Source organism: Burkholderia sp. BCC1988, assembly GCF_905339895.1.
Taxonomy (GTDB): domain Bacteria; phylum Pseudomonadota; class Gammaproteobacteria; order Burkholderiales; family Burkholderiaceae; genus Burkholderia.
The window spans coordinates 1-112,382 of the sequence record NZ_CAJPHA010000022.1 but is presented as its reverse complement, the minus strand read 5'-3'; the positions used below and the strand labels follow the sequence as shown (position 1 = coordinate 112,382).

The 112,382-nt window shown below is 68.4% G+C and carries 106 protein-coding genes and 2 pseudogenes (1 of these 108 running past the window's edge); 47 read left to right on the top strand and 61 right to left on the bottom strand.

All coding sequences use genetic code 11. The annotated features are described in order from the left end of the window. From U4012_RS27875 to U4012_RS27850, 6 genes are all read right to left on the bottom strand, one after another. Positions 1-93 carry the start of an enoyl-CoA hydratase gene (locus U4012_RS27875; protein WP_321802351.1) on the bottom strand. The gene continues 702 nt to the left of window position 1, outside the view, so 93 of the gene's 795 nt are visible here — the first part of the coding sequence; its start codon is at positions 91-93; the stop codon falls past the left edge of the window. Positions 94-474: 381 nt separating this feature from the next. Then, positions 475-840 carry a response regulator gene (locus tag U4012_RS27870; protein WP_006765703.1) on the bottom strand — a complete coding sequence of 122 codons (366 nt, stop codon included), beginning with the start codon at positions 838-840 and terminating at the stop codon, positions 475-477. Between the two features lie 36 nt (positions 841-876). Beyond that, positions 877-1,845, bottom strand: coding sequence for a chemotaxis protein CheX (locus tag U4012_RS27865; RefSeq protein WP_044843940.1), 969 nt, complete (start codon positions 1,843-1,845; stop codon positions 877-879). 22 nt (positions 1,846-1,867) lie between these two features. Next, positions 1,868-2,452 (bottom strand): hypothetical protein, encoded by a 585-nt coding sequence (locus tag U4012_RS27860; RefSeq protein ID WP_321802350.1) that lies wholly within the window; start codon positions 2,450-2,452, stop codon positions 1,868-1,870. Continuing rightward, complete coding sequence (locus U4012_RS27855) at positions 2,449-3,189, bottom strand: methyl-accepting chemotaxis protein (protein ID WP_321802349.1); 741 nt, start codon at positions 3,187-3,189, stop codon at positions 2,449-2,451. Before U4012_RS27855 ends, U4012_RS27860 begins: the two co-directional genes overlap by 4 nt. A gap of 2 nt (positions 3,190-3,191) precedes the next feature. After that, positions 3,192-5,600, bottom strand: coding sequence for an ATP-binding protein (locus U4012_RS27850; protein ID WP_321802348.1), 2,409 nt, complete (start codon positions 5,598-5,600; stop codon positions 3,192-3,194). A 96-nt stretch (positions 5,601-5,696) separates the two neighbouring features. On the opposite strand from U4012_RS27850, the gene U4012_RS27845 reads away from it, so the two are divergent. Beyond that, complete coding sequence (locus tag U4012_RS27845; protein ID WP_321802347.1) at positions 5,697-5,918, top strand: hypothetical protein; 222 nt, start codon at positions 5,697-5,699, stop codon at positions 5,916-5,918. Between the two features lie 80 nt (positions 5,919-5,998). Here the strand turns inward: U4012_RS27845 and U4012_RS27840 are convergent, their stop codons facing one another. From U4012_RS27840 to U4012_RS27815, 6 genes are all read right to left on the bottom strand, one after another. Further along, positions 5,999-7,009, bottom strand: a complete 1,011-nt coding sequence (locus tag U4012_RS27840; RefSeq protein WP_321802346.1) for a succinylglutamate desuccinylase/aspartoacylase domain-containing protein — start codon at positions 7,007-7,009, stop codon at positions 5,999-6,001. 31 nt (positions 7,010-7,040) lie between these two features. After that, positions 7,041-8,234, bottom strand: a complete 1,194-nt coding sequence (locus U4012_RS27835) for a pyridoxal phosphate-dependent aminotransferase (protein WP_321802345.1) — start codon at positions 8,232-8,234, stop codon at positions 7,041-7,043. 52 nt (positions 8,235-8,286) lie between these two features. After that, complete coding sequence (locus U4012_RS27830) at positions 8,287-8,982, bottom strand: ABC transporter permease subunit (RefSeq protein ID WP_321802344.1); 696 nt, start codon at positions 8,980-8,982, stop codon at positions 8,287-8,289. Positions 8,983-9,043: 61 nt separating this feature from the next. Next, a complete protein-coding gene (locus U4012_RS27825; protein WP_321802343.1) occupies positions 9,044-9,760 on the bottom strand; it encodes an ABC transporter permease subunit in 717 nt (238 codons plus the stop codon). Between the two features lie 48 nt (positions 9,761-9,808). Continuing rightward, complete coding sequence (locus tag U4012_RS27820; protein WP_257775333.1) at positions 9,809-10,606, bottom strand: transporter substrate-binding domain-containing protein; 798 nt, start codon at positions 10,604-10,606, stop codon at positions 9,809-9,811. A gap of 79 nt (positions 10,607-10,685) precedes the next feature. Beyond that, positions 10,686-11,492 carry an ABC transporter ATP-binding protein gene (locus U4012_RS27815; protein ID WP_044843932.1) on the bottom strand — a complete coding sequence of 269 codons (807 nt, stop codon included), beginning with the start codon at positions 11,490-11,492 and terminating at the stop codon, positions 10,686-10,688. A 227-nt stretch (positions 11,493-11,719) separates the two neighbouring features. Between U4012_RS27815 and U4012_RS27810 the strand changes: the two genes are divergently transcribed. Further along, on the top strand, positions 11,720-12,376 hold the full coding sequence (locus U4012_RS27810) for a TetR family transcriptional regulator C-terminal domain-containing protein (RefSeq protein ID WP_321802342.1): 657 nt from the start codon (positions 11,720-11,722) through the stop codon (positions 12,374-12,376). Positions 12,377-12,434: 58 nt separating this feature from the next. Here the strand turns inward: U4012_RS27810 and U4012_RS27805 are convergent, their stop codons facing one another. The 7 genes from U4012_RS27805 to U4012_RS27775 form a co-directional block, all read right to left on the bottom strand. Further along, positions 12,435-14,036, bottom strand: a complete 1,602-nt coding sequence (locus U4012_RS27805) for a 5-guanidino-2-oxopentanoate decarboxylase (protein ID WP_321802341.1) — start codon at positions 14,034-14,036, stop codon at positions 12,435-12,437. A gap of 55 nt (positions 14,037-14,091) precedes the next feature. Next, positions 14,092-14,730, bottom strand: a complete 639-nt coding sequence (locus U4012_RS27800; RefSeq protein ID WP_124522953.1) for a MarC family protein — start codon at positions 14,728-14,730, stop codon at positions 14,092-14,094. Positions 14,731-14,791: 61 nt separating this feature from the next. Next, entirely contained in the window at positions 14,792-15,520 is a 729-nt protein-coding gene (locus U4012_RS27795) for an NAD(P)H-dependent oxidoreductase (RefSeq protein ID WP_321802340.1), read from the bottom strand. A gap of 41 nt (positions 15,521-15,561) precedes the next feature. Next, positions 15,562-16,356: an ABC transporter permease gene (locus U4012_RS27790; RefSeq protein ID WP_321802339.1), complete on the bottom strand. Its 795-nt coding sequence runs from the start codon at positions 16,354-16,356 to the stop codon at positions 15,562-15,564. A gap of 20 nt (positions 16,357-16,376) precedes the next feature. Beyond that, positions 16,377-17,252: an ABC transporter permease gene (locus tag U4012_RS27785; RefSeq protein WP_321802338.1), complete on the bottom strand. Its 876-nt coding sequence runs from the start codon at positions 17,250-17,252 to the stop codon at positions 16,377-16,379. Positions 17,253-17,277: 25 nt separating this feature from the next. Beyond that, entirely contained in the window at positions 17,278-18,387 is a 1,110-nt protein-coding gene (locus U4012_RS27780; protein ID WP_321802337.1) for an ABC transporter substrate-binding protein, read from the bottom strand. A gap of 146 nt (positions 18,388-18,533) precedes the next feature. Continuing rightward, the gene (locus U4012_RS27775; RefSeq protein WP_321802336.1) at positions 18,534-19,700 is read right to left on the bottom strand and encodes an ABC transporter ATP-binding protein; all 1,167 of its coding nucleotides are present in this window, start codon (positions 19,698-19,700) and stop codon (positions 18,534-18,536) included. Positions 19,701-19,846: 146 nt separating this feature from the next. Between U4012_RS27775 and U4012_RS27770 the strand changes: the two genes are divergently transcribed. From U4012_RS27770 to U4012_RS27760, 3 genes are read left to right on the top strand one after another with little or no spacing between them, the layout of a single operon-like run. Then, positions 19,847-20,635: an enoyl-CoA hydratase/isomerase family protein gene (locus U4012_RS27770; protein ID WP_044843924.1), complete on the top strand. Its 789-nt coding sequence runs from the start codon at positions 19,847-19,849 to the stop codon at positions 20,633-20,635. 3 nt (positions 20,636-20,638) lie between these two features. Further along, the gene (locus U4012_RS27765) at positions 20,639-21,796 is read left to right on the top strand and encodes an acyl-CoA dehydrogenase family protein (protein ID WP_321802335.1); all 1,158 of its coding nucleotides are present in this window, start codon (positions 20,639-20,641) and stop codon (positions 21,794-21,796) included. A gap of 50 nt (positions 21,797-21,846) precedes the next feature. Then, the gene (locus tag U4012_RS27760) at positions 21,847-23,976 is read left to right on the top strand and encodes an acetate--CoA ligase family protein (RefSeq protein WP_321802334.1); all 2,130 of its coding nucleotides are present in this window, start codon (positions 21,847-21,849) and stop codon (positions 23,974-23,976) included. A gap of 97 nt (positions 23,977-24,073) precedes the next feature. Here U4012_RS27760 and U4012_RS27755 read toward each other — a convergent pair whose 3' ends face one another. Further along, a complete protein-coding gene (locus U4012_RS27755; protein WP_321802333.1) occupies positions 24,074-25,465 on the bottom strand; it encodes an FAD-binding oxidoreductase in 1,392 nt (463 codons plus the stop codon). A gap of 43 nt (positions 25,466-25,508) precedes the next feature. Then, positions 25,509-26,639 (bottom strand): porin, encoded by a 1,131-nt coding sequence (locus U4012_RS27750; protein WP_124522966.1) that lies wholly within the window; start codon positions 26,637-26,639, stop codon positions 25,509-25,511. Between the two features lie 261 nt (positions 26,640-26,900). On the opposite strand from U4012_RS27750, the gene U4012_RS27745 reads away from it, so the two are divergent. The 4 genes from U4012_RS27745 (at position 26,901) to U4012_RS27730 (ending at position 30,235) form a co-directional block, all read left to right on the top strand. Further along, positions 26,901-27,506 (top strand): thioesterase family protein, encoded by a 606-nt coding sequence (locus U4012_RS27745; protein ID WP_321802332.1) that lies wholly within the window; start codon positions 26,901-26,903, stop codon positions 27,504-27,506. 28 nt (positions 27,507-27,534) lie between these two features. Then, positions 27,535-29,022 (top strand): aldehyde dehydrogenase, encoded by a 1,488-nt coding sequence (locus U4012_RS27740; RefSeq protein ID WP_044843918.1) that lies wholly within the window; start codon positions 27,535-27,537, stop codon positions 29,020-29,022. Positions 29,023-29,067: 45 nt separating this feature from the next. Next, positions 29,068-29,412, top strand: a complete 345-nt coding sequence (locus U4012_RS27735) for a hypothetical protein (RefSeq protein WP_321802331.1) — start codon at positions 29,068-29,070, stop codon at positions 29,410-29,412. A gap of 130 nt (positions 29,413-29,542) precedes the next feature. Beyond that, complete coding sequence (locus tag U4012_RS27730; RefSeq protein ID WP_321802330.1) at positions 29,543-30,235, top strand: phospholipase; 693 nt, start codon at positions 29,543-29,545, stop codon at positions 30,233-30,235. A 33-nt stretch (positions 30,236-30,268) separates the two neighbouring features. Here U4012_RS27730 and U4012_RS27725 read toward each other — a convergent pair whose 3' ends face one another. Together U4012_RS27725 and aspA are read right to left on the bottom strand one after the other, a co-directional pair. Continuing rightward, the gene (locus U4012_RS27725) at positions 30,269-31,768 is read right to left on the bottom strand and encodes an amino acid permease (RefSeq protein ID WP_044843915.1); all 1,500 of its coding nucleotides are present in this window, start codon (positions 31,766-31,768) and stop codon (positions 30,269-30,271) included. A gap of 101 nt (positions 31,769-31,869) precedes the next feature. Continuing rightward, positions 31,870-33,276 carry an aspartate ammonia-lyase gene (aspA, locus tag U4012_RS27720; protein ID WP_321802329.1) on the bottom strand — a complete coding sequence of 469 codons (1,407 nt, stop codon included), beginning with the start codon at positions 33,274-33,276 and terminating at the stop codon, positions 31,870-31,872. A gap of 156 nt (positions 33,277-33,432) precedes the next feature. On the opposite strand from aspA, the gene U4012_RS27715 reads away from it, so the two are divergent. Continuing rightward, positions 33,433-34,407, top strand: a complete 975-nt coding sequence (locus U4012_RS27715; RefSeq protein ID WP_044843913.1) for a LysR family transcriptional regulator — start codon at positions 33,433-33,435, stop codon at positions 34,405-34,407. Positions 34,408-34,482: 75 nt separating this feature from the next. On the opposite strand, the gene U4012_RS27710 is transcribed toward U4012_RS27715, so the two are convergent. The 3 genes and pseudogenes from U4012_RS27710 to U4012_RS27700 all read right to left on the bottom strand — a co-directional run. Further along, positions 34,483-35,547 (bottom strand): asparaginase, encoded by a 1,065-nt coding sequence (locus U4012_RS27710; RefSeq protein ID WP_321802328.1) that lies wholly within the window; start codon positions 35,545-35,547, stop codon positions 34,483-34,485. Positions 35,548-35,701: 154 nt separating this feature from the next. Beyond that, complete coding sequence (locus U4012_RS27705) at positions 35,702-36,733, bottom strand: DUF2891 domain-containing protein (RefSeq protein ID WP_321802327.1); 1,032 nt, start codon at positions 36,731-36,733, stop codon at positions 35,702-35,704. Between the two features lie 34 nt (positions 36,734-36,767). After that, a pseudogene (locus tag U4012_RS27700) lies at positions 36,768-36,836 on the bottom strand (DUF969 domain-containing protein); the annotation flags it as partial. Positions 36,837-37,204: 368 nt separating this feature from the next. On the opposite strand from U4012_RS27700, the gene U4012_RS27695 reads away from it, so the two are divergent. The 3 genes from U4012_RS27695 to U4012_RS27685 all read left to right on the top strand — a co-directional run bounded on the left by U4012_RS27695 (position 37,205) and on the right by U4012_RS27685 (position 39,963). Beyond that, positions 37,205-37,429 carry a hypothetical protein gene (locus tag U4012_RS27695; protein ID WP_039357299.1) on the top strand — a complete coding sequence of 75 codons (225 nt, stop codon included), beginning with the start codon at positions 37,205-37,207 and terminating at the stop codon, positions 37,427-37,429. 382 nt (positions 37,430-37,811) lie between these two features. Continuing rightward, positions 37,812-38,816, top strand: coding sequence for a chemotaxis response regulator protein-glutamate methylesterase (locus tag U4012_RS27690; RefSeq protein ID WP_044843909.1), 1,005 nt, complete (start codon positions 37,812-37,814; stop codon positions 38,814-38,816). Positions 38,817-38,871: 55 nt separating this feature from the next. After that, the gene (locus tag U4012_RS27685; RefSeq protein ID WP_044843908.1) at positions 38,872-39,963 is read left to right on the top strand and encodes a diguanylate cyclase domain-containing protein; all 1,092 of its coding nucleotides are present in this window, start codon (positions 38,872-38,874) and stop codon (positions 39,961-39,963) included. Between the two features lie 4 nt (positions 39,964-39,967). On the opposite strand, the gene U4012_RS27680 is transcribed toward U4012_RS27685, so the two are convergent. After that, positions 39,968-42,217, bottom strand: coding sequence for a putative bifunctional diguanylate cyclase/phosphodiesterase (locus U4012_RS27680; RefSeq protein ID WP_321802326.1), 2,250 nt, complete (start codon positions 42,215-42,217; stop codon positions 39,968-39,970). A 263-nt stretch (positions 42,218-42,480) separates the two neighbouring features. Then, complete coding sequence (locus tag U4012_RS27675) at positions 42,481-43,374, bottom strand: LysR substrate-binding domain-containing protein (RefSeq protein WP_044843906.1); 894 nt, start codon at positions 43,372-43,374, stop codon at positions 42,481-42,483. A 256-nt stretch (positions 43,375-43,630) separates the two neighbouring features. On the opposite strand from U4012_RS27675, the gene U4012_RS27670 reads away from it, so the two are divergent. Then, a complete protein-coding gene (locus tag U4012_RS27670) occupies positions 43,631-44,269 on the top strand; it encodes a hydrolase (RefSeq protein WP_257776164.1) in 639 nt (212 codons plus the stop codon). 123 nt (positions 44,270-44,392) lie between these two features. Here U4012_RS27670 and U4012_RS27665 read toward each other — a convergent pair whose 3' ends face one another. Continuing rightward, positions 44,393-44,620 (bottom strand): hypothetical protein, encoded by a 228-nt coding sequence (locus U4012_RS27665; RefSeq protein WP_321802325.1) that lies wholly within the window; start codon positions 44,618-44,620, stop codon positions 44,393-44,395. 320 nt (positions 44,621-44,940) lie between these two features. On the opposite strand from U4012_RS27665, the gene U4012_RS27660 reads away from it, so the two are divergent. After that, on the top strand, positions 44,941-45,663 hold the full coding sequence (locus U4012_RS27660) for a haloacid dehalogenase type II (protein WP_044843903.1): 723 nt from the start codon (positions 44,941-44,943) through the stop codon (positions 45,661-45,663). Positions 45,664-45,710: 47 nt separating this feature from the next. Continuing rightward, the gene (locus U4012_RS27655) at positions 45,711-46,619 is read left to right on the top strand and encodes a hypothetical protein (RefSeq protein ID WP_257774963.1); all 909 of its coding nucleotides are present in this window, start codon (positions 45,711-45,713) and stop codon (positions 46,617-46,619) included. 145 nt (positions 46,620-46,764) lie between these two features. Here the strand turns inward: U4012_RS27655 and U4012_RS27650 are convergent, their stop codons facing one another. Next, positions 46,765-47,724, bottom strand: coding sequence for a LysR family transcriptional regulator (locus U4012_RS27650; RefSeq protein ID WP_124521113.1), 960 nt, complete (start codon positions 47,722-47,724; stop codon positions 46,765-46,767). A gap of 156 nt (positions 47,725-47,880) precedes the next feature. Between U4012_RS27650 and U4012_RS27645 the strand changes: the two genes are divergently transcribed. From U4012_RS27645 to mmsB, 3 genes are all read left to right on the top strand, one after another. Then, complete coding sequence (locus U4012_RS27645; protein ID WP_044843900.1) at positions 47,881-49,200, top strand: MFS transporter; 1,320 nt, start codon at positions 47,881-47,883, stop codon at positions 49,198-49,200. A 122-nt stretch (positions 49,201-49,322) separates the two neighbouring features. Further along, positions 49,323-50,849, top strand: coding sequence for a CoA-acylating methylmalonate-semialdehyde dehydrogenase (locus U4012_RS27640; protein ID WP_044843899.1), 1,527 nt, complete (start codon positions 49,323-49,325; stop codon positions 50,847-50,849). Positions 50,850-50,865: 16 nt separating this feature from the next. Next, entirely contained in the window at positions 50,866-51,756 is an 891-nt protein-coding gene (mmsB, locus tag U4012_RS27635; protein ID WP_321802324.1) for a 3-hydroxyisobutyrate dehydrogenase, read from the top strand. A gap of 106 nt (positions 51,757-51,862) precedes the next feature. On the opposite strand, the gene U4012_RS27630 is transcribed toward mmsB, so the two are convergent. The 4 genes from U4012_RS27630 to U4012_RS27615 form a co-directional block, all read right to left on the bottom strand. After that, positions 51,863-52,195, bottom strand: coding sequence for a hypothetical protein (locus U4012_RS27630; RefSeq protein WP_044843897.1), 333 nt, complete (start codon positions 52,193-52,195; stop codon positions 51,863-51,865). 240 nt (positions 52,196-52,435) lie between these two features. Further along, on the bottom strand, positions 52,436-54,895 hold the full coding sequence (locus U4012_RS27625; protein ID WP_415750410.1) for a c-type cytochrome: 2,460 nt from the start codon (positions 54,893-54,895) through the stop codon (positions 52,436-52,438). Then, a complete protein-coding gene (locus U4012_RS27620; RefSeq protein WP_044843895.1) occupies positions 54,885-55,391 on the bottom strand; it encodes a (2Fe-2S)-binding protein in 507 nt (168 codons plus the stop codon). The genes U4012_RS27625 and U4012_RS27620 overlap by 11 nt, the downstream gene beginning before the upstream one ends. Positions 55,392-55,577: 186 nt before the next feature. After that, the gene (locus tag U4012_RS27615; RefSeq protein ID WP_044843894.1) at positions 55,578-56,741 is read right to left on the bottom strand and encodes an FAD-dependent monooxygenase; all 1,164 of its coding nucleotides are present in this window, start codon (positions 56,739-56,741) and stop codon (positions 55,578-55,580) included. A gap of 298 nt (positions 56,742-57,039) precedes the next feature. On the opposite strand from U4012_RS27615, the gene U4012_RS27610 reads away from it, so the two are divergent. The 5 genes from U4012_RS27610 (at position 57,040) to U4012_RS27590 (ending at position 62,910) form a co-directional block, all read left to right on the top strand. Then, on the top strand, positions 57,040-57,792 hold the full coding sequence (locus U4012_RS27610) for an Asp/Glu racemase (RefSeq protein WP_044843893.1): 753 nt from the start codon (positions 57,040-57,042) through the stop codon (positions 57,790-57,792). A 26-nt stretch (positions 57,793-57,818) separates the two neighbouring features. Next, a complete protein-coding gene (locus U4012_RS27605; RefSeq protein WP_321802323.1) occupies positions 57,819-58,649 on the top strand; it encodes an alpha/beta hydrolase in 831 nt (276 codons plus the stop codon). Between the two features lie 40 nt (positions 58,650-58,689). Continuing rightward, positions 58,690-59,730: a 2,5-dihydroxypyridine 5,6-dioxygenase gene (locus U4012_RS27600; protein ID WP_321802322.1), complete on the top strand. Its 1,041-nt coding sequence runs from the start codon at positions 58,690-58,692 to the stop codon at positions 59,728-59,730. Between the two features lie 19 nt (positions 59,731-59,749). Continuing rightward, entirely contained in the window at positions 59,750-60,397 is a 648-nt protein-coding gene (locus U4012_RS27595) for an isochorismatase family protein (protein ID WP_321802321.1), read from the top strand. Between the two features lie 230 nt (positions 60,398-60,627). Then, positions 60,628-62,910 carry a xanthine dehydrogenase family protein molybdopterin-binding subunit gene (locus U4012_RS27590; protein WP_321802320.1) on the top strand — a complete coding sequence of 761 codons (2,283 nt, stop codon included), beginning with the start codon at positions 60,628-60,630 and terminating at the stop codon, positions 62,908-62,910. 35 nt (positions 62,911-62,945) lie between these two features. Here the strand turns inward: U4012_RS27590 and U4012_RS27585 are convergent, their stop codons facing one another. Continuing rightward, the gene (locus U4012_RS27585; RefSeq protein WP_321802319.1) at positions 62,946-63,392 is read right to left on the bottom strand and encodes a MarR family winged helix-turn-helix transcriptional regulator; all 447 of its coding nucleotides are present in this window, start codon (positions 63,390-63,392) and stop codon (positions 62,946-62,948) included. A 537-nt stretch (positions 63,393-63,929) separates the two neighbouring features. Here U4012_RS27585 and U4012_RS27580 point away from each other — a divergent pair. Then, positions 63,930-65,237 (top strand): MFS transporter, encoded by a 1,308-nt coding sequence (locus U4012_RS27580; RefSeq protein ID WP_321802318.1) that lies wholly within the window; start codon positions 63,930-63,932, stop codon positions 65,235-65,237. Positions 65,238-65,683: 446 nt separating this feature from the next. Beyond that, positions 65,684-66,448: a DUF4397 domain-containing protein gene (locus tag U4012_RS27575; RefSeq protein ID WP_044843886.1), complete on the top strand. Its 765-nt coding sequence runs from the start codon at positions 65,684-65,686 to the stop codon at positions 66,446-66,448. Positions 66,449-66,508: 60 nt separating this feature from the next. On the opposite strand, the gene U4012_RS27570 is transcribed toward U4012_RS27575, so the two are convergent. Further along, positions 66,509-67,075, bottom strand: a complete 567-nt coding sequence (locus U4012_RS27570) for a DUF3005 domain-containing protein (RefSeq protein WP_044843885.1) — start codon at positions 67,073-67,075, stop codon at positions 66,509-66,511. Positions 67,076-67,269: 194 nt separating this feature from the next. Next, on the bottom strand, positions 67,270-67,527 hold the full coding sequence (locus U4012_RS27565) for a hypothetical protein (RefSeq protein WP_321802317.1): 258 nt from the start codon (positions 67,525-67,527) through the stop codon (positions 67,270-67,272). A gap of 256 nt (positions 67,528-67,783) precedes the next feature. Between U4012_RS27565 and U4012_RS27560 the strand changes: the two genes are divergently transcribed. Genes U4012_RS27560 through U4012_RS27550 form a run of 3 tightly spaced genes read left to right on the top strand, consistent with a single transcriptional unit; the run spans position 67,784 to position 71,270 of the window. After that, positions 67,784-69,316 (top strand): NCS1 family nucleobase:cation symporter-1, encoded by a 1,533-nt coding sequence (locus U4012_RS27560; RefSeq protein WP_135800980.1) that lies wholly within the window; start codon positions 67,784-67,786, stop codon positions 69,314-69,316. Positions 69,317-69,338: 22 nt separating this feature from the next. Next, positions 69,339-70,067 (top strand): aspartate/glutamate racemase family protein, encoded by a 729-nt coding sequence (locus tag U4012_RS27555; RefSeq protein ID WP_124521136.1) that lies wholly within the window; start codon positions 69,339-69,341, stop codon positions 70,065-70,067. A 24-nt stretch (positions 70,068-70,091) separates the two neighbouring features. Next, positions 70,092-71,270, top strand: a complete 1,179-nt coding sequence (locus U4012_RS27550) for a LysR family transcriptional regulator (RefSeq protein ID WP_321802316.1) — start codon at positions 70,092-70,094, stop codon at positions 71,268-71,270. A 90-nt stretch (positions 71,271-71,360) separates the two neighbouring features. Here the strand turns inward: U4012_RS27550 and U4012_RS27545 are convergent, their stop codons facing one another. Next, on the bottom strand, positions 71,361-72,929 hold the full coding sequence (locus tag U4012_RS27545; RefSeq protein ID WP_321802315.1) for an MFS transporter: 1,569 nt from the start codon (positions 72,927-72,929) through the stop codon (positions 71,361-71,363). Positions 72,930-73,029: 100 nt separating this feature from the next. Between U4012_RS27545 and U4012_RS27540 the strand changes: the two genes are divergently transcribed. Together U4012_RS27540 and U4012_RS27535 are read left to right on the top strand one after the other, a co-directional pair. Further along, positions 73,030-73,908 (top strand): LysR family transcriptional regulator, encoded by an 879-nt coding sequence (locus U4012_RS27540; protein WP_321802314.1) that lies wholly within the window; start codon positions 73,030-73,032, stop codon positions 73,906-73,908. Between the two features lie 131 nt (positions 73,909-74,039). Beyond that, on the top strand, positions 74,040-75,029 hold the full coding sequence (locus tag U4012_RS27535; protein ID WP_321802313.1) for an ABC transporter substrate-binding protein: 990 nt from the start codon (positions 74,040-74,042) through the stop codon (positions 75,027-75,029). 30 nt (positions 75,030-75,059) lie between these two features. On the opposite strand, the gene U4012_RS27530 is transcribed toward U4012_RS27535, so the two are convergent. Beyond that, the gene (locus U4012_RS27530) at positions 75,060-75,434 is read right to left on the bottom strand and encodes a phage protein NinX family protein (protein ID WP_321802312.1); all 375 of its coding nucleotides are present in this window, start codon (positions 75,432-75,434) and stop codon (positions 75,060-75,062) included. Between the two features lie 289 nt (positions 75,435-75,723). Here U4012_RS27530 and U4012_RS27525 point away from each other — a divergent pair, with 289 nt between their 5' ends. Both U4012_RS27525 and U4012_RS27520 read left to right on the top strand, forming a co-directional pair. Then, a complete protein-coding gene (locus tag U4012_RS27525; protein WP_321802311.1) occupies positions 75,724-76,800 on the top strand; it encodes a glycosyltransferase family 2 protein in 1,077 nt (358 codons plus the stop codon). Positions 76,801-76,816: 16 nt separating this feature from the next. Beyond that, on the top strand, positions 76,817-78,079 hold the full coding sequence (locus U4012_RS27520; protein ID WP_321802310.1) for a glycosyltransferase family 87 protein: 1,263 nt from the start codon (positions 76,817-76,819) through the stop codon (positions 78,077-78,079). On the opposite strand, the gene U4012_RS27515 is transcribed toward U4012_RS27520, so the two are convergent. The 12 genes from U4012_RS27515 to U4012_RS27460 all read right to left on the bottom strand — a co-directional run bounded on the left by U4012_RS27515 (position 78,043) and on the right by U4012_RS27460 (position 88,557). Continuing rightward, the gene (locus U4012_RS27515) at positions 78,043-79,083 is read right to left on the bottom strand and encodes a TadG family pilus assembly protein (RefSeq protein ID WP_124668360.1); all 1,041 of its coding nucleotides are present in this window, start codon (positions 79,081-79,083) and stop codon (positions 78,043-78,045) included. The genes U4012_RS27520 and U4012_RS27515 overlap by 37 nt on opposite strands. Further along, positions 79,076-79,504 carry a TadE/TadG family type IV pilus assembly protein gene (locus tag U4012_RS27510; RefSeq protein WP_044843875.1) on the bottom strand — a complete coding sequence of 143 codons (429 nt, stop codon included), beginning with the start codon at positions 79,502-79,504 and terminating at the stop codon, positions 79,076-79,078. Before U4012_RS27510 ends, U4012_RS27515 begins: the two co-directional genes overlap by 8 nt. After that, on the bottom strand, positions 79,501-80,358 hold the full coding sequence (locus U4012_RS27505) for a tetratricopeptide repeat protein (RefSeq protein ID WP_321802309.1): 858 nt from the start codon (positions 80,356-80,358) through the stop codon (positions 79,501-79,503). Before U4012_RS27505 ends, U4012_RS27510 begins: the two co-directional genes overlap by 4 nt. Next, positions 80,355-81,299 carry a type II secretion system F family protein gene (locus U4012_RS27500; RefSeq protein ID WP_124488402.1) on the bottom strand — a complete coding sequence of 315 codons (945 nt, stop codon included), beginning with the start codon at positions 81,297-81,299 and terminating at the stop codon, positions 80,355-80,357. Before U4012_RS27500 ends, U4012_RS27505 begins: the two co-directional genes overlap by 4 nt. Next, a complete protein-coding gene (locus tag U4012_RS27495; RefSeq protein ID WP_321802308.1) occupies positions 81,296-82,273 on the bottom strand; it encodes a type II secretion system F family protein in 978 nt (325 codons plus the stop codon). The genes U4012_RS27500 and U4012_RS27495 overlap by 4 nt, the downstream gene beginning before the upstream one ends. Beyond that, the gene (locus U4012_RS27490; RefSeq protein WP_321802307.1) at positions 82,270-83,682 is read right to left on the bottom strand and encodes a CpaF family protein; all 1,413 of its coding nucleotides are present in this window, start codon (positions 83,680-83,682) and stop codon (positions 82,270-82,272) included. Before U4012_RS27490 ends, U4012_RS27495 begins: the two co-directional genes overlap by 4 nt. Continuing rightward, positions 83,679-84,902, bottom strand: coding sequence for an AAA family ATPase (locus U4012_RS27485; RefSeq protein ID WP_321802306.1), 1,224 nt, complete (start codon positions 84,900-84,902; stop codon positions 83,679-83,681). Before U4012_RS27485 ends, U4012_RS27490 begins: the two co-directional genes overlap by 4 nt. A 22-nt stretch (positions 84,903-84,924) precedes the next feature. After that, positions 84,925-85,308 (bottom strand): CpaD family pilus assembly lipoprotein, encoded by a 384-nt coding sequence (locus tag U4012_RS27480; protein WP_044843870.1) that lies wholly within the window; start codon positions 85,306-85,308, stop codon positions 84,925-84,927. A gap of 14 nt (positions 85,309-85,322) precedes the next feature. After that, the gene (locus tag U4012_RS27475) at positions 85,323-86,702 is read right to left on the bottom strand and encodes a type II and III secretion system protein family protein (RefSeq protein WP_321802305.1); all 1,380 of its coding nucleotides are present in this window, start codon (positions 86,700-86,702) and stop codon (positions 85,323-85,325) included. A gap of 53 nt (positions 86,703-86,755) precedes the next feature. Beyond that, positions 86,756-87,787, bottom strand: coding sequence for a Flp pilus assembly protein CpaB (cpaB, locus tag U4012_RS27470; protein ID WP_321802304.1), 1,032 nt, complete (start codon positions 87,785-87,787; stop codon positions 86,756-86,758). 19 nt (positions 87,788-87,806) lie between these two features. After that, complete coding sequence (locus tag U4012_RS27465) at positions 87,807-88,286, bottom strand: prepilin peptidase (protein ID WP_321802303.1); 480 nt, start codon at positions 88,284-88,286, stop codon at positions 87,807-87,809. Between the two features lie 88 nt (positions 88,287-88,374). Further along, positions 88,375-88,557 carry a Flp family type IVb pilin gene (locus U4012_RS27460; protein WP_044843866.1) on the bottom strand — a complete coding sequence of 61 codons (183 nt, stop codon included), beginning with the start codon at positions 88,555-88,557 and terminating at the stop codon, positions 88,375-88,377. Between the two features lie 810 nt (positions 88,558-89,367). Between U4012_RS27460 and U4012_RS27455 the strand changes: the two genes are divergently transcribed. The 6 genes from U4012_RS27455 (at position 89,368) to U4012_RS27430 (ending at position 95,282) form a co-directional block, all read left to right on the top strand. Continuing rightward, positions 89,368-90,450 carry an ABC transporter substrate-binding protein gene (locus U4012_RS27455; RefSeq protein WP_044843865.1) on the top strand — a complete coding sequence of 361 codons (1,083 nt, stop codon included), beginning with the start codon at positions 89,368-89,370 and terminating at the stop codon, positions 90,448-90,450. A gap of 14 nt (positions 90,451-90,464) precedes the next feature. Beyond that, entirely contained in the window at positions 90,465-91,304 is an 840-nt protein-coding gene (locus tag U4012_RS27450) for an ABC transporter permease (RefSeq protein ID WP_044843864.1), read from the top strand. A 24-nt stretch (positions 91,305-91,328) separates the two neighbouring features. Continuing rightward, complete coding sequence (locus tag U4012_RS27445; RefSeq protein WP_321802302.1) at positions 91,329-92,153, top strand: ABC transporter permease; 825 nt, start codon at positions 91,329-91,331, stop codon at positions 92,151-92,153. A 35-nt stretch (positions 92,154-92,188) separates the two neighbouring features. Next, on the top strand, positions 92,189-93,046 hold the full coding sequence (locus tag U4012_RS27440; protein WP_321802301.1) for an ABC transporter ATP-binding protein: 858 nt from the start codon (positions 92,189-92,191) through the stop codon (positions 93,044-93,046). Between the two features lie 162 nt (positions 93,047-93,208). Next, positions 93,209-94,165, top strand: coding sequence for a TauD/TfdA family dioxygenase (locus U4012_RS27435; RefSeq protein ID WP_321802300.1), 957 nt, complete (start codon positions 93,209-93,211; stop codon positions 94,163-94,165). Positions 94,166-94,334: 169 nt separating this feature from the next. Next, positions 94,335-95,282 (top strand): TauD/TfdA dioxygenase family protein, encoded by a 948-nt coding sequence (locus U4012_RS27430; RefSeq protein ID WP_044843860.1) that lies wholly within the window; start codon positions 94,335-94,337, stop codon positions 95,280-95,282. A gap of 42 nt (positions 95,283-95,324) precedes the next feature. Here U4012_RS27430 and U4012_RS27425 read toward each other — a convergent pair whose 3' ends face one another. Next, on the bottom strand, positions 95,325-96,986 hold the full coding sequence (locus tag U4012_RS27425; protein WP_321802299.1) for an ABC transporter substrate-binding protein: 1,662 nt from the start codon (positions 96,984-96,986) through the stop codon (positions 95,325-95,327). 360 nt (positions 96,987-97,346) lie between these two features. On the opposite strand from U4012_RS27425, the gene U4012_RS27420 reads away from it, so the two are divergent. Both U4012_RS27420 and U4012_RS27415 read left to right on the top strand, forming a co-directional pair. Continuing rightward, entirely contained in the window at positions 97,347-97,754 is a 408-nt protein-coding gene (locus U4012_RS27420; protein WP_321802298.1) for a DUF427 domain-containing protein, read from the top strand. 199 nt (positions 97,755-97,953) lie between these two features. Beyond that, a complete protein-coding gene (locus tag U4012_RS27415) occupies positions 97,954-98,946 on the top strand; it encodes a sulfonate ABC transporter substrate-binding protein (protein ID WP_321802297.1) in 993 nt (330 codons plus the stop codon). A gap of 20 nt (positions 98,947-98,966) precedes the next feature. Here U4012_RS27415 and U4012_RS27410 read toward each other — a convergent pair whose 3' ends face one another. Then, positions 98,967-99,551 carry a putative glycolipid-binding domain-containing protein gene (locus U4012_RS27410; protein ID WP_124921394.1) on the bottom strand — a complete coding sequence of 195 codons (585 nt, stop codon included), beginning with the start codon at positions 99,549-99,551 and terminating at the stop codon, positions 98,967-98,969. 184 nt (positions 99,552-99,735) lie between these two features. On the opposite strand from U4012_RS27410, the gene U4012_RS27405 reads away from it, so the two are divergent. Next, positions 99,736-100,644: a LysR family transcriptional regulator gene (locus U4012_RS27405; RefSeq protein WP_321802296.1), complete on the top strand. Its 909-nt coding sequence runs from the start codon at positions 99,736-99,738 to the stop codon at positions 100,642-100,644. Between the two features lie 164 nt (positions 100,645-100,808). On the opposite strand, the gene U4012_RS27400 is transcribed toward U4012_RS27405, so the two are convergent. Together U4012_RS27400 and U4012_RS27395 are read right to left on the bottom strand one after the other, a co-directional pair. Continuing rightward, the gene (locus U4012_RS27400; protein ID WP_321802295.1) at positions 100,809-101,966 is read right to left on the bottom strand and encodes an iron-containing alcohol dehydrogenase; all 1,158 of its coding nucleotides are present in this window, start codon (positions 101,964-101,966) and stop codon (positions 100,809-100,811) included. Next, positions 101,963-102,298, bottom strand: coding sequence for a putative quinol monooxygenase (locus U4012_RS27395; RefSeq protein WP_321802294.1), 336 nt, complete (start codon positions 102,296-102,298; stop codon positions 101,963-101,965). The genes U4012_RS27400 and U4012_RS27395 overlap by 4 nt, the downstream gene beginning before the upstream one ends. 159 nt (positions 102,299-102,457) lie before the next feature. On the opposite strand from U4012_RS27395, the gene U4012_RS36005 reads away from it, so the two are divergent. The 4 genes from U4012_RS36005 to U4012_RS27375 all read left to right on the top strand — a co-directional run bounded on the left by U4012_RS36005 (position 102,458) and on the right by U4012_RS27375 (position 105,126). Beyond that, positions 102,458-102,697 carry a hypothetical protein gene (locus U4012_RS36005; protein WP_415750409.1) on the top strand — a complete coding sequence of 80 codons (240 nt, stop codon included), beginning with the start codon at positions 102,458-102,460 and terminating at the stop codon, positions 102,695-102,697. Positions 102,698-102,830: 133 nt separating this feature from the next. Beyond that, on the top strand, positions 102,831-104,219 hold the full coding sequence (locus U4012_RS27385; protein WP_321802293.1) for a uracil-xanthine permease family protein: 1,389 nt from the start codon (positions 102,831-102,833) through the stop codon (positions 104,217-104,219). A 98-nt stretch (positions 104,220-104,317) separates the two neighbouring features. Next, positions 104,318-104,740 carry an NUDIX hydrolase gene (locus U4012_RS27380; RefSeq protein WP_124521180.1) on the top strand — a complete coding sequence of 141 codons (423 nt, stop codon included), beginning with the start codon at positions 104,318-104,320 and terminating at the stop codon, positions 104,738-104,740. A gap of 86 nt (positions 104,741-104,826) precedes the next feature. Then, positions 104,827-105,126 (top strand): hydrogenase maturation factor, encoded by a 300-nt coding sequence (locus U4012_RS27375; protein ID WP_321802292.1) that lies wholly within the window; start codon positions 104,827-104,829, stop codon positions 105,124-105,126. Between the two features lie 60 nt (positions 105,127-105,186). On the opposite strand, the gene U4012_RS27370 is transcribed toward U4012_RS27375, so the two are convergent. Together U4012_RS27370 and U4012_RS27365 are read right to left on the bottom strand one after the other, a co-directional pair. Next, positions 105,187-105,399: a hypothetical protein gene (locus tag U4012_RS27370; protein ID WP_044843850.1), complete on the bottom strand. Its 213-nt coding sequence runs from the start codon at positions 105,397-105,399 to the stop codon at positions 105,187-105,189. Positions 105,400-105,471: 72 nt separating this feature from the next. Beyond that, positions 105,472-105,684: a hypothetical protein gene (locus tag U4012_RS27365; protein WP_321802291.1), complete on the bottom strand. Its 213-nt coding sequence runs from the start codon at positions 105,682-105,684 to the stop codon at positions 105,472-105,474. Between the two features lie 75 nt (positions 105,685-105,759). Between U4012_RS27365 and U4012_RS27360 the strand changes: the two genes are divergently transcribed. Next, on the top strand, positions 105,760-106,920 hold the full coding sequence (locus tag U4012_RS27360; protein ID WP_321802290.1) for a DUF4382 domain-containing protein: 1,161 nt from the start codon (positions 105,760-105,762) through the stop codon (positions 106,918-106,920). A gap of 1,079 nt (positions 106,921-107,999) precedes the next feature. Here U4012_RS27360 and U4012_RS27355 read toward each other — a convergent pair. From U4012_RS27355 to U4012_RS27340, 4 genes and pseudogenes are all read right to left on the bottom strand, one after another. Continuing rightward, positions 108,000-109,532: pseudogene (locus U4012_RS27355) on the bottom strand (APC family permease); the annotation flags it as partial. Between the two features lie 385 nt (positions 109,533-109,917). Then, a complete protein-coding gene (locus tag U4012_RS27350; RefSeq protein WP_321802289.1) occupies positions 109,918-110,481 on the bottom strand; it encodes a hypothetical protein in 564 nt (187 codons plus the stop codon). 136 nt (positions 110,482-110,617) lie between these two features. After that, on the bottom strand, positions 110,618-111,400 hold the full coding sequence (locus U4012_RS27345) for a class II aldolase/adducin family protein (RefSeq protein ID WP_321802288.1): 783 nt from the start codon (positions 111,398-111,400) through the stop codon (positions 110,618-110,620). Between the two features lie 114 nt (positions 111,401-111,514). Further along, positions 111,515-112,382, bottom strand: an 868-nt coding sequence (locus U4012_RS27340; protein WP_321802287.1) for an electron transfer flavoprotein subunit alpha/FixB family protein, incomplete at its 5' end; no start/stop codon positions are given.

The following is a 112,382-nucleotide window of genomic DNA, read 5'->3' as shown; positions in this document are numbered from 1 at the left end:
GAACTGTTGCGGCCGGTTCAGCCGCAGCGTGACGACGCCGTCGTGGGCCTCGCGCAGCAGGATCGGCTCGGCTGTCTCGTGAATGGGTTCCATGATGCTCCGCTCGATGGGGTTCGATCGGACGCGAACCGGCGGCACGGGCAACACGCGTCCGGATTCGCGATCGACATGATCACGAATCGTCCTCCAGTTTGCGCGAGACGTCCAGCGAAGCGGACGGACCGCCGGCGCAGCAGACGTTCGCGGGAATCGGGCTGCGCGCCACTCGCGTGCGTGGTCAGGGCCGCGTGCAGGAGCGCACATCGCGAATTTCGCCCGTCGCGCCGTCCTGAATGCGGATCACACGGCCTTGCGCGTACTCGGCATGCTCGCCTGCGAACACCCCGTTGCAACCGGCGACGCAGCGGTCGCGCGTCCCGAACCGCAACGTTGAACGCTCAAGCGGTATCGAGCCCGCTCCCCCCGAATATCGGCTCAGCCCGCGAGCTTCTTCAGCGCGTCGAGCACCGCATCGCCCTTGAACGGCTTCACGATCCAGCCCTTCACGCCGGCGGCCTTGCCGCGCTCCTTCATCGCCGGGCTGCTTTCGGTCGTCAGCATCACCACGTTGACCGACGTGTTCGCCAGCTCGCCGCGGATCTTCTCGACCATCGTCAGGCCATCCATGTTCGGCATGTTCACGTCGCTGATCACGAGACGCACGCCGGGTGTCGCCTTGAGCTTCGCGAGCCCGTCCTTGCCGTCCACCGCCGTCGCGACGTCGAGCCCGTGATTGCGCAGGAAACCCGCGACTTCGTCGCGCACCGTGCCCGAATCGTCGACCACCAGAATCTTTGCCATGCCGTCTTCCCCTTTCGTCGTTGCCGACTTCAACATTCAAAACAGTTCGAGTTCGCCCGCTTCCACCATCGGCCCCACGTCCTGCACGGATTCGCGGAAATCCTCCGGCGACCAGCTCAGGCTGAACACGAAACGCTGGTCGAGCCGCACCGACCGCCCCGATGCGGGGTCGGTCATCCGGTACTTGAAACAGAGCTGCGGACAGTCGCCGCCGAACGAAATGAACTTCTGCTTGTGATTGACGACGAGCGGTACCTGCACCGGATGGCGCGCAAGGGCCTCCGCGTCGCCGAGATAGCGGTTCTTGAACGCGCCCCACACGAGGTTGGTCAGCTCGCCGAGCACGCTGTTCACGTCGCGGAAATCGGGTGCGCGGCCGTCGTCGCGCGTGCCGCCGATCATGTCGAGCAGCGGCTGCTCGCTCGTCTGCAGCAGCATGTAGCCGCGGCACCATGCGCTTTCCAGCGCGATCAGGCTGAACACCTCGCCGAAGATGATCTGGTCGCGCACGATGCACGGCGTGTCGCGCTCGATCGTCATGCCGGGGAACAGGCTGTCGAGCCGCGCCTCGGTGATCTCCGCAATGCCGCGCACCAGTGCGTTCGGGTAGTCGCGGCCGAACAGGTATTCGTCGATCGCGCGCTTGAGCGGCGTCAGGTCGTCGGCGACGTAGGCCGCGCACGCGACGCGTGCGAGCGCATCGGGCAGCCCGTCGCGCGACGCGTCCCCTGCATTCGACATGCGGCGCAGGATGATCGGCAGCTCGGGTCGCAGCGCATCGATCTGCGTCGCGACGATCGCGCTTTCGTCCGGCGAGCCGCCGTAGTCCTCGGCGAGCAGGATCGCGCCGAGATCGATGTTCGAGCGCAGCACCTTCAGCAGCCGGTTGCGCCGCACGGTCAGGCCGACCAGGTTGTGCTCGTCGCAGAAGCGCTTGAGCGTCGCCGCATGCGCGCGGCTGTCGTCGAGCACGAGCACCTTGCTGACGGGTTGATCTACGGTCATGTCGCGGAGTCCTCGCAATCGGTCAAAACAGTTCGAGCTCGCCGCCCGTGTCCACGCTCGCCGCTTCCGACACGTGGAAATCGACCGGCGCGTTCGCGCACACGCACAGCGTCGCGCCGATCCGCACGTCGCCGTCGAGCGTCACGTCGTACGCGGCCACGTGGCCGGGATTCAGCGCCTGCAGGTAGTCGATGCTCGCGCCGCTCAGCAGGTAAGGCGTCGACATCCCGAGATCGGGGAACGGCACGGTCAGCGCCTGGTTGATCGCGCCGCAGCACAGGTTCGCGACTTCCATGACCGCTTCGGGCAGCGGCCGCTGCGCGCTCGCGCCGGGCGCCGCCGCAGCGAAATGGCGGCGCGTCGGTTCGTCGTCGCGAAAACGCAGCGCGAGCAGCAGCCGGAAATGCAGCGCCGAGATCGTCAGCACTGCGACGTGTTCCGCGATCTTCGGCATCGCGCGCGACTTCGTGCGGGATGGGTCATGTGACGCACCATGTGCGTCGTCGTCAGCCGGCCGGATCTCGCATGCGCCGCCGGACGCGAGCCGCGTGCGCGCCGCATCGAAGAAGATCCGCTCGAAACCGGCGCGGGCCTGCGCGCTGATCACGCCGCCGCTCCTTCGAGCCGCGCATGCAGCTGCCCCGCCAGCGTCTCGACCGTCGCGAGCGCGGCCGTGATCATCTTGCCGCCGGCCTGGATGTCCTGGAACGTCGCGGCCGTCACGAGATCGTTGCGGTTCAGGCTGTCGCGATAGCTGTTCGACAGTTGCTGCGAGCGCGCGGCAAGCCCGCGCACCTCGCTCGCGACGATCGAGAAGCCGCGTCCCGCGGCACCCGCGCGCGCGGCCTCGATCGATGCGTTCAGCGAGACGATCGACACGTGCGCGACGATCGCCGACAGCTCCTGGTTCTTCGTGCGCATGTCCTGGTTCTGCGTGGTCAGCGAGATCATCTGCTCGTGCCAGCGCTCGAACGTGCCGGCCAGCCCGCGCAGGCGCGCGGCTTCGTCGGCGAGCTTCGCCGCGTGCTGCGACAGCGCGGCGCGCTCGGCCGCGAGCGCCTGCAGCGCGTCGCGCTGCTCGCCGGTGCCGGCCGCCTCGCGCGCCCGCGTTTCCTCGAGTTCCGTTTCGCGGCGCGTCCATGCCTGTGCGGCTTCCGCATGTGCGGCCGCGGCTTCGTCGGCCCGCGCATCGGCCGCGCCGAGCGCGGCGCGCAACGCGTCCGCTTCGCGCGTCAGCGCGGCAACGAGCCGCGCGCGTGCGATGCGCCACGCGAACGCGGCGATCGCCGCGACCACGAGGCCGCCCGCCAGCGCGGCACCGATCGGGATCATCCACGCTTGCACGATCACTCCGTTGCGTCGACGTTCACGGCGTGCGCCGGCTGCCCGGCTTCGCGCGCCGCAGCGTTGGCCACGCCGTTGACCGCACCGTCCGCCGCGAAACGCGCCGGCAGCGACACGATCGTCTCGAACGCGCGATACGACGCGCCGACGCGATCGTCGGTAAAGCGCAGCGCGATATCGCCGCCGTCGCGCTTCAGGAAGTTGCGCACCGCGTCCATCCCGACGCCGCGCCCCGATACCTCGGTCACCGCGCGCGCGGTCGAGAAGCCCGGGCGGAAGATCAGTTCGGCCACGGCGTCGTCGGTCAACCCGGCTTCGTTGCCGGCGTCGATCCAGCCACGCTCGCGCGCGATCCCGCGAATCCGGTCGAGCGCGAGGCCACGGCCGTCGTCGGCGAGCACGAAGCGCAGTGCATCGCCGTCGACGTCGACCGCGATGTCGATCTTGCCGGCCGGCGCCTTCCCGGCCGCGCGACGCTCGTCCGACGTTTCGATGCCGTGGTCGATCGCGTTGCGCAGCAGGTGCATGAACACGTTCGCAAGCGTCGCGCCGATCTCGCTGCGCACGCGATGGCCGTTGCTGTCGATATGCACGACCGGCGCCGGCTTGCCGAGTTCGGCCGCGAGCGACGGCAGCGATTCGATCACGCCGCCCAGCGCATCGCCGATGCCCTGCGTGCCGAACTGGCTCAACAGGCGGCGCACCGAATCGCGCGCCGCGTGCCAGTCGCCCGCGTTCGCCGGATCGGCGCCGTCGAGCATGCGCAGGCTCTCGCTGATGTGCGCGCGCTCGACCATCAGGTAGTCGGCGCCGCCATGCTGCGCCACCTCGCCGTGGCGGCCGAGCGTGACCGCGTTGATCGTCGCGTAGCGGTCGACCGCCTCACGCACGCGGGCGAGGTCGTCCATCAGCGCATCGCGGTTCCACTCGGGGCCGCCGTCGGCGCGGCGCAGCGATTCGTACGCCTGCTCCGCTTCGTGCACGATGTTGGTCAGGTGCTGCAGGCTGTACGTGCGCGCATTGCCCTTGATCGTGTGCATGTTGCGAAACAGCGCCGCGACGATCGAGTGATCCGCGCGTTCGTGCTGGCGGATCATCCGCTCGTTCTCGCTGAGGAAACCCTTCGCGCTGTGCACGAAGTCGTGGAACTTGTCCTGGCTGATCGACAGGATCTCGCCGATCATCTCGAGGCGGCGCTGCTGCTCGCCGGCCTGCGCGGTCAGCTCGCGGATCTCCGTCACGTCGCGCACGCACAGCATCAGCCGCACGACCGTGTCGGTCTCGTCGGTGATCGCCGACCAGCTCAGGTCGAGCCATTTCTCGCGGCCGTCCGGCATCCGCTTCGCGACTTCGTTGACGAGCAGGTGCTCGTTGAACGCGAAGTTCATGCTGTCCTCGCCGAGGCACGCATGCACGGCCGCGTCGACCTGCGAGCGCGCGTCGGAACCGATGCCCGAATCGTCGAACACGAGTGCCATCAGGTCGCGGCCGGCGATGTCGTTCGTTTCGAAGATGGTTTCGAGGTAAGCCGAATACTCCGCATGCACGACCCCGCCTTCGACGACGGTCAGGATCCCCTGCTGCATGTTCTGCAGCATCGCCTGGATGTCGGCCGTCTTCTGCTTCAGTTGCGCGGCATTCTCCTGGATCTTCTCGATCATCCCGTTGAACGCGACAATCGAATGGCCGATCTCGTCCATCCGGCCCACCGGCACGCGGCGCGTGAAGTCCTGGCTCGTCGCAATCTCGCTCATCGCCGTCTGCATCCCGATCAGCGGACGCGTGATCTGGCGATACAGCACGAAGCCGAGCGCGGTCAGCAGCACGACCACCGTGCCCGCCACCCCCGCGATCGCGGTGGCCGTCGTCGCGAGCATGCCGTTCAGCGCACGGATCGCGTCGTCCTTCTGGCGGTTCTTCTCGACGCGCAGCGTGTCGACGATGCTTTCCAGTTCGTCGCGATACTGCGCGACGTTCGCGAACAGGTACGCCTGCGCCATCTCGGGCTTGCCGTCCGTCTTCATCTTCACGGTGTCGTCGATCGCGGCGAAGTAGTTCGCGGCGCTGTCCTTCGCCTGCGCGACGAGGCCTTCCTGCGCGCGGCCGACCGCCGATTTCGCCTGGGCGTCGAGCGCGGCGCGCAGCGCACCCTGCTTCGCCTTCAGTTCGTCGCGCGCCTGCGCGGCGGTGTTCGCGTCGGGCGCGTACACCAGCGTCATCGTCGCGATCTGGATGTTCTTCACGTCGGCGACGAGATCCGCCGACGCGAGCGCGCTCGGCACGATTCCCTGGGTAACCTGACGCACCTCGGACGCGCTCTTGCGCGTCTGGTACACGGCGTACACGCCGATCGCGGACAACGCGAAAAACGTCAGGACGACTAGCAGCGTAATGCGATGACGGATGGTCATGAGTACAGCTCCCCGCAGCGATCCGGCTTCGATCGCGCTCTGGCCTATTGAAAGAATGTGAGCGGCGAATTATCGGGGATGGTGTATGACCGTCCGATGACTGAAAATCAATCGGCCGTTGAGGAAATCGCAATGATTAATTGCGACGGGAAAATCCTAAAGTTTTCCGCGAATGAGCCGTTAACCTTCGGCGCATCTAGGCTCTGGCCGCTTGCCGGGCAGCGCGGAATAATCGCATCCGGAAATTTATTCTTCGATTCTCGATTCGGCAATTCAATCCGGTCGAATACCGGTGAAACGTTTGCGCATTATCCGTGAATCGAATCGCTCGCGCAGTCATCTACGCGCGATAACGGAGATCATGCGCGGGCCGGGTCGGCCGGCCGCGTCATTGCCGCTCACGGATCGAGCGCACCGCCCGACCAGCCTGCCGACGGCCGCGACCCGGTCAGCTTCAACGCGACGTCGCCCTGCGCGACCAGCCGCTCGCGATTGCGCGTGACGATGCGCCCGGCTTGCGGCGCCACCAGCACGTGCGCGCTGCCGGGCACGCCCGGCTGCGCGACGATCCGCGCGATGCGCTCGCCGGCATCGACCGTCGCGCCGAGTTCGCGTTCGTACACGAGCACGCCCGACACCGGTGCGAGCACGGTTTCCATGTGCGCGATCGGCACGGCGTCGCCATGCCAGTCGCGCGCGCCGGCCGGTTCCGCGATCACGCCGCGGCCGCGCAGGAACGCAAGGACGCCGTCGGCATCGCGTTCGGCGAGCGTGTCGGACACGTCGGATTGGCCGCGCAATTCGATCGTCGCGACGAGTCGCTCGCGCAAACCGCCGTTGCGCGCCCAGTGCGCGGCGATCGCGCCTTCGAACGCGCCGTCGTCGTCCTCGTCCCACAGGATCGCGACGTCCACGCCGAGCGCGGCCGCGAGATCGCGGCCGGCCGGCCACAGATCGCGATGCAGGTATACGTACGGCAGCGCCTCGGAATCGGTGTGCAGATCGAGCACGATGTCGGCGTCGCACGCGGCGTCGAACACCGTGCGCTGCCACGCGGCGAACGTCGTCGCGGGCCGGCGCGCCGCAGCCGATTCGTGGAAATGCCGGTTGAAATTGCGGTGCGTCGCGTCGTGGAAGCGGCCGAGCAGCCGCCCTTGCCGGAACTGCGCGAGCCCGAGCGGATTCGCCTGCGGCACGACCGTCACCGTGCCACGCAGCACGCCGCGATCGTGGGCCGCGCAAAGTTGCGGCAGCAACCGGTGCAGCACGAGCATGCCGGCGATCTCGTCCGCATGCACGCCGGCCTGCAGGTGTACGCGCGGCCCGTCGCCGCCCGACAGCCGCCACGCGCGGATCGCGAGCGGCTGGCCGCCGTCGCCCGGCACCTGCCACGTCAGCGTTTCGATCATCGTCGCTCCTCCTTCCGGTTCCGGATATGCATCACGACGCCGCGCGCGCGTTCTCGCCGAGGCTCGCGATGAATGCCGCGATGCGCTCGCACGCGTCGGCGAGCTTCGCATCGTCGACGACGAAGCCGAAGCGCACGAAACCCGACGCCGTCTCGCCGAACGCGCTCGCATCGAGCAGCGCGACCTGCTTCGCGCGGAACAGCCCCCACGTGAAAGCGTGCGCATCCAGCCCCGTGCCGCGCACGTCGACCATCATGAACATCCCGGCTTCCGGCAGCAGGCAGCGCAGCCCCGGCACGTCGCGCAGGCGCGCGTACGCGAGGTCGCGGCGGCGCCGATACAGCTCGCGCATGTCGGCGACGATCGCGGCCTTGTTGTCGAGCGCGGTGACGGCCGCCTGCTGGACGAAGCCGGGCAGCCCGTACAACATGCACAGCGCGAGCCGTTCCGCATGCTCGATCAGCTCGGTCGGGCCGATCGCCCAGCCGACCCGCCAGCCCGGCATCGCATGCGATTTCGACAGGCTGCCGATCGTCACCGTGCGCTCGGCCATCCCCGGCAGCGACGCGATGCTGACCATGTCGCGCTCGAACGTCAGCTCCGCGTAGACCTCGTCGGACACGACCCACAGGTCGCGCTCGCATGCGAGCCGCGCGATCCGTTCGAGATCGGCGCGCGGCATCACGACGCCGGTCGGATTGCACGGCGTCGCGAAGAAGATCGCTTTCGTGCGCGGCGTCACGGCCGCTGCGAGCGCGTCGACGTCGAGATGAAAGCCGCGAGCCGCATCGACCGGCACCGGCACGAGCGTCGCGCCCGACGCGCGTACGCTGGCTTCGTACGTGAGGTACATCGGCTCCGGCACGAGCACCTCGTCGCCGGCCTCGCACAGGCACAGCGCCATCGCGAACAGCGCGTTCTGCGCGCCGGCCGTCACGATCACGTGCTCGGCGCCGACCGCCTGCCCGCACGCCTTCGCATGCTCGCGCGCGATCGCCGCGCGCAGCTCGGCACGCCCGCGCACTTCGCTGTAGTGCGTATCGCCGCCGCGCAGCGCGGTCACCGCGCGTTCGACGATCACGTCGGGAGTCGGGAAATCCGGATCGCCGACGCTCAGCACGATCGCCGGCTCGCCCGCCGCGACGGCAGCCTGCGCCGCGTAATGAATGTCCCAGGCGGTCGTGCGCTTGCCCTGCAGGCGCGCGACCAGCTTCGAATAGTTCATGTGTTCTCCGTCGCGCGGCGCCCGCCCGGCCGCCGCGCCATCAAGGGTTCGTTCAACGCGGCATGCGCACCGGCACACGCCGCTCGAGCCGGCCGAACGCGCGCTCGATCGCGAACGCGAGCACGACGTAGATCACCGCGATCGCCAGCAGCGGCTCGTAGGTCCGCAACGTCTGCGCGCGGATGTAGTTCGCGGCGCCGAGCACGTCCATCACCGCGACCGTCGACGCGAGCGCGGTCGATTTCAGCAGCATCACCGTTTCGCCCGCGAGCGTCGGCAGCAGGATCTGGATCGCGCGCGGCAGCCACACGCGCCACGCGATCATCGACGGGCGCATCCCCATCGCGCGCGCGGCCTCGATCTCGCCCTTCGGCACACCGCGCAGCCCGGCGCGCAGCACTTCGCCGACGTACGCGCCGACGCTGATCACCAGCGCGAACGCGACATACCAGAAGCCGTCGCGCAGGAACGGCCACAGCACGCTGTCGCGCAGCGCGGGCCAGCCGGCGAACAGCGAGCCGACGCCATAGTAGATCAGGTAGATCTGCACGAGCAGCGGCGTGCCGCGGATCACTTCGGTGAACGCCTTGCTGACGCGCGCGACGATCGCATTGCCCGACAGCCGCGCGAACGCGACGGCGATCGCGAGCCCGAAGCCGAACACGGCCGACACGACGAGCAGCTTGACGGTGGTCAGCACGCCGAGCAGCAGCAGCGACCCGTAGGAAGACAGTACGCTCAGATCCATGACATTGATCCGGTTCGGTCGAAAGATGCGTGGAAAGGCGGGACGTGGGTCACGGCGCGGGTCACGATGCGGGCATCCAGCGGCCGAAGCGCCGCTCGATCTCGCGGAACAGCATGCCCGACAGCGACGTGATCGCGAAATACACGGCCGCGACCATCAGGTAGTAGTGCAGGTACTCGCGCGTCGAACCGGCCGCCTGCTTCGCGGTGTAGAGCAGCTCGCTGTAGCCGACCACGCTGATCAGCGCGCTGTCCTTCACGAGGATCAGCCACAGGTTCGTGAAGCCGGCCAGTGCATACGGCGCCATCGCGGGCAGCGTCACGCGGCGGAACACGAGCGCGGGCGGTGCGCCGAACGCGCGCGCGGCTTCGATCTGCCCGTACGGGATCGCGAGGATCGCACCGCGGATGATCTCGGCCGCATACGCGCCCTGCACGATGCCGAGCACGATCACCGCGGCCGCGAAGCCGTTGACCGCGACCGGCCCGACGCCGATCGCCGTCATCAGCAGGTTGATCGCGTCGGTGCCCGCGTAGTAGAGCAGCAGGATCAGCAGCAGCTCGGGCACCGCGCGGCACAGCGTCGTGTAGCCCTGCGCGAGCTGCTCGAACGCGCGCACGCCGGACAGCTTCGCGACCGCGCCCAGGAGCCCGAGCACGATGCCGACGACGAACGCGCCGAGCGAAATCTCGAGCGTCACGCCCGCGCCCTGCAGCAGCGCGACGCCCCAGCCGTCCGGGTCCATGCCCAGGTAGCTCACCCATCCCCAACCGTCCATGCCGCCTCCTCGTCCGTGCGTGGCGCCCGTCGGCGCGAAATCGTGCGATCAGTGCGGCCAGAGGTCGATCGGGAAATACTTCTTCGCGATCTGCGCGTACTTGCCCGACGCATGCAGCTGCTCGAGCGCCTGGTCCATCTGCTGCTTGAGCGGCGCATCGGCCTTGCGCATCCCCGCGCCGACGCCGTAGCCGAAGATCGCCGGATCCATCTTCACGCTGCCGGGGCCTTTCAGCTCGAACGTCGCACCGTCCTTCGACTTCAGGAAATCGAGAATGCCGAGCTGGTCGAGATACATCGTGTCGATGCGGCCCGCGACGAGGTCCGAGTTGCAATCGTCCTGCGTGTTGTAGAGCCGCACCGTCGCCGTCTTGCCGTACGCCATCTTGATGAACTCGGCGTTCGCGGTCGAACCCTGCACGCCGATCACCTTGCCCTTCAGGCCGTCCGGCGTCAGCGTGAGCTTCTGGTTCTTCGCGCCGACGAAGGTGCCCGGCGTCTCGTAGTACGGCCGCGAGAACGCGATCACCTTCTGGCGCTCCGGCGTGATCGACATCGAGTTGAAGATCACGTCGATCTTGTCGCTGAGCAGCGCCGGGATGATGCCGTCCCACGCGACTTCCTTGATCTCGCACTTCGCCTTCATCTGCTCGCACACCGCGCGGATCAGGTCGGCCTCGAAGCCGCTCCACTGCCCGGTCGGGCTCTTCATCAGGAACGGCGGATACGGCTCGGCGGCGACGCCGAAGCGCAGCACGCCCGACGACGCATGCGCGGAACCGAACGGCGCAAGCGCCGCGAGAACGAGACTCAACAGGCACAGCAGACTGCGAACGACACGCTTCATGGTCGGACTCCTGGCTGGAAAGATACGAAATCGGTACGGCCGGCCGCGCAGGCAGGCACGCGCGGGCCGTGCCATCGGTTCAGTGACGTTGCCGGTGCGCGTTGACGAACTGGCGGCAGCGTTCGCTCTGCGGCGCATCGAAGATCTCGGCCGGCGTGCCGCTCTCCTCGACGCGTCCCTCGTGCAGGAACAGCACCTTGTTCGACACGTCGCGCGCGAATGCCATCTCGTGCGTGACGAGGATCATCGTGCGGCCTTCGCACGCGAGATCGCGGATCACCTTCAGCACTTCGCCGACGCGTTCGGGATCGAGCGCGGAAGTCGGCTCGTCGAACAGCATCACTTTCGGCCGCATCGCGAGCGCGCGCGCGATCGCGACACGCTGCTGCTGGCCGCCGGACAGGAACGCCGGATAGACGTTGCGCTTGTCGGCGAGGCCGACGCGTTCGAGCAGCTGCTCGGCGCGCGCGAGCGCTTCGGCGCGCGGTTCGCGCAGCACGTGCACGGGCATCTCGATCACGTTCTCGAGCACCGTGCGGTGCGCCCACAGATTGAAGCTCTGGAACACCATGCCGAGCCGCGTGCGAATGCGTTCGACCTGGCGCGGATCGGTCGGCACGGTGCGGCCCTTGCGATCGAGCTTCAGCCCGATCTCCTCGCCGTCGACGACGATGCGCCCGCGGGTCGGCGTCTCGAGCAGGTTGATGCAGCGAAGCAGCGTGCTCTTGCCCGAGCCGCTCGCGCCGATCAGCGAGATCACTTCGCCTTCGCGCGCGCTCAGCGACACGCCCTTCAACACCTCCAGCTCGCCGAACCGCTTGTGCAGGTCCGTCACCTGCACGCGCTCCTCGACCGCCGTCTTCACGCTCTCCACCCGCGCCAACATGCTGTCTCCTGTGTCGAATTCTCACGCCCGTCCCGCGCGGGATCGCGGCGTCTTGTTGAATGGCCGACCAACCTCATGCGGAGTCGAGTATAGGCCCTGTTGAACAAGGGTTCAACAGATTTCAATAATCCGGAAGCAAGGGTTTTCGCGGGTTCCATCGCTGTAATTGAACAAGCGTCCGACACTCCCCTATAATCGGTGCCATGACGATTCCGTAAGGTCACCCCGTGAAAAAGACTTCTGGCAGCGCACCGGTTCAGACCCGCAGCCGCGGCATCCGAGAAACGCCCGCGGTGCGGCAGCAATCGATCATCGACGCGACGATGCGCTGCATCGCGCGCTACAGCTATTCGGAAACCACGATCGACCGCATCTGCGCGGAAGCGAAGGTGTCGCGCGGGCTGATCAACCATCACTTCCAGTCGAAAGACGAGCTGATGGCGCAGACCTACAAGCGGCTCGCGGCCGACCTGCTCGACGTGTCGCGCGCGGCCGCCGCGAACGCGACGGGCCCCGAGGACAAGCTCGACGCGATCATCAAGGTGTGTTTCGCCGCGCCGGTGTTCGCGCCGAAGAACGTGAAGGTCTGGCTCGGCTTCTGGAGCGTCGCGCACAGCGATCCGGTGATCCGCAAGGCGCACAAGGAACTGTATGCCGGCTACCGCCAGGCGTTGAAGAAGCTGTTCGACCAGATCGCGGAAGTGCGCAGCGGCACCGTCGACAGCGAACTCGCCGCGCTGACGCTGACGGCGGTGATCGACGGCTTTTGGCTCGAACTCGCGCGCGACCCGACGTCGTTCACCGCGGAAGACGCGCTGACGAGCTGCCTGCGCGTCGTCGATTCGTTCCTGCCGCCGTCGAAGACGGCGCGCAAGCGCGCGTAACGCACACAACGCGCCGCAACCGGCACGACGGCCTCGCATCGCGAGGCCGTTCGCATTTTCAGGCCGCGCGAATCTCGATCAGGTACGGCGCGTCGTGCGCGGCCGCTTCGCCGAGCGCACCGGCCAGCGACGCACCCTCTTCGACGCGCTGCGCGCCCCATCCATACGCGCGCGCAAGCGCGACGAAATCGGGCGTATGCAGATCCACGCCGACCGGCTCGACGCCGCCGTCGACCATCGCACGCTTGATCTCTCCGTAACCGCCGTTGTTCAGCAGTACGACGATCACGCGCGCGCGATGCTGCACCGCGGTGCCGAGTTCGGCGAGCGTGTACTGGAACCCGCCGTCGCCGGCGAGGCAGACCACCGGCCGCGATGCATCGCCGAGGCTCGCGCCGACCGCGGCCGGCAGCCCGTAGCCGAGCGAGCCGAAGCCGACCGACGCGTTGAACCAGCTGCGCGGACGCGACGCCGCGAAGCCGACGTTGCCCGCATAGACGATCCGCGTCGAATCGCCGACCAGCGCCGCATCGGGCAGCGCGTCGCGCACGCTGTCGAGCAGCGCGAGATCGCGCCGCATTTCGTCGTTCAGTTCCTGCCGCGCGGCCAAACGGCACGTCGCCGCGCGCTCAACGCCGCCGCCGTCAGCGCGGGCCCGCGCATCGCCCGGCCACACGCGCCGCAGCGCGCGCAGCGTTTCGCCGACGTCGCCGAGCAGCGGCAGCGCGGGCACCGCGTTGCGGCACAGCTGCTGCGGATCGATGTCGATCCGCACGAGCGGCGCGGGCATCGAGAAGCTGCGCGTCGCATACAGGTCGTAATCGGTCGGGCCGAGCTCGGTGCCGAGCGCGACGATCAGGTCGCTGTCGCGCATCAGTGCGCGCACCGCGTCGCTCGACGCCGACCACGACACGCCGAGCGGATGCGCGCTCGGCAACACGCCGCGCCCGTTGATCGTCATCACGACCGGCGCGTCGAGCGTCTCCGCGAGCCAGCGCACGTCGGCGGCCGCGTCGAGCGCGCCGCCGCCCGCGAGAATCAATGGCGCGCGCGCGGCGGCGGCCTTCGCACGCAGTGCGTCGATGCCGTCGGCCGATGCGGGGCCGGGCGTGATGCGCGGCGGCACGGTCGGCACAGGCGGCAACGTGTCGGCCGGCGCCGCGAGCACGTCGAGCGGAATCTGCAGATGCACGGGGCGCGGCCGGCCGCCCGAGAACACCGCGAACGCGCGCGCGATCGCCTGCGGCAGCGCGTCGGCGCGCGGCACCGTGTAGCTGAACGCGGCGATGTTCTCCGCGAACGCATGCTGGTCCGGCAGTTCGTGCAGATGGCCGTTGCCGGAGCCGATGTCGCCGGACGCGTTGACGCTCGAAATCACCAGCATCGGAATCGAATCCGCATACGCCTGCGCCATCGACGTCGCGATGTTCGTCATGCCGGGGCCGGTGATCACGAAACACACGCCGGGCTTGCCGGTCGCACGCGCATAGCCGTCCGCCATGAAGCCGAGGCCCTGCTCGTGGCGTGCGCTCACGTGGCGCAGCGCGCTGCCGGCGAGCCCGCGGTACAGCTCGATCGTATGCACGCCGGGAATGCCGAACACCGTGTCGACGCCGTAGGCGGCAAGCAGGTCGACCAGGTACATGCCTACTGTTTTCATGTGATTTCCATCGTTCAGGGTAAGGAGGTGGATCGCGCGCGGCCCCGCGAGGCCGTCAATGCGCGAGCCCCGGCAACAGTTCGCGCACGCCCTGCGCGAGCATCTGGAACGCGATCGCGGTCAGCACGATGCCCGACAGCCGCTCGACCAGCGTCCTGCCGATCTCGCCGAGCCGTCGGCACCACGACGCCGAGCACGCATACGTGAGCCCGATCACGCCCGCGTGCAGCACGCACGCCGCGCTCAGCGCCAGCAGGTCGGCCGGCGTATGAAAGCGCGTCGCGGTCGTGATCACGAGCGACATCACCGCGCTGCCGATCGATAGCGGGAAGATCAGCGGCACCGCGATGTAGCTGCGCCATTGCGCATGTTCGAGCCGCGTGTCGCCGCCGCTGCGCTCGTCGTTCGCCGTGCCGCGCATCATCGGGATCGACCACAGGCACAGCACGAGGCCGCCCGTCAGCGTCAGCGCACCGAGCGTGAGACCGAGCATGCGCAGCAGGAACTGGCCGCCCCACACCGCGCCGATCATCAGCGCCGCGATCCACGCGAACAGCCTGAACGCGATCTGCCGCTGTGTCACGTCGGGAAAATGCCCGGTGACGGCCGCATACATCGGGATCGCGACGGGCGGACAGAACAGCGTCAGGAGCCCGGTCAGGAACAGCAGCACGTCGCTCGACGTCAGGGTCATCGCTCGAACTCACATGCGGTCGGGTGGATAAGCGGCGCGGCGGCGACGCGGCCGGGCGTGGTCAATCCTGCGCGGTTTCCTGCGGCGCGCGTTCGCGCGGCCGCATGTCGCCGTCGAAATCGTCGAGCGTCGGAAACGCCATCGGTTCGTGCCGGTCGAGCTCTGCGAGATAGGCGTCGTAGCGTTCGAGCACGGCCGCGCGCTCCGCGTCGCCGATGTACGGCACGTGATAGCCGACGAACGACGGCAGCACGTCGAAGCCTGCGTAGCCGAGCGTGCCGCGCAACACATGGCGCAGCATCAGGTCCATTTCGCCGTGCACGCCGTCTGCACCGAACATGTAGTCGCGGCCGCCGCACGTATAGGCGAGCAGCGCGCGCTTGCCGCGCATCCCGCCGCGATCATAGAAGCGCACGCCGCCGTACACCTTGCCCGACACGAGCACGCGGTCGATCCAGCCTTTCATGATCGCCGGCACCGAGCACCAGAACAGCGGAAAGCTCAGGATCAGCAGGTCGCACGCGGCTAGCTTGTCGAGTTCCGCGGCGATGTCCGGCGCGATCGCGTGCGCGGCGACGTTCTCGCGCTGCTCCAGCGCATAGACGAGATAGTCGGGGTTCTTGCGCACGCCGAAATCGGCCGCGCTCGCGACCGGATTCCACTGCATCGCGTACAGGTCGGACACCGTCACGGTATGCCCCTGCGCTTCGAGCGTGCTCACCGCGCGGTGCAGCATCGACGTCGTGAACGACTGCGGTTCGGGATGGGCGTGAACGATCAGGACTTTCATGGTGCGAGTTTTCTCCGCGACGTAACGTTGAACTGCTGGATTCAGACGGACCCGGCCGCACGCTTGCGCAGCAGCGACAGGCCGATCGCGACGCAGGTCGCGACGAGCAAAAGCGTGGATACCGACGCGATCGCCGGATCGACGTTCTCGCGCATTCCGTCCCACATGCGGCGCGGCAGCGTATAGACGTTCCGGCTCGAGATGAACAGCGTGACGACGAGCTCGTCCCACGACAGGATGAACGCGAACACCGCGGCCGACAGCACGCCCGGCCGGATCGACGGCAGGATCACGTAGCGCAGCGTCTGCGCGACGTTCGCGCCGAGGCTGCGCGATGCCTGCTCGATGCGCAGCCCGACGGTCGCGAGCGACGCCGAAACCGCCACCACGACGTAAGGCACCGACAGCACGACGTGCGACAGGATCGCGGCGGGGTAGCTGTCGAGCATCCCGAGTTCGCCCCACAGCCGGTAGAACGCGAGCGCCGACACGATCGGCGGCACGATCAGCGGGAACAGGATCACGCCGCGCACGAACTCGCCGCACCGCGACGCGACTTTCCACAGCCCGATCGCGCACAGCGTGCCGAGCCCGACCGAGATCGCCGACGACACCAGGGCGATCAGCCCGCTCTGCAGGAAGCTCGACACCCAGCCGTCGTCGTCGAGCAGCACGCGGTAGTGCCGCAGCGACAGCGCGCCGTCCGGCATCGACAGGTAGTCGCTCGGCGTCAGCGAGACGGGCACCGACACGAGCAGCGGCAGCATCAGGAACAGGATCGCGGCCCACGCGATACCGACCACGAGCGCGCGTCCTGCGGTCATTCGGGTGTTCATCGGAACCTCCTCCGTTCGGGTCAGCGCGCGCCGAACAGCTCGCGCAGGTCGACGAAACGCGCGAGCAGCGCGAGCGCGGCCAGGATCGACGCCAGCAGCAGCGACGCGAGCGCCGCCCCGCTGCCCCAGTTCACGAGCTGCAGGATCTGTGTGCTGATGTATTCGGCGATCATCACGGTGCGGCCGCCGCCGAGTATCACCGGCGTCACGTAGAAGCCGAGCGAGAAGATGAACACGAGGATCGCCGCGCCGACGATGCCCGGTCGCGTCTGCGGGAAATACACCTTGCGGAACGTGACGAACGCGCCCGCGCCGAGCCCCTGCGAGGCACGCGCGAGCTGCGGATCGATGCCTTTCATGTTGGCGTACAGCGGCAGCACCGCGTACGGAATCATGAAGTGGATCATCCCGATCACGACGCCGACCTCGTTGCGCATCAGCGGCAGCGGCGCGTCGATCAGCCCGATGCGCAGCAGCAGCGTGTTGACGAGCCCCTGCTCGCCGAGCAGGAACAGCCACGAGAACGCGCGCACCAGCACCGACGCCCAGAACGGCACGAGCAGCCCGAACATCAGCGCCATCCGTTGCCGCGGGCCGACGTGCGCCATCGCATACGCAATCGCATAGCCGAGCGCGACCGAACACGCGGTCGTGACCGCGCACACGCGCAGCGTGGTCCACAGCACGCGATGCACGCCATGATTGCCGAGCAGCCGCGCATAGTTGTGCAGGCCCGGCTCCGGCACTGTGAAGCCGAGCCACAGCACGCGCACGAGCGGATACACGTACAGCACGATCAGCACCGCGAGCAGCGGCACGACAAGCAGCCAGTAACGATCGGCCTTCGCACGGCCGAGCGGCACCGCGCCCGTGACGGGAGTAGACAGGGTATTCATGGCGTCACGCTCACGAGGCGGCGGCTCAGGACGACATCAGGTCGGTGTACTGCGCGAGCGTCGCTTCGTAGTGCTGCGCCCACCACTCGGGATTCACCTTGCACTGCTTTGCCCAGTTCTCCGGCGTGCCCGGGTTGTCGGCGCGTAGCGCCTGCGGCACCGCGGCGGTCGCGGCCGGCGTCACCGGCCCGTTGCCGAGCAGCGACAGCAGGCGCACCTGCGGCTCGACGCCCTGCACGAACTTGATGAACTGCCAGACGGCATCGCCCGACGGATTGTTCTTCGGCACGCCCCACACGTCGCACGACGCGAGCCCCTGCTCCCACGTATAGCGGAACCGGCCATTGCTCTCGCGCTGGATCACGTTCGCGCGCGTATGCCAGATGCACGCCATGCTGACTTCGCCGTTGCGCAGCAACTGCAGGCTGTCCGCGCCCGAATCCCACAGCAGCACGTTCGAGCGCAGTTCCTTCAGCTTTTTCAGCGCGCGCGGCACGTCGATCGGATAGACCTTGTCCTTGTCGACGCCGTCGGCCATCAGCGCGGCTTCGAGCGCGCCGCCCATCCATTTCCACAGCCCGCGCTTGCCCGGAAACTTGCCGACGTTCCAGAAATCGGCCCAGTTCTTCGGCGGATTCGCGCCGAACTTGCGCGCGTCGTAGACGAGCACGTAGCTCAGCAGGTACGACGGCACGCCGAAGTCCGATGCGAGCCCCGGCAGCGTGTTGCGGCCGACGACCGAATAGTCGATCGGCCGCAGGAAGCCCTGCTTGCCGAGCTTGATCGCCGCGAAGCCGTCGAGATCCATCACGTCCCAGATCACGTTCCGGTTCTCGACCATCGCCTTGATCTTGCCGTCCTCCGGCGACGAGTCGTAGCCCATCCGGATGCCGCTCGCCTTCGTGAACGGGTCCATGTACGCGGAGCGGAACGCCGAACGCGCTTCGCCGCCCCACGCGCTGAGCACGATTTCCTTCGGGTTCGACGCGAGTGCGTCCTTCGCGCCGCGCGACAGCAGCGTCGGCGCGATGCCGGCCGCCGCGCACAACCGCAGAAAATCGCGGCGGCGCTGCGACGTCGCCGGTTGAAGTTCGCGTGCTTGGTCGAGCAGGTCCTGCAGATGGCGGTTCGTCATGGTGTCTCCTCCAGGCTGGTCAGCGCCCGCACGCGTCTCGTCGTTTTCGGGCATCGGTGAATCGGTGAATCAGTGAATCCGTCAGTCGGTGAGTCGGCGGCGACGGCGGCTCGTGCCGCTTCGCGCGGGATGCAGCGTGCGCCGCGTCAGTCGGCCGCGATCCGGCACGTCGCGTCGCGCTCCCACTGCACGAATACGTCCATGCCGCTGCGTGGTGACGCGAGCCCGCGCCATGCGGGCACGTCCGCCGTCACGCAGCCGAGCGCCGGCGTCTCGATCTCGAAGCGGTACGACGAACCGAAATAGCTCCAGTGGCGAATGCGACCCGCGACTTCGTTGTGCGCGCCGCCGCACGACGTCGCCGACACCGCGACTTTCTCCGGGCGCAGCGCGAACAGCAGCGGCTCGTCCGGCCGCGCACCGCACGCAGGCGCGACGAAGCGCGCATCGCCGACGCGGTAATGCGTCGTCGAAGCATCGCCGCCGAGCGCGACACCTTCGATGAAATTGCTCTTGCCGAGGAAGTCCGCGACGAAGCGGTTGGCCGGCTGCTCGTAGAGCCCGTCCGGCGCGCCGATCTGTTCGAGCCGGCCGTCGCGCATGATCGCGATCCGGTCCGACATCGACAGCGCTTCCTCCTGGTCGTGCGTGACGAACAGGAACGTCGCGCCGAGCCGCTCGTGCAGCGCCTTCAGCTCGACCTGCACCTCGCCGCGCAGCTTGCGGTCGAGCGCGCCGAGCGGCTCGTCGAGCAGCACGAGATCGGGATCGAACACCAGCGCGCGCGCGATCGCGACGCGCTGCTGCTGGCCACCCGACAACTGGCGCGGCAGGCGATCGGCGAGATGGCCGAGCCGCACGAGATCGAGCGCGGCCTTCACGCGCTTCACCGCGTCGGGCCCCTTCTGCTTGCGCACCATCAGCGGATACGCGACGTTCTGTTCGACCGTCATGTGCGGAAACAGCGCATAGCCCTGGAACACCATCCCGAAGTTGCGCTTCTCGGGCGGCAGCGCGACGATGCTGCGGCCGCCGACGCGCAGATCGCCGCTGCTCGGATGCTCGAAGCCCGCGACGATCGTCAGCAGCGTCGTCTTGCCCGAACCCGACGGCCCGAGGATCGTCAGGAATTCGCCGCGCGGAATGTCGATCGTCGTTTCGCGCAGCGCGTGCACGCTGCCGTAGCGCTTCGACACGCGATCGATCTGCAGGCCCGCGCCGCTCGCCGCATGCCGCGCCGCTGCCGCGCGTGCCGCATGCGCCCCCGTCCTGCCGCCCTCCACGCCTGCCGACGTCTCCATCACCACGCTCATCGTGTGTCTCCTGGTCGACTCACAATTGGGTTGAACGTTCATTTAACAGAACTTATACTATGCCGAAATGCGGTCCGCAAGTAGCGGCGACCCTTGCCGGCTCTGACACCACCCCGACACACAACAACCAGGAGACAGTGATCAGCATGAGCATCGAGGACATTCGAATCGAACGGCACGACGGCGTCGTGACCCTTCGCCTGAACCGCCCGGCGAAGCGCAATTCGCTCGCGCGGCCGCATCTCGACTTTCTTCGCGAGACGCTCGACGCGCTCGCGAACGATCCGGCCGTGCGCTGCGTCGTACTGACCGGCACCGGCAGCGCGTTCTGTGCGGGCGCGGACGTCGACGAATGGGCCGAGGCCGAGCGCAACGGCGAACTCGACACCTACGGCTGGACCGAGCGTGCGCACCGTTTCGTGCAGACGCTCGCCGCATTTCCGCGTCCGACGATCGCCGCGCTGAACGGTTCGACGGTCGGCGCCGGCACCGACATCGGCTTCGCGTGCGACTTCCGCATCGCGAGCACCGCCGCGACGCTGCGCTGCGGGTATACGGGCATGGGCTACAGCCCCGACATGGGCGGAAGCTGGTTCCTGCCGCGCATCGCGCGCCCCGACGTCGCACGCCGCTTCATCTTTCTGAACGAACGCTGGAACGCGCAGGACGCGCTTGCCGCGGGGCTCGTGTCCGAAGTCGTCGACGCCGACGATTTCGCGACGCACGTCGCCGCGTTCGCCGCGCGTCTGGCGCAAGGGCCGAGCGTCGCGTTCGGCCACACCAAGGCGCTGCTCGCGCAATCGCTCACGCACACCCTCGCCGAGCAACTGCGCGGCGAGCTGGCGGCCGGCGTCGCGTGCGGTCACAGCGAGGACGGCCAGGAAGCGCTTCGCGCGTCGGTCGAAGGTCGCGCACCTCATTTTGTCGGGAGATGATCGATGGATTTTTCGCTGACCCAAGAGCAGGAAATGCTGGTGACGTCGCTGCGTCAGTTCGTCGAGAAGGAACTGCAGCCTCATGAATTCGCGGTCGATCGCGCGGACGACGTGCCGCCCGAACTCGCCGACTCGATCCGCCGCAAGTCGCTCGAGCTCGGCTTCTATGCGTTCAACATGCCCGAGAGCGCCGGTGGCCCGGGGCTCGACTACGTGACGCAGGCGCTCGTCGAACGCGAGCTTGGCCGCACGAGCTGGGCGCTGCACGTGTTCGTCGCGCGGCCGAGCAAGATCCTGATGGCGTGCAAGGGCGACCAGGTCGAGCGCTACCTGAAGCCGGCCGTGCGCGGCGAGCGCGTCGACTGCTTCGCGCTGACCGAGCCGGGCGCCGGCTCCGACGCGATGGGCATCCGCACGCGCGCGGTGCGCGACGGTGACGACTACGTGATCAACGGCAGCAAGCACTTCATCAGTCACGCGGACACGGCCGACTTCGTGATCCTGTTCGCCGTCACCGGCGAGGAGGAAGTGCGCGGCCAGAAGCGCAAGCGCGTGACCTGCTTCCTGATCGACAAGGACACGCCGGGCATGGCCGTGCGGCGCGGCCCGCACTGCACGAGCCTGCGCGGCTATCACCAGTCGGAGATCTTCCTCTCCGACTGCCGCGTGAGCGCCGCGCAGATCCTCGGCGAAGAGCATCGCGGCTTCGAGCTCGCGAACGACTGGCTGACCGCCGGCCGCGTGATGGTCGCCGCGAACAACATCGGCCGCTCGCAGCGCGCGTTCGAGATGGCGGCCGAGTGGGCCGCGACGCGTCATCAGTTCGGCAAGCGCATCGGCGACTTCCAGGGCACGTCGTTCAAGCTCGCGGACATGCAGACCGAGATCCGCGCGGCGGAACTCGTCACGCTGTACACCGCGCAGAAACTCGACCAGGGCACGATGACCGACGGCGACGCCGCACTCGCGAAGCTGCTCGCGACCGAGACGCTCGGCCGCGTGACCGATCACGCGGTGCAGATCTACGGCGGCATGGGGCTGATGGACGAACTGCCGATCGAGCGCTTCTGGCGCGATGCGCGCATCGAGCGCATCTGGGAAGGCACGTCCGAGATCCAGCGCCATATCCTGTCCAAGGAAATCCTCCGACGCTACAGCTGACGCGAATCGTCGCGCCGGCGCGTCCGGCGCGACTTCCGAAAGGACCTTTCATGACTTCCTCTCCCGCAGTCAGGGATCGCCGCGCGGCCGCCGCAGCCAATCTGCGCCGGCTGCTCGACCCGGCCAGCATCGCATTCGTCGGCGGACGCGGCATCGCGGGCGCCGTGCAGCGCTGTCGCGATTACGGCTATGCCGGCGACATCCGGCTCGTCAATCCGAATCATGCGGAGATCGACGGCGTGCGCTGCCATGCGAGCGTCGCCGACCTGCCCGCCGCGCCGGACGCCGTGTTCGTCGCGGTGCCCGCGCGCCAGGCGATCGACGTCGTGCGCGCGCTCGCCGCACGCGGCGCCGGCGGCGCGATCGTCTACGCGTCGGGTTTCTCCGAAACGGGCGCCGACGGCGCCGCGCTGCAGCAGGCGCTGGTCGACGCGGCCGGCGACATGGCCGTGCTCGGCCCGAATTGCTACGGCCTGATCAACGGGCTGAACGGCAGCGCGCTGTGGCCGGTCGCGCATTGCGCGCCGCGCGTCGAATCGGGCGTCGCGGTGATCACGCAGAGCGGCAACCTCGCATACAACCTGTCGATGAGCGCGCGCTCGGTGCCGTTCGCGTATCTCGCGAGCGTCGGCAACCAGGCGTCGGTCGATATCGCGCGTCTCGTCGATGCGTTCGTCGACGATCCGCGCATCCGCGCGATCGGCGTGCATCTCGAAGGGCTGAAGGACGTGCGCGCGTTCAGCGAGGCCGCGGCCCGCGCGCTCGCGCGCGGCGTGCCGATCGTCGCGCTGAAGAGCGGCACGTCGACGCTCGGCGCGCAGCTCGCGATGAGCCACACGAGTTCGCTCGCGGGCTCGGACGCGCTGTACGACGCGCTGTTCCGGCGGCTCGGCGTGATCCGCGTGAAGGACCCGGTCGGCCTCGTCGAGACGCTGAAGCTGCTCGCGATCGCAGGCGTGCCCGAGCGCCGCACGCTCGCCGCGCTGGCGACGTCCGGCGGCGATGCGGGGCTCGTCGCCGATCTCGGCGAAGCGCGCGGCATCGCTTTTCCGCCGGTCGGCGATGCCGGCCGCGACGCGCTCGGCAACGTGCTGCCCGCGTACGCGACGATCGCGAACCCGCTCGACTTCACGACCACGCCGTGGGGCGACCCCGACAAGATGCGCGCGTGCTGCGACGCGCTGCTCGCCGATCGCCCGGGCGCCGCCGCGATGATCCTCGACTATCCGCAGGAAGCGACCGGCGAGCGGCCGCTGTGCGACATCGCCGCGGACGCGTTCGCGGCGTCCGCACGCCAGCACGACGTGGTCGGCGCGGTGATCTCGGTGTTTCCGGACCTGACGCCGCCCGATCACGCGGCCCGCATGGCCGCCGCCGGCGTCGCGCCGCTGCAGGGGCTGGCCGACGGGATCGCTGCGATCGGCGCGGCGATGGCCTACGGCGACACGCGCCGCCGCGTGCTCGACGCCGACGCGCTGAACGCGCTGCCGGTGCTGTGCGCGGGCGACGGCGGCGACGGCAGCGCGACGCTGCACGACGAATGGGCGAGCAAGCGGATGCTGGCCGCGCACGGGCTCGACGTGCCACCGGCCGAATGCGTCGCGCCCGCCGATGCGCCGGCCGCCGCGCAGCGGCTCGGCTTTCCGGTCTGCGTGAAAGTGGTCAGCGATCGCCTGCCGCACAAGACCGAGGCCGGCGCGGTCGCGCTGAAGCTCGGCTCGCCCGAAGCCGTCGCCGCGGCCGTCGTGCGAATGACCGAACAGGTCGCGCGTTATGCGCCGGATGTGCACGTCGAACGCATCCTCGTCGAGACGATGGCCGACGCGCCGCTGCTCGAGCTGATCGTCGGCGTGAAGCGCGAGCCGAATTTCGGTCTCGCGCTGGTGCTCGGCACCGGCGGCGTGCTGGTCGAACTGATCCGCGACACCGCGACGCTGCTGCTGCCGGTGCGCGAAAGCGACGTGCGCGACGCACTGCTCGGGTTGAAGCTCGGCCCGCTGCTGACCGGCTATCGCGGGCGGCCGAAGGCCGATCTCGATGCGGTCGTCGCGAACGTGATGGCGATCGCACGCTTCGCACAGGCGCATGCCGACACGCTCGTCGAACTCGACGTCAATCCGCTGCTGGTGATGGAACGCGGTGCGGTGGCCGTCGATGCGCTGGTGCGGCTCGACGCGTGATGCCGGCCTGAAACGCGGCGGCCCGCTCGCGTGATGCTCGAACGGGCCGCTGTCAGATTGCCGAGTCGTCCGTCGAAGACGAAGAACGCTCCGCCGTTCAGATCACCTTGCCGTGATTCAGAAGTCCGAACGGATCGAATGCATGCTTGAGACGTCGCATCGCGGCGATCTCGACGTCGCTGCGCGAACAACCGAGCCAGTCGCGCTTGTAGCGGCCAATCCCGTGCTCGGCCGACACCGAGCCGCCCGCATCGCGCACGAGCGGATACAACACCGCGTCGACGTCGTGCGCGCCCTCGCCCGTCGCATACGGCGCGGAAACGCACACATGCAGGTTGCTGTCGCCGAGGTGGCCGAAGAAGAACACGTGCGCCCCGGGCCAGCGCGCGTTCAGCGCGCGCTCGCACGCGTCGATGAACTTCTCCGTCGCGCGCGGCGGAATGCCGACGTCGAAATTGACGAGACCAGGGAGATCGTCGATCGCGAGCCCTTCGCGCACCGTCCAGAAGGCCTGCGCATCGGCCGCGGTCTGCGCGAGCGCCGCATCGTCGATCAGCCCGCGTTCGAGCCAGTCGGCGAGCACCGCTTCGAATCGTTCGCCCGTCTGCGCGGCATCGCCGCTCGCGCATTCGATCAGCACCTTGACGCCGCCGTCCGCCGGCAGCGGCGCGCGCATGCCGGGCGTATGCGCGCACACGTAGCCGTAGAACGCCGGCCACATCGCCTCGAAGCTCAGCAAGTCCGCGCATGCGGCACGCGCGTCGCGCAGCAGCGCGAGCGCCGCGGCCGTATCGCGCACCGCGCACAACGCGGTCGACGGCGCGGCGAGCCGCGGATGCAGCCGCAGCACGACGCGCGTGATGACGCCGAGCGTGCCTTCGCTGCCGACGAAAACCTGCCGCAGGTCGTAGCCCGCGTTGTTCTTCAGCATCTTGTTCAGCGAACTGAGCACGGTGCCGTCGGCCAGCACGACCTCGAGGCCGAGTACCTGCTCGCGCGTCGTCCCGTAGCGGATCACGCGATTGCCGCCCGCATTGGTCGCGACGTTGCCGCCGATCTGGCACGAGCCGCGCGCGCCGAGATCGATGCCGAGCGCGAATCCTGCGTCGTCCACTGCTTGCTGCAGCTCCTGCAACGTCGTGCCGGCCCACGCGGTGACGGTGGCCGCGTCCGCATCGATCTCGACGATCCCCTTCATGCGTTCGAGCGACAGCACGACGTCCTGCGCACCGGGCCCGGCGCCGGCCGCGAGCCCCGTCATCCCGCCCTGCGGCACGACCGTCTGACGATGCGCGGTGCAGATCGCGAGCGCGCGGCTCACATCGTCGACGCTGCGCGGCCGCACCAACGCACGCGGCCGCGGGCCGGCCGCTTCGCCGTAGTTCGTGAAATGACGCGCGCCGATGGCGTCGCCCACGCTGACGCAATCGGCGCCGAGTGCGTCACGCAGCGCGGCGACGACGTCGCCGTTCAAGGAAGGATCGGACATGATCGACGGGGCCGGCCGAACCCGGCCCGGGAGCGAGTGAGGATCAGAAATTGTGCCGCATGCCGATGCGCGCGGCGGCCTGCGTGCGGCTCGTCGACGGCGTGAAGCTGTAGCCGATCACCGCGTCGACGCCGTTCGATGCACGCATCCAGTCGACCGCCGCATACACGTCGGTGCGCTTCGACAGGGCGTAATGCGCGCCGAGCGCGACTTCGTGCCAGTGATGACCTTCGAACGTCGTGTACTGATAGCCGGCGACGAGCGACAGCGGCACGGTCGCCTGGTACAGGCCGCCCGCTTCGTACACGCGCATCGTCGACGATTGTCCGTAGCCCTTGAACGTCGTGTTGCTGAAGTCCGCGTTCAGCGTCAGCTTGCCGAACGTGTACGACGCGCCGACACCGAAGATCGATTGCGAATCGATCGAGAACGGCGTCGAATCGTGCAGGTCGGTGACGGCGCCGGTCGCCGGGTCGACCGTCGCGACCGTCTGCCCGAGCATCGTCCGCACGCCCATCTGCGCATACGGATCGAGCGCGGCAAGCCGGCGTGGCGCGTTGAGCCGCGTGTAGTTGCCGCCTGCCGAGAAATCGCCGTGCGTGTAGCTCGCGCCCACGCTCCATGCGCTCCCGTCATGGAAGCTGCCCGCGTCGTTGCTGAACGAATACATGCCGCCGACCACGAGCCCGTGGAAGCTGTTGCTGACGAATTTCACCGCGTTCTGCAGCCGGTCCCCGCTCTGGCGGTCGAAATCGCCGAGATGCACGCCGTAGCCGCTGCCGAACGCGCTGACGTTGTACGCGGCCGTGAAGTCAAATGCGAAGTCGTACTGATTACCGAACGTCAGCGTGCCCCAGTCGTTGCCGAGCCCGACGTACGCCTGCCGCCCGAACATCGCGCCACCCTGGTTCAGCCTGCCGGTGCCGAGCCGGAAGCCGCTCTCGAGCTTGAACACCGCCTTGTTGCCGCCGCCGAGATCCTCGGTGCCCATCAGGCCGACGCGGTTGCCGTACGACACGCCGTCGTCGAACAGGTACGCGTGCGCGCCGCCCGTGTTGTTCACGTAGGTGATGCCGCCGTCGATGATCCCGTACAGCGACACGCTGCTCTGGGCATGGGCGTAGCCGTGGACCATCACCGACATCATGCCGGCCAGCAGGAAGCGCTTCTTCATTTTCGGTGTCTCCGGTTGCCGCGCACGGCGGCTCGATTTTCGTTGTGCGTGAACGCCGCCCGCCTGCTTCGCTTCGGCACCGCGGCGCTGGCGAGTATAGATTTTGCTGAATGAATGTTCAATCGATTGGCGAGAACGGATGCACCGGTGTTTACACCCATCGGCGATTTCATTATTGAAAAAACGTTCAACCCGTCATAACATCGACCGGCAGCCCCGCGGACGACGTGCGGGCCCGTTCCGAACCTCGGAGTGCACTGGATGACGACCCCCCTCAGCCCCGCCGCCGAGCCGCGCCTGCGCTCGGCCTACGAAGGACAGAAGTCGCGCCCGTACGACCCGGCCGCGCCGATCGCGACGCCGCTCGAACTGCATCGCTGCATCGTGCAGCCCGAGTGGGTCGACTACAACGGCCACATGAGCGAGTCGTGCTACCTGCTCGTGTTCGGCGACAGCAGCGATGCGTTCTTCCGCTACTTCGGCATCGACGACGACTATCGCGAAGCCGGCTGCTCGATCTATTCCGCGGAAACGCACATCCGCCACCTGCGCGAAGCGATGCTCGGCGAGCCGCTGCGGCTCACGGTGCGGCTGCTCGACCTCGACGATCGCCGGCTGCACGTGTTCCATTCGATGCATCACGCGACGACCGGCGCGCAGCTCGCGACCGGCGAACAGCTGCTCACGCACGTGGACATGCGCGCGAAACGCTCGGCGCCGTTTCCGGACGCGATCCGCCGGCATCTCGACGCGATTCACGCCGAGCATGCGCGCGCGCCGCGCGCGCCGCGCGAGCCGCACGCGGGCCGTGCGATCGCGATCCGCCGCGCGGCCCCTGCTGCTTCCGCTGCTTCCACTTCCCGCTGACCAAGCCGAACCACGACGGAGTTTTCCCATGCAGACGCACGACGCCTGGCGCAGCCGCGCCGGCCAGCTCGACATCGCTTCCCGCGCGTTCGTGGACGGCACGTTCCGCGACGCGCACGACGGCGCCACCTTCACATGCACGAGCCCGATCGACGGCCGCGTGCTCGCGCAGGTCGCGCATTGCCGCGCGGCCGACGCCGACCTCGCGGTCGCCGCCGCGCGGCGCGCGTTCGAAAGCGGCATCTGGCGCGACGCATCGCCGCGCGAACGCAAGCGCGTGCTGCTGCGCTGGGCCGCGCTGATCCGCGAGCACGCGAACGATCTCGCGCTGCTCGAAACGCTCGACACCGGCAAGCCGATCGGCGATACGACCACGATCGACATCCCGTCCACCGCGTATTGCGCCGAGTGGTTCGCCGAGGCGATCGACAAGACCGGCGGCGAAGTCGCGCCGGCCGACGCGCATCTCGTCGGACTCGTCACGCGCGAGCCGATCGGCGTGGTCGCGGCCGTCGTGCCGTGGAATTTCCCCGCGATGATCGCGATGTGGAAATGCGCGCCCGCGCTCGCGGCGGGCAACAGCGTCGTGCTCAAGCCGTCCGAGAAGTCGCCGCTGAGCGCGCTGCGGCTCGCCGCGCTGGCCGTGCAGGCCGGGCTGCCGGCCGGCGTGCTGAACGTGCTGCCGGGGTTCGGCGATGCAGGCGAAGCGCTCGCGCGGCATCCGGACGTCGACTGCATCGCGTTTACCGGCTCGACCGCGGTCGGCCATAAAGTCGCACGCTGCGCGGCCGATTCGAACCTGAAGCGCGTATGGCTCGAACTCGGCGGCAAGTCGCCGCAGATCGTGCTGCCCGATTGCCCCGATCTCGAACGCGCGGCGCGCACCGTCGCGCATGCGGTGTTCTACAACACCGGGCAGATGTGCACGGCGGGTTCGCGCCTGCTCGTCCATCGCGCGATCCGCGACGAACTGGTCGCGCGCGTGCTCGCGATCGCGCCCGAGTATGCGCCCGGCGATCCGCTGTCGCCCGACACGCGGATGGGCAGCCTGATCGACGCCGCGCAGGTCGAGCGCGTGCTCGGCTACGTCGACGCCGGCCGCGACGAGGCGACGCTGCTCGCGGGCGGCCGGCGCGCGCGCGCCGCGAGCGGCGGCCAGTACGTCGAGCCGACCGTGTTCGACTGTCCGCGGGCCGATGCGCGGATCGTGCGCGAGGAGATTTTCGGGCCGGTGCTGGCGGTGACGGCGTTCGACGATCTCGATACGGCCGTCGCGCTCGCGAACGACACGCGTTATGGGCTCGCGGCGTCGGTGTGGACCGCGAACCTGACGACCGCGCACGAAACCGCGCGGCGGCTGCGGGCCGGCACGGTGTGGGTGAACGGCTACGAGGAAACCGACGACATGAACTTCCCGTTCGGCGGCTTCAAGGAATCGGGCAACGGGCGCGACAACTCATTGCACGCGCTGGAGAAGTACACGGAGTTGAAGTCGACGGTGATCCGGTTGCGGTGATATCCAGCAGAAACTTCATTCGAACACGTCCGGCCCGGAGCATTCATGAGCGGCGGGCTCGGTTGTCGCAGCTTCCTCGAAATCGGCATCAACCGGGCCGATCAGCGGCGTCAACCACGCCCAGCCTTACGGCACGGGCTCGAGGATGACAGACGCGCCGTGCCGCCGAATCCGGACCTCCGTGGTATCGAAGCGGAAATCCTTCGGCAAGCAAACAGCCTGCGATCCATCATGCTCGAAAATCCTGACGGTCTCCATCTCGGCACTCCATGCATCGACAAAACGTGGATATTTTGCCGACTGTGGGTCGCGGCGGCGAGTCGTGCGGTCGACATATTGGTGATGAACGGTCGCCTCTCGGGAAATTTGCTCGCGACGGGACACACGTAGCCGTACCCAATATCGGACATTCTGGCTCCGCATTCATTCCCGACAGGAAACAATCAATCACCATCCGGCGATTCATCTCCCCGTCCGCGCGTTCTAGACTATCGGATCACTTCCCCACCGGACCCACGCAATGACCGACGTCGTCCTGCCGCTGACCACCGACCCCGAATCCGGCCTCCACTACCGGCTGCGCCCGGCCGCCGGCCGCCCCGCGGGCCGCCTGTTGCTGCTGCACGGCGTCGGCGGCAACGAAACCAACCTGCTGAACCTGGCCGGCACGATCGATCCGCGCGTCGAAATCGCGTTCGTGCGCGGGCCGCTGACGTTCGGCCCCGGCCAGCACGCGTGGTTTCCGGTGCGCTTCGGCCCGAACGGCCCGGAAATCGATGCGGCCCGCGCGGAGGCGAGCCGTGTGCAGTTGATCGCGCTGCTGCGCGCGTTGCGCGCGCGGGACACCGGGAACGAACCCGCCGCCGTGCCGACCGTGATCGCCGGCTTCAGCCAGGGCGGCATCATGAGCGCGAGCGTCGGTCTCACCTCGCCGGCCGACGTCGCCGCGTTCGCGGTGCTGTGCGGGCGCATCCTGCCGGAGATCGATCCGCTGATCGCGTCGCGCGATGCATTGAGCCCGCTGCACGCGCTGGTGATGCACGGCCGCTTCGACGACAAGCTGCCGGTCGCGTGGGCGAACACGGCCGACGCGAAACTGACGGCGCTCGGCGTCGCGCACGACACGCAGTTCTATGACGCCGGCCACGAGCTGACCGCGCAGATGGCCGGCGACTTCAGCCGCTGGGTCGGCGCACGCGCCGGGTTGAACTGATCGCACCGGGCGGTCGCCCGCCCGGGCCTGCCGTCAGACGTTGCTCGCCGGATCGGCAACGATCGGCACGCCAGCCTCGGCAGCAGCCTCTCGCGCGGCACCGCGCTTGGCCAGCTTCCAGCCGACCACCAGCGCGAGCACGACCACCGGAATCATCGCGACAGTCCACGTGCCGCCCGGGTAATCGAACGCCATCAGCACCAGCACGCTGACCAGGAACCCGAGCGTGAGCCACGACGTGAACGGCGCGCCGGGCATCCGGAACGACACGGGGCTCAGCTCGCCGCGATTGACCGCGCGGCGGAACAGGATCTGGCACATCACGATGAAGCCCCAGGTCGTGATGATCCCGAGCGACGCCATGTTCAGCACGATCTCGAACGCCTGCGCCGGCACGATGTAATTCAGCGGCACGCCGATCGCATTGACCGCGACCGTGACCAGGATCCCGCCGTACGGCACGCCCCGCGCGTTCATCCGCGACACGAAGCGCGGCGCCGAGCCGCCCATCGCGAGCGAACGCAGCACGCGCCCGGTCGAATAGAGGCCGGAGTTCAGGCTCGACAGCGCGGCGGTCAGCACCACGACGTTCATCACCGTGCCGACGTACGGCACGCCGAGCTTGCTGAAGAACGTGACGAACGGGCTTTCGTGCGCGCTGTACGCGGTCCACGGCAGCAGCATCGTCAGCAGCACGACGGAGCCGACGTAGAACAGCGCGATGCGCCACATCACGCTGTTGATCGCCTTCGGCAGCACCTTGCGCGCATCGGCGGTCTCGCCGGCCGCGACGCCGACGAGCTCGATGCTCGCATACGCGAACACGACGCCCTGCACGATCAGCACCGCCGGCAGGATCCCGTGCGGGAAGATCCCGCCGTGATCCGCGATCAGGTGCAGCCCCGGCATCTGCCCGGCAACCGGATGGCCGCTCGCGAGAAACACGGCGCCGACCGCGAGGAACAGCGCGAGCGTCCCCACCTTGACGATCGAGAACCAGAACTCCATCTCGCCGAACACCTTCACGCCGATCATGTTCATCACCGACACGATCCCCAGCGCGCCGAGCGCGAACACCCACTGCGGCACGTCGGTGAACACGGCCCAGTACTTCATGTAGATCGCCACCGCGGTGATGTCGACGATGCCGGTGGTCGCCCAGTTCAGGTAGTACATCCAGCCCGCGACGAACGACGCGCGCTCGCCCATGAACTCCCGTGCGTACGACACGAACGAGCCGCTCGTCGGCCGGTGCATCACGAGCTCGCCGAGTGCGCGCATGATCAGGAAGGCGAATGCGCCGCACACGAGATACACGACGGCCAGCGCGGGCCCCGCGCTCTGCAGGCGGCCGCCCGCGCCGAGAAAGAGGCCGGTGCCGATCGCACCGCCCATCGCGATCATCTGCACGTGTCGGGGCTTCAGGTGCTGCGCATAGCCGGCTTCGTGCGACGCGAACATCGCATCGCGATCGGCGTGACGGGGGTCCGCGCCGCCGGCCGGGTCGGCCGCGCGCTCGCTGGCGTGCTTCATGGTGTGTCTCCGTTTCTTGATGTGTCGCGCCCGTCGACGGGCGCTCGGGAACGGCCGCGCGCGGGCCGCCGGCGGCAGGCGCCGGCGCCGCGCGGCCGGAATCAGTACGCGCGCGGACGGATCAGCGCTTCGGGCTGCAGCGCCTCGTCCAGTTGCGCGGCGGTCATCAGCTGGCGATCGAGCACGACTTCGCGGATCGACTTGCCGCTCGCGTGCGCCTCGGCGGCTACGGCGGTCGCGCGCTTGTAGCCGATGTACGGGTTCAGCGCGGTCGCGAGCGCGACCGACCGCTCCATCGTTTCGCGCAGGCGCTCGGGGTTCGCGGTGATTCCGCTCACGCAGCGGTCCGCGAGCGTCGTGCAGGCGGCCGTCAGGTGGCCGAAGCTGCGGAACAGCGCGCTCGCGATCACCGGCTCGAACGCGTTGAGCTGAAGCTGGCCGGCCTCGGCGGCGAAGGTCACAGTCAGGTCGTTGCCGAACACTTCGAACGCGACCTGGTTCACGACTTCCGGAATCACCGGGTTCACCTTGCCCGGCATGATCGACGAGCCGGCCTGCACCGGCGGCAGGTTGATTTCGCCGAAGCCGGCACGCGGGCCGCTCGACAGCAGCCGCAGATCGTTGCAGATCTTCGACAGCTTGACCGCGATCCGCTTCAGCACGCCGGAGACCTGCACGAACGCGCCGCAGTCCTGCGTCGCCTCGATCAGGTTCGGCGCGGTGCTCAGGTCCAGGCCGGTGATGCGGCGCAGCGCGGCCAGCGCCTTCTCCGCGTACTGCGGATGGGCGGTGATGCCGGTGCCGATCGCGGTCGCGCCGAGATTGACCTCGCGCATCAGCAAGCCGGCTTCCTGCAGGCGCGCGATGTCTTCCGTCACCATCACCGCGTAGGTCGAGAACTCCTGGCCGAGCGTCATCGGCACGGCGTCCTGCAACTGCGTGCGGCCGAGCTTCAACAGATCCGAGAACGCGTCGGCCTTCTCCGCGAACGCATCGCGCAGGCCCGCCATCGCGTCGAGCAGATGCTCGACCGCGAAGCAGGTCGCGATCCGGATCGCGGTCGGATAGACGTCGTTCGTGCTCTGCGCGAGGTTGACGTGCTCGTTGGGATGCAGGTATTCGTACTGCCCGCGTGCATGCCCCATGATCTCGAGCGCGCGGTTGCAGATCACCTCGTTGGCGTTCATGTTGGTCGACGTGCCGGCCCCGCCCTGGATGATGTCGACCACGAACTGGTCGTGCAGGCGGCCTTCGCGGATCTCGACACAGGCGGCGGCGATCGCGTCGCGATACGCGTGCGGCAGCAGCCCGAGCTCGCAGTTCGCGTCGGCCGCGGCTTCCTTCACCGCCGCGAGCGCCATGACGAGGTACGGCAGCGACGCGATCGTGCGCCCCGAAATGTCGAAGTTCTCCTTCGCGCGCAGCGTATGGACGCCGTAGTACGCCGACTCCGGAATGCTTCGTTTCCCTAAGAGATCCGCTTCGACGCGGAAGCCGTTTTCCGTCATGGGTACCCCTCCTGAAATGTCTCGTGCCGCCGCGGCCAGGCGGCTGCGTTCACCGCTTCCCCGTGCGACGGGATCGCATTCTATGCCTTTGCATAAAGAAGCTCGCCTCTGTATTATCGAAAGCGGTTTTGCGTGGGACGCAACAGCGAGAGACGAATGAAAACAATGGCAAGAGACACCGGCATCGATCACCTCGGCGCGATGCGCGCGTTCGTGCGGGTCGTCGAAATGGGGAGTTTTTCCGCGGTCGCGAAGGAGATGCACGTGTCGACGTCCACCGTCGCGCGCAAGATCACGGCGATCGAGGACGCGCTCGGCGTCGCGCTGCTGCATCGCTCGACGCACAGCGTGACGCTGACCGAGGCCGGCCACATCTACCTGGAACGCGCGGTCACGCTGATCGCCGATCTCGACGACACGCTGCGCGTCGTCGCCGAGCTCAATTCGCAGCCGAGCGGCCCGCTGAAGCTCACCGCGCCGGTCGGGTTCGGCCGCCGCCACCTCGCGCCGCTGATCGCGCCGTTTCTCGCGCGCTACCCGACGATCCAGCTCGACGTGCGGCTCACCGACAACCACAACGACCTCGTCGCCGGCGGCTTCGACCTCGACATTCACGAGGGCGAGAACTACCTGGACAACCTGGTCGTCCACCGGCTGTCGCGCAACGACAGCATCCTGTGCGCGACGCCCGGCTATCTCGACCGCTGCGGGCGCCCCGCGACGCCGGACGATCTCCGGCATCACAACTGCCTGCGCTACGTGCACCCGGAAGGCGATCCGCGCTGGGAGCTCGTGCGCGGCGACGCGCGGCACAGCGTGCTGCCGGCCGGCAACCTCGTCACCGATCACTCGGAACTGCTGCTGGATGCGACCTGCGCGGGGCTCGGCATCGCCGAATTCGAGATCTGGCTGGTGCGCGACCTGCTCGCGAGCGGCCGGCTCGAAGCCGTGCTGCCGCGCTACCGGCTGCAGAACAAGCTGACGGGCGACTACATCTACATCGCGTATCTGTCGAACCGGCGCAGCTCGGCGAAGCTGCGCGTGCTGAAGGACTTCCTCATGGAGCATCTCGCGCACATCGGCGAGCTGTCGGAAGTCGAGCTGGCGAAGATTCGCGACGCGGGCGCGTAGCGGTTGCCGTCGCGCCGGCCGGCAACGCGGCGCCGCTGCGCACCGCGGCCCGCGGCATCGGTGCGCCGACGCCCGTCAGGCCGGCTGCAATTCGAACGGGAACGTCGCGTGCCCGATCTCGACACCCTGCGTGTTCAGCATCCGCGGCCGGTGGAACGCGGCGAGCCGCGCGCGCTGCGCGTCCGTGCCGATCTGCAGACGCTCGAGCAGTTCGCTGACCATCATGTACAGCACGTCGATGTTGCCGTCCTCGATCTTCACCGAGAGGCCGAGCGCGCCGTCGGCGCCGAGCGCCCGCGTGCGCGCCGATGCGCGTACGCCGATCCCGTAGCACGCATCCGCACCGAGCTTGCCGACGACCTGCCCGTCGAACGCATCCATCAGCACCGTGCAGTAGCGCCCTTCCCCGGCGACCAGCTCCGGATGGGCCGTCATCGCATGATGAATGCGCGCCAGCGCACGCACGCGACCGCTCGCCGCGGCGCCGCCGGCTGCCATCGTATCCGCGCCGTCGGCCAGCGACGCGTAAAGACGCGCGAGGCGATCGAGCGGGAACGCCGGCGTCGGCAGGTTGCAGCCGTCGATCGCCCAGTCGACCTCGTCGTCGCGCAGGCCGCACGCGTTGGCGACCACCTGCTTCACGCGCACCTGCATCGGATGCTCCGGCAGATGATAGTCGGCGATCGCGGCGCCGATCGCCCGCGCACCGGCCAGCATCCCGACATGCTTGCCCGAACAGTTGCTGCAGACGCCGGTCGGCGTGTAGTCGCGCTTGATCCACGACCGGTACACCGCGTCCGACAGCGGCGCATGCCCGCCGCACCGCAGATCCGACTCCTGCGCGTCGACCTTCTCCAGCATCGCCCGCGTGCGCGCGATGTGCCGCTCCTCGCTGCTGTGCGACGCGCACATCAACGCGATGTCCGCGTCGTCGAAACCGAACCGCTCGGGCGCGCCCGTCTCGATCACGGACAGCGCCTGGGCCGGCTTCGCCGCCGAGCGCGCGAGCGTCATCCGGTACGGATCGCCGAGCCGGAACAGCAGCTTGCCGCCAGCATCCACCACCGCCACGTCGGCGACGTGTTCATTCTCGATCGCCTTGCCGCGGTACGTCACGACCGCTGCGCGTTGGGTGTCCATCTGTCTTGTCTCCTTCGTCGGGGCCTGAATGCCGGGGCCCGTGCAACCGGTACGGCAGTGTATCGAGTCTGCCGCAGGGGCGAGCCGGTCGGCCGGTGGAAAGTGGTATTGCGCCGGATGCAAAGCCGTCGGCCCCCACGAAAACCTGACAGATTCAGTACACGGAGCCTTCGATCGCCAGCAGCGCGAACGTCGCGAGCCAGTGCTCGCCCATGTAATCGCCGGCCACGTGCGCGAGCGCGCTCGCGAGATGCCGGTCGGCCGCATCGAGCAGCCTCGCGCGCCGTGCATCGTCTGCCGGCAGCGCGCCGGCCAGCGCGCGCTGGCACCACGCGCGGCTCAGGTTCAAGCCGTCCAGATGCGCGATCTTGCCGTCGCTGCGGTCACTGACCGTCGCCGGAACGAACAGCGTCGCCGGCTCGCCGCGCGCGAGATCCGGCAGGAAACGCGCGAACCAGCCGTCGAATTCGGCCGCCGGCAGCACGCGCCGCATCAGCTCTGCCTCCATCAGCGCGGGCGACAGGAACTCGTCGCCCGACGGCTCCCACGCCTGGCACGCGACATCGTTCAGGTGCCAGCGTTTCGCGGTATCGACGATCAGCGCCGCGAGCCCGTCGCGCTGCGTCGCGCGCGCGAAGTCGAGTGCGAGCGCCAGTGCGAACGCGGTGTTGAAGTGCGTGCCGACCCGCAGCGGATAGGTCGCCTTCGGCAGGAAGGTCTCGAAGCGCGCGACGAACAGGTCGGCGAGCGGCGCGATCGTCTTCGTCCAGCGGGCGGCCTGCGGCACCACGCCCTTCAGCGCGAGCCGCTCCAGCTGCGCGGACAGCGCCAGCAGCCACGCCCATCCGTACGGCCGCTCGAAGCCGCTGTTGTGCGGCAGCGCGAGATACGCGCGTTCGCCGGCGACGTTCGCGTCGGTGAAATGCGCGTCGACGACGGCGATGATCCGCTCGGCTTCTGCCAGCGCCGGATAGCGTTCGAGCACGCGCAGCACGAGCCAGTAGCCGTGCACGCACGAATGCCAGTCGTAGCTGCCGTAGAAGATCGGGTGCAATGCGCGCGGCCCCTGCACGTCGTGCGGGCCTTCGAGCGAATGGGTGAGCCTGTTCGGATATTCGCGGGTCAGGTGCGCGAGCGCGAGCGACGCGAATTTCGAGGCGAGTTCGGGGGTCAGTCGGTCGGTCATGGGCATCTCGTCAGAAGCGGAATACGAACGCGTACATCAGCAGCGTGTTGAAGCGCAGCGCGAAACCGATCACGACGATCGGCACGCCAATCAGCACCAGCATTGCTCCTCCTTGTGTTGGATGCGCGGCGCCGTGACGACGTGCTGTCCGCCCGGTTTCGACCGGGTTCAGGCCGCAAAATCCAACACCGGATTTTATCGATAAAAAGTCGACAATTTAAGGCTTCGGCTAAACGTTGAAACTGGTACTACCGTGCGCCGGCCTTGTGCCTGCCGTATGTCAGCCGCATGTCAGTCGTGTGCCAGCGGTGTTTCGACCGTGTGCGGCACGAGCGGGCGGCAACGGCGGCGCGCGCGGCATGCACGCTTGCGCCGCGCGAACCGCGGGCGGCCCGCGCGCCCACCGCGCATGGCGGAGCGCCGGTGCGCCGACTAAACTGGAAGGCATCGGCAACGTTCGGGAGAGCCGCCATGATTGACGTATTCCAGACCATCGGCAGCCGCGCGTTCTCCGCTCATCTGGCGAAGGACGGGATGGTGACGCTGATGGAACAACGCCACGAAGTCGACCGCGTGACGCTCGCGACCGCCTATGCCGCGCTCGTCGAGGAATCGGAGCAGGAAGCCGACCTGCTCGACGCAACCGTCGAAGGGATGATGCGCGCGCTGATCCAGGGATACGCGCGCAGCCATTGATCGCCTGAACGCGCCCCGGGCGCGGTGCGCCGGCCTGCGCGGCCGGCTCGCCGATGCCCGCGCATGCGCCCGCCCGTTTCCCGCCGAAACGAACGCGCCGGCAACGGGTTTCCGCACTGCCGCATCGTCCCGCAGATGGCCGTCCGCCTTCGCGGGCGGCAAAAAATGTCGCCCCGGAATAGAGAAAAGGGTCTGAAACGACGCAATGCGCAATTTTTTCGATTGCCGCCGCTCGCGCCGCATGACAGCATGCGGACGTCGCCAATCGAAACGAATTCCGTGCCGCGCGCCCGCCGATGCCGTTCGGCGGCGCCGAACCGGCACTGCCTTTCATGAACCCGGCCCATACCCAACACTACGAACCGACCGGAGCATCCCGCTTGTGAATATCGGCATCGTCAACGACCTCCCGCTTGCCGTCGAGGCGATGCGCCGCGCGCTCGCGCGCCGGCCCGAGCATCGCGTGCTGTGGGTCGCGACCGACGGCGCGCAAGCCGTCGAACTGTGCGCCGCGCAACCGCCCGACGTCGTGCTGATGGACCTGGTCATGCCGAAGTGCGACGGGATCGAGGCGACGCGGCGGATCATGCGTTCCGCCCGCCCGTGCGCGATCCTGATCGTGACGAGCTGCATCGGCGCGAACGCATGGCGCGTGTTCGAAGCGATGGGTGCCGGCGCGCTCGACGCGGTCGATACGCCTCGCCTCGGCGAAGACGCGGCCGGCGACACCGCGCGGCTGCTGCTCGCCAAGATCGACCAGATCGGCCGCCTGCTCGACGCGCCCGGCGGTGTCCGCGCGGCCGGCACGGCCTCGCGCACGGGCGGCGGCCCGCTGATCGCGATCGGCGCGTCCGCCGGCGGCCCCGGCGCGCTCGCGTCGATCCTCGGCAGCCTGCCGGCCGACTTCAGCGCGCCGATCGTGATCGTCCAGCACGTCGATCGCGCGTTCGCCGAAGGCATGGCGCAATGGCTCGACGGCCAGACGCCGCTGACCGTGCGCGTCGCGCACGAAGGCGACCGCCCGCAGCCGGGCGTCGCGCTGCTCGCGGCGACCGACGATCACCTGCGCATCACGCGCACCGGCACGCTCGAATACACGCGCGAACCGGCCGCCACGCCGTACCGGCCGTCGGTCGATGTGTTCTTCAACAGCCTGACCGAGCACTGGCCGGGCCGCGTGATCGGCGTGCTGCTGACCGGCATGGGACGCGACGGCGCGATCGGCCTGAAGGCCCTGCGGATGAAGGGCTATCACACGATCGCGCAGGACGAGGCGACCAGCGCCGTCTACGGCATGCCGAAGGCGGCCGCGACGCTCGGCGCGGCCCGCGCGATCCTGCCGCTCGAGCGCATCGCGGGCGAGCTGGCGGCACTCGCGCGAATCTGAACCCAATGAAACCCTGTCACACCCGTCGCAGCCATGGCGCGACCCTGCATCAATCATGACCAGCGACCTCACCCGCCCGCCCGGCAGCCTGCAGGCGGCGTTCGACGCCTTGCACGTGCCGCCCACGCCGCACGCCGACACCCCCGCGATGGTCCTGCTCGTCGACGACCAGACGATCGTCGCGGAAGCCATCCGGCGCGCGCTCGTCGACGAGGACGGCATCGACTTCCACTACTGCCCGCGCTCGGACGACGCGCTGGCGACCGCGATCGAGACGCGGCCGACCGTGATCCTGCAGGATCTCGTGATGCCCGGCATCGACGGGCTGAGCCTCGTGAAGGCATACCGCGCGAATCCGGCGACGCGTGACGTGCCGATCATCGTGCTGTCGACGCAGGAAGAGCCGGTGATCAAGAGCGCCGCGTTCGCGGCCGGCGCGAACGACTATCTCGTGAAACTGCCCGACCGCATCGAGCTGGCCGCGCGGATCCGCTATCACTCGCGCTCGTACATGAACCTGCTGCAGCGCGACGAGGCCTACCGCGCGCTGCGGCAATCGCAGCAGCAACTGCTCGAGGCCAATCTCGAACTGCGGCGCCTCACGCATTCGGACGGCCTGACCGGGCTGTCGAACCGCCGCTATCTCGACGAATACCTGGCCGCCGAATGGCGGCGCGGCACGCGCGAGCGCAGCGAGCTGTCGCTGCTGATGATCGACGTCGACAACTTCAAGCTGTACAACGACACGTACGGCCACGTGTCGGGCGACAGCGTGCTCAAGCAGGTCGCGACGACCATCGAACGCTGTCTCGGGCAGTCCGGCGATCTCGCCGCGCGTTTCGGCGGCGAGGAGTTCGCGGTCGTGATGCCGGCCACGTCGCCGGGCGCCGCGCGGCTGCTCGGCGAGAAGATCCGCCTCGCGGTCGAGTCGCTGCGGCTCGAGCATGTGCACGCGTCGACGGGTCGCTACGTGACGATCAGCATCGGCGGCGCGAGCATCGTGCCGGCCCCCGGCCTGCCGACCACCGCTCTGATCGAGGCGGCCGATCGCGCGCTGTATCGCGCGAAGCACGACGGCAAGAATCGCGTCGAGATCGACGCGCCGCCGGCGCCCCCGGTTCCGCCGGCCGGCGGCGGTTTCGCCTGAACGCCTACACGGTGACGAGCCGGCGCGCGTAATCGGTCGGATCGAGCGGCCGGCCGAACAGGTAGCCCTGCTGCATGTCGCAGCCGATCTGCTGCAGGAACCACGACTGCGCCTGGGTCTCGACGCCTTCCGCGGTGACCTTCATCCCGAGGGAATGCGCCATCGCGACGACGGCCTGCGTGATCGCGACCGAGTCGCGATGATCGGGCACGCCCGATACGAACGAACGGTCGACCTTCAGGTTGTGCAGCGGGAAACGCTTCAGGTAGGCGAGCGACGAGTAGCCGGTGCCGAAATCGTCGACCGAGATCCGCACGTTCATGTCCGTGAGCGCTTCGAGCATCGGCAGCACGGTGTCCGTGTCGTTCATCAGCAGTCCTTCGGTAATCTCCAGTTCGAGCGCCCCCGGATCGAGCTGCGTCTGCGCGAGGCAGTGGTAGACCGACTCGACGAGCCCCTCGTGGAACTGCCGCGGCGACAGGTTGACCGCGAGCGTCAGGTCGGGCGCGATCGTGCGACGCCATTCGGCGGCCTGCCGGCAGGCCGTTTCGAGCACCCACTGGCCGATCGCGACGATCAGCCCGGTATCTTCCGCGACCGGAATGAATTCCGCCGGCGACATCGGCCCGAGTTCGGGGCTCGTCCAGCGCAGCAACGCTTCGGCGCCGACCGTGCGGCCGCTGCGCGCGTCGACGACCGGCTGGTACGCGAGCCGCAGCATGTCCGACGAGAACGCGCGCCGCAGCGACTGCTCGATCGCGAAGCGGCGTTGGAGGCGCTGGTTCAGCTGCGCGGTGAAGAACGTGAAGTGGTTGCGGCCGCGCTGCTTCGCGTCGTACATCGCGGAGTCGGCGTTGCGCATCAGCGTGACCGAATCGTCGCCGTCGCGCGGCGCGACGCTGATGCCGATCGACACGCCGAGCCAGTATTCGTTGTTCGCGATCTCGAACGGCTGCGCGATCGTGTCGATCACCTCGCGCGCGAGCACGGCCAGCTCGTCGGGATCGTCGCAGTGGTCGACGAGGATCACGAACTCGTCGCCGCCGACGCGCGTGAGCGCGTGGCGCCCGCCCGCGCAGGCCGCGAGGCGCGCCGCGACGCTGCGCAAGAGCGCGTCGCCGGCCTCGTGGCCGGCCGTGTCGTTGACCTTCTTGAAGCCGACGAGATCGAGGAACAGGATCGCGACATGCGCAGGCCCGGCCGCCGCCTCGCGCGCGCCGAACAGCTCGCGCATCCGTTCGGAGAGCCAGCGCCGGTTGTAGAGGCCCGTCAGCGCGTCGCGCGTCGCCAGGTAGCGCAGTTGCTGCTGCGCTTCGCGCACGGGGCCGATGTCGTGAAACGACACGAGCACCGATTCGGGCTGCGTCTCGCCCGGTTTCACGATCGGCACCGCGTTGCCGCGCACCCAGATGACGTCGCCGTCGGCGAGCCCGAAGCCGACCGAGTAGTCGAGCTGCGGCATGGCCGTGGTGAACGCGAGCCGGCTCGGCCAGTCGTCGGGGGCGAGCGGTGTGCCGTCCTCGCGCAGCTTGTACAGGATCACCGTCGACAGCCGGCGGCCGACGAGGTCGCCCTTCGCACGCATCATCCGGTTCGCGCTCGGATTGCTCGCGATCACCATGCCGTCGCGCGACACGACGAGAATCCCTTCGTTCAGGCTGTTGACGACCAGGCGGTGATGTTCCTCGCTGCGCGCGAGCTGCCGCGCGATCCAGTCCTGGTGCACCGCGAGGCCGACGCTGTTGCCGATATCGCGCAGCAGGTCGGTTTCGGTGTCGGTGGGCCGCCGCGGCGTACGGTGATAGACGGCGAATGCGCCGAGCACGGTGCCCGTATCGTCCAGGAACGGCACCGACCAGCACGCGCGCAGGCCGTGCGGCAACGCGAACGAACGGTAGGCGGCCCACAGCGGATCGGTTTCGATGTCTTCGACGGCGATCATCCGGCGCTCGAACATCGCCGTGCCGCACGAGCCCGCGGCGGGCCCGATCGATGCGCCGTCGATCGCCGCGCTGTACTGCACGGGCAGCGACGGCGCGGCACCGACGTGCACGTGCACGCCGTCCGCGTCGAGCAGCAGGATCGTGCACGACGCGCCGTCGCCGAGCAGCGCCTCGGCGCGCCGGCAGACCTCGACGAGCAGTTCCGGCAGTGGTGTATTGCGTGTGATCAGCCTCAGCACGCTTTGCTCGGATGCGAGCACTTCCGCTGCGAGGCCGAGACTGTAGCGAGAACTTTGCGGTTCGGTATTCAAGATGAATCCTGCCGTCAGTTCGACCGGGTCTGATGCGCCCGATTCGTAGCGATTCTTCGTGCCGTATATCGCCCCGAGTCGACTCGCCCCCCCGGTGCGCCCCCATTGCACGCCGGTCACGGCGCGCCAAAATATATTTAACACCAATCCGCGCCCGCTGGCGTACCCGCGCGCATCGAGGGTATACGCGTGGTCGCGGCCGGCGGGACGCCGCCCCGATTTGTCAGATGATTACTTATAGCGCACCGCCCCGCCGGCCGCCGTCAGTCCTTGCGAATATGTTCGGCGAGGAAGTCGATCAGCAGCCGCACGCGCGGCAGGAGCCCGCGCCGGGACGGGAACACCGCGTGAATCACGCCGCCCTTCGGCGCCCACCCCGGCAGCACGTCTATCAGCGTGCCGTCGCGCAGGTCGTCCTCGATGACCATGCATGGCAACTGCACGATGCCGACGCCATGAATCGCCGCGTCGCGCAACGCGTGCATGTCGTCGGAGATGTAGCGCGGATGATGGCGCAGCTGCGCCTGCTCGCCGTTCGGCCCGACCAGCTGCCACACGTGCTGCCGCGGCGGCCCCCAGTCGAGGCTCGGCTCGCCGGCCAGCTCGGCCGGGTCGGCCGGCACCGTGCGTCCGGCCAGCCACTGCGGCGCGGCCACCAGCCGCTGCGGGCTGTCGCCGAGAATCCGCATCACGAGGTCGCTGTCCTCCAGTGGCGGGAAACGCACGCGCAGCGCCAGGTCGAAGCCTTCGCTCAGCAGGTCGACCCGGCGGTTCGTCGCTTCGAGATGCACGTGTACCGCCGGATGGATCGCCATGAAGCGCGCGACGAGCTCGCTCACGCGATATTCGAGCAGCGCGGTCGGGCAGCTCACGCGGACGATCCCGCGCGGCTCCGCGTGCCGGCGCTCGATCACCTCGCGCGCCGCGTCGGCCTCGACCAGCACCGCGAGGCAGCGTTCGTAGAATTCGCGGCCGGTTTCCGTGACCGTGAAATGACGCGTCGTCCGCTGCAGCAGCCGCACGTCGTAGTGCGCTTCCAGCGCGGCGATGCGCCGGCTCAGCGTCGACTTCGGGACATCCAGCGCCCGCCCCGCCTGCGTGAAGCCGCCGTGCTCGACCACCTTCACGAAATAGTAGAGGTCGTTCAGGTCATCCATGATTGTTCCACCCATAGAACACTGACGGCATTCTAAGGGACTGGAAGCCCGGTTGTTGCGCGCATAGCATCGTTCTTCGATGGGGATCGATTACGCGAACGCGACCGGAGATTTTCCCTGACGGGTGCCTCGCGCGCCGAATCGATTGACTAAGCTTGGAGCACTCGCCCGCCGCGACGACGATCCCGACGCCGCGGCCGCCCACCCAGGATCCTCGGGATTTCTCTCACTTCCTGTCCTGTTTCTGGAGGCAACCATGGCAAGCGAACCGATTCGCGATCCCGCGAACGACCACCTGCTCACCCCGCAGAACGCGGCGTTCATCGTCATCGACTACCAGCCGGTCCAGGTGAACTCGATTGCATCGATGGATCGCCAGCTGCTGATCAACAACATCGTCGGCGCATCGAAGGCCGCGGTCGCGTACGGCCTGCCGATCGTCCACTCGACCGTCAACGTGAAGACCGGCCTGAACAAGCCGCCGATCCCGCAACTGCGCGCCGCGCTCGAAGGCTATCCGACCTACGACCGCACCAGCATCAACTCGTGGGAAGACGTCGAGTTCCGCAAGGCCGTCGAGGCCACCGGCCGCAAGAAACTGATCATGACCGCGCTGTGGACCGAAGCGTGCCTGACCTTCCCCGCGCTCGACGCGCTGAAGGCCGGCTACGAAGTCTATGTGGTCGTCGATGCGGTCGGCGGCACGTCGGTCGCCGCGCACGAAGCCGCGCTGCGCCGCATCGAGCAGGCCGGCGGCCAGATGATCAGCGTCGCGCAGCTGTTCTGCGAACTGCAGCGCGACTGGGCCCGTAGCGCGACCGTCCCCGCGTTCATCAACCTGTTCATCGAAACCGGCGGCACCGCGGGCATCCAGTTCTCGTACGACAAGAGCTGATTGCCGCACGTCCGCACGCGCCGCGCTTGCGGCGCGAACCCGGCCCGCGTCGCAGCCGCCAGCGCGCGTTGCGCCACATGAACTACCCCCGCCCGGGCCGGCCCGGGCGGGCGCCCGCGATACCTAAACCACGTGGTAGCTTGCCGGCGGATACGCCGTCTCCAGCGCGGCCCTGAGATCCGCGTCGGACGCCGTGGCCGACGTGAAGACGGCCGTCGTGGTGCTCGCGGTGTAGGCCAGCGTCACGGCCCACGTCGGATGGTCCTCGTTGAGGTTGTCGCGCGTTGCTTGCGCGCTCAACGCGCTCGGGCCGCCGTCCGGATTGAACCCGTAGACTGAAATGGTCGGCATGGCATGTCCTCGTCGGTTGGTTGGGGAACGCCGCCGGCACGCACCGGCGACCTGCCCAGCGTAGGCGCCGCGCACGCGGGCAGGAATGTGCCGAAGGTCATGGCCGAAGGCCCGTGACGGGCGGTGCGATACCGGTTTCCCCGCTCCGCCTCGCCCTCATGCACCCTCACGCACCCTCGACGCCGCACCGCGCGCCGCCATCGCCGCGACGCTGCCAGCCGTCTTCGCGGATACGTGATTCAATGTCATTCGAACCGGCGTCGCGCGTTGCCGCCACGGCGCGCCTTGCGCCCCCCTCGACCGACCTTCACGAAAATCCCATGACGAACCCTGCCGACATCAAGGCGCTCGTTTTCGACGTGTTCGGAACGATCGTCGACTGGAGAAACGGCGTCGCGCGCGAAGCCGCCACGTTCCTGGCGCGCCATGCGCCGGATCGCGATCCGTTCGAATTCGCCGATACGTGGCGCCGCGAATATGCGCCGTCGATGGAGGAAATCCGCAGCGGGCGCAGGCGCTACGTGCGGCTCGACGTGCTGCACCGCGAGAACCTGGTGCGCACGCTCGACCGCTACGGGATCGACGGCGTGCCCGACGCGGAGATCGACGCGCTCAACCTCGCGTGGCACCGGCTCGATCCGTGGCCCGACTCCGTCTCGGCGCTGCAGCGGCTGAAGCGGCGCTACGTGATCGCGCCGCTGTCGAACGGCAACATCCGGCTGATGGTCGACGTCGCGAAGCACGGCGGCCTGCCGTGGGACGCGATTCTCGGCGCCGAAGTCGCGCACGCGTACAAGCCGTCGCCGAGGGTCTATACCGAAGCGGTCGAGATTCTCGGTCTCGAGCCGGCCGAGCTGTGCCTGGTTGCCGCGCACAACGGCGATCTGGCCGCCGCGCGGCGACTCGGGCTCGCGACCGCGTTCGTGCTGCGGCCGACCGAACACGGGCCGAACCAGACGACCGACCTGAAAGCCGACGACGCGTGGGACTTCGACGTCAAGGACCTGAACGAACTCGCGGATCGGCTCGGTTGTCCGGGTTGAGTGCCGGCTGCTAGACTCCGCACTCCGACCACATTCAGCCCCGGCCTATGTCGTCATCGCTGCGTCTGGTAGCAGGCAAGCTCACCGCGATGCGCTTTCTGGAGCGTCCCGATCGGGAGGACGCCGCGCGCCATCAGGTGCCGCCCGTCGATCCCGAAGCCCGGAAGAAATCGCTCGGCTACCGGTTCACGCACTATGTGGTGCCGATTGCCGCGGCGCTCACCGGCAACGGTGCCGCCGCCAATGCGCTGGTGTTTCAGCAAGCCGACGAAGACCTCGCCCTGGCCAGCTTGAACGCCGCGGCCGACAAGGTCGAGCATCCGGCGACATGGTCGTATGCGAATATCCGCGGCAGCAAGACCTTCGCATCGGAAAACGCCTACGTCACCGTCGGGAAAAACGGCAGGATCCTGTTCGCGAAGCTCCCGGTCGAAATCGAAATCGGCGGAAACACGTACCGCGGCTTCCTCGGCGGACAGTGCTTCGACGCCGGCGACGACGTTGTTGCCGTGGTCGATCGCCGAGGCCGCCTGCTTGCGCTGTCGTCTCCGGACCGGCGCCACATGGTCATGGATTACACGTGCGGCGACACCGGGTTGGCCGGGCTGACGCATACGCTCTGGCTCGCGTGGAAATGGATGTTCATCGGCATGACCTGTTTCCTGATCCCGCTCATGCTGCTAGGCATCTGGACCAGCGACAGCGGATTTTCCGATCCGACGCTCGTCGTTCTCACGCTGCTCGGCGGACCGTTCGCATTGGGCGTCATGCTGGCACTGCTCATCGGCGTGCGCCTTGCATGGTCGGACTGGCTGCCCGCGTGGCGCGTGTCGCGCATCCTCACTGCATTGGGCCGACCGGACCTGTGCGCGCGCGATTTCGGCGATGCGCTCGACAACGCCGAACGCACCGGACGATTACGCGACACGGATGTGGGGCGAATCTATTACGCCTAGGCACGCCCAGGCGGCCGGCTGCCTGGCGGCGGCCCCTTCGCCGCGCTCGCGTGACGCCGCCGCGGGTGTGCCGCAACGCGGTGCAACTGGAACCGCGTGAACCCCGACCCGCCCGCTGCGCAAATCACCGCCGCCTCCAGCCCCGCTATTCCGGATCCCCGACGAACCGGAGCCGCTCCGACTCCCCCATCAACAACGCCCGGTTCGCGTCCGCCGCCGCGCGCAGGTAATCCCACAGCGCCGTCACGCGCCGCAGCTTGCGCAGATCCTCGCGACACGTCAGCCAGAAGCACCGCGTGACCACCACGTCGTCCGGCAGCACCGGCACCAACGCCGGCTGCGTGGCCGCCATGAAGCACGGCAGGATCGCGAGCGCGCCGCCCTGCAGCGCCGCGAACACCTGCGCGATCACGCTCGTCGTGCGTAGCCCGGCCGTCGCGCCGGGCACCGCGCGCTCCAGGTACAGCAGTTCGCTGCTGAACGCGAGATCGTCGACGTAACTGATGAACGCATGCCGCGCGAGATCGTCGGTGCAGGCGATCGGCGGATGACTCGCCAGATAGTCGCGCGTCGCGTAGAGCCGCAGCTGGTAGTCGCACAGCTTCGTGACCACGTAAGGCCCGCGTTCGGGCCGCTCGAGCGTGATCGCGAGGTCGGCCTCGCGTTTCGGCAAGTTGACGAAATGCGGGACCGGCAGCAGGTCGACCGTCACATGCGGGTGCGCGACGCGAAACCGCGCGAGCTGCGGCGCGAGGAAAAAACAGCCGAACCCTTCGGTCGACCCGATCCGCACGTGGCCCGACAGCGCCTCGCCGGTGTTCGCGACCTGGTCGCATGCGGACTGCACGGTCGTCTCCATCGCGTCCGCATACGCGACGAGCCGCTGCCCCTCGGCGGTCAGCGTGAAGCCGCCCGAGCGCGACTTGTCGAACAAAAGCGTACCCATCGCGGCCTCGAGTGCGCGAATGCGCCGCGCGACGGTCGTGTAGTCGACCCCGAGCCGCTTCGCGGCCCCGCTCGCGCGCTGCGTGCGGGCGACTTCGAGGAAGAAGCGCAGGTCGTCCCAGTTCAGGTTGCCGGAAACCGGCTCGGTGGCGTGTCGCATCGGCGGGAAAAAGGGCAGGTGTCTCGGGGCCGGGTTCCGATATGCATAAATGCACATCTAACCGGCTTTCTTGTCGGTACATCATGGATCCGCGCATAACTATACTCGACCGTGACCTGCGGACCATGAGCCGCGGGCAATAAATACGGAGACACCATGCAGACGCGATCCACCCTCGATGAGCATGCAGCCATCGCGACGCCGGCGCCCGCCCGCACCGCGCGGCACTACCTGCTGGCCGGCTGGGCCAGCATGGCCGGCACCACGATCGAGTGGTACGACTTCTTCCTCTACGGCACCGCCGCCGCGCTCGTGTTCAACCGCATCTTCTTCCCGTCGCTGGACCCCGTCGTCGGCACGCTCGCCGCGTTCGGCACGTTCGCGGTCGGCTTCATCGGCCGGCCGATGGGCGGCATCGTGTTCGGCCACTTCGGCGACCGCATCGGCCGCAAGTCGATGCTGATGATCACGCTGCTGCTGATGGGCGTGCCGAGCATGATCATCGGGCTGATCCCGTCGTACGACCGCATCGGCTACTGGGCCGCCGCGCTGCTGATCGCGATGCGCTTCCTGCAGGGGATGGCGGTCGGCGGCGAATGGGGCGGCGCGGTGCTGATGGCCGTCGAGCACGCGCCGAAGGGCCGCAAGGGGCTGTTCGGCAGCCTGCCGCAGACGGGCGTCGGGCTCGGGCTGATCCTGTCGTCGGTCGCGATGGCCGCGGTAGCCGCGCTGCCGGAAGCCGACATGCTGTCGTGGGGCTGGCGCGTGCCGTTCCTCGCGAGCATCGCGCTGGTCGGCCTCGGCTGGTTCATCCGCGCGAAGGTGCCCGAGTCGCCGGACTTCGAGAAGATGCAGCGCCAGGGCAAGGCCGAGAAGTCGCCGGTGACGGCCGCGCTGCGCCGCCATCCGCGCGAGGTGCTGACGATCGTCGGCGCACGCGCCGCGGAAAACACCTGGTTCTACATGGTCGTCACGTTCGCGCTCGCGTATGCGACGCAGCAGCTGCATCTGCCGAAGGCCGAGATGCTGCACGCGATCACGGCCGGCGCGGCGTTGTCGCTCGTCACGATGCCGCTGTGCGGGCATCTCAGCGACCGCATCGGCCAGCGCCGGATGTTCGCGATCGGCCTCGTGCTGATGTGCCTGTTCGCGGCGCCGTTCTTCCTGATGCTCGGCACGCAGCAGACGTCGACCGCATGGTGGGCGATCGTGCTCGGCCTCGGCATCGTGTTCCCGATCCTGTATGCGCCGGAGTCGCTGCTGTTCGCGCAGCAGTTCCCGGCGGAAATCCGCTACAGCGGCATCTCGCTGTCGGTGCAGCTCGCCGGCGTGATCGGCGGCGGCTTCGCGCCGATGATCGCGACGTCGCTGCTCAAGGCCGGCGGCGGCCAGCCGCACTACGTGATCGCGTACCTCGTCGGCTTCGGCGTGTTCGCGCTCGCGTGTACCGCGTTGATGCGTCCGGCGCGTGCGTAAGCATCGGCCCGCATCGATCCGCATCGCCCCGATTTCAGTTCGACCTGCCGTCCGCCGTGGCCGCACGCGCGACGGACGCAGCCCACGTGTTTTCTTCGCATCACCGTTTCCCGGAGAGTTCCATGAACGCCGCAGTTCCCCAGACCACCCTCGCCCTGCCCACCGCCAAGCTGCTGATCGACGGCGCGTTCGTCGAATCGCAAAGCGCCGAATGGGGCGACATCGTCAACCCCGCGACGCAGGAAGTGATCGGCCGCGTGCCGTACGCGACGCTCGACGAGGTCGATGCCGCGATCGCGTCCGCGCAGCGCGCGTTCCAGACCTGGAAGACGACGCCGATCGGCGCGCGGCTGCGCATCATGCTGAAGTTCCAGGACCTCGTGCGTCGCAATCTCGAACGGATCGCGCATACGCTGACGGCCGAGCAGGGCAAGACGCTGCCCGACGCGCAGGGCGACATCTTCCGCGGCCTCGAAGTGGTCGAGCATGCGTGCTCGATCGGCACGCTGCAGCAAGGCGAATTCGCGGAGAACGTCGCGGGCGGCGTCGACACCTACACGCTGCGCCAGCCGATCGGCGTGTGCGCGGGCATCACGCCGTTCAACTTCCCCGGCATGATCCCGCTGTGGATGTTCCCGATGGCGATCGTGTGCGGCAACACGTTCGTGCTGAAACCGTCGGAACAGGATCCGCTGTCGACGATGCAGCTCGTCGAACTCGCGATCGAGGCCGGCGTGCCGCAGGGCGTGCTGAACGTCGTGCACGGCGGCAAGACCGTGGTCGACCGTCTGTGCACGCATCCGGACATCAAGGCGATCTCGTTCGTCGGCTCGACGCGCGTCGGCACGCACGTGTACAACCTCGGCAGCCAGCACGGCAAGCGCGTGCAGTCGATGATGGGCGCGAAGAACCACGCGGTCGTGCTGCCCGATGCGCACCGCGAGCAGTCGATCAACGCGCTGGTCGGCGCGGGCTTCGGCGCGGCCGGCCAGCGCTGCATGGCGACGTCGGTCGTCGTGCTGGTCGGCCAGGCGCGCGACTGGCTGCCCGAGCTGGTCGAGAAGGCGAAGGCGCTGAAGGTCAACGCCGGCGCCGAAGCCGGCACGGACGTCGGCCCGGTCGTGTCGAAGGCGGCGAAGGCCCGCATCCTGTCGCTGATCGACGCGGGCGTGAAGGAAGGCGCGACGCTGCTGCTCGACGGCCGCGACGTGAAGGTGCCCGGCTACGAGCAGGGCAACTTCGTCGGCCCGACGATCTTCTCGAACGTGACGACCGACATGTCGATCTATCAGGAAGAAATCTTCGGGCCGGTGGTGGTCGTGCTCGAAGCCGACACGCTCGACGACGCGATCGCGCTGGTCAACCGCAACCCGATGGGCAACGGCGTCGGCCTGTTCACGCAGAGCGGCGCGGCCGCGCGCAAGTTCCAGAGCGAGATCGACATCGGCCAGGTCGGCATCAACATCCCGATCCCGGTGCCGGTCCCCTACTTCAGCTTCACCGGCTCGCGCGGCTCGAAGCTCGGCGATCTCGGCCCGTACGGCAAGCAGGTCGTGCAGTTCTACACGCAGACGAAGACGGTCACCGCGCGCTGGTTCGACGACGACGCGACGGCCGGCGGCGTGAACACGACGATCGCGCTGCGCTGATCAAGGAAGCCTGCACATGGAAATCGCATTCATCGGACTCGGCAACATGGGCGGCCCGATGGCCGCCAACCTGCTCAAGGCCGGCCACGCGCTGACGGTGTTCGACCTCGACGCGAACGCGGTCGACGCGGCGGTGCGCGCGGGCGCGACGGCGGCCGCGTCGCCGCGTGACGCGGCCGCCCGCGCGTCGCTGGTGATCACGATGCTGCCGGCCGCGCAGCACGTGCGCGCGGTCTACCTCGGCGACGACGGCGTGCTGGCCGGCGCGCGTGCCGGCGCGACGTTGGTCGACTGCAGCACGATCGATCCGGACACCGTGCGCGCGGTGGCCGACGCCGCCGCGCAGCGCGACTTCCCGCTCGCCGACGCGCCGGTGTCGGGCGGCACCGGCGGCGCGCAGGCCGGCACGCTGACCTTCATGGTCGGCGCGCAAGGCGCGCTGTTCGAGCGCATCCGCCCGGTGCTGCTCGACATGGGGAAGAACGTCGTGCACTGCGGCGGCACGGGCACCGGGCAGATCGCGAAGATCTGCAACAACCTGCTGCTCGGCATCTCGATGATGGGCGTGGCCGAAGCGATGGCGCTCGGCGCCGCGCTCGGCATCGATCCGGCCGTGCTGGCCGGCATCATCAACACGTCGACCGGCCGCTGCTGGAGTTCTGACACCTACAACCCGTACCCTGGCGTGAACGACGCGGCACCCGCCGCGCGCGGCTACTCGGGCGGTTTCGCCGCGAACCTGATGCTGAAGGATCTCGGGCTCGCGACCGAAGCCGCACGCAGCGCACGGCAGCCGGTGTGGATGGGCGCGCTCGCGCAGCAGCTCTATCAGTCGATGAGCCAGCAGGGGCTCGGCACGCTCGACTTCTCCGCGTGCGTGAAGCTGTACGAGGCGCAGCCCGCGTAACGCGGCCGGCGGACGTGCGACGGCCCGCGCTGCCCGTCAACGGCATCGCGGGTCGGTTCACATCCGGAGCGGTGCGGAGGTGACGGCCGCGCGCGCGACGCGGCGCTTATCCGCGCGGGTTCGACGCGGTCTCGAAGGTCGGATGGCACTCGAACGCGAGTTCGGAGCGCGCGTCGACGCGGCGGCCGCCGGTCACCGACTCCTGCTTCAGGCTCGCGCGCATGCCGCGCTGCGTGCAGTAGTTGGTCGCTTCGTCGACGGCTTTCGCATGGGCGTCGGCCCACGTCGTCGACACGCCGAGCGTGCGCGTCGTCACGGTGAAGACGTTCGGATTCGACGTCGTGGTCACGTCGGAAGCGGTCGAACATGCGGCGAGCAAGCATGCAACGGCCGCGATGGTCAACCCTCGCAGGGATCGAAAAGATAGAGCAATGGACATGGGGGGCAAGCGCGCGTCGATTCGACGGCATTGAGCAACATAGGCGACAGTATGCCTGCCCGATCGCCGGAGATCATGCCCTTTTCAGTGAACACATTGTTTCGAATGGTTAAACGATGGGCGCTGCCGGCAGGATTTACGGCCCGCGTCACGCCCGTCGTTGCGCAGCGTGTCGCTTTTCCCGGCTTCCCGGCCGGCGCACGGTTTCTGCCCGGCGACCGGCATCGGCCGGCGCGCCGGTCAGTGCGCACGCGCCTGCCGGATTCTCGCCGAAGCCTCCTCCAGGCTTCGCCACGCCGGTTGGCCGGGCGCATAGCGCGCGCGGATGTATGCGGCGAGTTCGGCCATCTGCCGGTCGTCGAACGCGTCGCGGAAGCCGGGCATGTAGCCGAGCCCGTCGGTGGCCGGATGGTCGATCCCGTCGTGCAGCACGCGCAGCAGGTTGTCGGGCGTCGCCTGGCTGACGCTCGTGTTGAGCCCCATCAGCGGACGCACGCCGAAATGCCCGACCCCGCCCGTCTCCGCGTGACAGACCGCGCACGCGGCATCGAACGCGCGCCGGCCGCTCTCGAGGCCGAGCGTCGCGACCGCTTCCGCACCGCGTGCATGGCGGGTCGCCGCGTCGACGGCCACCGCGGCATCGACGGGCGGCGACAGCGACGCCAGATAATGCGCGATCGCCCGGACGTCCGATTCGGGCAGCGCCGCGAGCCCCGCGACGACCGGCGCCATCGGCCCGGCCGCGACACCGTGCTGCGCGGAGAAGCCCGTGCGCAGGTAGTCGAACAACGCGCCTTCGGTCCACGGCACCGGCGACGCCGGCGACGCGACGAGCGGCGGCGCGACCCACCCCTCGGCCTCGCCGCCGGCCAGATAAGCGCGAGCGCCCCGTTCCGCGCCGAGCGCGTTGCGCGGCGTATGGCACGCGCCGCAGTGCCCGGCGCCGTCGACCAGATACTTGCCGCGATTCCACGACGCGGAGTGCGCCGGATCCGGCACGAACGGCCGCGCGTCGTGAAACAGCCAGTTCCATCCGGCGACGAGGCGCCGCTGGTCGAGCGGGAACGGCAGCTTCGTCTTCGGCGGCGCATGCTTCACCGGCGGCTGCGACATCAGGTATGCATACAGCGCGAGCAGGTCGGGCTCGCTCAGCTTCGCGAACGCGGTGTACGGAAACGCCGGATACAGATGCGAGCCGTCGCGCCCGATGCCTTCGCGCATCGCGCGCGCGAACGCCGGATACGACCATGCGCCGATGCCGGTTTCCGGATCGGGCGTGATGTTGGTCGTGTAGATCGTGCCGAACGGCGTGTCGAGCGCGAGACCGCCCGCATTGGCCGCGCCGCCCGGCGCGGTATGGCAGACCGCGCAATCGCCGGCGAGCGCGATCAGGCGGCCGCGTTCGAGTGTCGCCGCGCTCCACATCGCGCCGTCCGCGCCGCCGGGTGCGACCGGGGCGATCGACGCTGGGCCCGGCAGGATCGCGCAGGCCAGCCCGATCAGCCCGCCGACGACCCCGCCCGCGCCGCCACCGGCCAGCCAGCGGCGCCAGCGCGATGACGCGCGGCGCGGCGCGCCGGAACGGCGCTCGCCGACATCGGCCGGCTCCGACCGGGCCAGCGCGTCGCGAATCCGCGCGGCGTCGAACGGCGGCGCGCGAAAACGCACGCCCGTCGCGTCATACAGCGCGTTCGCGATCGCGGCCGCCGCCGGCGCGGCCGCCTGTTCGATCCGTTGCGCGTCGTATGCCGACAGCGACTGCGCGCGACCGACGCCCGGCTCTGCGTCGTCGAACGCGACGAGTTCATGCGCGATCGCATCCGGCGCGACATCGCCGCCGGTCTCGTCATGCGCCGGCCGTGCGGACAGCCGCGCGCCCATCACGCGCGAAATCGCCGCCTCGATCTGCCACGCGGGCAAGCCCGCCATCGACGCCTGCCCGGGCTCGCCCGCGCCCTGCCCGGCGACGACGCGGCGCACCGCGACGTCGCCCGTCGCGCGATCGACGTCGAGATCGACGACCCATGCGGACCAGTGCGGATCGCTGTCGCGGTCGTTGTCGCGGCCCGCGTCCGCGTGCGGGATTTCGCCTGCGGACGGCGCCTCGAGCACGCCCGCACCGTCGAACGCAAAGCCGCGCCCACTGAGGCGGTCCTGCGCCGCTGTATGGGCACGGCCCGCGGCCGGTTCGCCCCACGCCGCGCGTTCGCTGACCATCCGGATGATCTCGCGCGGCCCGGCATCGCGCGACGCATCGAGATGCTGCAGGCGCAATGCGACCGGATCGCGCCGCAGCGCACCGGCCAGTTCGTCGACGAACGACTCGCGCGCGAATGCGTGCGCGTGGTCGGGAATCGTGTGGTGGACGTCGGCCATCTCGATCGACGTCTGCGCATGTCGATAGACGAACGGCGACGACCGAGACGATGCCCCGCATTGCGCCGCCGCGCGCCGCGCATCCGGTGTCGTGCCGGCCCGCGCGCGATAGCGCCACGTCGTCATCCGCCCATCGGCGGCGGTCCGCGTTTCGAGCTCGAACGACGCGTGCGCACGCGCATCGCCGATCGGCCATTCGTAGCGCGCGCGGTGCATGCGCGCCGCGTCGTCCGCACGCCGCGCCGAACCGGCCACCGCTTCATCGCGCCGCACATCGCTCGCATCGGCTTCGGGCTGCGCGGGCACGCTCAGGTCATGCTTCATCGCCGTCGTCCCGCAGATAGCGCGCGGCCCGATGCACCGCGCGGATGATCTCCAGATGCGTGCCGCAGCGACAGAGATTGAAGCGCAGCGCGTCGCGGATCGCCGCATCGTCCGGCGACGGATTACGGTCGAGCAGCGCCTTCGTGCTCATGATCATGCCGTTCAGGCAATAGCCGCACTGCGCGGCCTGCTCGTCGATGAACGCGCGCTGGATCGGATGCGGCGCGTCGCGCGAGCCGAGCCCTTCGAGCGTCGTCACGTCGCGCCCGTGCGCGGCGGCGGCCGGCACGACGCACGCGCGCGTCGCCTGAGCATCGACCAGCACCGTACACGCGCCGCACTGCCCGAATCCGCAGCCGTACTTCGGGCCGTTGAGCGCGCAGTCGTTGCGCAGGACCAGCAGCAGCGGCGCGTCGGGCGCGGCAGCGTCGAACGTGTGCGGCGTGCCGTTCACGCGAAACGCGAGCGGCCGCGACGGGGAAGCGGGATGGGACATGAAGGGATCCGGAATGCGGGGCGCGGGCCGGCAGGCCGTGACTTGGGGGCCGGCAGCGGGCACGGCCGCCGGCTCGCGACGGGCCGGCGTCGCGCGCAGCGCTCACGTATAACACGCCGAAATGCGTACCGCCGCATCGATCACCGATACGGCGGCGCGGCATCCGGCGCGGACACCGCATGCGCGTCAGGCGACGGCCGCCACGTTGCCGCGCGACGGCGACGGCGACACCAGCGGCACGTCGAACACGTCGTAGCCGAACACCCACGACGGATCCTCGTTGGTGCGCAGCCACGTGTTGTTGTGCGACACGAGCTGCACCTTCGACGCGCGTGCCGCGCGGTTCGCCTCGTACAGCGCGAACGCACCCGCGTAATCGCCGATGCCGACTTCGTCGAGGCAGCGCGCGAGCATCGCCGCATCCTCGATCGCCATCGCCGCGCCCTGCGCCATGTGCGGCTTCATCGGATGGCATGCGTCGCCGAGCAGCACGAGACGGCCGCGACTCCACAACGGCAGCGGGTCGCGCTCGAGCAGCGGCCACTTCGTGATCGACGGCGACACGTCGATCAGATGCTGGATGTCGGCGTGGAAGCCGGCGAACGCCTCGCGCATTTCATCGCGGCTGCTGTCGACCATCGACACGCCTTCCGGCCACTCGGCCTGCGGCACGCCGGTCACGTAGTAGTACTCGTCGCGCTTCTCGGTCACGTAGTAGACCATCATGTGGCGATCCTCCGACCACCATTTCACGCACATGTCGTACGGCTTGTTGCCGAGCAGCGAGGCCGGGAACACCGCGCGATGCGCGACATAGCCCGTATAGCGCGGCGGCTCCGCGCCGAGCAGATGCTCGCGGATCCGCGAGTTCACGCCGTCCGCGCCGATCACGATGTCGGCCGTCTCGACGCTGCCGTCGGCAAACGTCAGGCGCACCGCGTCACCCGTGTCCTCCACCGCCGCGAGCCGCTTGCCGAAGCGGATCGTGCCGGGCGTCACCGCCTGCGTCATCAGCGCGTGGAAATCGCCGCGATGCACGGTCAGGTAGCTCGCGCCGTAGGTCCTGCGCGCGTAGTCGCCGAGCGGAATCCGCGACAGTACGTCGGCCGTCTGCCAGTCGCGGCTGTACCAGCAATCCGGATGCGAACCCATCGTCTCCAGCGCGTCCTCGCAGCCGATGCGCCGCATGATCTTCATCACGTTCGGGCCGAGATGGATGCCCGCGCCGAGGCGCGAGAACGCCGGCGCCTGCTCGTACAGCGCGACGTCGTAGCCGCCGCGCTGCAGCAGCGCCGCGGCGGCCGTGCCGCCGAGACCGGCGCCGATGATTGCGATACGGGGTTTGCTCATGCGGATCTCCTGATCGTGAGCCCGGCGCCGGACGCGGCACGAGAACGGGCGGATTGAATGGCGTTTATGTAGCGTACACACTCAATTTATTCAAGACAAGAGGATTATTTCCGGTGATCGACACACCCGGGAAAACACCAATAAAACCTCATATATATCCGCAAATAAACGATCTATGCCTGAAAGGAATCATTTTGACCCATTGTCATTTTCAAATGTACACACTAGACTTTCCCCGAAACCAGGCGATCCCGCGCCAGCGTGCCGCCCCACCCTTACCGACACGGAGCCTCCCGTCATGAGCAAGACCTACCGCATCGGCCAGATCGTGCCGAGTTCCAACACGACGATGGAAACCGAGATTCCCGCGATGCTGCGGTTGCGCGAGGCGATCCGGCCCGAGCGCTTCACGTATCACTCGAGCCGGATGCGGATGAAGAAGGTCGTCAAGGAAGAACTCGCGGCGATGGACGCCGAGTCCGACCGCTGCGCGGTGGAACTGAGCGATGCGCGCGTCGACGTGCTCGGCTACGCGTGCCTCGTCGCGATCATGGCGATGGGCCACGGCTATCACCGCGTGTCGCAGGCGCGCCTCACGAAGCACACGGCCGACAACGGCGCGCAGGCGCCGGTGCTGACGAGCGCGGGCGCGCTCGTCGATGCGCTGAAGGTGATCGGCGCGAAGCGCATCGTGGTGGTCGCGCCGTACATGCTGCCGCTGACCGAGCTCGTGGTCGACTACATCCGCAACGAAGGCTACGACGTGATCGCGTATCGCGCGCTCGAGATCCCCGACAACCTCGACGTCGGCCGCCACGACCCGGCGCGCCTGCCCGACATCGTGAAGACGCTGCCGTACCAGGACGCCGATGCGATCGTGCTGTCCGCGTGCGTGCAGATGCCGTCGCTGCCGGCCGTCGCGAAGGTCGAGGCGATGACGGGTAAGCCCGTGATCACGGCCGCGATCGCGACGACCTACGCGATGCTGCGCGAACTCGATCTCGAACCGATCGTGCCCGGCGCCGGCGCGCTGCTGTCCGGCGCGTATTGAGCGCCCCGCTACTTCGGAGCATCGCCATGTCCTCGACTTTCCTGTACGGCGCGAACGTCCGCGCCAACGGCATCCGCCAGCACTACCTGCGCTACGGCGGCGCCACGGGCGCGCGCGCGTCGCGCCCCGCGATCGTGCTGATTCCCGGCATCACGAGCCCCGCGATCACGTGGGGCTTCGTCGGCGAGGTGTTCGGCGCGGCATTCGACACCTATGTGCTCGACGTGCGCGGCCGCGGGCTGTCCGACGCGTCGCCGTCGCTCGACTACGGCCTCGATGCGCAAGCCGACGACATCGCGACGTTCGTCGCCGCGCTCGGCCTGCCGCGCACGAGCCTGGTCGGCCATTCGATGGGCGCGCGGATCGCCGCGCGCGCGGCACGGCGCGGCGTCCGCGGGCTCGAATCGGTCGTGCTCGTCGATCCGCCGGTGTCCGGCCCGAACCGCCGCGACTATCCGGGCAAGCTGCCGTGGTACATCGACTCGATGGCGCTCGCGCGCGCCGGCACCGACGCCGAAGGGATGCGCGCGTTCTGCCCGACCTGGACCGACGCCGAGTTGCAACTGCGCGCCGAGTGGCTGCATACCTGCGACGAGCGCGCGGTGCGCACGTCGTACGAAGGCTTCCACACCGACGACTTCCACGCGGATGCCGCGCAACTGGCCGTGCCGTCGCTGCTGATCACGGCCGAGCGCGGCGACGTGGTGCGCGACGACGATGTCGTCGAACTGCAGCGTGCGACGCCGTCGATGCAGCACGTGCGCGTGCCCGATGCCGGCCACATGATCCCGTGGGACAACGCGGCGGGCTTCTACGCGGCGTTCGGCAACTTCCTCGGCGCGCCGCTCGCGGCCTGATTTCGCCCCCCTTCCCTTCACGCCATTACCGGAGCCGACGATGCCAGTCAGCGACTATCAACTGATCGACGCGTGGAAGCAGGTGCTCACGCTGTCGCGCCTCGAACCGGGCCAGACCGTCACGATCCTGACGAGCGCGGCCACTCATCCGCAGACGCTGTCGTGCGCGCTGATCGCGACGCAATCGATGGGCGCGATCGTCAACCGGCTCGACCTGCCGCCGGTGAACGGCGAGAAGGCGTTCAGCCGCGACCCGCTCGCGTATCTCGGCACGACGCCGCTCACCGGCAACCGCGCCGCGATCGCCGCATTGCGCGAGAGCGACCTCGTGCTCGACCTGATGACGCTGCTGTTCTCGCCCGAGCAGCACGACATCCTGAAATCCGGCACGAAGATCCTGCTCGCGGTCGAGCCGCCCGAAGTGCTGGTGCGGATGGTGCCGACACTGGCCGACCGCACGCGCGTGCTCGGCGCCGCGCAGAAAATCGCCGCCGCGCGCGAGATGCGCGTGACCTCCGCGGCCGGCACGGCGCTCGTGTGCCCGCTCGGCGATTTCCCGCCGACCGCCGAATACGGCTTCGTCGACGCGCCGGGCCGCTGGGACCACTGGCCGAGCGGCTTCGCGCTGACCTTCCCGAACGACCGCACCGCGCGCGGCACGATCGTGATCGATCGCGGCGACATCCTGCTGCCGCAGAAACATTACGTGAGCGAGCCGATCGCGCTGACCGTCGAAGGCGGCTATGCGACGCGCATCGAAGGCGGCGTCGATGCCGACCTGCTGCGCGACTACATGGAAACCTTCGCGGACCCGGAAGGCTATGCGATCTCGCACATCGGCTGGGGGCTGCAGCCGCGCGCGCGCTGGTCGACGCTCGGCCTGTACGACCGCGAGGCGACGATCGGGATGGATGCGCGTGCGTTCGAAGGCAACTTCCTGTTCTCGCTCGGCCCGAACAACGAAGGCGGCGGCACCCGCACGACCACCTGCCACATCGACATCCCGCTGCGCCGCTGCACGGTCGAGCTCGACGGCGAGACCGTCGTGCGCGAAGGCCGCGTGACCGATCAACCCGCCTGACCGACGAGTGCCCGACACCATGACCGATCTTTCCCGCCACGCCGAAGAAAACGTCTACCGCCAGCAGGGTTTCGGCACGCCGCTGCCGCCGCACGGCAACATCGGACTGCTGATCGTCGACTTCGTGGTCGGCTTCGCCGATCCCGCGACGTTCGGCGGCGGCAACATCGCGCCGGCGATCGCGCGCACGACGCGGGCGCTCGCGCTCGCGCGCGCACGCGGCTGGCCGGTCGCGCACAGCCGCATCGTGTACGCGGACGACGGCAGCGACGACAACGTGTTCTCGCTGAAGGTGCCCGGCATGGCGACGCTGACCGAGCACCATCCGAACAGCGCGATCGTGCCCGAACTCACGCCCGCCGCCGGCGAACTCGTCGTGCGCAAGACCGTGCCGTCGGCGTTCTTCGGCACGCAGCTCGCGCCGTGGCTCGCGCAGCGCGCGGTGCAGACGCTGCTCGTCGCGGGTGCGGTGACGAGCGGCTGCGTGCGCGCGAGCGTGGTCGACGCGATGTCGCACGGGTTCCGCCCGCTCGTGCTCGCCGATTGCGTCGGCGATCGCGCGATCGCGCCGCACGACGCGAACCTGTTCGACATGCAGCAGAAATACGCGGCCGTGATGCCGCTCGACGATGCGATCGCGGCGATCGATGCCATGCACGCGCGCTGAGCCGCCGCGCCGATCGCGGGCGGTGCGGCACGGGTGGGACGAACGGCAGCCGTGCCCGCGCCGGCGCGCGATTGACGCTGCGCTTTTGGCGACCTAGATTGACCGCGTGCGCCATCGCGCACGCCCGGGCCGTCGCCCCGTGCGCGGCACGCGGCAGCAGCGCCGCAGGCGCAGGCGCAGGCGCCGCGACCGGCCGCCGGTCGCGCCCTCCCCGACAGGACACCTGAACCGTGAACCGCTCCGAACTGCTTGCGCGCGACGGCTGCCTGACCGTGATCCGGCGGCCCGCGCCGCCGCCCAAGCCGGCGCCCGGCCAGCCGGGCAGCCTGTCGTCGTACGTGCCGGCGCTGCCCGAGGTGTTCGTCGCGATCCTCGACGACGGACGCATCCTCGCGTTCAACGGCCACGTCGACCTCGGCACCGGCATCCGCACGTCGCTCGCGCAGATCGTGGCGGAGGAGCTCGACGTGCCGGCCGCGCGCGTGACGATGGTGCTCGGCGACACGGCCGCGACGCCGAACCAGGGTCCGACCATCGCGAGCGCGACGATCCAGATTTCCGCGACGCCGCTGCGCTGCGCGGCCGCGCAGGCACGCCACGCGCTGCTGGCGCTGGCCGCCGAGCGCTTCGGTGTCGACCCCGCGCAACTGAGCATCGACGACGGCACGATCGCAGCGCCCGCCGGCGGGCACACCGCAACGTTCGCCGCGCTCGTCGCGGCGCGCCGCATCGCGCTCACGCTCGACCTGAACGCCCGCACGAAGGATCCCGCCCGCTACCGGATCGTCGGCCGGTCGTCGCCGCGCGTCGACCTGCCCGCGAAGGCCACCGGCCAGCTCACGTTCGTGCACGACATGCGCGTGCCGGGCATGCTGCACGGCCGCGTCGTGCGGCCGCCGTATGCGGGCCACGACAGCGGCGCGTTCGTCGGCACGTCGCTGGTCGACGTCGATCGCGCGTCGGTCGCCGACGTGCCCGGGCTCGTGGCGGTCGTCGCGCTCGGCGACTTCGTCGGCGTCGTCGCCGAGCGCGAGGAACACGCGATCCGCGCGGCACGTCAGTTGCGCGTCACGTGGCGCCCACATCCCGCGCTGCCGCCGCTCGACACGCCCGCGGCCGCGATCGCCGCCGCGCCCGCGCAACGCCGGTTGCTGCTCGACGAAGGCGACGTCGACGCGGCACGCGCGCAACCCGGCACGATCACGCTGTCGCGCACCTATGCGTGGCCGTTCCAGATGCACGGCTCGATCGGCCCGTCGTGCGCGCTCGCCGACTATCGCGCACCCGGCGACGGCCGGATCACCGTATGGTCCGGCACCCAGAACCCCGTATCGCTGCGCTACGACCTCGCGACGCTCGTGGCGCGCGACGAAGCCGATATCGACATCGTGCGGATGGAAGCGGCCGGCTGCTACGGCCGCAACGGCGCGGACGACGTCTGCGGCGACGCGCTGCTGCTGTCGCGCGCGGTCGGCCGCCCGGTGCGCGTGCAGCTGTCGCGCGCGGACGAGCATCTGTGGGAACCGAAGGGCGCCGGGCAGCTGATGCAGGTGACGGGCACCGTGACGCGCGACGGCCGCCTGCTCGGCTACGACTTCACGACGCGCTATCCGTCGAACGACGCGCCGCTGCTCGCGACGCTCCTGACCGGCGCGATCGCGCCCGAACCGCGCGTGTTCGAAATGGGCGACCGCACCGCCGTGTCGCCGTATGAAAGCCCGAACCGCCGCTTCGTCTGCGAGGATCTCGCGCCGCTCGTGCGCGCCTCGTGGCTGCGCGGCGTGTCGGCATTGCCGAACTCGTTCGCGCACGACGCGTTCGTCGACGAATGCGCGGCGCTGGCCGGCATCGATCCGCTCGCGTTCCGGCTGCGCCATCTCAAGGACACGCGCGCGACCGAACTGCTGCAGGCCGTCGCCGATCGCGCGGGCTGGACGCCGCGGCACGCGGACCGCAGCAATGAAGCGCAAACAGCGCGCGTCGTCCGCGGACGCGGTATCGCATACGCACGCTACGTCCACAGCCGCTTCCCCGGTTTCGGCGCGGCCTGGTCCGCATGGATCGTCGACCTGAGCGTCGATCGCGTATCGGGCGAGATCCGCATCGAACGCGTGACGGTCGGCCAGGACACCGGCACGATGATCAACCCCGACGGCGTGCGCCACCAGATCCACGGCAACGTGATCCAGGTACTGAGCCGCACGCTGAAGGAGCGCGTGCGGTTTGCCGACGGCAAGGTCGCGTCGCGCGAATGGGCGAGTTATCCGATCCTGACGTTCGACGAAGTGCCGGACGTCGACGTGGTGCTGATGCCGCGGCAAGGCGAACCGCCGCTCGGCGCGGGCGAATCGGCGTCGGTGCCGGGGCCCGCCGCCGTCGCGAATGCGCTGTTCGATGCGACCGGCGTGCGCTTCTACGCGCCGCCGTTCACGCCCGAGACGGTGCGCGCCGCGCTGCGCGAGGCTGGCCGGCTTCCGCCTACCGAAGCGAGTGTCGCGGCAAGCGCCGCATGAGGCCGGTTTGCATCGAGGGCCGACGGCGCCGCGCGTCACGCGTCGCCGTCGGCCTCCATCATCTTGCGCAGCAGGTACTGCAATGCGACGCGTTCGCCCGGATTGAGCGACCCGTACGTGCGCTCGGTCACCTGCCGCGCGAACGGCACCGTGCGGTCGATCAGCGCGAGGCCCGCCGCGGTCGCGCGCACGATCAGCTTGCGGCCGTCGTTCGGGTCGGGCAGCACCTCGACCAGCGCGCGCGTCTTCAAGCGCTCGACGACGCCGCGAATGGTCGCCTGGTCGATCGCGGTCGCCTTCACGATGTCGTTCAGCGAACACGCCTGCTTTTCCTTGACCGCGCACAGCGCGACGAACTGCGCGGCCGTCAGGTCCGAATCGGGGATCGCTTCCTGGAAGATCGCAACGTGCCGCTGATAGGCACGGCGCAGCAGGTGCCCGACCTGGTCGTGAAAGTCGTAGGAATCCTTGGAAGACGCCATGAAGATGAAGGCTCGCGCGGCATGAATGGGAAAGGCAAGCAGTGTACACCCTCAAATCGGTGCATCCGGTCACGCGGCCGCTGCTTCGTTGCGGTGCGTCAGGGTTCTTCGCGCCCTACCCGCGTCGCGCCCGACAAGCGCCCGACTATGTCGGCCTGCTCGCGGACATCGCCGCTGCAACGCCCGCGGCTCGCGCGATCCGGCGGGGCTGCCGGACGCGCGCGCTCCGAACGCCGAAGCACTGGCGTGCACACACTCCACTTTTGAGCGTATACGCACGAATTTCGTGCATACCATAGGCCGGGCAAAAACCATGCTGGTATGTGCATATTCCCGTATAAATCCCCGAAAAATTTGGGGCTTATCCGGCTTATCGATCTATCCCGAGGCGTTCATTTCCATGCCTGCGCGATTCCGTATTTTCTAGTGTGTACGCTATGTAATTGGCGTGCTATACAGACTCCAGCGCGCGGCGAACCTTCGCTCGCGTCGAACGGCCACCCACTTCATCCGTCACATTCGAACAGGGGCAATCCCATGTCTACCGCACACCCGAGCGCCGCCGTCTCCGCCGACGACACGCTGCACGGCGCGCTCTACCGCAAGGTCACGCTGCGCCTGATCACGCTGTTCTGCCTGTGCTATTTCGCGGCCTATCTCGACCGCATCAACATCGGGCTCGCGAAGCTGCAGATGCTCGACGCGCTGAAGTTCAGCGACACCGTGTACGGGCTCGGCGCCGGCCTGTTCTTCGCCGGCTACATCCTGTTCGAAGTCCCGAGCAATCTGGTGCTGCAGCGCGTCGGCGCGAAGCTGTGGATCGCACGGATCATGATCACGTGGGGCCTGCTGTCGGGCGCGACGATGTTCGTGCATACGCCGATGCAGTTCTACGTCGTGCGCTTCCTGCTCGGCGCCGCCGAAGCCGGCTTCCTGCCCGGCGTGCTGCTGTACCTGACCCAGTGGTATCCCGATGCGCGCCGCGCACGGATCGTCGCGCTGTTCATGGTCGGGCTGCCGCTGTCGAGCATGATCGGCAGCCCGATCTCCGGCTGGATCATGCGTGCGTTCGACGGCGTGCACGGGCTCGGCGGCTGGCAGTGGCTGTTCCTGCTCGAGGCATTGCCGTCGGTGCTGCTCGGCTTCGCGGTGCTGCGCTGGCTGCCCAACAGCATCGAGACCGCGCGCTGGCTGAACGCGGACGAGCAGCGCACGCTGCGCGCGAACCTCGATGCCGATCCGTCCGGCAACAAGAGCCACGCGCTCGGCCGCGCGTTCTCCGATCCGAAGGTGTGGGCACTCGGCCTCATCGACCTGTGCGTGCTGCTCGGGCTGTACGCGGTGAGCTTCTGGCTGCCGACGATCCTGCGCGACACCGGCGTGAAGGACGCGTATCACATCGGCTGGCTGATGGTGATCCCGAATGCCGCGGCCGTGCTCGCGACGCTGTATTGCGGCGCGAGCTCCGACCGCGCGCGCGAGCGCCGCTGGCATATCGTCGTGCCGTTCCTGGTGTCGGCCGTCGCGCTCGCATTCGCCGCCGCGTCGTCGCACGGCACGCTCGCGACCGTGCTGCTGTTCTCGCTGATCAACGCGGGCGCGGCCGCCGCGATGCCGGTCGTCTGGGCGCTGCCGTCCACGTTCCTGAAGGGCTCGGCCGCCGCCGGCGGGATCGCGTTCGCGTGCTCGATCGCGAACCTCGGCGGCTTCGGCAGCACCTACTTCATCGGCTGGCTGCGCGACACGTTCCATTCGCAAAGCGCGGGGCTGTACGGCTTCGCCGCATGCATGCTGGTCGGATGCGCGCTCGCGCTCGCGTATCCTGCGAAGCTCGTGAACCGCTGATGCGCTCCATGCGCGCGGCGACCCGAGGTCGTCGCGCGCGATTCGCACGACTCTCCGCGTATCGATGCGTGCCCAACGATATGCGCGCATGCCCCCTCTCGCCCTTCCGCATTCGTCACAGCGCCCCCGGCTGACGGCTTGAACAGCTTTCCTGGGCGCCGCACTCGCGCACAGGTCGCCTCTCGACGTGCCGCACTGCCTTTTTACAAACACGTCACCTCGCGCGCGTGTTCGCGCACGGCATGCCGCACCTCCTCGCGCCGCATCCCGCCACACCGGCGCGTGCGCATGTGCTGCCGTGCAGGCACGTCGTTTGCGATATCAACGCGCCCGCCCCCCCCGGGGCGGACGGCAATCCTTCCTTCAACCCGGCGCTGCACACCGCGCGAGTCCTCGCGCGGCGATTCCGCATCGCAAGCAGGGTTCCCCCTGAACGAGAGGACGACATGAAATCCATACGAACGATAGTGGCCCTGTGCTCGGTCATTTCCGTACTCACGGCGTGCGGCGGAGACAGCAACGACGTCGGCACCGTGCTCGGCATCTCGAAGCCGCAGGCGCGCTTCATCAACGCGGTGCCGGCCGGCCCGAATCTCGACTACTACCTGAACGCGAAGCTCGATGCGTCGGGTGTCGCGTACAAGGGCGTGACCCGTTATCACGACATCGATTCGGGCACGCAGACCGCCAGTTACGACGTATCGGGAACGACCACGACCGTCGCGTCGCAGTCGTTCGGCGCGGCGAACGGTCACCACTACACGACCATCGCGTTGCCGAGCACCTCGTCGGCGATTTCGCTGATCGACGATCCGTTCGACAAGAAGCTGCTGTCCGACAAGGCGCGCGTGCGCAGCTTCAACGCGTCGCCGAACACGCAGAACGTCGACGTGTACGTCGTGCCGCCGGGCACCGACATCAACACGCAAAGCCCGACGCTGGCGGGCGCCGCGTATCAGAACGCCGTGCCGGCATCCACGCAGGATTCCATCTACCTGAATGGCGGAACCTACCAGGTGATCGTCACGACGGCCGGCAGCAAGGCGCCGATCCTGAAGACCGCGCCGGTCGCGATCAACAACAACGCCGACTGGCTGCTGGTGACGATTCCGGCGGGCGGCATCGGCGACGTGACGCCGAACGACATTCACGTGCTCGTCGCGCAGGGCAACGATGCGGACACGTCCGCACAGGAACTCGGCCCGCAATAACGGATAACGGCTTCGGCGGACCGCCGGCCGGCGGTCCGCCCGGCAGCCCTCGCTACGTCGTCAGTCGGTCCGCTCGAGACGGATCACGTGCTCGACCCGCGTACCGTCGCCGTGCTCGACATCGACATCGCCGACATGCCGGACGCGCCAGCCCGGCCGCGTCGCAATCTGCGGCACGTTGCCGCCCGGCCGGCTGTCGATGCCGCCGAGCCCTTCGTCGGGCGTCTCGACCGCGTCGTCGAGCGACGCATTCGAATAGATCACGTTGTCGTGCCACTCGGTCGCGCCGCTGCGCGCCTCCATGCCCTTGCCGTCGACGTCGACCGTGTTGTCGGTCATCGCCATGTTCGCGTTGTCGAGCGTGACGATCCTGCCGCTGGCGCGACGCACCGGATCGCCGCTGTCGACCGCATGCGCGCCGACATCGATCGGCGGCAGGCCGGTCGGCGTCTTCGCCGCGACGGCCTCAGGGGTCAGCGCCCGCTTCGTGACCTCGGCGGCTTCGGCGACCTCGGCGGCCTGGGTCGCCGCATCGGGCATGTCGCCGGCCGCCGGCGTCTGCACCGGGCTCTTCGCGATCTGTTCGCGCTGCTGTTTCGGGGTTGGGTTCGATTCCGCGTTGTGCATCGCACCTCCTGTTCCGGACGGCGTGCGCCGGCGGGATGCAGCCGGCGCCGGTCCGGGAATCGCTACAACGGTCGTTGCAAATCTTTCACGCGCACGGCGCCGCCCACGCGTGCCCTGTGACACGCGTGCCGCGCCGACAGCCGTCCCGGCGGCACGCGGGCGACGGGCCCGCGCATGCCGCCCGCGCCCGACCGTCAGCCGCCGCTTGCTCCCGCGGGCGCGGAAGCGGCGCCGGGCATGCTCGCCGGGCCGCCGGCCGTGCCGCTGCCCGGCATGCCCGACGGCGCGGTGGACGGCGCCGGCGCCATGCTGCTGGTGGAGCCGGTTGAGCCCCCGCCGGTAGTGGTATCGCTCTCGCTCTTCTTCTGGCAACCCGCACCCACCGCCAGGCCGGCAATCAGGATGCCGGCGAAGACGACCCGCGATACGTGACGAATGGAATATCGCTGCATGACACCTCCGCTGATGTCGACTGGATGGAGACCTGTGGCGAGCAATGCGCGTGCCGTCCATCGCCTCCATTGCCACCGCCGGCGACCCGGCCCCATTCATTTTTCAAATGCCCCCCAGCCGAATATTTAATTTCCCATCGCCGCGACGGCCACCCATACTCGCGAACAAATCCGAGACATCACGTCCACGGCGGCCGGGCCGGCGCTGCGTGCACACGCTGCCGGTTCGCGCCCCGCACATGGAAGGAGACAACGCGTGCAACTGGAAGCCACCCACCGCGCGGGCATCGTGCTCGGCGCGGACGACGCATTGCATCGAACCGGTACCGCCGCGCGCGACCCCGCGCTGAGCCCCCGGCTGCACAACCCCGACCTCGCGCCGACCAAGGCGGAGGGCCGCACCTGGGGCCGCTACAGCATCTTCGCGCTGTGGACCAACGACGTGCACAACATCGCGAACTACTCGTTCGCGATCGGGCTGTTCGCGCTCGGCCTGTCGGGCTGGCAGATGCTCGCATCGCTCGCGATCGGCGCGGTGCTGGTGTACGGCTTCATGAACCTCACCGGCTACATGGGCCAGAAGACCGGCGTGCCGTTCCCGGTGATCAGCCGGATGAGCTTCGGCATCTACGGCGCGCTGTTGCCCGCGATGATCCGCGCGGTGATCGCGATCGCATGGTTCGGAATCCAGACCTATCTCGCGTCGGTCGTGCTGCGCGTGCTGCTCACCGCGATCTGGCCGGGCCTCGCCGCGTTCGACCAGAACGCGATCTGCGGGCTGTCGACGCTCGGCTGGGTCACGTTCGTCGCGATCTGGCTGGTGCAGATCGGCATCCTCACCTACGGGATGGAGATGGTCCGCAAGTACGAAGGGCTCGCCGGCCCGATCATCCTCGTCACGACGCTGTCGCTCGCCGCGTGGATGTTCAGCCGCACCGGCGGCCATCTCGCGATGTCGATCGGCAAGCCGATGACCGGCCTGAAGATGTGGACCGAAGTGTTCGCGGGCGGCGCGCTGTGGCTTGCAATCTACGGCACGCTGGTGCTCAATTTCTGCGATTTCGCGCGCGCGTCGCCGAGCGCGAAGACGGTGCGGGTCGGCAACTTCTGGGGCCTGCCGGTGAACATCCTGGTGTTCGCGACGATCAGCTTCGTGCTCGCGGGCGCGCAGTTCAAGCTGAACGGCCAGATCATCCACAGCCCGACGGAAATCATCGCGACGGTGCCGAACAAGCTGTTCCTCGTGCTCGGTTGCCTCGCATTCCTGATCGTGACGGTCGCGGTGAACATCATGGCGAACTTCGTCGCGCCGGCCTTCGTGCTGACGAGCCTCGCGCCGCACCGCCTGACGTTCCGCCGCGCGGGCCTGATCAGCGCGACGGTCGCGGTGCTGATCCTGCCGTGGAACCTGTACAACAGCCCGATCGTGATCGTCTACTTCCTGTCCGGCCTCGGCGCGCTGCTCGGCCCGCTGTACGGCATCATCACGGTCGACTACTGGCTCGTGCGCAAGCAGCGCGTGAACGTGCCGGACCTTTATACCGAAGCGCCGAGCGGCGCGTATTTCTACACGCGCGGCGTGAACCGCAAGGCGCTCGCGGCGCTCGTGCCGTCCGCGCTGATCTCGATCACGCTCGCCGTCGTGCCGGCCTTCAGCGCGATGACGCCGTTCTCCTGGCTGCTCGGCGCGGCCATCGCGGGCAGCGTGTACTGGCTGACGGCCGATCGCAAACGGCAATACGACGAGCGCTCGGGCGAGCCCATCGCGGTCGCCTGCGCCCGACACTGAACGCAGCATACGGAGTGCACCGATGAGAATCCTGGTAGTCAACGTCAACACGACCGCGTCGATCACCGACGCCATCGCCGCGCAGGCGCGGGCCGCCGCGTCGCCGGGCACCGAGATCGTCGGGCTGACGCCGCGCTTCGGCGCGGAATCGGTCGAGGGCAACTTCGAGAGCTACCTCGCGGCGATCGCCGTGATGGACCGCGTGTTGAGCTACGACGAGCCGTACGACGCGGTGATCCAGGCCGGCTACGGCGAACACGGCCGCGAAGGGCTGCAGGAACTGCTGACGGTGCCGGTCGTCGACATCACCGAAGCGGCCGCGAGCATCGCGATGCTGCTCGGCCACCGCTACTCGGTCGTCACGACGCTCGACCGCACGGTGCCGCTGATCGAGGATCGCCTGAAGCTCGCCGGGCTCGACGCGCGCTGCGCGTCGGTGCGCGCGAGCGGTCTCGCGGTGCTCGAGCTCGAGGAGAATCCGGCCCGCGCGATCGAGTCGATCGTCGACCAGGCCGCGCGCGCGGTGAAGGACGATCGCGCGGAAGTGATCTGCCTCGGCTGCGGCGGGATGGCCGGCCTCGACCGGCAGATCGAGGAATGCACGGGCGTGCCCGTCGTCGACGGCGTGTCGGCCGCGGTCGCGCTCGCGGAATCGCTGGTGCGCCTGAAGCTGAAGACGTCGAAGGTCCGCACCTATGCGCCGCCGCGCCCGAAGCGAATCGTCGGCTGGCCGGGCACCTTCGTCAAATGACGGGCCGCGGGAACGCGTAGCGACATGCGGGACGCACCGGCGCCGAACGACCTGTCCCTCGATGCGTCCGACGCAAGGGCTGCGCTCGACGGTCTGGACGCGCGCCTGATGCGCATCCTGCTCGTGCTGCTCACCGAGCGCACCGTGTCGCGCGCGGCCGTGCGGCTGAACATGTCGCAGCCGGCGACGAGCGCCGCGCTCAAGCGGCTGCGCACGCTGCTCGGCGATCCGCTGCTGGTGCGCAGCCGCTACGGCATGGTGCCGACCGAGTTCGGCACGCGGCTGATCGAGCCGCTGCGCAACGCGCTGCGCGTGATCGACTTCATCCGCATCCAGCAGCCGACCTTCGACGCGCGAACGTCGGTGCGCACCTACCGGATCGGTTGCCCCGACTACCTGAACGTGCTGTTCGTGCCGAAGCTCGTCGCGTTGTTCCGCGAACGCGCGCCGAACGCGCAGCTCGTGTTCCATCCGCTCGGCGACGGCTACGACGACGAACGCGCGCTCGCCGACGGCGAGCTCGACGTCGTGATCGACAACCGCCCTGCCCGCCTGTCGCGGTTCCGGCAGGACGACCTGTTCGACGATCGCGTCGTGTGCCTGATGCGCGCCACGCATCCGCTCGCACGGCGCGGCGCGATGACGGCCGCCGAGTTCGCGCGAGCCGCGCAGCTGTGCCCGACACCGTCATGGCTCGAAGCGTCCGGCGCGATCGACCGGCAGCTCGAACGCGTCGGCCTGCAGCGGCGGATCGTCGTCACGCTGCCGCACTTCGAACTCGCCGCGCATGCGCTCGTGCGCTCCGACCTGATCCTCACCACCACGTACCGGCTCGCGCGCCACTACGCGAAGCTGCTGCCGCTCGGCGCAGTGGCGCTGCCGGCCGAGCCGCCCGCGATCGTGTACCGGATGACGTGGAACGAGTCGGGCGCCTGCGTCGACGGTGTGCGCTGGCTGCGCGGGCTGGTCGCGGAGGCGACGCGCGGCTGGCTCGACGCGGAGGCCGCACAGCCGGCCGTCGCGGCGGTTGCCGCGAATGCGGATGCGGATGCGGATGCGCGGGCGAACGTGCCGATCGCCGACGCCCCGCCGGAACCGACCCGACGCACGCGCCGCCGGCAGGCGACGCATTGCGGTGCATCGCAACGGACGCGTGTCGCGCGCGCGGCGCGCGTTCATCGCGTCACGACGAAGTCGCGCTGAATCGATCGCCGACGACAAGCTGAACGCGCAAGCCCGGCGGCTCCGTATCGTCGCGTGCAATGCGCGGGGTATGAACCCCCGCCGCACGCATCACGCGTCGCGCATCGGTTGCGCAAGCAACTTGTATGCAACGACGGCGACAGCGAGCGCGAGCACGCCGCTGACCGTCAGCGCCGCGGCGAATCCGCTCGCGAAGGCCGCGGGTGCCGCATCGGCAAGCGTGCGCGCGGCCGACGTCGGCACGTGCGCGAGCGCCTGCGCGAGATCGCCGGCCAGCAGGCTCGACATGAACGGCGCGTCGACGAATGCGCGCACGCCCGGTGCGACAGACAGCAGCCGGTCGAGGTGCGCGTGCGTGCTGGCGGCCAGCACCGCGCCGAGCACGCCGACGGCCGTCACGATCGCCGAGAAGCGCGTGGTCGTGCTGATGCCCGACGCCATCCCGGTACGGCTCGGCGGCACGCACGTCATGATCGCCTTCTGCGTGTCGCCGTTCATGATGCCGGCGCCGCAGCCCGTCACGAACATGCCGAGCGCGACGAGCCGGTAGTCGCCGCCGGCCGTCAGCGCCGCGGTCGCGAGATTGCCCGCGCCGATCAGTGCGAGCCCGCCCGCCAGCACGCCGCCGGACGATACGCGCGCGGCGAGCAGGCCGCCGAGCGAGGGCCCTGCGATCATCGCGAACGCGAACGGCAGCATCCCGAGCCCCGCGTCGATCGCGGACATCCCGAACGCGTTCTGCAGGTACAGCGGCAGGAACGTCATCATCACCTGCGCGCACGCCGCATAGCCGAACATCGCGAGCACGGCGCCGACGAAGCGCGGCTGGCGGAACAACGCCAGATCGATCATGGGCCGCGCCTGCCAGCGCTCCGCACCGATGAACGCGGCCAGCAGCGCGGCGGCCAGCGCGAACCGGCCGAGCGTCGCGGTCGACAGCCAGCCATGCGACGGCGCGCCGATCAGCGCCGCGATCGCGCAGGCGAGCGCCGCGCCGAACAGCAGGCTGCCGGCGGCATCCACCCGTTTCGCGTGCGGATCGCGCGACTCGTCGATCGCGACGCGCGCGCCGGCCGCGAGCAGTGCGCACACCGGCAGGTTCAGCAGGAACACCCAGCGCCAGCCGATCCACTGCGTGATCGCGCCGCCGACCAGCGGCGCGACGGCCGTCGCGATCCCCATGCACATCCCCCAGATCGCCCATGCACGCGCCCGTTCGCGTCCGTCCGGAAAGCGGTTCGCGATCACCGCGAGCGCGGCCGTCAGCAACAGCGCGGCCCCGCCGCCCTTTGCCGCGCGCGCGGCGATCAGCCAGCCGGCCGACGGCGCGATCCCGCACCCGAGCGACGCGAGCGAAAAGAGCGCGAGCCCCGCGCCGAGCATGCGTTTGCGCCCGAAGCGGTCCGCCAGCCCGCCGGCCGGCAGCAGGCATGCGGCGAACGCGGTCATGTAGGCGCTCACGACCCATTCGATGTCGGCGAAGCTCGCATGGAAGCCGCGCGCGATGCTCGGCAGCGACACGGCGACGACGTTCGTGTCGAGCACGATCAGCGAGCATGTCGCCGACGCGACCGCGAGCGTCGCGGCGGCCGGCAGGCGGGTGCCCGTGCGCGCGGCGGCAGGCGCGCCTGCGCGCGGGGCGGGAGAAGACTGGGACATCGACGGCTCCGGAACGAGAGGAACGAGCCGTATGCTAGGCTTGCCCGGTATTACCTGTCATTGACATACCGATGCAGTTTCATTAACGAAAATTGCAATCATGAATCCGCTCGAATTCCGTCACGTGCGCGCGTTCCTGAGCGTCGCGCAGCACCTGCATTTCGCGCGCGCGGCCGACGCGCTCGACATGGCGCCGCCCGCGCTCACGCGGCAGATCCAGGAAGCCGAGCGGCTGCTCGGCGTGCGGCTGTTCCAGCGGTCGCGCCGGGAGGTTTCGCTGACGGCGGCCGGCGTTGCGTTTCTCGCCGAGGCGAGCGCGGCGGTCGAGCATCTGCAGCGCGGCCGCGAACTCGCGACGCTCGCCGAACGCGGCGAACTCGGCCGGATCGAGATCGGCTACGTGTCGTCGGCCGTCTATTCGGGCACGCTGCAGCGCACGGTCGGCGCGTTCCGCGCCGCGCATCCGCGCATCGAGCTGAACCTGCGCGAGGTACCGATGGACGACGTCGCGAAACAACTCGACGCGGGCCGGCTCGACCTCGCGTACGTGCGGCCGCCGTTGCCGCTGCCGGGCGGGCTGCGGATCGTCACGCTGCAGCGCGACGTATTCGTCGCGGCGGTGCCGGCCGATTCGCGTTACGCGGCGATGACCACCGTGCGTGCCGCCGATCTCGCCGACGCGCGCTTCGCCGTGCCGGAACAGGAGCGCGGCACGCTCGAAGTCGCGCGCCGCGGCCGCTTCGCGCCGGTGATCGCCGCGCGGCCGGGCGGGTTGCTCGCGGTGCTCGCGTGCGTATCGGTGAACGGCTGGGTTGCCGTGATCCCGGACGCGCTCGCCGGCTGCGTGTCGTTGCCGGGCGTCGTGTACCGGCCGATCGCCGGCAAGCCGATCATGTCCGAACTCGCGCTCGCGTACCGGCGCTTCGAGAAGGCGCCCGCGGTACGCGCGTTCCTGCGCGCCGTCCCTGCCGCGGGCTAGCGCCTGTCTCGCCGATAACGGACGCACGAATAAGCATTTCGCGATTCGATGTTTGCCGGCGCGAAACCGATTCCGTAATCTGCCCGGCAGCCGCGCGGCCTCTCGCGCGGATCACCGAGGACCTGCCGCCGATGACTTCGCCCCCCGCCCTGGCCCGCCGCCGCGCACTGCTGCGCGTGGCCGCCCTGGCCGCCGCACCGCTTGCCGGCGCCGCCGCACGGCCCGTCCGCGCGGCCGGCCCCGACCTGTCCGACGTGACGCTGGTGCTCGGCGACCAGGCCGGCGGCCTGCGCGCGCTGGCCGAAGCCGCGCGCGTGCTCGACGGCGTGCCGTACCGGTTTCGCTGGGCGAATTTCCAGGGCGCCGCGCCGCTGTTCGAAGCACAGCGCGCGGGTGCGATCGACCTCGCACCGGCCGGCGACCTGCCGGTGTTGACGGCCGCGCTCGGCGATCCGGCGCTGCGGATCGTGGCCACGCGCGTCGGCTCGCCGACGTCGCTCGGCATCGTCGTGCAGCCCGATTCGCCGGTGCGCACCGTCGCCGACCTGAAGGGGCGCACGGTCGTCGTGTCGTCGGCGCGCGGCAGCATCTCGCAATACCAGCTCTACGGCGCGCTGCGCGAACACGGCCTCGCGCCCGGCGACGTCGACGTGCGCTTCGTGCTGCCGGTCGACGCGTTCGCCGCATTTGAGGCGAAGCAGATCGGTATCTGGGCGACCTTCGATCCGTATTACGGCAACGTGGTCCGGCGCGGTGCGCGCATCGTGCGCGACGGCAGCGGGATCAATTCCGGGCTCGCGTTCCTCACGTCGCCGGTCGACACGCTCGACGATCGCGCGAAGCGCGCGGCGCTGTCGGACGTGCTCGCGCGGCTCACCCGAGCCGGCCAGTGGGCGCTCGGGCATCCCGCCGATTACGCGACCGTCTATGCGTCGCTCACGCGCCTGCCGCGCGAGGCGGCCGCCGACATCGCGCGCCGGGCGGCGCTCGCGCAGCGCGGCGTCACCGACGCGGACATCGACGTGCTGCAGCGCGTCGCCGATCGCGCGGCATCGGACGCGATCCTGCCGAAGCGCGTCGACGTCGCGTCGATCGCGGTGCGCAACCTGCCGGCCGCGTAACCGGCTGCACGTCGTCGCCTGTGCGGGCGTTCAACGCGCCTTCGCCATGTCGAGATCCGGCACGTCGTCGCCGAACGTCGACGCAACCAGCGTGCGCATCGCGGCGAGCAGCAGCGTCGGGCCCGACTGGTTGAACGTGCAACGCTCGCCGGCCGCCAGCACTGCCCGATGCAGCACCGCGCGCCACGCACCGTGCCCGCCGTCGCGCTCGAACGCGCCGAACGGCAAACGCTCGACGAGCGGCCCGCCGTCTACCCACGACGACGACGGCGCGTACGGCACCGGCGTGCCGCCCGGTTCGCGCAGGACCGTGCATCCCGCGGCGTCGACGCGCGGCGCGCCGAGTGCTTCGGCCATCGCCACCCAGAAATCGAGCGGCGCACCGACCAGATCGTGAGCCTGCATCGCGCCCTCCCGCGGTCGTGAAAACGCCATCCTAGCGCTGCCGCGCGCGATGCGCCGGCCCCGCCGCGACCGGTGCGTTGCCCGGCAAGCGCGCCCGTCGTGCGAAACCGCCGATACGTGTTACGAATCGGCGATTCCTGCGTACAATGAACGCAACACGTATCGTCCGGGCGGCGGTGGACACGCACCCCGGAACCGCATTCACGCCGAACCGGGCCGGGCCCGTTCGGCGGACGACAACCGGAACCATACGGTGCAGCGCAGGCCGGATCTCTCGGGAGACCGCAGCATGTCCACGCACGCCAGGAAACCGCTGATATCGCTCGTCGTGCCGTTTCATGACGAAGAAGACACGATCGACGCGTTCTTTGCCGAAACGCTGCCCGTTCTCGAGTCGGTCGCCGGGGTCCGCTTCGAGATCGTCTGCATCAACGACGGCAGCCGCGATCGCACGCTCGACCGGCTGCTCGCGATCGCCGCCCGCGACGCGCGCGTACACGTCGTGGATCTCACACGCCGCTTCGGCAAGGAAGCCGCGCTCACCGCGGGCCTGGACGAGGCCGCCGGCGCCGCGGTGATCCTGATCGACGCCGACCTGCAGGACCCTCCCGCCCTGATTCCCGCGATGATCGAACACTGGCGCGCCGGTGCCGAAGTCGTCGCCGCGAAACGCACCGACCGGATGTGCGACCCGTACCTGCAGCGCGCGGCGGCGGCGCTCTACTATCGCGTGCACAACGCGCTGTCCGAAGTCGAAATGCCGGAAAACGTCGGCGATTTCCGCCTGATGGATCGCGAGGTCGTCGAAGCGCTGCGCGCGCTGCCGGAGCGGCGACGGTTCATGAAGGGGCTGTTCGCGTGGGTCGGCTTTCGCACCGCTATCGTCGAATACACGCGTGCGCCGCGCAGCGGCGGCCGCTCGAAGTTCTCCGGATGGCGACGCTGGAACTTCGCGCTCGAGGGCATCACGAGCTTCAGCACCGTGCCGCTGCGCGTGTGGACCTACGTCGGTCTCACGTTCGCGATGCTGTCGCTCGCGTATGGCGCCTTCATCGTGGTGCGCACGCTGCTGTACGGCAATCCGGTGCACGGCTACCCGTCGCTGATTTCCGTCGTGCTGTTCGTCGGCGGCATCCAGCTGATCGGTATCGGCGTGATCGGCGAATACCTCGGGCGGATCTATCACGAGTCCAAGCAGCGCCCCGTCTATCTCGTGAGGCGGCGCTACCGTGCCGAGCGCGATGCCGCCGCCCAGCCGGCATCGAAGCTGCTGCAGTTTCCGCTGAAGCGCACGCCCGCGGCCCGCCGCAGGGCAGCGATACCGGCAGTCGCCGGCGTCGCCGCCCGCAAAGCGTCGTTCAAGTAGAACCGGACCGCCGCAATTGGACATTCCCCGCGAATCGATGCGCTCGGCGGAGCGGCCCGTGTGCGCGTGGCTCACGCTGCGGCGCGTCGTCGTGTACAGCGTGCTGATGCTCGTGCTCGACGCACTGTTCATCGCGATCTGGACGACCGTCGTTCGTCACGGATCCGGAAGCATCGGGGCACGCCCCGGTGCCGACTTCTCGGTGTTCTGGTCGGCCTCGTACGTGATGCTGCACGGCTCGCCGGCGCAGGCGTACGACTTCTCAACCTTCTCGCGGCTGACGACCGGGCTGTTCACGCACCTTCGCCGCGACGTCTTCGCCCCGTGGCTGTACCCGCCCACCTATCTGCTGCTCGTGACACCGCTGGCGTTACTGCCCTTCGCGCTCGGTTACCCGGTGTTCGTCGCGATCGGCGTCGTCGTGCTCGGCCTCGTCGCGTGGCGCGTTTCGCGTCTCGGCACGATTCCGGGCGCATCGCGCATCGGCCCGCTCGCGCTGGCCGCCGCACCTTGCGTGTTCGTCACCGCGACGCTCGGGCAAAACGCGTTCCTGACCGCATCGTGCGCGGCGCTGGCCGTCCACTGGGCCGATCGGCGGCCGATCTGGGCGGGCCTCTGCATCGGCCTGCTGTCGGTCAAGCCGCAGATGGCGCTGCTGTTCCCGTTCGTGCTGGTCGCCGTGCGCGCATGGCGCACGATCGCATGGGCCGCGCTCGCCACCGGCACGTTCGTCGCGCTGAGCGTCCTGATTTGCGGCATCGAGTCGCTGCGCCTGTTCGTCGCCAGCACCGGACTCGCGCGATCGATCGTCCTCGAACACGGTGTCGTGTTCTGGCTCGCGTCGCCGACGCCGTTCGCGGCGTTCCGGCTTGCGGGCGTGCCGCTCGGCGCCGCCTATGCCGCGCAAGCGTGTATTGCGGCAATCGCGATCGCCGCCGCGTGCATCGCATGGACGCAATCGCGCGATACTCGCGTGCGCGCCGCCGTGCTGGCGGTCGCGACGCTCGTGGCGAACCCGTACGTGTGGCACTACGAACTTGCGTGGCTCGCCATCGCAATCGCCTGCATGCTGTCGATCGGCTGGCGCAACGGCTGGCTGCGTGGCGAACAGGCCGCGATCGCGCTGATGTGGGCGCTGCCGGTCGCCGAATACCTGAACCCGTGGCTGCTGCTGCCGCAGATCGGCCCGGCCGTGACGCTCTTCGCGCTGCTCGTGCTGCTGCGCCGCGCGCGGCACGACGCTCACAACGCGAGCCGCGGCGGCACGTACAGCCCGTAGTACGGCCCGACGCCCGTCGCGACGCCGGTCATCTTCACGCCGGCGACGAAGTGCCCCTGGATGTACTTGTACGTGCCGCCGAGCGACACGTCGATCCGGAACGCCGCGAACGCGACGATCGGCACGTAGGTGCTGCTCGCCGTCTGCGTGACGACCGGCAGCACGACCGTCGTGCCGACCGGCACCGACGTGTAGAGCGTCGCCTTCACGCCGGTCGCGAGATAGATGCTGTCGCCGATATTGAGCGTCGTCGGGTTGCCGGTCACCATCAGGCCGCCCATCGTCGTCGTGTCGCTCGCGGTTGACTGGAACGACGTCCACTGGCCGCCCATGCACAGCGTGCCGTAGGTCTGGCCGTTCGTGATCGAGAATTCGTACGGCAGGTTGGTCAGCGGATTGATCAGCGGCTGGTTGGTTAGCGTGTTCCAGTACTGGTTGTACACGCACTGGTCGATCGCGACCGGAAAGAGCCCGCCCGCCGCCACCCCGCCCGGCGCGGCGAGCACCGCGATCGCGGTCGCGCTGCCGGACGCGCCCGGAATGCCGAGCAGCCCGCCGAGCAGCAGCGGAATCGAGCCGCCGTTCACGCCCGGCGCGCGCGACACGGTCACCTGAACCGCCGGCACGTCGTATTGGCCGGGCGTGATGGTCGTCGGCTGCATCGATGCCGGGTTGCGCGTCACGTTCCAGTAGCCGGTCGTCACCGTGCCGGTCGCGAGCGGCGCGCCTGCCGCCGCATTCTGCGCGATCACGCCGTTCGCCGCCGGCGCGGCCTGCGACCAGTTCAGCGCGCCGCCCGTGGGCGACATCATCGCGTCGGCCGCCGCGAGCGCGGCCGCGTCGGCAGCGTTCTGCAACTGGTTGCGCACCGTGGCCACCCACGCGATGTCGATTGCCAGCGCGCCGAACGACAACAGCGGAATCAGGAACAGCAGAAAGAACAGCGCGACGGAGCCGCGCTCGCGCGTGGCGCCGATGCATGGCGTGCCGGCTGCGTCATTCATAGAGCATCACCGAGCTGGCCGAGATCGTCACCGGGCCGGTCAGCGCGCTGAATGCCGACCCCAGCACCAGCCCCGAATACGTGTAGGTCACCGTGACCGTCAGCGCGGTGCCGGCCGTCGTGCCGTTCGCCTGCGTCACGGTGATGGTCGGCGTCGTCGCGGTGCCGCCGGTGATGAGGCTGTTCTGCGTGTAGGTCGACGCGACGTTGGCGATCTGTGTCGGGGTCAGCATCGGCACGCGCAGCACGACGCCCGCGCGCGCGGCCTCGCGGCTCGCGTTCGTGATGACGGCCTTGTCGCACAGCAGCAGGCTCGTGTCGATGATGCCGATCAGCACCATCAGCAGGAACGGCAGCATCAGCACGAACTCGAGGGATACGACGCCGCGCGCGTGACGGACGCCCATCGCCTGGCGTGTCATCTTGCCGCCCCCGCGGCGGGCGGCAGCGCGTGCGGGTCGAGCGCGGCCCCCGTCGACGGTCGTGCGGCGGCGGGCGCCTGGCGCGCCGCAAGCTGCGCGCGCACTGCCTCGTAGACGCGCAGATTGTCGGCCACCGCCGATGCGGGCAGATCCGCCGACAACAGCTTCTTCGCCGAATCGGTGTTGCCGAGCACGCCATACGCGAACGCGAGGTTCTGGCGCGCCTGCCACGGCGCATCGGGCAACCCGGCCACGTCGAGCAGCACATTCACGCCTTCGCGCGGCCGGTTGCTCAGCACGAGCGACAGCCCGAGGTCGACGCGCAAGCCCTGCGCATCCGGATGCGCGCGCAGCGCATCGCGGTATACGGCCTGCGCGTCTTCATGGCGGCCCTGCAGGTCGAGCACCGTACCGAGCCCTTCCGCCGCGAGCGGCAGGTTCGGCTGCGCGGCCAGCAGCTCGCGGTAGCGCTGGGCGGCCTCGTCGAGCCGGCGCTGCCGCAACGCGACGCGCGCGAGCCCGACCTGCGGCCCGGGTTCCGCGGGTGCCTGCTGTCGTGCCTGCTCGTAGAGAATCCGCGCGCGCTCCAGATCGCCCGCGCGGTAGCTGACGTCGCCCAACCCGAGGCGCGCCGGGAGCGAATCGGGATGCCGGGCGAGCACCTTCTCGTACAGCGTCGACGCGAGATCGACGTTGCCGCCGGCGAGCGCGCTGTCGGCAATGCGCAGTTCGGCCTGCGGGTCGTCGCTCTTGTGCGACAACGCCGGCCGCGTCTGGATGCCGGGCGTGCAGCCGCCGGCCAGCACCGGCAACACCGCCGCGAATGCGAACGCACGGATCACGGATCGTGTCATTTGAACACCTCGAGCAGGCGAATCGCCGCCGGGCCCGCCGCGATCAGGCCGACCGTCGGCAGGATGAACAGCATCATCGGCAGCGTGATCTTCGGCGCGAGCTTCGCGGCCTGCTCCTCGAGCGCGACGATCTGCTCGGTGCGCTCGCTGCGCGACAGAGTCCGCAACGCCTGCGTGATCGGCGTGCCGAAGCGCTGCGATTGCGTGAGCGTCGTGGCAAGCGAGCGCGCCGACGCAAAGTCGACGCGCGTCGCGAAATGCGTGAGCGCTTCGGATACGTTGCCGCTCAGCGTCAGCTCGTCCGCGCATACCGTCAGCTCGTCGGCGAGCGGCGGGCAGATGCGCTCGAGTTCGCGCGCGACGCGCCGCACGCCCGATACGAGGCTGTTGCCGGCCATCGTGCAGATCACGAGCAGGTCGAGGGCGTCCGGAAAGCACGCGGCGATGATCCGCCGACGCCGCCGGATCATTGCGCCGAGCACGTATTCCGGCACGATCACGCCGATCACGAACGCGGCGACCATCGCCAGCGCCCGGATCACGACGTATTCGCCGAAGCGCGGAATGTACGGGCTGAACACGATCGCGACGCCCGCGAGCAGCACGCCGCAGCTCAGCTTGATGCCGATCATCGACGACACCGCACGCCGCTCGCGAAAGCCCGCGCGCGTCAGCTGCAGCCCGAGCTTCACACGCTGCATCGGGTCGAGCACGGGCAACCGCTCGCCGAGTTGCGCGAGCCGCCGCGTCAGGTCCTGACGTACCTCGCCCGGCTGCAGCCGCCCCGCCACCAGCGACAGCGGACGTTGCCCGGCCGCCTGCTGCACGCGCTCCGCGATTCGCCGGCGCGTGCCGCCGCCGGGCGTCGCGAGCGCCGCCGCGACGCACGCGAGCAGCAGCAACAGTTCGAGGCCGCGGGCGGCCAGCATCGACATCGTCATCGCGCGGTATCCAGTTTCGAGATCTTGTGAATCGTCAGCAGTCCGATCGTCAGCAGCACCGCGGCGATCGTCAGCATCACGCGTCCGGCATGCGTGTCGAACAGCAGCATCACGTACGCGCGGTTCACGAGGAACAGCGCGCCGATCATCACGAACGGCACCGCCGAAATGATCTTCGTCGTGATCCGCCCCTCGGCGGTCAACGCGCGCGTTTTCAGGCGGATGTCGCGGCGCGTGCGGATGATGCTCGACAACTCGTCGAGCGTCTCGCCGAGGCTGCCGCCGGTCTCGCGCTGCAGCAGCAGGTAGACGGTGAAGAACGAGAAATCCGCGATCATCAGCCGGTCTGCCGCGTGCGTCAGCACGTCCTTCAGATCCGCGCCGACGCGCAGGCTGTCGCCCATCGAGCGAAAGGTCGAGCGCACCGGCTCCGCCGCGCTGTCGCCCACCGTGCTGATCGCCTGCGTGACCGGAATGCCCGCGCGCACCGCCCGCACGATCAGGTCGATCGCGTCCGGGAACGCTTCGAGAAAACGCAGCCGGAACCGCTCGACCAGCGCGCGATAGCTGGCGCGCATCGCCACCAGCGGCAGCCCGACGTAGATCAGCGGATGGAGAGCGCGCGGCAACGCGACGAGTTGCACCACCACGATCGCGGCAATCGCGCCGGCGATCGTGCCGGCGACGACGATCCGCATCCCGCGTTCGCCGCCAACCGCCCGCACGCGCGTCACGTAGCGCTGCAGCCACGCGCGCGCGCGGCTTTGCCGCCGCGGCAGGTTGAACAGCGCGATGCCGGGTGCAGCGGCCGCACCGGCTTCCCGACCCGCCAGCGACGGCGCAAGGTGCCGCATCCGCTCGCGAATGCGCTGCTCCGGCGTGTGGCGCGCACGGTCCAGCCACGCGGACAGCGCGAGGCCCGCCGCGAGGATCACGACGAAGGCGCCGAGCGCGAGCAGGTCCGCGGTGCTCATTGCCGGAAGACCTCGGTGAGCGCGTCCTCGACGCCGTAGTACGCGGCGCGCGGCGCGAACGCCGGCCGCAGCGACGACGCCTCGAACACGCCTTTCACCACGTCCCGCGTCGTGTCGCCTTCCTGGCGGAACGCGAACAGGTCCTGCGTGATCACCACCTCGCCTTCCATTCCGACGATCTCGGTGATCCGGGTCACGCGGCGCACGCCGTCGCGCATCCGCTCGACCTGCACGAACAGGTGCACGGCGCTCGCGATCTGGCGCCGGATCGACAGCAGCTGCAGGTTCGCGTTCGCCATCATCACCATGCTTTCGAGCCGGCTGATCGCGTCGCGCGGCGAGTTCGCATGGATCGTCGTCATCGAGCCGTCGTGCCCGGTATTCATCGCCTGCAGCACGTCGAACGCTTCCGCGCCGCGGATTTCGCCGAGGATGATGCGGTCGGGCCGCATCCGCAGCGCGTTGCGCACGAGGTCGCGCTGCGAGATCCCGCCGAGCCCTTCCGTATTCTCCGGCCGCGTCTCGAGACTGACGACGTGCGGCTGCAGCAGTTGCAGCTCGGCCGCATCCTCGATCGTCACGATCCGTTCGTGCTCCTCGATGTGTTGCGACAGCGCGTTGAGCAGCGTCGTCTTGCCCGACCCGGTGCCGCCCGAGATCACGATGTTCAGCCGGCACGCGCACGCGATCTTCAGCACCTGCAGCATCCCGTGCGAAATGTTGCCCTGATGCGCCATCCGCGCGAGCGTGATGTCGCGCTTCGCGAACTTGCGGATCGAGATCGACGCGCCGCGCATCGCGATCGGCGGCAGGACCACGTTCACGCGGCTGCCGTCGGCAAGCCGCGCGTCGACCATCGGGCTGCTCTCGTCGACGCGGCGCCCGACCGCGGCCGCGATCCGCTGCGCGACGCTCGTCACGTGCGCGTTGTCGCGAAACTTCAGCGGCGTGAGTTCGAGCCGGCCCGCGCGCTCGACGTACACCTGGTCGGGGCCGTTTACGAGGATGTCGGAAACGGTGTCGTCGGCGAGCAGCGGCTCGATCGGCCCGACGCCGAACATGTCGTTCAGGATCGCGTCGACGATCAGCACCTGCTCGCCCGCGGTGATCTTCAGGCGCTCGCGCTCGACCGTGTGCGCGGCCACCTGCTCGATGCCCGCGCGCACTTCGTCGCGCGTCTTCATCAGCGCCGCCGACATGTTCATCGACGAGAACACCGCGGTGCGAATCGCGTCGAACTTGCCGGAACGAATCAGCGCCTCGTGGGTATCGGCCACCGCAAGCCCGCGCGCGGACGCGGGCGCCTGGCTCGCTGTCGGGACCGGTGCCGTCGCGTCGTCGCGCGGCGCGGCAGGAGAAGCCGCCGGCTCGGGCACAGGCGTCGGCCGTTTGCGGGTACCGAACGTCACGATCCTTTCCTCCATTTCACGAAGCGCGCGTACCACGGCTGCGCGACGGCCATCGATTCGCCGGTGATGCCGTTCGCGAGCAACCGGATCTCGTCCAGGAAGCCGCGGCGTTTCGTGCCTTCGATCGGCTCGCCGAGGTTCTCGGCGACCGCGAGCGTCTGCGGCTCGTGCGGTAGCTCGCGCAGCCGCACGCCGCCGAATGCGTCCTCGAAGTCGGCCTGCGCGACGCGCCCCTTGACCGGCTCGAGCGGGTTGTTCAGCATCATCGACAGCAGCCGCTCGCCGGGCAGTTCCCTCACGAAGCGCGCAAGCCGTGCGGCTTCGTACGCGGCATGCACCGAGCGATCGGCGACGATATAGACGAGATCTGACACCGTCAGCGCATCCTCGAACAGTTTGCCGGCGCGGTTGCCCACGTCGAACAGCACGTAATGGAAGCGGTCCTTCAGCATCTCGACGAGCGACGCGATCGCATCGTCGCGCAGCGGCGCGTCGTCGCCGTACGCCAGTTCGGCCGAGAGCACGTGCAGGCGGTCGCCCTTCGTGACGAACATGCGGTCGAACAACGCGTCGTCGGGACGCTGTTCCATGTTCAGCAGTTCGATCAGCCCGTTGTTGCTCGACAGCCCGAGCCGCGAGTTCGCGCCGCCGCCGTGCAGGTTCAGGTCGACGTATGCCACGCGGCGGCGCTTCTCGCCCGCCAGGCAGCGCGCGAGACTCACCGCGACCGTCGTCGTGCCGACGCCGCCGCGCGCGCCGACGAAGCTGACGATCTTGCCGGTGCGCACCTGCACGACCGATTCCGTCGCGGTCAACGCGCGCCGCATCAACTCGACGGTCAGCGGCTTCACGATGTAGTCCTGCACACCGATGCCGAGCAGGTTGCGGAACAGCCCGACGTCGTTCTGCGTGCCGATCGCGACCACCCTCACGGACGGATCGCACACGTCGGCGAGCCGCATCAGGTCGGACACCGGCAGCACCGAATCCGACACGTCGACGATCAGCTGGCGCGGCGAGCGCTCGTGCTGCTGCAGCAGCCGGATCGCGTCGTCGCAGTTGCCCGGCTGCACGTGGGCGCGCGCGATCGACAGGTCCTGGGCGACGCGGCGGATCACGTCTTCGCTGCCGGCATCGGACACGACCGCGATGAGATCCGCCGCACCGGCTGCGGCGGCGCGCTTGGCATTCTGGCGATCGAGGACGTTCATGGGCGGCATCGCGATGGGCATCGGGAGCGGGTCAGTGGCCGGGCGAGCCGGTCGTCGTCAGCGTCTTGTCCGGAGCCGGCTGCTTCACGCGATCCTCGACGTAGCGGCGCACCGCGTCGGCGGCGACTTGCGCATCGGCGCCGCCGTACGGCACGGGCGCGACCAGATCCTCCGGCCGCGCGAGCATCGTCGCGAGATTCGTGTAGGTCGCGCAGCCGAACGGCACGCCGGGCCGCCCGAACCCCGCATCGACGAGATGCGACGGCTGCATCAGCTTCGCGCAGTCGGGCGGCACCGCGTGCACGCCGTCGAAGCCGATCGCGCGCGCATCGGGCAGGTTGAGCGGCGGCGGCGCCGAGAAGCAGCCCGCAAGCACCAGTGGCGGCAAGGCGGCGACGATGGTTCGAACTCGCATGCGCGCTCCTCCGGTCAGTACACGAAGCCCGCGGCGCCGACGAGGCGCGGCGTGTCGCCCGTCAGCAGGTCGAGCCCGAGATTGCGCTGGATCGCGAACTCGAGATCGCTGCTCGGCCGCGCGACGGTGTCGAGCGCCTGCTCGAGCTGGCCGGGGCCGGTCGGCTGCACGATGTACGGCGTCACGATCACGACGACCTCGGTCTTGTTGTCCTGGAAGTTCTTCGACGAAAACAGCCGGCCGATGATCGGCAGCCGGCCGAGCCCCGGCACCTGCGCCACGGTATCCGCCGTCTGGCTCTGCAGCAGCCCGCCGATCGCGAAGCTCTGCCCGCTCGACAGCTCGACCGTCGTCTCGACGCGCCGCACCGAGAGCCCCGGCACCCTGACGCTGCCGGTCGTCACGCTGTTGTTCGAATCGACCTCGCTCACCTCCGGGCGCACCTTCAGGCTGATCCGGTTGTCGGCGAGCACGGTCGGCGTGAAGTCGAGCGACACGCCGAACGGCTTGAACTCGACCGTGATCGCGCCGGTGTTGCCGGCCTGCGCGACCGGGATCGGAATTTCGCCGCCCGCGAGAAAGCTCGCGGTCTGGCCGGACATCGCGGTGAGATTCGGCTCCGCGAGCATCGTGATCAGGCCTTCCTGATCCAGCGCGTCGAGCACGACGTCGATCGACCAGCGCCCCGCGCGGAAGCCGCCGAGCACCGAATACGCACCGGTCGGCGACAGGTTGAACACCTTGGTCGTCGGATCGAACAGCGTGCGGCCGCTGAGCAAGCCGCCGAAGAAGTTGCCGGCCGAGCCGAGCGAGCTCCAGTTGATGCCGAGCTGCTGCGTGACGTTGCGGCTCACCTCGGTCACGCGCACGCGCAGGTTCACCTGGATCGGGCGCGACAGCGTGAGCCGGTTGACGATCTTTTCCTTGTCGTTGACGTAAGGCGCGAGCGACTGCATCACGGCGTCCGCGTCGGCCGCGCTCGGCACCTTGCCCGCCACCATCAGCGAGCCCGGCGCGCCGGACACCGACAGCTTCAATTGCGGAAAGCGGCTGTCGAGCACCGCCTGCAACGACGCGGTGTCGACCTGCACGATCACCGTACGGCGCAGGATCGGCCGATGGTTCGCGCCGAGCGCGATCAGAGTGGTGGTGCCGGCCTTCTTGCCGAACACGAACACGGTGCGCGGCGACGGCACCTGGATGTCCGCGATGCTCGGGTCCGCGACGAACATCGCGGTCGCGGGTTCGGCCAGCGACAGCATCTCGCCCTTGCCGGTCGCGATCGACAACGCCGCGCCGGCGTCCGCCGCTCCCGCGCGCTGCGCGAGTGCGACGTCCGGCGCGACGATGCAGGCCAGGCACCAGAAAGCGATCCAACGAACCATGCGCACCATGCGTGTTCCCGTCAAATGCCGGCCGCCGGGCGGCCGGCCCGAATCGTCACTGCTCACTGCGGCGCCGCGATCCGTGGCGCCTGCGCCGTCGCATCCGCGGCGACATTGCCGCCCGGGGGCGCCGCGGGCGCCGCCGGCGCAACCAGCGTGCCCATCCAGCCGGACGGCAGCGGCGGCAAGCCCGGCGTGCCGGTGCCGCTGCCGTGCGACCCGTCGTCGACCGACGAGCCGCGATAGATCACGACCGTATTGCCCTGCGGCGCCGGCCGCGTGCCGGCGTCCGTTCTCGCGGGCGGCGCCAGCTGCGCACGGCGCGCCGCGCGCGACACGTCGCCGGCCCACACCGGCGGCGTATCGGGCTCCGCTTCGTCGCCGCCCGCCGCCTGCCGGCGATCGCTCGTCGCGAAGCTGCGCAGCGACAGCGACAGCGAGCCGAGGCGCGTCGCGACCAGCACGACCTGCGCGGTGCGCGGCGCGACCTCGAGCGTGACCGTGCGCGCGCGGGCCGGCACGTCCGGCGCACTCGCAGGCGTCTTCGCACGCTGGAATTCCGAGCCGACCGCGAGCACGCGCGCGCGCCGCACGACCGTCTCCGCTTCGAACGTGCCGGGCGTCGTCGCGGAACCGCCGATCTCCTGCGTGAGCACCACGTCGACGAAGTCGCCCGGCTGGATCAGCCCCGCGTTGCCCGACACGTCGTCGACCGGCACCGAGATCGCGCGCATACCGGGCTGCAGCGCGGCCGCGAGAAAATCCGGCGCGGCGCCCGGAATCACGTTGTCCGCACGGATCGGCGCGCCGGCGTCGACACGGTTGCGCAGCAGCGCGCCTTTCAGGTCCGCGCCCGGTTGCGACTCGACGAACGCACCGGCCGGCACCTGCGTGCGCGGCATGCGCTTCCACGCGAGATCGTTGTCGCGCAGCAGCAGCCCTTCGGGCAGGTCCGCCGCCGCGACGCGCACGCGTACCTCGGCCGCTTCGCCGGGCACCGGCGGCGTCGACGCGGCGACATACAGCTGGCGCAGGATGAACGCGCCGATCGCGGCAGCGATGATCAGCACGGTCATTCTCAGGGGTTTGGGCATGGCGGCGTGCGTCCCCGGTCTAGGCAAGCGAAACCGCGTGAGGGAACGGCGCCCAGACGGCCAGCGCCCCGCCGAACGCGAGCGCGATTCCGTACGGCACGCCGCGCGTCGCAATCGTACGCGCCGGCGCGGCGCGACGCTGCCATGCGACGGCCGCGAGCGCGGCGACGCCGCACGCGGCGCCGCTCGCACCGACGATCGTCAACACCGGGAACGCGAGCGCCGGGCCGGCCCACAGGAATACCGCCGCCGCGAGCTTCACGTCGCCGCCGGCGATCCAGCCCGCGTGACGCAGGCCGGCGAACAGCAGCAGCATCGCCGCGGCGGTCGCCACGTGACCGGCGACGTGCGCGAGCCCTTCGCGCGCGAGTGCCGCCGCAACGAAATACAGCATCGCGAACGCCAGCACCGCGCGATTGGACAGGTGCCGCGCGCGCACATCCTGCGTCGCGAGCGACACCAGCACGAGCGTCGCCGCCGACTGTACGAGAAAGAGCATCGGAGAGCCGTCCGTCGGCGCGCCCCGGCTGGATACGTCGTACCGCTGCGGATCCGTGTGTTCGTCGGCGGCGCGCGGGTTCAGGAGATCAGATCAGCGCCGTGACCTTGTTGATCAGCGCGGTGAACACGGCCGGCAAGCCGCCGGATGTACTGCTGAGGATCACCCCGACCGCCGCCAGTGCGACCACGACGATGCCGGCCAGAACCGCGTACTCGAGCGAGCTGACGCCGCGTTCATCGCGCAGCAAGGTCTTGACGTATTGCAGCATGACAACCTCCGTGTGACGGGGTCGGTGATCGACCGTTGAGTGAAAAGAAGCGGCGCTGCTTCGGTGGCACGCACGGCGTTTTCGCCCATTCATGACTCATGCGGCAGCCCTGTCGTCGGGCCATGCGCATCCCCCGGAATCCATTCGATCGCTGCAACGCGCGATGGTCGGCAATGGAATCCGCCGCGACATGCGTGCGCTTGTTGCATAACTGCATTGGCACAATGCAATTCACACTGATTCGTCTAGGGTATAGACAATTTTTTCGGCGATTTCAAATTATTTAGCGTCAGAGTGCATTTATGGGCGGCGCCCTTCAGCGATGAAATTCGCGCATGCCATTTGCCGCTTTTCAGCATGATGCAACAAGCCCGGAGCGGCGCGCAGTAAGAATGTTAATAACGGGATGCATCGTTGCCGACGCCGTTGCAATTCGATGATTTTTATTCAGTTTTCCGATATGCGGTGTGATTTACCTGCCCGAACTTGAAACGAACTCGCGCGTGCGTTTCCCGGCATCTTTTTCGTGCGCGCCGGCATGATCCGGAAAATTTTGCGCGCCTGATCGTATCGCCCGATCCGGATCGGCGCCGCTGTCACCGACGCTCGATTCGCCGCCGATCGGCGTGCGGAATCCGCACGCCGCGCTCGCCTGTCTCGCCATTTCCAATCGGCGCCATGCATGATTTGCCAACCCGAAACGCGGCGATAAGCATAGTTCAAATCGTTGCTTGTCCCGCGCCCGAGGCGTCCTCCAGAATGGTTCGACACCCTCCGGCCCGATTTCGACTCCTCACCATCCGACGCACCATGATCGACCGATTCCCGTCTCCACTGCGCCTGCTGCGATCGCTGCTGATCGCGTCCCTCGTCGCGTTGCCCGCTGCCGCCGCGCACGCCGACAAGCCCGCCACGATCCGCATCGGCGTCGCCCAGCAGGGCACCGGCGATCCGCCGACCTTCGGTGGGTCGAGCGCGGCCACCGCGCAGTTGCAGCAACTCGTCGAAAAGGAATTCGCGGCCGACGGCATCAAGGTACAGTGGCTGTTCTTCAAGGGCGCGGGCCCGGCCGTCAACGAGGCGATCGCCAACAAGGCGCTCGACTTCGCCTACCAGGGCGACCTGCCGGCCGTGCTCGCGCGCTCGAACGGCATCAGGACGCGCCTGCTGCTCGCCGCGAGCGTGCGCTCGGGCGTGAAGATCGCGGTGCCGCCCGACTCCGGCATCCGCTCGATCACCGACCTGAAGGACCGCCGCGTGTCGATCTTCCGCGGCACGAACCTGCAGCTCGTCGCCGACAACGCGCTCGCGAAGAACGGCCTCGGCGAACGCGACCTGCGCGTGATCAACCTCGACTCCGCGAGTTCGCTCGCCGCGCTCGCGTCGAAGGGCATCGACGCGTCGGTGGGCGACTATCAGTTGTACAAACTGCGCGACGCGGGCCTCGCGAAAATCATCTACGAATCGCAGAACGACGGCCCGCAGTACACGCGGCAGACCCACCTGCTCGTGCTCGACGACTTCGAGCACGCGCATCCGGACATCGTGCAACGCGTCGTCAACGCGCTGGTCAAGGGTGCGCAATGGTCGTCCGACGAAGCGAACCGCGATGCGCTGTTCAGGCTGTGGGAAAAAAGCGGCGTGCCGTATACGTCGTGGCAGGCCGACTACGCGAACCAGCGCCTGAAGGACCGCCTGTCGCCGCTGATCGATCCGTTCCTCGTCGCGCGCTACAAGGCCGTCGCGCAGGACGCGCTGAAGCTGAAACTGATCCGCCAGCCGGTCGACGTCGACGGCTGGTTCGAGCCGAAGTATCTCGACAACGCGTTGCGCGCGCAGCACCTCGAGCACTACTGGCCGCGCTACGACGCGGCCGGCAAGCCCCTCTCCTGACCCGGACCCGCCCGATGAGCGACACCGCGATCCCGATTCCGTCGTCCGATTCGCACGCGCGCGCCGCGCCGTCCCGCGCGGCGGCCGCGAAACGCGTGGCGTGGCTGCTCGCGCCGTGGGCGCTGCCCGCGCTGCTGTTCGTGTTGTGGACCGTCGGCAGCGCGCGCGGCTGGATCGCACCGCAGATCCTGCCGCCGCCCGCGCACGTCGCCGACTCGCTCGCCGAGCTCGCGGCCAGCGGCGATCTCGCGCGCCACACGCTGATCAGCCTGCAGCGCGTGCTGGTCGGCTTCGCGGCCGGCACGCTGCTCGGTTTCGCGACCGGCGCGGCGCTCGGCCTGTCGCGCACGCTCGAAGCCTACGTGCTGCCCGGCTTCAACGCGCTCGTGCAGATTCCCGTGCTCGGCTGGCTGCCGTTCCTGCTGCTGCTCGTCGGCGTCGGCGAGCCGCTGAAGTACCTGCTGATCGCGCATGCGGCGCTCGTCCCCGTGACGATGAGCACGCTGCAGGGGTTCCGCCAGGCGCCGCCCGCGCTCGATGAAGCCGCACGCGTGTTCGGCTATACGCGCCGCCAGCGCATCGTCCACGTCGTGCTGCCGGCCGCGATTCCGACGCTCGCGACCGGCGTGCGGCTCGCATTCACGAAATCGTGGCTCGCGCTCGTCGTCGTCGAACTCGTCGCGTCGTCGGAAGGGCTCGGCTACCTGATCGTGTACGGGCGCCAGCTGTTCCAGCTCGATCTCGTGATGGCGGCGGTGATCGTGGTCGGCGCGGTCGGCCTCGCGATCAATCGGCTGCTCGACGCGCTCGAAGCACGGCTGCGCCGCGGCGTGCCGTCCGCATTCCGCGGTTGAACCCGATTCAAGGATTCTCCTCCCATGCCGCTTGACGCCACGTCCGCATCGGACGCCCCAGCGCCCGCCGTCAGGATCGCCCGTCGCTTTCCCGTGCCCGACTGGCGCGGTTTCGTCCTGCCGCTCGCCACGCTCGCGCTCTGGTGGGCCGTGTCGTCCGCGCACCTCGTCAAGAGCGGGCTGCTGGTCGGCCCGGCCGACGTGCTGCACACCGCGTGGACCCAGACGACCAGCGGCGCGCTCGCGCGTGCGTTGTCGGCATCGCTCGCGCGCGAAGCGTGCGGCTTCGCGATCGGCGCGACCGGCGGCCTGCTGCTCGGCACCGCGCTCGGGCTGTCGCGCGTCGCCGCGCGCATGGTCGGCCCGAGCTTCGACACGTTCAAGCAGATCTCGCTGTTCGCGTGGATTCCGCTGATTTCCGTCTGGTTCGGCCTCGGCGACGTCGCCAAGGTCGTGTTCCTGTCGCTCGCCGCGCTGCTGCCGGTCGCCGCGCATACGTGCGACGGCATTCATGCGGTACCGCGCACGTACGTCGACGTGGCCCGCGCGCTACGTTATTCGCGGCTTCAGCTGGTGCGCCACGTGATCCTGCCCGCCGCGCTGCCGTCGATCTTCACCGGGCTGTATCTCGGCCTCATCTACTCGTGGCTCGCGACGCTCGGCGCCGAGTACCTGCTCGTCGCGGGCGCCGGGATCGGCAACACGCTGATCGACGGCAGCGAGCAGTTCCGGATGGATCTCGTGCTGTTCGGGATCATCGTCGTCGGCGTGACCGGCTGGGCGCTGAACGCGGTCGCGCGTGCGATCGAGCGCAAGGTGCTGGCCCGGCGCGGCGAGCTGCGCCGCTGATCGCCCTCTTCCTTCCCGTTGCTTCCCTTTCCGCCATGACGACTCTCGCTTCCGATTCGCTCGATATCCTCCACGTGAGCAAACGCTATGCGCAACGCGGCGCGTCGCTCGCCGTGCTCGACGACGTGTCGCTGCACGTGCGTGCCGGCGAGTTCATCACGATCGTCGGCGCGAGCGGCTGCGGCAAGTCGACGCTGCTGCGCCTGATCGCCGGGCTCGATACCGACTACGCGGGCGAAATCCGCGCCGGCGACGAAACGGTGCGCGACACGTCGCTGCAGCGCGGGATCGTGTTCCAGGATCACCGGCTGTTCCCGTGGCTGACGGTTGCGCAGAACATCGAGGCCGCACTGCGCAATGCGCCGCTCGACGCACCGGCCAAACGGCGCGCGGTAGCCGAGCACATCGCGCTCGTCGGGCTGAACGGCTTCGAGCATGCGTACCCGAACCAGCTGTCGGGCGGCATGGCGCAACGCGTCGCGATCGCGCGCGGCCTCGTGAATCGCCCGCGCGTGCTGCTGCTCGACGAACCGTTCGGCGCACTCGATGCACAGACGCGCGCGCGGATGCAGAACGAACTGCTGCGCATCTGGGAACAGGAACGCATCACGATGGTGCTGGTCACGCACGACGTCGACGAAGCCGTGTATCTCGGCGATCGCGTCGTCACGATGGCGCCGCGCCCGGGGCGCATCGAGCGCATCCTCGACGTCGCGTTGCCGCGGCCGCGCCGGCGCGACTCGCCGGAATTCGCGCGGCTGCGCGACGCGGTACTCGCCGATTTCGACGATCTCGAACCGCCCGGCAACGGCGGCAGCGGCAGCGGCAGCCGGGCAAACCGTGACGAGGCGCTCGATACGCACCGGATCGGCGCATGGCGGCTCGCGTGGTGATGCGCTCACGCGGCGGGCCCGATGCCGTGCCCGAAACGCTCAGCATGCCGACACATATCGATCATCACGGCGCGCACTAAGGTTGTGACGATTCATCGGTTCCGGTTCCGCGCGGTCCCTGCTTGAATGGAGACTCGACCGACCCGACCCAGGAGACTCCCGATGTCCGAAGTCCAGCAAGCCGCTCACCCGTCATCGCATGCTTCGCACGCCGCCGCGCCGCGCACGGCCGCCGTCCCGCTTCAGCTTCGCCAGGTCGCCGGCCGGATCGGCGCCGAAATCGCCGGTGTCCGGCTGTCGGGCACGCTCGACGATGCGACGTTCGACGCGATCCAGGCCGCGCTGCTGCGCCACAAGGTGCTGTTCTTCCGCAACCAGGGCCATCTCGACGACACCGCGCAGGAAGCCTTCGCGCGCCGCTTCGGCGAGACGGTCGCCCACCCGACCGTGCCCTCCGTCGACGGCAGCGCGCACCTGCTCGAACTCGATTCCGCGCACGGTGCGCGCGCCAATTCGTGGCACACCGACGTGACGTTCGTCGACGCGTACCCGAAGGTGTCGATCCTGCGCGCGGTCGTGATTCCGCCGTTCGGCGGCGACACCGTGTGGGCCAACACGGCGGCCGCATACACGCATCTTCCCGAGTCGCTGCGCGCGCTCGCCGACACGCTGTGGGCGGTGCACACGAACGCGTACGACTACGCGTCGACGCACGTGCATGCCGACGACACGCAACTGAAGCGCTACCGCGAAGTGTTCACGTCGACCGTCTACGAAACAGAACATCCGGTCGTGCGCGTACATCCGGAGACCGGCGAGCGCACGCTCGTGCTCGGACACTTCGTGCAGAAGATCAAGGGGCTGTCGTCGCAGGATTCCGCCCATCTGCTGCAGGTGCTGCACGAACACGTGACGCGCCTCGAGAACACCGTGCGCTGGAACTGGCAGCAAGGCGACGTCGCGATCTGGGACAACCGCGCGACGCAGCACTACGCGATCAACGACTACGGCGATGCACGCCGCGTCGTGCGTCGCGCGACCGTTCACGGCGACGTGCCGGTCGGCATCGACGGCCGCCGCAGCGTCGTGCTGAAGGGGCCGGGCGCGACGCTGCAATGACGTTCGCCGCACGGTGGCGGCTTCGGTCGCCACCGTGCCGGCGCCACCCTGCATTCCCGCCTTCCCGACCGGAGGATCCGACCATGACCTTCCCGCCACCGGGCCGACGCTTGCATGCGCAACGATGTCGCCGTCCGTTCGCCCCGTTCACTTCCTCCAGGAGCGTCGCATGAGCGCCCTACCCGTACCCGCCGCCGAGCCGGTCGACGTGATCCCGCTATCCGCCCACATCGGCGCGGAGATTCGCGGCATCGACCTCACCCAGCCGTTGACCACGCCGCAGATCGCCGCGATTCGCGCCGCGCTGCTGAAATGGCGCGTGATCTTCTTCCGCGAGCAGTTCCTCACGCACGAGCAGCATGTCGCGTTCTCCGCGCAGTTCGGCGAGCCGACCGTCGGCCACCCGGTGTTCGGCCACGTCGACGGTCATCCTGCCGTCTATTCGATCGCGAAGCATCGCAAGGCGACGCGCTTCGAAGGCGAGCCGGTACGCCGGCCGTGGACGGGCTGGCACACCGACGTGACGGCCGCCGTCAATCCGCCGTGGGCGTCGATCCTGCGCGGCGTGACGATTCCGCCGTACGGCGGCGACACGCACTGGACCAACCTCGTGCGCGCCTATGAAACGCTGTCCGCACCGCTGCGCGACTTCGTCGACGGCTTGCGCGGCATCCATCGCTTCACGCCGCCGCCCGGTGCACGCGCGACCGGCGCATTCGACGAAGCCGTCGAGCGCCGCCCGCTCGTGACCGAGCATCCGCTGGTGCGCGTGCATCCGGAGACCGGCGAACGCGCGCTGTACGTGAGCCCGAGTTTCCTGAAGTCGATCGTCGGGCTGACGCCGCGCGAGAGCCAGGCCCTGCTCGAACTGCTGTGGGAACACGTGACGCGGCCGGAATTCACGATCCGCTTCAAGTGGGAGCCGCGCAGCATCGCGTTCTGGGACAACCGCGCGACCGCGCATCTCGCGCCGGTCGACATCTTCGATCTCGACTTCGATCGCCAGCTCTACCGCACGACGCTCATCGGCGACGTGCCGGTCGGCCCCGACGGCCGGGCGTCCGTCGCGCTCGAGGGCTCGCCGGTCGAGGCAGCGGCCGCGGTCGCGCTGAACTGACCGCCGTGTCGACAGCCGGCGCACGCGCGCCGGCTTCCTGCCTCAATCCAGCCACACGCCGTCGAACCGGTGCCCGCCGAGCGGCGAGAACGTCAGCCCGTGCACGCGCTTCGAGATCGGCAGCGACACGATCGACGTCGCGATCGGCGTGAACGGCACCTGATCCTTGAAGACGACCTGTGCCTGCTCGTAGAGCGACGTGCGTTTCGCGACGTCCGAGTTCGTGCGCGCCGCGCTGACGAGCCGCTCGAAATCCGCGTTGCACCATTTCGCGAGATTGCTGCCGTGCACCGCCTCGCAGCCGAGCAGCGTGCCGAGCCAGTTGTCGGGGTCGCCGTTGTCGCCCGACCAGCCGTACAGGATCGCGTCGTGCTGCCCGTCGCGTTTCGCGCGGCGATTGTATTCGCCCCACTCGTAGCTGACGATCTTCGCGCGCACGCCGATCTTCGCCCAGTCCTGCTGGATCAGTTGCGCCATCAGCTGCGCGTTCGGGTTGTAGGGGCGCTGCACCGGCATCGCCCACAGCGTCAGGTCGAAGCCGTTCGGGAATCCCGCCTGCGCGAGCAGCGCCTTCGCGGCGGCCGGATCGCGCGGCGCATCCTTCAGGCGCGGGTTGTACGACCATTGCGCGGGCGGCATCGGGTTCGTCGCGATCGTCGCGTCGCCGTTGAACACGGTCTTGATGATCGCCGTCTTGTCGATCGCGATGTCGAGCGCGCGCCGCACGTCGACGCGATCGAGCGGCGGATGCTGCGTGTTGTACGCGACGAAGCCGACGTTGAAGCCCGTCCCCGAAAACAGCGTCAGCTTCGGATCGCGCCGCACCGTCTCGAGATCGGCCGGCCGCGGGAACACCGACACCTGGCACTCGCCGGCCGTGAGCTTCTGCAGGCGCGCGGCCGGATCGGGCGTGATCGCGAACACGAGATGCGCGAGCTTCACGTCGTCCGGCTTCCAGTAATCGGGATTCGCGTCGTAGCGGATCACGGCGTCCTTCTGGTACGCGCGCAGCTGGAACGGCCCCGTGCCGACCGGGAGCTGGTTGATGTCGGCTTCGCGATGGCGCGCCGTCAACTGCGACGCATATTCGGCCGACAGGATCGACGCGAACGCCATCGCGAGATTGCGCACGAACACGACGTCGGGCTGCTTCAGCACGAAGCGCACCGTATCGTCGTCGAGCTTTTCGATGCGCTCGATGTTGCGGTCGAACCCGAGATCGCTGAAGTACGGGAAACTGACCGGGTAGGCCTTGCGGAACGGATCGTCGGGATCGAGCATCCGGCGGAACGTGAACACGACGTCGTCCGCCTGGAACGGACGCGTCGGCGTGAACCACGCGGTCGTCTGGAACTTCACGCCGCGCCGCAGGTGGAACGTGTAGACGCGCTGGTCGGACGACACGTCCCAGCTCGTCGCGAGCGACGGCACGAGATCGAGCGTGCCGCGCTTGAACTGCACGAGCCCGTTGTAGACCGTGTACGTGCTCGCGTCGAAATCGGTGCTGGTCGTGTGCTGGCCCGGATCGAAGCCGGCCGGGCTGCCTTCGGTGCAGTACACGAGCGTCTTGCCGACCGGCGCCGCGAACGCGTGCGTGACCGTGCCGGCGAGCAGCAGCGATGCGGCCACGCCGCGCAGCACTGCAACGGCAACGGAGGTGTGCCGCGCACGATGCGCGGCCGATGAAACGAATGGAATCTTCATGGTGGCGGTCAGGAAAGGACTGTCATGCGAATGACGACCGCCGATCTTCGCGCGCCGCCCGCCGATCGCTTACCAATTAATTCCGCGTTGCTTATCGCCGCGGATGCATCCCGCTGCCGCCGCATGGAAACGTCCGCGCGAGCACCGCGGACACGCGTGCGAATGCCGCTGCAGCGGCCCGCCCCGCGTCGTGCATCGACGCCGTTCGCGACCCGTCCTTCCGGCCCCCTGCAGGTTCTCCGGAATGGGCGCATCGTATCGGTTGGTCAACGCCGGCAGCGGTGCGCGGGGATACGCCCGGCGCACGCGTTCCGGCGCGGCGTGCCTGCCGGCGCGCCACCCGTTCCTGGAGGACCCACGATGTCGCTCAACCCCGCTACGCCCTCTCGTCCCGTGAAGTCGCCGGGCCCCGATCATCCGATCACGATCGAACCGCACCCGTCGCGCGTCGTGGTCAAGGTGGCCGGCAAGATCGTCGCCGATACACGCCGTGCGCTGGCGCTGCGCGAAGCCAGCTATCCGGCCGTGCTGTACGTTCCGCGCGAGGATGCCGACATGGCGCTGCTGCAACGCACCGACCATGCGACGTACTGCCCGTACAAGGGCGATTGCGCGTACTACTCGATTCCCGCCGGCGGCGCACGCTCGACCAACGCGGTGTGGACGTACGAGCATCCGAACCCGGCCGTCGAAGCGATCCGCGCGCACCTCGCGTTCTATCCGGACCGTGTCGACGCGATCGAGGAAAGCCCGCTCGGCACCGATTGAGCGCGGCGGCGTTCACGTATTGTCGGCCCGCTGATTTGCATATGCGGATTCGTTGGTTGGCCGCCGGCCCGCGCGGCCGTATCGTCGTCCATCCGGCGCGGGCGCGGCCGGTCGCGCGCATCGACCGCATCCGGCTGCGTCCCGTGCCGGTCGCGCCGCCAGCCCGCGCGACCCGTGAACCCGCCAGCAGGACGCCTCGATGAACGACTTACCGCACGCAGATCTTGAAACAACCCCGGCAAGCCCGCGCCGCCGCCAGTGGCTGCACAGCGCGGCCGCCGGACTGGCCGGGCTCGCGCTCGGCCCGCTCGCGGGCATGCCTGCACTGGCTCAGGGCAGCGACAAGCGGCTGCGCATCGGTTTCCAGAAATACGGCAACTTCGTCATACTCAAGGCGCGCGGCACGCTCGAGAAGCGGCTCGCAAGCCAGGGCGTGGCGGTCCAGTGGCTCGAATTCCCGGCCGGTCCGCAATTGCTGGAGGGGCTGAACGCCGGCGCGATCGACGTCGGCACGGTCGGCGAAACGCCGCCGATCTTCGCGCAGGCCGCGGGCGTCGATTTCGTCTATATCGGCAACGAACCGCCCGCGCCGCACGGCGAGGCGATCGTCGTGCTGCCCGATTCGCCGATCCGCACCGTCGCGCAGCTGCGCGGCAAGAAGGTCGCGTTCAACAAGGGTTCGAACGTCCACTACCTGCTCGTGAAGGCGCTGGAGCATGCGGGCCTCACGTATGCCGACATCCAGCCGATCTACCTGACGCCCGCCGACGCGCGCGCCGCGTTCGTGCAGCGCAACGTCGACGCGTGGGTGATCTGGGATCCGTACCTGGCCGCGGCCGAACGGCAGCTCGGCGCGCGCGTGGTTGCGGACGGCGACGGGCTCGTGCGCAACACGCAGTACTACCTCGCCGCGCGCAAGTATGCGACCGCGCAGCCGCAGGTGCTGCGCACGCTGCTCGAGGAAGTCGACGCGGTCGATCGCTGGGGGCGCGACCATGTTCCGGAAGTCGCCGCGCAACTGTCGCCGCTCGTCGGTCTCGACGCGCCGACCCTCGAAGTCGCGCTCAAGCGTGCCGGCTACGGCGTGCAGCCCGTCACCGATGCGACGCTGGCGTACCAGCAGGGCATCGCCGACGCGTTCAGCACGCTGAAGCTGATTCCCGGCAAGGTGACGGTCGCCAACGCGCGCTGACGCACCGCTGCCGCGACGCGTTACGGCGAACGCGTCGCGCCGATCCGCCGCCATTCGTCGTAATCGGTGACGAGACCCGCGTCGTCGACCGCGATATCGGCCGCATACGCGCCGCTCTCGTAGCGGTACACGTGCTCCGCCGTGCGCGCATAGCGCTGCTCGCCGCGCACGATCTCGAACGACGGAAAACGCAGCCACGCGGTACGAATGACGGCCGATGCGCCGACCGCCAGCCCGAGACGCCGGATCGGCAGCGTATTGGTCGACGGACTGAAGCCGAGATCGATGTCGGTCGCGCCCGCGAGGGCCGGCGCTGCGCCGCCGTCGATCGTCCAGTGCCCCGCGTCGCATTCGATCGCGAGTTGCCGGGGCGGCGCGGCGCCCAGCCAGTACGTCACGCGCACCGAGCGCGTCAGCCAGTCGGCGCCGCATACGATCGCATAGTCGACGCGAAACGGCGTGCCGTCGAGCGCGCCCGCCACTGCTCCCGACAGGTCGATGCCCGCACGCGTCTCGGCGAGCCGGCACCATTCGGCCGCCTGCCAGGTCTGCGCGATCTGCCATGCGACGCAGCGCGTGCGCGCCGCTTCGTCCCGTTGCGTCATGTCGGCTCCCGTCGATCGCATGAGCCGGATTTTCGCTCACGGCGTCGATGATCTCACGGCCTTTGTCCGGCGCGTGCCTTCGTACCGATACCGAGTATCGGCTCGTCGCGCACCTTCGGTACCGGTCCTGCTTTGGTACCATCACCGCTCGGCATCACCCGAACCGGACAAGGGGCGTGATTTCATGGATTTGCTGGCGACGATGCGCATCTACGTGAGGGTCGTCGAGCGCGGCACGATGTCGGGCGCGGCACGGGATCTGGACATGGGCCAACCGGCCGTCAGCGAGCGCATCGAAAAGCTCGAAAAACGGCTCGGCACACGTCTGCTGATGCGCAGTGCGCGTACGCTCACGTGCACCGACGAAGGCCGCATTTTCTACGAACACAGCAAGGCGCTGCTCGAAGCGGCCGAAGCGTCGATCGCAGCGGTATCGAAAACGGAAAACACACTCGGCGGCACGATCCGGCTCGCCGCGCCGCAATGCTTCGGCGAGGTCGTGATTCCGCAGGCGCTGATGCATATCCGCACCGCGTATCCGCAACTGCACATCGACCTGGTGCTGAACGACAACATCGTCGATCCGGTCACGGAAGGCGTCGACATCTCGATCCGCCTCGGCCAGCTCGACGACGGCGGATTCGTCGCGCATCCGCTCGGCCAGGTCGACCGCGTGCTCGTGGCCGCGCCCGCCTATCTCGACCGCCACGGCCCGATCGACACGAAGGCCGATCTGGCGAACCACCCGTTCATCCGCGTCAAGGGCATCTTCGCGAACGAGCAGTTGCCGCTGCGGAGTGAAGACAAGACGCTCGAATACGCGCGGATCCAGACGGTGATGACGACGAGCCACTGGCGCCCGATGTTCGACACGATCCTGGCCGGCGGCGGCATCGGCGTCGTGCAGGCGCCGGCCTGCGCCCATGCGCTCGCGCACGGCAAGCTCGTCGAGATCCTGCCGCAATACACGATTCCCGCATTCGCGCTCAACGCGCTGGTCCAGGCGCAACGGCCGCTGCCGCCGCGCGTGCGGGTCGTCGTCGATCTGCTGAAGAAGGAGATTCCGGCGCTTTTGGACAGAAGCAAACCCTGAGCGCGCGCACCCGCCCGAGCGGCACCGTCTGCTTTCCGGCTCACCGAAGCCTCGCCTCGAAACCCGTCCGTCGATTCGATCCGATTCGATTCCATGCGGCCACGCGTTTGCCGGCGCCGTCGCGTCGTTGCCCGTGCAGCCGCCACGCAGTCACGCGCGCCGCGTCACCACGCCTGCCGATAGATCGCCAGCGCGTCGGCTTCCGTCACCTCGCGCGGATTGTTCACGAGCAGGCGCGTCTGCAGCATCGCATCCGACGCCATCCTCGGCAGGTCGCCCTCACCGATGCCGACCTCGCGCAGCGTGCGCGGAATGCCCGTCGCGACGATCAGGCGATCGATCTCGTCGATCAGCGCCTGCGTCCTCGCTTCGTCGCTCCCCGCGGCCGACGGCGCGACGATCGCCGCGAGTTCCGCATACAGCGGCGCGGCAGCCGGCGCATTGAAGCGCAGCACGTGCGGCAGCACGAGCGCGTTCGACAGCCCGTGCGGCACGTGGAACATGCCGCCGACCGGATAGGCCAGCGCATGCACGGCCGCGACCGGCGCGTTCGCGAACGCCTGGCCGGCGAACATTGCGCCGACCAGCATCGCTTCGCGCGCGCGGCGATCGTTGCCGTCGTCGCATGCCTTCAGCAGGTTGCGCGACAGCAGCGTCAATGCGTGCACGGCCAGCATGTCGGACACCGGATTCTTCAGCCGCGACGACGTATAGGCTTCGATCGCGTGCACCATCGCGTCGATGCCCGTCGCGGCGGTTGCCGCGCGCGGCAGCCCGAGCGTCAGCTCGGCGTCGAGGATCGCGACGTCCGCGAACAGCTGCGGCGACACGACGCCCATCTTGCGCGCCTCGCCGACCGTGACGATCGACACGGCCGTCACTTCGGAGCCGGTGCCGGCCGTGGTCGGCATCTGCACGAGCGGCAGCCGCGACGTGGCAACCTTGTCGACGCCGTACATGTCGGCCAGCGCCTGCCGCCCCGGCGCGAGCACCGCGATCAGCTTCGCGACGTCCATCGACGAACCGCCGCCGAGGCCGAGCACGATCTCGGCATCGGCCGCCACCGCCCGCGCGGTCGCCTCGAGCACGACGTGCTCGGGCGGATCGGCGATCACGTCGTCGATCACGGTCACCCGCCAGCCGTGCGCGGCGAGGCTCTCCAGCGCGGGCGCGAGCACGCCGCTGCGATGCAGGAACGCGTCGGTGACGACGCACAGCCGCGCGAGCGCCGGAAAGCGTTCGCGCAACAGCGCGCCGAGCCGGCGCGCGGCGCCGAATTCGACGATCTGCGTCGGCACGGTACGGAATTGAAACGGGTTCATCGGGTGCCTCCCGGTGGCGTCGCCGTGCCGGTGTCCGGCTGCACCATGTAGCGCGTCACGTCGCGGCGATCGAGCAACGGAATGATCGCGCCGACAGCGATCCGCTGGAAATGCGGCGTATCCCGATGCACGTCGAGGCCGTCGGCATCGCGGTAACGCTCGAGGATCACGATGTGGTCGGGATCGACCGGCGACCGGAAGTACGCATAGTCGAGGTTCTTCGGCTCGGCCCGCGTGGCCGGCGCGAGTTCCGCGAGCAATTCGATCACGCGGTCGCCGTTGCCGGGTTTCGCGAAGAAATGGGCGATGACCTGCAGATAAGGTTCGTTCATGCTGCGCTCCGTATTCGCCAGCGGCCCGTCATGACGGGTCGTCATTCGACCATGCGCGGTCGCTCATCGAAGGCGGCAGTCGGCGGCCCGACACGGTGCCGACGCCTCGTCGTCGCATTGTATTGAATCGGTGCCGCTTGCGCCGCGCACGCGTCATGCATGCGACGGCACGCTTCGCGCGAAGGGTTCACGGCAGGGCCGTCGAATGCCCGCGCGTCACACCAGCCGGCCGCCCCCGTCGACATGCAGGATTTCGGCATTCATGAAGCCGTTGCCCAGCAGGAACGCGATCGCTCCGCCGACTTCGTCGGCGCGACCGACGCGTCCGCCAGCTGTCCGCCGGTGAGCACGATCGAGCCGGTCGCAGGCATCAGCGGCAACGCGGCGCGGATCGCATGAACCGGCCCGGCGATACGCTCCTGCAGCGCGGCGAGCAGAATTCCGAATTCCGGCTATTGCATCGCCCCCGGGCGGCGCCGGTGGGCCCTTCGGCTAAAATGCCGCACTTTCCACCTTGTCCGGCCCGCTCGCCATGCAACCCGCTTCCCACGCCCGATCCGCCGCCCACGGCGCCGACGATGCAGACCTGTCGCACGATCTCGTCTACGGTCCCGACGACCGGCCCGCGCCGATGGTCGCCTTCGTCGCCGCGCTGCAGCACCTGCTGGCGATCATCGTGCCGATCGTCACGCCCGGCCTGCTGATCTGCCAGGCGCTCGGCGTATCGAGCCGGGATACGACCCTTATCGTATCGATGTCGCTGGTGATTTCCGGCATCGCGACCTTCGTGCAGTGCAAGCGCTTCGGCCCGCTCGGCGCCGGCCTCCTGATCGTGCAGGGCACCAGCTTCAACTTCGTCGGCCCGCTGATCGCCGGCGGCAGCGTGATGGTCAAGCAAGGCACGCCGGTCGAGACCGTGATGGCCGCGATCTTCGGCGTCGTGATCGCCGGTTCGTTCGTCGAGATGGGCGTGTCGCGCATCCTGCCGTTCGTGAAGCGCCTGATCACGCCGCTCGTCACCGGCATCGTCGTGCTGCTGATCGGCCTCACGCTGATCAAGGTCGGCCTCATCAGCATGGGCGGCGGCTACGGCGCGATGGCCAACGGCACGTTCGCGAGCGCCCAGAACCTGACGCTGTCGTGCCTCGTGCTCGGCACCATCATCCTGCTGAACCGCGTGCCGATCGTGTGGGTGCGCAGCACCGCACTCGTGATCGCGCTCGTGATCGGCTATGTCGCGGCCGCCGTGCTCGGCCGCCTCGACTTCACCGGCGTGCACCAGGCCGCGCTGTTCCAGGTCCCGACGCCGCTGCACTTCGGTATCGGCTTCTCGTGGTCGCTGTTCGTGCCGATGCTGATCATCTATCTCGTCACGTCGCTCGAAGCGATCGGCGACGTCACCGCCACCAGCAAGATCTCGAAGGAGCCGGTCGAAGGGCCGGTGTGGATGCAGCGGATCAAGGGCGGCGTGCTCGTGAACGGCGCGAACTCGCTGCTGGCCGGCGTGTTCAACACGTTCCCGAGCTCCGTGTTCGCGCAGAACAACGGCGTGATCCAGATCACCGGCGTCGCGAGCCGCTACGTCGGCATCTGGATCGCGGGCATGCTCGTGGTGCTCGGCCTGTTCCCGGTCGTCGCGGGCGCGCTGCAGGCCGTGCCGGAGCCCGTGCTCGGCGGTGCGGCAATGGTGATGTTCGGCGCGGTGGCCGCGTCGGGCATCAACATCCTGTCCGGCGTCCAGCTCGATCGCCGCGCGCTGCTGATCATCGCAGTGTCGCTCGCGCTCGGCCTCGGCGTGTCGCAAGTGCCGGACATCCTGAACAGCCTGCCGCATGCACTGAAGAACGTGCTGGAGTCGGGTGTCGCGACGGGCGGCATCTGCGCGCTCGTGATGAACTGGTTCTTGCCGGAACAGAAGTAACGCTACGGACTCCATGACGACGCGGCCCGGCCGACGGGTCGCGTCGCGCTCGACGAGCCCGGCTTGGCCGGGCGCCCGACTCTCGCTAGAATCGGTTCATGCCTCAAGCCCCCATCTCCACGAATGCGCCGGAAGCCAGTGCGGTTCCCGTCAAGGAACGCGCGACCGTCGTCTGCTACCGCGAACGGCAGGTCCTGCTCGTCGCGCGCGCATCGTCGCGCTGGGCGCTGCCCGGCGGCACGATCAAGCGCGGCGAGACGCCGCTCGAAGCCGCGCATCGGGAGCTGCAGGAAGAGACCGGCATCACCGGCCAGGACCTGGTCTATTCGATGCAGTTCACGGGGCTCGCGAAGGTGCATCACGTGTTCTTCGCCGAAGTCGGCCCGGAGCACACGGCCCAGGCGAGCAACGAGATCGAGAAGTGCAAGTGGTTTCGCATCGACAACGTCGACGAACTGCGCGCGAGCATCCCGACGAAGCGCATCGTCGAGCTCGTCTACGAGCACGAAATCCTCGAGTAGGTAGACACCCCACCCCCGCCGGCTCGCGCGAGCCGATATGATGCGCCCACGGTCCATCACCGCGTTCCCTTCCGAGCGAGCTGCAGATGAACAGTGCGTACACCTACCGCGGATACACAATCGATATCCGCTGCGAATTCCGGCTCGACGAATCGCGCGACCACGCGCCGCCCGCCCCGCTGCGGTTCGGGTTCGTCGCGGTCGTGCAGGTGCGCTCGGCCGGCAGCGCGCCGCGCCTGCTCGGACCGATTCGCCTCGCCGACGACGGCGGCCACCTGTTCCGCAACACCCGCAATGCGTTGCGCGCAGGCCGCGCGGCCGGCGAAATCCTCGTCGACGATCTGCTGGTCGATACGGGCCAGGCAAAAGGACGCGCGCATTCCTGAGCCGTCGATCGGCCCGGCATCATCTTTGCGGCGTTTTGCGGAGCGCGCGCGTGCCGGCGCTCAGTGCAGGCGCTTTCGTCGTAGTTCGTGTGTGGAATAGACGGCGAGGAAGATACCGAGCATCGCGACGCCGGACGCCAGGAAGTCGTTTGCGGTTCCCGTGCTGTTCAGCGATTTCGGGAAGATGCCAAGACTCAGTCCTGCGGCAGCCAGAAACACGCCTGCCGCCACACCCCACACCGGTCCGGTGGTCTTTTCGATTGTGTTTTTCATACAGCACCCGTCTACAGTCTTTGCCTGAATGGCGGCGGCGCATGGCGCTCGCATCTACCATTCGTGATTCGACTATAGCGGCGAAATAATCAGGGCGGATTTAGTGCTTTCACCGATCAAGTTTTCGCCGATCGCGAATGCCGTGTCCCGGCGACTCATGCCCTGCTCGATCGATCCGGACAGGATTCCTTCGCTGTGAGCCTTATTGCCTGCCATTGCGTCGCGAATATCGAGCGACGGGCAGCGGTTCTTACGCTCCGACGCAGAATTTACGGTTCGTTTCAAAGCTGCTCATACTGTGGGCGTTCCCCGCGGCTATGCTTCGTTGCACGCACAATAACCTCGAAGGGGGACAAAACAATGAACAACACATTCTGGAAGGCCGCACTATGCGCGGCGGCGGTGCCGTTCGCACTCGCAGGATGCGGCGGCGGCGACGATGGCGGCAGCCCGCAAACCGGCACGCTGCATGTCGCGATGACCGATGCACCGTCATGCGGCTTCGATCACGTATTCGTGACCGTTTCTCAGGTCCGCGTCAATGCGAATGGGAATGCTTCCGATAACGACGCCGGCTGGTCGACCATCACGCTGGCGACACCGCAGAAGATCGACCTGCTGTCGCTGACCAACGGCGTGCTCGCCGATATCGGCCAGACCGCCTTGCCGGCCGGCCAGTATCAGCAGATCCGCCTCGTTCTCGCGCCGAACCAGGGCAATACCCTCGCGAACTCGGTCGTCCCGACGGGCGGCACGGAACAGGCGCTCGCGACGCCGAGCGCGACGCAAAGCGGTTACAAGATCATCCAGCCTTTCACGGTCCAGCCGAACACGCTCGTCGACCTCGTGCTCGACTTCAACGCGTGCAAGTCGATCGTCCAGCGCGGCAACGGCACGTATGCGCTGAAGCCGGTCGTCACCGCGATCCCGACCGTCGTGAGCGGCGCGATCTCCGGCTATGTCGCCTCGGCCGAAGCCGGCGCGACCGTGTATGCGGAACAAGGCGGCAAGGTGGTCCGCGGCACGGTTGCCGACAACACCGGGAAATTCGTGCTGTCGCCGCTGATCCAGAGCTCGACGCAAGGCAACTACGACGTCGTGATCGTGCAGAACAACTTCGCGTCCGGCATCGTCCGCTCGGTCCCGGTCGTGGTGAACACGACCACGGCCGTGTCGGCGTCGACTGCCCCGATCACGCTGCCGGCATCGACGATGAGCACGGTCGGCGGCACGGTGACGGCGAGCGCCAACGCGTTCGTGCGCGCGTTGCAGACCGTCGATGCGAACGCGTACGAGATCACGTCGATCAACGCGAACCTGGATACGGGTACGTATGCGCTCAACGTGCCCACGGCCGCGCCGATCGTCGGCACGTACTCGGGCTCGCTGCCGGTCGCGCTGGCCGCATCGCCGACCGCCGCGGCACAATACACGATCGAAGCGGACGCAGCGTCGGGCGCAACGCAATCGACGAACGTCAACGCGACGACCAGCCAGTCGAACGTCAATTTCAGCTTCTGACGCATCGGCAGCATCATCGAAAGGGCCTTACGGCCCTTTCCTCGATAAACGGGAGAACGAAGTGAAGAAAGGGGTTATCGCATTGCTCGCCGCGGCGAGCGTGGTCGGCGCGCTCAGCGGGTGCGTCGCATACGTGCCGGGTCCGCCGGTCGTCGTGGCACCGCAGGGCGGGCCGGGGAACGGGTTCTGCCCGCCCGGACAGGCGAAGAAAGGCAATTGCTGATTGCACGAGGCCCGCGTATTTTGCGGGCCTTTTTCATGGTCGCTGCATGACGGGCATGGCGGCGGAATGGCGGAAGGCAGCCAACTCCAACTACCGCTCGCACCGAACCGCCAGGTAAGACTCCCGCGTTCGCAGATGGCTCGCTACCCATGATCCTACCCATATTTGGGCAGCCGCAATCCAGGATCGGCCGCAATACGTTGACTGCAAAGAGACGCCGCGCAGATTCCCGACAAGATGCCCCCAAAGTGCTCCTCACAGTCACCGTTACGCCCAGGTTTTCCCTACCAGTCATCACGGGGCTGACGTGTGGTCTGTCCGACGAGAGAGGTAATTATGTAAAATTATTGGCGCAATGTGCGCTCCACAGGGGATGCGTAGACATCAACAGCAAAGTCAACTTTTAGTACGCAGAGAATCAACGCCGAGGCCTTCGCGCGCCCATCTCTGGTGTTCGCGCAAAGCCTCGGCTCGGGCACCACGAACTCGGCGCGCCTGTCAGATACATCCGGTACGGGCGACTGCACGCGGTGCAGGTCGAGGGGGTGGCCTGAATTCGACTGAGAATAGGCTCCCCACTCTGGGCCAGTGCGTCACCTCGCACGCAACCCCGCGCACTGGCAGGGTCGCGCGCGTGATCAAGCAGTTGGGTCTCGCCCACGTAAGTCCAGCATCTGGCTGTGAGCTAAACGTGGTGCTAGCGGGCAGGTTCTTGACGAAAGAAACATCGCAAAAAAACCGTGCTAGTCCCCGCCCGGACGAACTACGATCGACACCCGTCCGCCATCTCCGCATAGCCACGCTGGTTTGCACTCATACTGCGGTCCATTCCATTCGCAGCCTGTCCAAGTTTCCGGGGTGCGCCCGTGCGAGCTCCCCAGTAATAAACCACAAGTGCGATAGCGCAAACCATCAGAATGTCGTACGGATGTGGAACGAGCGCGATGCCACCAAACGGGCCGACATACGAAACCAGCATCGTAAGTAGGTAATACCCGACAAGCCAAAGCGAACACCGAATCTGCTGACCGAATGACAAGGTTCCGACCGGATTTCTTCTCGTCACGATCAAATAGCCCACGTAAAGGACAATCTGCAGCCCGAGCAGCCAGCAGAGATTCTTCCAGCCGGTCCAGTACACAATAAAGGTCGCGACAACGAATGCAAGAGGCCCGATGATGCCAAATGCCTTCACCCGGAACGGACGGTCCATATCCGGGTAGCTTTTACGCAGCGCCGCCACAGAAACTGGCGCGACCGCATAGCTAACAACCAACGACGCAGACACCACCGAAATCATTGCCTCCCACGACGGGAACGGAAGCGTCCAGAAGACGGACAATGCAAGCGTAAGCCAGGTCGCGCGCCGCGGAATACCGCTCTTCGGGTCCACGTGTGCGAATGCCTTGAAGAACGTTCCGGAACTGGACCACGCAAAGACTGCGCGTGGAGTTGCGCCGAAAAAGATGTTCCCGCAACCTGATGGAGAAACCACTGCATCGATAGCCACGGCTACGCCAAGCCAAGCAATCCCGAGTTGGATAGCGATGTCGTAAAACGGCAGAGATAATTTGCTGCTAACTGCCTCCCATCCGCCGCTCAGCATCGACGTCGGAACCGCGCCGAGAAAAGCTATTTGCAACAGGACGTAAACCACCCCAGCCGCGACGATCGAAGACACAAGCGCGATGGGGATCGATCGTTGCGGATTCCGGACTTCACTTGCAACAGCAACGATCGGGGTGAGTCCGAGAAACGCGAAGATTACCCCCCCAGTCGAAACGGCTGCTTCAATTCCTGAGAAGCCGTTCGGAGCGAAGCCCGCGACGTGAAAATTTTCCGGCTTGAAGTGAAGGAGGAGCATCACAATGATGATCGCAGGCACCACAAATTTGATCGTCGTAATGATGTTATTCGCGAGTGCAAACGTGCGTACACTCAAAAAATTCAACCAGAAGAAGAACAATATGAGAGCCAACTGAACGAACCATCCTAACGTACTGGCATTGCTCGTACCCGCGACGTTGAGGGACGGCCACCATGCTGCCGCGTACTGGCGTGCGGCCACAACCTCGAGCCCTACGATGCTCGACATATAGATCACTGTCATCAGACCGATGAGATAAGTCACCATCGGGCCATGAGAAATCTCGAGATAGCTAATTGCTCCTCCCGGGCTCGGGATTGCAGCACCGAGTTCGCAATAGACAACGCCGAGCGTCAGCACCGCTACTGCTGCAATGAGCCAAGAGAATATACCTGCAGGCCCCGCAATCGATGCTACGTGACTCGATGCAAATAGCCATCCAGAACCAAACACCGTTCCAAATCCAATCAATGCCAAATCGAACGCCGAAAGGCTCTTCTTGAAATGCCTAGAATCTGACATGTCTAGGTTTCCTCCACAAATTTATGTCTCTCTGATATAAAACGTACAGGGCCCGTGAAATACTGATCCGTACTCATTTCTGCTCGCTGCCGTATCCCAGATGCGTGGCATGGGAAGCATGCTTATGATCTCCCGCTCCCGTTCTTACCCTGACAAGGTGAAACGCGACAGCGGAACTCTCACCTCAAGCCGCATCGTTAGCGAATACATTGATGACGTTGCTCGTCCAGGACATTTTTTTGAGTATCGTCAATGAAATACATGGCGGCCCTCGCGGGCGCTTTCGGTTGTCGGTAGAATTTGTTCTGTCACGTTGACTCGGCGACCCACTCTCACGAAGCAATGCTTCGCAGCCCGCATTCTGCTCAATTGAACCATCCACAACTCAGAACGCACGCGCGAAATCATGCCTTGCCGTATCGAGCGGATATTCGCGTAAACCTTCCTCGTCGGCGTCGAACGGAGACTCATCGCCACTGAGAAGTTTTTTTAGACGACGGCAACGTCGCAGCGCGGCATCGAAGCTATAGGATTCTCGAAAAAGAGCCATCTGCAACGACCGGCGACTTACGCCGAGCTGCGCCGCTACCACGCTGATCTCCCATGCGTAGGAGGGGAATCTGAACATGCTCTGCGTGAGTGCCAACCCGAACCCAGATCTGGACCGCCTCAGAAGATCGGCCAGATGACTCCAGTCGGGCTCCGCTAATATTGGCTGAATCGGCATCTGGACTTCGAGCCACCCGGTCGCGGCGCCCGTATCATCCGGAATCACCTCGACATCAAAAAGGTGTTCGGCTGGGACAAAAGTACAGCTTCTCCAATCACGCACCGCCGCACTTTCGTTGCCAGCGATGACGTGGGACCCTCGCTCCGTCTTCCAAACCAGCGGAAACGGAAAACGCAGGGCTCCGAAACGGAACCCACGCGTAGAAGCAAATCGGTACACCTGCACTTCGCACCTGCACAGAGCATGACTTCGGTAACATCCATAGAACAATGCTACCAATCGGCAACTGCGAGCGAGAGTACTTCAACTAACCCTCTACGAAACGCCTCTCGCTCTCTCGCACGCCTATTGCTCGTCAGACGCGATAACCGCCGCCGTCCCGCTCAAGAAGTCGCAGCAGCGCCGTCCACTCCCGGTCGAGGTGAACCGTATCCAGGTAAGCGTAATCGTCGTGTTGCTTTGCAGCGTGCTCGCACACTTCCGGCGAGGGAATCGACACCTTCTGCCCCGCCGACAACGTCGCTACCTGAATCTCGCACGCTTTGTTCAAGTAGTACATGCGCGTGAAGGCTTCAGCAACGGAACGGCCCGTCGTCAGCAGACCGTGATTGCGAAGAATCAGATAGTCCTTCTCGCCAATCGATTTAACGATGCGTTGGCGCTCGTCGAGATCGAGCGAGATGCCTTCATAGTCGTGGTACGCGACACGATTGTAGAATTGCATGCTGATCTGGTTGAGCGGCAGCAGACCGCATTCCATCGCAGCAACTGCCATGCCATATGTCGTGTGAAGATGCACGACGCACTCCACATCGTGCCGCGCCTGATGAAGCGCACTGTGGATCGTGAAGCCCGCGGCATTGACTTCGAAGCGATCGTCACCGATGGGATTCCCGTTCACATCAATCTTGACAAGTGACGATGCCGTGATTTCGTCGAAGAACCACCCGTGCGGATTGATGAGAAACTGATCGTTGGTACCAGGCACACGCGCCGAGATATGCGTGTAGATGAGGTCCGTCAGCTCGAACTTCGCTGCCAGACGGTACGCAGCGGCGAGTTGCACACGCGTCTCCCATTCCGCTTGGGAAATATTGCGCGGCTTGCGATTGATGTGCGGATCGGTAGTGGAAATCATGAGAAATACTCTCCGTTAAAGACAGCAATTGCCGGTAACAATCGGATGTGGCTGAGTAAGCGCGAATCCCGACTACACCCAAGACCAGAATTCGCTAAAAATTGAAGAATTGCCTTAAAGGCAGTCGACCAATGCAGGAACAACTTCAAACAGGTCACCTACGAGGCCGTAGTCGGCCACGCTGAAGATCGGCGCTTCTGGATCCTTGTTGATCGCCACGATCACCTTCGAATCCTTCATGCCGGCCAGATGCTGGATCGCACCGGAGATGCCCACCGCGATATACAGCTGCGGTGCGACGATCTTGCCGGTCTGGCCGACCTGGTAGTCGTTCGGCACGTAGCCAGCGTCGACTGCCGCGCGCGATGCGCCCAGTGCCGCACTCAGCTTGTCGGCCAGCGGCTCGAGCACCTTCGTGTAGTTCTCGCCGCTGCCCAGACCGCGGCCGCCCGACACGATGATGCTCGCCGACGTCAGTTCCGGACGGTCCAGCTTCGTCACTTCACGGCTCACGAACTGCGACTTGCCGGCATCGGCCGCCGCTTCGATCTTCTCGACGGCTGCGCTGCCGCCTTCCGCTGCCACCGGATCGAAACCCGTCGCACGCACCGTGATGACCTTGATCGGATCGCTCGACTGCACCGTCGCAATCGCGTTGCCTGCGTAGATCGGGCGCTCGAACGTGTCGGCCGAATCGACCGCCGTGATGTCCGAGATCTGCGCGACGTCCAGCTTCGCGGCGATACGCGGCGCGATGTTCTTGCCGTAGGCCGTCGCCGGCGCGAGGATGTGCGAGTAGTCCTTCGCGATGTTCAGCGCGGTCGCTTCGACGTTTTCCGCGAGGCCCGCTTCGAGCTGCGGCGCGTCGGCCAGCAGCACCTTCGACACACCTGCGATCTTTGCTGCTGCGTCCGCAACTGCTTGCGCGTTGTGGCCTGCAACCAGCACGTGAATGTCACCGCCGATCTTCGCTGCCGCCGCT

Excerpts from the sequence above, each read along its gene's own strand:
- U4012_RS27805 (WP_321802341.1), bottom strand. The coding sequence starts at position 14,036 with ATGAAAACAGTAGGCATGTACCTGGTCGACCTGCTTGCCGCCTACGGC.
- U4012_RS27475 (WP_321802305.1), bottom strand. The coding sequence starts at position 86,702 with ATGGTGCGCATGGTTCGTTGGATCGCTTTCTGGTGCCTGGCCTGCATC.
- U4012_RS27695 (WP_039357299.1), top strand. The coding sequence starts at position 37,205 with ATGATTGACGTATTCCAGACCATCGGCAGCCGCGCGTTCTCCGCTCAT.
- U4012_RS27770 (WP_044843924.1), top strand. The coding sequence starts at position 19,847 with ATGAGCATCGAGGACATTCGAATCGAACGGCACGACGGCGTCGTGACC.
- U4012_RS27515 (WP_124668360.1), bottom strand. The coding sequence starts at position 79,083 with ATGAATGACGCAGCCGGCACGCCATGCATCGGCGCCACGCGCGAGCGC.
- U4012_RS27640 (WP_044843899.1), top strand. The coding sequence starts at position 49,323 with ATGAACGCCGCAGTTCCCCAGACCACCCTCGCCCTGCCCACCGCCAAG.
- U4012_RS27730 (WP_321802330.1), top strand. The coding sequence starts at position 29,543 with ATGACCGACGTCGTCCTGCCGCTGACCACCGACCCCGAATCCGGCCTC.
- U4012_RS27525 (WP_321802311.1), top strand. The coding sequence starts at position 75,724 with ATGTCCACGCACGCCAGGAAACCGCTGATATCGCTCGTCGTGCCGTTT.
- U4012_RS27555 (WP_124521136.1), top strand. The coding sequence starts at position 69,339 with ATGAGAATCCTGGTAGTCAACGTCAACACGACCGCGTCGATCACCGAC.
- U4012_RS27600 (WP_321802322.1), top strand. The coding sequence starts at position 58,690 with ATGCCAGTCAGCGACTATCAACTGATCGACGCGTGGAAGCAGGTGCTC.
- U4012_RS27540 (WP_321802314.1), top strand. The coding sequence starts at position 73,030 with ATGAATCCGCTCGAATTCCGTCACGTGCGCGCGTTCCTGAGCGTCGCG.
- U4012_RS27785 (WP_321802338.1), bottom strand. The coding sequence starts at position 17,252 with ATGAATACCCTGTCTACTCCCGTCACGGGCGCGGTGCCGCTCGGCCGT.
- U4012_RS27870 (WP_006765703.1), bottom strand. The coding sequence starts at position 840 with ATGGCAAAGATTCTGGTGGTCGACGATTCGGGCACGGTGCGCGACGAA.
- mmsB (WP_321802324.1), top strand. The coding sequence starts at position 50,866 with ATGGAAATCGCATTCATCGGACTCGGCAACATGGGCGGCCCGATGGCC.
- U4012_RS27580 (WP_321802318.1), top strand. The coding sequence starts at position 63,930 with ATGTCTACCGCACACCCGAGCGCCGCCGTCTCCGCCGACGACACGCTG.
- U4012_RS27775 (WP_321802336.1), bottom strand. The coding sequence starts at position 19,700 with ATGAGCGTGGTGATGGAGACGTCGGCAGGCGTGGAGGGCGGCAGGACG.
- U4012_RS27760 (WP_321802334.1), top strand. The coding sequence starts at position 21,847 with ATGACTTCCTCTCCCGCAGTCAGGGATCGCCGCGCGGCCGCCGCAGCC.
- U4012_RS27450 (WP_044843864.1), top strand. The coding sequence starts at position 90,465 with ATGAGCGACACCGCGATCCCGATTCCGTCGTCCGATTCGCACGCGCGC.
- U4012_RS27415 (WP_321802297.1), top strand. The coding sequence starts at position 97,954 with ATGAACGACTTACCGCACGCAGATCTTGAAACAACCCCGGCAAGCCCG.
- U4012_RS36005 (WP_415750409.1), top strand. The coding sequence starts at position 102,458 with ATGCGACGGCACGCTTCGCGCGAAGGGTTCACGGCAGGGCCGTCGAAT.
- U4012_RS27615 (WP_044843894.1), bottom strand. The coding sequence starts at position 56,741 with ATGAGCAAACCCCGTATCGCAATCATCGGCGCCGGTCTCGGCGGCACG.
- U4012_RS27630 (WP_044843897.1), bottom strand. The coding sequence starts at position 52,195 with ATGTCCATTGCTCTATCTTTTCGATCCCTGCGAGGGTTGACCATCGCG.
- U4012_RS27820 (WP_257775333.1), bottom strand. The coding sequence starts at position 10,606 with ATGAAGCGTGTCGTTCGCAGTCTGCTGTGCCTGTTGAGTCTCGTTCTC.
- U4012_RS27495 (WP_321802308.1), bottom strand. The coding sequence starts at position 82,273 with ATGAGCACCGCGGACCTGCTCGCGCTCGGCGCCTTCGTCGTGATCCTC.
- U4012_RS27755 (WP_321802333.1), bottom strand. The coding sequence starts at position 25,465 with ATGTCCGATCCTTCCTTGAACGGCGACGTCGTCGCCGCGCTGCGTGAC.
- U4012_RS27575 (WP_044843886.1), top strand. The coding sequence starts at position 65,684 with ATGAAATCCATACGAACGATAGTGGCCCTGTGCTCGGTCATTTCCGTA.
- U4012_RS27715 (WP_044843913.1), top strand. The coding sequence starts at position 33,433 with ATGAAAACAATGGCAAGAGACACCGGCATCGATCACCTCGGCGCGATG.
- U4012_RS27405 (WP_321802296.1), top strand. The coding sequence starts at position 99,736 with ATGGATTTGCTGGCGACGATGCGCATCTACGTGAGGGTCGTCGAGCGC.
- U4012_RS27360 (WP_321802290.1), top strand. The coding sequence starts at position 105,760 with ATGAACAACACATTCTGGAAGGCCGCACTATGCGCGGCGGCGGTGCCG.
- U4012_RS27430 (WP_044843860.1), top strand. The coding sequence starts at position 94,335 with ATGAGCGCCCTACCCGTACCCGCCGCCGAGCCGGTCGACGTGATCCCG.
- U4012_RS27655 (WP_257774963.1), top strand. The coding sequence starts at position 45,711 with ATGTCGTCATCGCTGCGTCTGGTAGCAGGCAAGCTCACCGCGATGCGC.
- U4012_RS27780 (WP_321802337.1), bottom strand. The coding sequence starts at position 18,387 with ATGACGAACCGCCATCTGCAGGACCTGCTCGACCAAGCACGCGAACTT.
- U4012_RS27550 (WP_321802316.1), top strand. The coding sequence starts at position 70,092 with ATGCGGGACGCACCGGCGCCGAACGACCTGTCCCTCGATGCGTCCGAC.
- U4012_RS27460 (WP_044843866.1), bottom strand. The coding sequence starts at position 88,557 with ATGCTGCAATACGTCAAGACCTTGCTGCGCGATGAACGCGGCGTCAGC.
- U4012_RS27725 (WP_044843915.1), bottom strand. The coding sequence starts at position 31,768 with ATGAAGCACGCCAGCGAGCGCGCGGCCGACCCGGCCGGCGGCGCGGAC.
- U4012_RS27645 (WP_044843900.1), top strand. The coding sequence starts at position 47,881 with ATGCAGACGCGATCCACCCTCGATGAGCATGCAGCCATCGCGACGCCG.
- cpaB (WP_321802304.1), bottom strand. The coding sequence starts at position 87,787 with ATGCCCAAACCCCTGAGAATGACCGTGCTGATCATCGCTGCCGCGATC.
- U4012_RS27620 (WP_044843895.1), bottom strand. The coding sequence starts at position 55,391 with ATGTCCCATCCCGCTTCCCCGTCGCGGCCGCTCGCGTTTCGCGTGAAC.
- U4012_RS27665 (WP_321802325.1), bottom strand. The coding sequence starts at position 44,620 with ATGCCGACCATTTCAGTCTACGGGTTCAATCCGGACGGCGGCCCGAGC.
- U4012_RS27380 (WP_124521180.1), top strand. The coding sequence starts at position 104,318 with ATGCCTCAAGCCCCCATCTCCACGAATGCGCCGGAAGCCAGTGCGGTT.
- U4012_RS27345 (WP_321802288.1), bottom strand. The coding sequence starts at position 111,400 with ATGATTTCCACTACCGATCCGCACATCAATCGCAAGCCGCGCAATATT.
- U4012_RS27660 (WP_044843903.1), top strand. The coding sequence starts at position 44,941 with ATGACGAACCCTGCCGACATCAAGGCGCTCGTTTTCGACGTGTTCGGA.
- U4012_RS27400 (WP_321802295.1), bottom strand. The coding sequence starts at position 101,966 with ATGAACCCGTTTCAATTCCGTACCGTGCCGACGCAGATCGTCGAATTC.
- U4012_RS27485 (WP_321802306.1), bottom strand. The coding sequence starts at position 84,902 with ATGCCGCCCATGAACGTCCTCGATCGCCAGAATGCCAAGCGCGCCGCC.
- U4012_RS27625 (WP_415750410.1), bottom strand. The coding sequence starts at position 54,895 with ATGAAGCATGACCTGAGCGTGCCCGCGCAGCCCGAAGCCGATGCGAGC.
- U4012_RS27410 (WP_124921394.1), bottom strand. The coding sequence starts at position 99,551 with ATGACGCAACGGGACGAAGCGGCGCGCACGCGCTGCGTCGCATGGCAG.
- U4012_RS27845 (WP_321802347.1), top strand. The coding sequence starts at position 5,697 with ATGACTGAAAATCAATCGGCCGTTGAGGAAATCGCAATGATTAATTGC.
- U4012_RS27610 (WP_044843893.1), top strand. The coding sequence starts at position 57,040 with ATGAGCAAGACCTACCGCATCGGCCAGATCGTGCCGAGTTCCAACACG.
- U4012_RS27605 (WP_321802323.1), top strand. The coding sequence starts at position 57,819 with ATGTCCTCGACTTTCCTGTACGGCGCGAACGTCCGCGCCAACGGCATC.
- U4012_RS27735 (WP_321802331.1), top strand. The coding sequence starts at position 29,068 with ATGAGCGGCGGGCTCGGTTGTCGCAGCTTCCTCGAAATCGGCATCAAC.
- U4012_RS27500 (WP_124488402.1), bottom strand. The coding sequence starts at position 81,299 with ATGACGATGTCGATGCTGGCCGCCCGCGGCCTCGAACTGTTGCTGCTG.
- U4012_RS27795 (WP_321802340.1), bottom strand. The coding sequence starts at position 15,520 with ATGAAAGTCCTGATCGTTCACGCCCATCCCGAACCGCAGTCGTTCACG.
- U4012_RS27750 (WP_124522966.1), bottom strand. The coding sequence starts at position 26,639 with ATGAAGAAGCGCTTCCTGCTGGCCGGCATGATGTCGGTGATGGTCCAC.
- U4012_RS27705 (WP_321802327.1), bottom strand. The coding sequence starts at position 36,733 with ATGACCGACCGACTGACCCCCGAACTCGCCTCGAAATTCGCGTCGCTC.
- U4012_RS27800 (WP_124522953.1), bottom strand. The coding sequence starts at position 14,730 with ATGACCCTGACGTCGAGCGACGTGCTGCTGTTCCTGACCGGGCTCCTG.
- U4012_RS27675 (WP_044843906.1), bottom strand. The coding sequence starts at position 43,374 with ATGGATGACCTGAACGACCTCTACTATTTCGTGAAGGTGGTCGAGCAC.
- U4012_RS27815 (WP_044843932.1), bottom strand. The coding sequence starts at position 11,492 with ATGTTGGCGCGGGTGGAGAGCGTGAAGACGGCGGTCGAGGAGCGCGTG.
- U4012_RS27790 (WP_321802339.1), bottom strand. The coding sequence starts at position 16,356 with ATGAACACCCGAATGACCGCAGGACGCGCGCTCGTGGTCGGTATCGCG.
- U4012_RS27840 (WP_321802346.1), bottom strand. The coding sequence starts at position 7,009 with ATGATCGAAACGCTGACGTGGCAGGTGCCGGGCGACGGCGGCCAGCCG.
- U4012_RS27835 (WP_321802345.1), bottom strand. The coding sequence starts at position 8,234 with ATGAACTATTCGAAGCTGGTCGCGCGCCTGCAGGGCAAGCGCACGACC.
- U4012_RS27670 (WP_257776164.1), top strand. The coding sequence starts at position 43,631 with ATGGCAAGCGAACCGATTCGCGATCCCGCGAACGACCACCTGCTCACC.
- U4012_RS27385 (WP_321802293.1), top strand. The coding sequence starts at position 102,831 with ATGCAACCCGCTTCCCACGCCCGATCCGCCGCCCACGGCGCCGACGAT.
- U4012_RS27440 (WP_321802301.1), top strand. The coding sequence starts at position 92,189 with ATGACGACTCTCGCTTCCGATTCGCTCGATATCCTCCACGTGAGCAAA.
- U4012_RS27435 (WP_321802300.1), top strand. The coding sequence starts at position 93,209 with ATGTCCGAAGTCCAGCAAGCCGCTCACCCGTCATCGCATGCTTCGCAC.
- U4012_RS27445 (WP_321802302.1), top strand. The coding sequence starts at position 91,329 with ATGCCGCTTGACGCCACGTCCGCATCGGACGCCCCAGCGCCCGCCGTC.
- U4012_RS27395 (WP_321802294.1), bottom strand. The coding sequence starts at position 102,298 with ATGAACGAACCTTATCTGCAGGTCATCGCCCATTTCTTCGCGAAACCC.
- U4012_RS27570 (WP_044843885.1), bottom strand. The coding sequence starts at position 67,075 with ATGCACAACGCGGAATCGAACCCAACCCCGAAACAGCAGCGCGAACAG.
- U4012_RS27510 (WP_044843875.1), bottom strand. The coding sequence starts at position 79,504 with ATGACACGCCAGGCGATGGGCGTCCGTCACGCGCGCGGCGTCGTATCC.
- U4012_RS27710 (WP_321802328.1), bottom strand. The coding sequence starts at position 35,547 with ATGGACACCCAACGCGCAGCGGTCGTGACGTACCGCGGCAAGGCGATC.
- U4012_RS27830 (WP_321802344.1), bottom strand. The coding sequence starts at position 8,982 with ATGGATCTGAGCGTACTGTCTTCCTACGGGTCGCTGCTGCTGCTCGGC.
- U4012_RS27685 (WP_044843908.1), top strand. The coding sequence starts at position 38,872 with ATGACCAGCGACCTCACCCGCCCGCCCGGCAGCCTGCAGGCGGCGTTC.
- U4012_RS27565 (WP_321802317.1), bottom strand. The coding sequence starts at position 67,527 with ATGCAGCGATATTCCATTCGTCACGTATCGCGGGTCGTCTTCGCCGGC.
- U4012_RS27535 (WP_321802313.1), top strand. The coding sequence starts at position 74,040 with ATGACTTCGCCCCCCGCCCTGGCCCGCCGCCGCGCACTGCTGCGCGTG.
- U4012_RS27650 (WP_124521113.1), bottom strand. The coding sequence starts at position 47,724 with ATGCGACACGCCACCGAGCCGGTTTCCGGCAACCTGAACTGGGACGAC.
- U4012_RS27480 (WP_044843870.1), bottom strand. The coding sequence starts at position 85,308 with ATGCGAGTTCGAACCATCGTCGCCGCCTTGCCGCCACTGGTGCTTGCG.
- U4012_RS27530 (WP_321802312.1), bottom strand. The coding sequence starts at position 75,434 with ATGCAGGCTCACGATCTGGTCGGTGCGCCGCTCGATTTCTGGGTGGCG.
- U4012_RS27420 (WP_321802298.1), top strand. The coding sequence starts at position 97,347 with ATGTCGCTCAACCCCGCTACGCCCTCTCGTCCCGTGAAGTCGCCGGGC.
- U4012_RS27585 (WP_321802319.1), bottom strand. The coding sequence starts at position 63,392 with ATGGCGTCTTCCAAGGATTCCTACGACTTTCACGACCAGGTCGGGCAC.
- U4012_RS27425 (WP_321802299.1), bottom strand. The coding sequence starts at position 96,986 with ATGAAGATTCCATTCGTTTCATCGGCCGCGCATCGTGCGCGGCACACC.
- U4012_RS27545 (WP_321802315.1), bottom strand. The coding sequence starts at position 72,929 with ATGTCCCAGTCTTCTCCCGCCCCGCGCGCAGGCGCGCCTGCCGCCGCG.
- U4012_RS27745 (WP_321802332.1), top strand. The coding sequence starts at position 26,901 with ATGACGACCCCCCTCAGCCCCGCCGCCGAGCCGCGCCTGCGCTCGGCC.
- U4012_RS27825 (WP_321802343.1), bottom strand. The coding sequence starts at position 9,760 with ATGGACGGTTGGGGATGGGTGAGCTACCTGGGCATGGACCCGGACGGC.
- U4012_RS27865 (WP_044843940.1), bottom strand. The coding sequence starts at position 1,845 with ATGACCGTAGATCAACCCGTCAGCAAGGTGCTCGTGCTCGACGACAGC.
- U4012_RS27455 (WP_044843865.1), top strand. The coding sequence starts at position 89,368 with ATGATCGACCGATTCCCGTCTCCACTGCGCCTGCTGCGATCGCTGCTG.
- U4012_RS27740 (WP_044843918.1), top strand. The coding sequence starts at position 27,535 with ATGCAGACGCACGACGCCTGGCGCAGCCGCGCCGGCCAGCTCGACATC.
- U4012_RS27370 (WP_044843850.1), bottom strand. The coding sequence starts at position 105,399 with ATGAAAAACACAATCGAAAAGACCACCGGACCGGTGTGGGGTGTGGCG.
- U4012_RS27850 (WP_321802348.1), bottom strand. The coding sequence starts at position 5,600 with ATGACCATCCGTCATCGCATTACGCTGCTAGTCGTCCTGACGTTTTTC.
- U4012_RS27375 (WP_321802292.1), top strand. The coding sequence starts at position 104,827 with ATGAACAGTGCGTACACCTACCGCGGATACACAATCGATATCCGCTGC.
- U4012_RS27465 (WP_321802303.1), bottom strand. The coding sequence starts at position 88,286 with ATGCTCTTTCTCGTACAGTCGGCGGCGACGCTCGTGCTGGTGTCGCTC.
- U4012_RS27595 (WP_321802321.1), top strand. The coding sequence starts at position 59,750 with ATGACCGATCTTTCCCGCCACGCCGAAGAAAACGTCTACCGCCAGCAG.
- U4012_RS27505 (WP_321802309.1), bottom strand. The coding sequence starts at position 80,358 with ATGACACGATCCGTGATCCGTGCGTTCGCATTCGCGGCGGTGTTGCCG.
- U4012_RS27765 (WP_321802335.1), top strand. The coding sequence starts at position 20,639 with ATGGATTTTTCGCTGACCCAAGAGCAGGAAATGCTGGTGACGTCGCTG.
- aspA (WP_321802329.1), bottom strand. The coding sequence starts at position 33,276 with ATGACGGAAAACGGCTTCCGCGTCGAAGCGGATCTCTTAGGGAAACGA.